The following is a 115,343-nucleotide window of genomic DNA, read 5'->3' as shown; positions in this document are numbered from 1 at the left end:
TTTGGAGCCGGTCAACGTGCGGAGGATCTCTGCCTGCCGCAGCACATCGTTGCGGCCCACCGGCTTCTGGCCAGGTGGCACGGCTTTGATCACATACTGGTGCGAGCCGGCCTTCGTGGTGTAGGTCAGGCCGGAATGCCCGCCCGGCAACGGTTCCAGTTCGCTGATCGGCATGCCCAGCTGTTCGGCGACCCTGGCGGCGAGGCTCATCGCGACGGCTCCCTCGGCAGGCCGAGCACGCGCTCGGCCAGGATGGTGCGCTGGATCTCGTCGGACCCACCGGCGATGCTGTAGCCCGGTGCACCCAGCAAATGCTCGGTCCAGGCAAACGTGCCCCACTCGCCGGTGTCCGCGACCAGGCGCGGCCCGAGCAGTTGCAGCACCAGGTCGCTTGTCCTGCGCATGGTTTCGGTCGCGTACAGCTTTCCCACCGACGCTTCCGCACCGGGTTCCCGGCCGGCGACGAGCGCAGCCGTCACCCGCAATCCGATCAACCGCTGGACCAGCGTGCGCGCGTACAACTCCGCTGTCTGCTGACGTTCGCTGTCCGTAAGCTGCCTACCGATATTTCTAGCGAGAGCGATTGCGCGATCGGCGTTGCCCAGCCCCAGCGAGCCGGAGTCCAAACGTTCGGCGGCCAGCACGCTCAGCGTCACGCGCCAGCCCTGGCCGACCGGGCCCAGCCGGTCGCTGTCGGGCACGACAACACCGTCGAGGTAGACCTCGTTGAAGCTCGAACCGCCGGTCATCTGCCGGATCGGCCGCACGGTGACGCCCGGCGCGTCCATCCGGACCAGGAAGACCGTGATCCCGGCATGTTTGGCGACATCGGGGTCTGTCCGGCACACGGCCACGCCCCACGTCGCCACGCGGGCACCGGAGGTCCAGACCTTGTGGCCGTCCAGAATCCAGTTGTCGCCCTGCCGGACGGCTTTCGTGCGTACCGCGGCGAGGTCCGACCCTGCCTCGGTTTCCGAGAACAGCTGGCAGGCAAGCTCGTCGGTCCGCAACATCGGCCGCAGCCAGCGCTGTTTCTGCTCGTCGGTGCCCCAGATCCCGATGGCCGGTGCGACCAGGTGCTGGGTGACCGGGAAGATCTCGCTGCGGCGGGGAACGTCGAACGCGGCTTCCTCGGTGCGGTAAAGCTGTTCGTAGAACGCGGGCAATCCGCGTCCACCGAACTCGCTCGACCAGTTGAGCGCACCCCAGCCCTGGTCGAACCGGGTCCGTTCCCATGCCTGGCCGCGCTCGGTGTGCTCGATTTCTTCTTTCTCAGTCCAGTTCTCGAACACGGCGACCGAGTCGTCACCCGTGCCCCAGACATCGGCCGAGGGCAACGGCTGGGCGACACCGGACAGCCATTGCCTGGCCTGAGCGCGGAACTCGTCGGGCGTCATCGCGACAACACCGTGCACGCGCTGACGCCTGGAGCGCCATAGACATGGGTGAAGCCGATTCGCGGGTCGCCCGGCACCTGCCGGTCGCCTGCTCGGCCACGCAACTGCTCAACGATCTCGTAGACCTGACGCAGCCCGGACGCACCGATCGGCTCGCCGTTGGCGATGCATCCGCCGTCTGTGTTGACCGGCAACACACCACCGATCTCGGTCCCACCCGCGGCGATGAGGCCCTCCTGTTCACCGTCTTCGCAGAACCCGCACTCCGCCAGGTGCATGACCTCGGCGCCGCTCTCGGTGTCCTGCAACTGCACCACGTCGACCTCACGCGGACTGATGCCCGCCTGTTCGAAAGCCGCCGCCGCGGCATCCCTGCTGACACTGGTGAGCGCGCCCGCGTCGATCCGAGGGCTGAACACCTCGAACGAACCCGGCCGCCGGGTCCGCACCACAGCCGACCGCAGTTTCACTGCGTTTTCGTTTGAAACCGAAGAAGAGCACAGCACGATCGCGGCCGCGCCCTCCCCCGGAGAACAGAACATGAAGCGGGTCAGCGGGTCGTTGACCATGCCGGACTCCAGGATCTCCGCCGCGCTGATCTCCTTGCGGCGCCAGGCGTCCGGAGTCAGCGCGCCGTTGCGGTACGCCTTCTCGGCCACCAGCGCCAAGGTCTTCGGCGTGATGCCGTGGTCGTGCATGTACCGCTGGATCTTCATGCCGAAGAACTGTGTCGTGACCATCAGCCCGTCACGCCCGTAGGCGTCGTCGAGGCCCCAGTCTGCGGGACGGGGGTCGAACGCACCTCGCGGATGCTTGTCGAACCCGACCGCGAGCACCACGTCCGCCATCCCGGAACGGATGGCGTTGACCGCGCTGATCAGAGCGCTTCCACCAGTGGCGCAACCGTTCTTGACGTTGATGAACGGCAACCCGGTGAGTCCCAGATCCGCCACGAGGGTGTCGGCGAGCCCGGCGGCATCGCTGCCACCGAACGCCGCCCCCACTCGTGACCAGGGAATCCCCGCGTCGGCCAGCGCGGCGTTCGCCGCCGCGATAGCGTGCTCACGACCGGTCTTCTCCGACCGGCCGAACGGAGTCCGAGCGGCACCGCATATCAATACATCGGTCATGATTGCTCCTCGACCGGCTTCGCTCGCGGGACTCCGTCCGACTGCTCGACGCGGAACTTCATTCCGATGTGGACGTTCTCCACATCGGCCACGTCGAGCACAGCTGCCACCCGTTCGCCGCCGATCTCGATGTAGCCGAGCGCGAACGGCCGGTAGCCGTCCGCGGGCGGGATGTAGGGCGGCGAGGGCGGCTGGAACCGTTGGACGGTCCAGGTCCACAACCTGCCCTCGGCGGTCATCAGCGGCCGGTCCACTTCGGCTCGCGCTTCTCCAGGAACGCCGCGACGCCTTCGGCCGCATCCTGCGAGTTGAGCGTCACGCCGACGGCGAGGTGCTCCATCACCATCAGGGAGTGGATGTCGGCGTCCAGGCTGCGGTCGATGGTCATCTTGGTGATCCGCATCTGGAACGGGCTCTTGTCGGTGAGGTGGCTGATGAACTCCTCGACCGTCTCGTCCAGCTTCTCGGCCGGAGCGCAGGCATTGATCAGGTCGAAGTCCGCGGCCTGCACGCCCGACAGCAGCTTGCCGGTGAGCATGAGCTCCTTGGTCTTGCGGATGCCGATCATGCGCGGCACACGATAGATCGGGCCGGCACCGCCGAACAGGCCCCGGCGCATGTGGAAGTCGCCGATCTTGGCGTCGTCGGCCGCGATCGCGAAGTCACACGAGATCATCAGCTCGAAGCCGCCCGCGGTGACGTAGCCCTCGAGCACGGCCACGGAAGGCGTGTTCATCGAGTACAGCCGGTCGCAGACCTTGGCGGAGATGACGGCCACGTCCATCGCGGTCGAGCTCCCGATGTACTCCGCCTGCAGGCTGTCGAGGTCGAAGCCGGAGCAGAACGTCCCGCCCCGGCCGCGCAGGACCAGCACTCGCAGCTCCGGGTCCTTGTCGACCTCGGTGATGATCTCGTCGAGCCGCTGGAGGATCGGCACGGTGACGCAGTTCTTCTTCCAGGGACGGTTCAGCCAGACCCTCGCCACGTTTCCGTCGCGTTCGAACTGGATCTCGTCTTCGACAGCCATCTTGGTCTCCTAACTGAACTGAATTCAGTCCAATTGTTCGGGCCGGACGGTTCCGCTGTCAACCGGCCGGAGGTGTGGTGCGAGTCGCTAACCGACGCCCAGCGCCGTGGCCAGGCGCAGGGCCTGGTCCTGCGAGGTGCCGAACAGCACCTCGGTCGAGCGGGCCCGGCGGACGTACAAGTGCGCCGGATGTTCCCAGGTGAAGCCGGTTCCGCCGTGCAGCTGGACATACTCGGCGACGGCCAGCCGGTAGGCGTTTGAGCACACCAGCGAGGACACCGCTGCCGCAGCCCCCAGTTCAGGGGAATCGGTTGCGACGCAAGCGGTTGCGTAGGCCGAGGCTGACCGGGCGGCCTCATATTCGACCAGCAGGCCGGCCAGCCGGTGCTTGACGGCCTGGAACGACCCGATCGGCCGGCCGAACTGTTTTCGCTGCCCCACATAGGACACAGTGGCGTCCAACGCATGCGCGATGCCGCCGACCTGCTCGGCCGCGACAGCGGCACGGCCGATGTCGAGGATCTCTTCGATCGCCAGATGTCCGACCGCAGTGGCCGCTGTCCCCCGGAATTCGAGGTGGGCCTGGCCACGCGTCTCGTCGAGCACTCTGTGCGGAGTTCGCTCCACTTCGGACTCGCAGGCGAACAACCTGTCCCCCACGCCCACGAGGATCAGACCGGCGCCCGCGCCGTCCAGGACGAAGTCCGCACGGCCATGGAGAATCCAGCCTTCGGCGCCTTGTTCGGCAGTGATGTCGCTGTCGTAGACCAGGGTCGCGGTCAGAGTCCCGTCGGCGATCCGAGGCAGATAGCGAGCACAGGCCTCGGCGTCGCCGCTGCGCATGAGGGCGTAACCGACCAGCACGACCGTCGAGAGCAAGGGTGCACGGCACAGCGCCCGGCCACTTTCCTCCAGCACCACCGCGAGTTCGGCGAAGGAGTACCCGGACCCGCCGTACTGCTCGGGAATCGCCAGGCCCTGGAGCTCAAGCTCGCCGGCCATGCGTTTCCACAGGTCAGGCCCGGAGTGCGCGGCGAAGAACTCCCGCAGCACAGCCCGCAGTTCCTGCTGCTCCGCGGTTTCGGTGAGGGTGGCGGGATCGATCCGTGGGTTCGTCATCCCACCTCCAGCGCGGTCACTCGCTCGCCGCCGAAGTACGCCGCTTCGGCCAGCGCCGCGAAACCGGTGTCCGCGGGCTTCCCACGTGCGGCGATCGAACCTTCATGCAGGACGATCACCTCGTGGCAGGCGGTCATGGCCCGGCTGAGGAGCTGCTCCAGCAGAACGACCGTCATGCCGTCGTCGGCGAGGCGGCCGATTCGCTCGTAGACCTCGTCGATGAGTGCGGGCGCAAGGCCGAGCGCGGGTTCGTCGACGATGAGAACGTCCGGACCGGCCATCATGGCGCGGGCGATGGCCAGGATCTGTTGCTCGCCGCCACTCAGCGCGGCGGCCTGGACCGACAGCCTGTCGCGCAACCGTTTCGGCAGCCACTCGGCTGTCTCGTCGAGTTTCTCCCGCAAGGTCGCGCCCTTGAGACCCGCCGAGTACGCGGCGACTTCAAGGTTTTCCCGCAGGGTCAGGGTTTTGAACAAGGCACGGCCTTCGGGAACGACGCTGGCGCGTACCCCGTCCACCTCGCGAATGCCGCTGGAGGGACGCAGCGAGCCATGCAGGATACGTCCCAGCGTGCTCTTGCCCGCGCCGTTCGCGCCGACGACACCCAGCACGACTCCCGCACGGACTTCAAGATCAACTCCATGCAACGCCGCGACGCCACCGTAATGGTGATCGATGCCTGTCAGCCGGATGGCGACCGGTTCGTCACCGCTACGCTCCGGCGGCGCGGTACGCGCGCTCGTCGTGCCCAGATAGGACGCCAGCACCTCGCTGTTCTGCAGAACCGTGCTGGGCGGCCCTTCACCGATCGGCCTGCCGAAGTCGAAGGCGACCACCCGGTCGGCGACCGCGAACAGGTCGTCCAGCACATGGTCGATGATCACCACAGTCGCGCCGTTGTCGCGCAGGCGCTTGATCTGCTGTGCCGCAGTCGCCCGTTCTTCGGCGTCCAGGCCGCCGAAAGGTTCGTCCAGGACCAGCAGGGTCGGCTCCTCAGCCATCGCCCTGGCCAGGTCCAGCCGCTTCTGCAGGCCGAACGACAGGTCAGCCGGGTAGCGATCCGCGACGTCCGCCAGGCCGACCCGGCCCAGCAGCTCATCCACGACGGCACGATGCCGCGGTGTGATCCAGCGGTGCGTGCACAGGACATTCTCGGCGACGGTGAGTTCGCTGAACGCCTCCGCGTGCTGGAAGGTACGCCCGACCCCGAGGCGGCGCCGGGCTGTCGGCCTTGTTCTCAGCAACTGCTTTCCGGCGTAGTCCGCGGTCCCGTCGACCTGACCACCGCCGGTAAGCCCGGACAGGACGTTCATCAGGGTGGTCTTGCCCGCACCGTTCGGCCCGATGATGGCCAGCACTTCGCCGCGTCGCACCGACAGTGACGCGTCTTCGAGCGCTTTCAACCCGCCGAACCGCACCGACACCCCGTTCAGGGTCAACACCGGCGGCCCGTCCGGACTCGCGACCTTGGCTTCCGGCTCCGGTTGCGGTTGTAGCTCGACCACCGGGTGCGTCTCGCGGGACGGCAGTATCCGTCGCACGAGCTTGCCGAGGAACGGCACCACACCGCTGGGCAGGAAGATCAGCACCGCGATCAGCACAATGCCCTGCACAACGGGCTGCGGCAGCCCGGCGGCGCCGGCCAGCGTCGGCGACCACGCGAGGTACGCGCCGCCCACGACAGCGCCCAGCACAGTCCCGACTCCGCCCAGGACACAGGACGCGATCAGCGAAATGCCCATGTTGAGGGAGAACGGATCCGGGCTGACGAACCCGGTCATCAGGCCGAGCAGCACACCGGCGAATCCCGTGAACGCGGCGCTCACCGCGAACGAGAGCGCCGACTGCGCCTCGGGCGCGATCCCGATCGACTGGGCGACCATCGGGTGTGACTTGGCCGCGACCAGCCGCATCCGCAAGGCAGAACCCTTGACCAGGACGGCGATCGCCAGGCACACCCCGGCAGCGGCGACCGCGAGGACCTGCGCCTGCGTGCCGCCACTGGGCAGCTCCCCGGCCAGACTGTCCACCTGGGACACTGGTACACCCTGGTCGCCGCCGGTGACGTCGGTCCACCGGTTGATGACTTCGAGTGACACCAGGCTGAACGCCAGAGTGAGCAGTGCGATGTAGAGCGTGGAGAACCGGGCTCCGGCGAAGCCGAGGAACCCGCCCAGTATCGCGCTGGCGGCGATCGCACCGACGACGATGAGTTCCAGAGACCAGGCGTGCGCGCTGCCGTACGCGGCGAAATACGCGCCGAGGGCGAAGAACGCGGGGTGTCCGACCGACCAGATGCCGGACCATCCCGCCAGCAGGCCGACCGACAGCACGACGATCGTGTACACGGCGGCGAGCGCCACCGAATACGCCTGGTAGGGCGGAATCGCACCCGAATCCATCACCGCGATGACCACGGCGGCCGCGATCGGCGCGAGGGCGGCCTTGGCCAGCCTCGAACGGATAGCCGTTTTTGCTCCAACAGCCGTCATGACCTGCCTCAAACCCGTTGGAAGGTACGCGTACCGAACAGACCCTGCGGACGGATCAGCAGTACGAGGATGGTGAACGAGAAGACGAACGTGTCACGGAAGCTCGCCGAGACGTAGGTGGCACCGATGTTCTCGAGCACCCCGACGATCAGGCCGCCGATCACGGCGCCGTACATGCTGTTGAGACCGCCGAGGAAGATCCCGGCGAAGGCCCGGAACAGCGGCGCGGCCAGAACGGTCGGCGCCAGACCGGCTTTGGGGGCGTACAGGCATGCCGCGAGGGCGGCCAGCCCGAGACCCAGTGCCCACGCCATTCTCGCGATGCGTTGCACGTTGATGCCCACGACCGTCGCGGTGTCCGCAGACTCCGCCACCGCCCGCATCGCCGAGCCGTGTGAGGTCCGGCCGAACAGGAAGGCCACCAGGGCCATCGCGATCCCGGCGACGACGATGGTCAACAGGCTCTGCGCCGGGATGGCCGCGTCACCGATGCCGACCGTTCCCTCGACGAGGCTGGGGAACGACTTCGGCTGCGTGCCCCAGACGGAACTGACCACGCTTTCCGCGATCAGGGCGACGCCCATGGTCACCACCAGGGCGGCGAACAGCTGCCCCTGGCCCAGCGGTCTGATCACCACCTCGCGGACCACAAGGCCCGCGACAACCGTCACCGCGACGGCACCCAACACGCCGACCACCACCGCGACACCACTGTCGTGGAACGTGATCGCGACGTACAAGCCGATGGTGGCCAGGCTGGCGAGCGCGAAGTTCACCACGTCCGTGGCCCGGTAGATGATCACCAGGCCGAGGCCCATCAGGCCGTAGATGGCGCCGCTGGCGACACCGTTGACCAGCACGAGCAGGAGTTGATCCACGGCGTTCCTCTCCCTTGAGGACAAAGTGAACTCAGTTCAGTTGACGGTAACCGCCAGGCTCGCCGCTGGCAAGCCCTGCCTCACGACGTGAAACGGCCGCCGTTGGCCAGCAGCACCGCACCCACCAGGTTCGAGGACTGCTCACCGGCCAGGAACACCGCGATGTCCGCGATCTGCTCCGGCGTGGCGTACGACCCGCTGAACGCCTCCCGCATCACCGCCGGAGTCCTCGCGGCCATCCCGGTCTCCGTCGGACCAGGCGCGACGACGTTGACCCGGACTCCGAAGGCGATCGCCTCCTTGGCAACGGCCTGGGCCAGCGCGTGCACCCCGGCCTTGGACGCGGAGTAGTGCGGATAGCCAGTGGGGGCGTCGAACGCTGACGACGACCCGATCACGACGATGGAACCGCTCGTCATCGCACGAAGGGACGCCCGCAGGACGTGGAATGTCCCGTCCAGGTTGACCGCCATGACCCGCCGCCACGTGTCGATCTCCAGCCGCGCGGTCACTTCCGGCGGCTTGCAGGCCAGCATCGCGTCCGCGATCCACTCCTTGGCCACGGGATCGTCCACTCCGGCCGCGTGCACGACCACGTCCAGCCGGCCGATCCCGCCGATCACCCGATCGACCTGGTCGACGTCTGAAACATCCATACTCAGCGCCCGCGCGTTCGCCACCGCGCCGGCCACCCGCTCGACGGCGTCCGCGTTCACGTCGGCCAGGACCAGTTGCGCGCCGAGGTCGCTCAGCTTGCGGGCGACCGCCTGGCCGATGCCCGACCCGGCACCGGTCACCAGCGCCACCTTGCCCGCGAGCCCTATTCGAACTGAGTTCATTTTTGTATCGTCGGCGATGTGACGACGGCACGCAAGAGCACCGCACTGCGGCTCACCGCCTGGGGCACACCGCCCCGGCTGGTCGATCTCGAGGTTCCGGTCCCCCAGGGCACCGAGGTGCTCATCGCAGTGGAGGCGGCCGGAATCTGCCACTCCGACCTGCACGTAATCGACGCGGACGCAGGCAAAATGCCGTATTCGGTCCCGTTCACCCTCGGCCACGAAGTCGCCGGGCACGTCGTGGCGGTCGGCCCCGCGGCGACCGGGATCGAAATCGGCACGAGAGTCGCGGTCTACGGACCGTGGGGATGCGGCCGGTGCAGGCGATGCGCCGTCGGCCACGACAACTACTGCGACCGCCGGAGCGAGCTGGCCTGGTCAGGAGCCGGGCTCGGCCGGGATGGTGGCATGGCCGACCACTTGCTGGTGCCCGCCCCGCGTCATCTCGTCCCGATCGGAGATCTGGACGCGACCCAGGCCGCACCGCTGACCGACGCCGGTTTGACGCCGTACCACGCGATCGCCGGTCTGTCAGGGAAACTCCGTGAGGGCACCACTGTCGCCGTGATCGGCGTCGGCGGCCTCGGACATCTCGCCGTTCAGATCCTGCGCGCCGTCACGCCCAGTCGCGTCCTCGCGGTCGACATTCGCGAGGACGCCCTGGAACTCGCTCACCTGTCCGGCGCGGACATGACGACGCTGACCAAACCTGACACCAGCGAGGTGTTACGCGCCGCCACCGGCGGGACCGGAGTGGACGCCGTATTCGACTTCGTCGGCAGCGACGCGACTCTCGCCCTCGGCGCCCGAACTTTGCGAGCCGGTGGCGATCTTGTGGTGCTGGGCAGTGCAGCCGGGCGACTCACCATCAGCAAACCCGGCCCACTCCCCCCAGGCGCTGCACTGTCCCTGCCGTTCTGGGGCACACGACCGGAGCTGCACAACGTGATCGCCCTGGCCCAGGCCGGGAGCCTGCGCGTGGAAACCGAACTGTTCAGCCTGTCCGCCGCCGGTGAGGCACTGAGGCGGTTGCGGGCAGGCCGGATCCGCGGGCGTGCCGTGCTGGTCCCCTAGAGGATCAGGGAGAGCGGCAAACCGTAGGCAAGTCCACAAGGGTCACTGCTTGGCCCGTCACCGCTTGCCCGTCACTGCTTGTGCTCGGCGCCACACGGCCCCGGTGACTCAACCATGGGAAGATGACGACAGGGTAATCCGTGCGAAACGGACAGCACTCGTCGAAATGAGGTTCCCGTGGAGCTCGTGTACCCGCCAGTCATCCTCGCCTGCAAGACCTTGTTCCGGGTGCTCGACCTCAAGCTGGACGTGCGGGGCGCCGAGCACATCCCGGCCACCGGCGGGGCGGTTCTGGCCTGTACGCACGTCAGCTACCTGGACTTCATCTTCTGCGGCCTGGCCGGTCTGCCCGCCAGGCGCAAGACCCGCTTCATGGCCAAGAAGCAGATCTTCGCCAACCGCGTCGCCGGGCCGCTGATGCGCGGCATGCACCACATCTCCGTCGACCGATCCGCAGGCCAGGCGTCGTACCAGCAAGCCGTGACCGCCCTGAAGGCCGGCGAGGTGGTCGGCGTGTTCCCCGAAGCGACCATCAGCCAGTCCTTCACCGTGAAGGCGATCAAGAGCGGTGCGGTGCGGATGGCCGCCGAGGCGAACGTCCCGCTCATCCCGATGACCGTCTGGGGCAGCCAGCGCCTGTGGACCAAAGGCCGGCCGAAGAATCTCACCCAGCGTCACGTCCCGATCCTGATCCGCGCCGGCGAGCCGCTGCACCCCACCCCGCAGGACAACCAGGACCAGCTCACCCGGGAGTTGCGCACCCGGATGACGACCCTGCTCGAGAAGGCCCAGGCCGACTACCCCGACAAGCCCGCCGACGCCCCCTGGTGGCTGCCCGCCCACCTCGGCGGCACCGCCCCCACCCCAGAGGAAGCCGCCGCCCGCGACACCCGGTGACACTGTTACCGGCAGCCGCGTTTGTGCTGGGTGATGTGCTGGGCACATGATTCCATGATCGTTTCCTGTGGTGTGTTAATCCTGTGGCAGGAACCGGGAAGGAGTTGGGGTGAGGCGTAGCCTCAAGTGGGCCCTGTCCGGCGCTGCCTCCTGCGCGGCGGCGGGCATGGTGGTGACGCTGTTGGTGAGCCAGCCGGACGCACCGGCCGGCGCGCAGATCGTTGTGCCGCAAGGACAGGACTCCGAGCTGCCGGTGACGACGCAGCCTCCTCAGTCGACAGTGTCCGTGCTGCTTCCGACGCCCTCAGTCGGTCCGGCGCCCAGCAGTCCGGACGCCCAGCCACCGCCGTCGTCATCCACGAGTGCCCGGACACCAAAGCCCGCGCCTCCCCCGCAGCAGGCTCCCGAGAGGACACCGCCTCAACCACAAGGTGTGGACTTCCAAGCGGAGAACGCGACTATCCGTAACGGACGGATCGAGTCCAATCACGCAGGGTTCACCGGCTCCGGCTTCGTCGACTACGACAACGAGGTCGGCAGTTCCGTCGAGTGGACCGTGACCGCCCTCGCGACCACAAGTGTCAACGTTGTCTTCCGGTACACCAACGCCAGTTCCGAGAACCGCCCCATGGACATCACAGTCAACGGGATCAAAACGGCGTCCGTGAACTTCCCACCGACCAACGGCTGGGAAGACTGGCGAACACTGACCATCCGCGTGAACCTGCTCGCCGGCACCAGCAAAATCAGAGCCACCGCGACAACAAGCAACGGCGGCCCGAACGTCGACAAGATCACTGTCGTGTGACCGCTACCCGATCACGAACTTTGTGATGCGGGACCACTTTCGGGGGCGTTGGAGTACATCGGGAAGTGCGCGCAGTGGGGTATCTCGGCGAGCTCGGTGCCGTTGGCACTCATCTGGGGCAGGTAGGACAAGTGGTTGTTCTGCTCGCCGTACATGTACATCTTCGGGATGGGTAGCGGCGTGACAGCCGGCTCAGCTGTGCCGCTCGAAGGTGGCGCGACCGCTGACTTTTCCCACAGCCATGGGGTTTCCGTCCGGTGAGCGGCCGGCTTCGTTGTGGTAGGTGAGGGTGATCTCGTAGTTGCCGGCGGTTTCGGTGGTGGCATACCTGGCCAGGTCCCAGGATTTCTCCGTTGATTCGCCGGGGGCCAGGGTCACGAAGAACTCGGCCGGTGCGGACCCGGCGTTGATCCGGACGCCCGCGCTGTTGCGATAGCCCGCCGGGCCTCGCAGGTCAAGCCATACCTCGCCGGGCCTGCCTGGGCGGTTGAGCAGCATCCGGCGGTTGACGGCTATGGGCTTGTCCGTGGGGTTGTGCAGGATCGCGGTGATCTGGGTGGGTTCGCCCAGCCGGCCCTTCTCCGGGATCACACGGACTTCGAGCCGCAGGGGCAGCTCCTGCGGCGGTGATGCCGGCATCTGGGTCAACAGGGCCTCCTCCAGGTCGCGGTTCGTGGTGATCCTGCCGAGGTAGCGGGCGTCTTCCGCGTCCAGCGGCACGCCGTTCCACCGCTCCAGCGCGTAGACCGCCAAGCCTCCCATCTCGCGGTCGTCGGCTGCCTGCGCGACGCGACGCCAGTCGGCAGCCGCGCCCAGCAGGTCCCGGTCGAGCCGGTCGGGCGGAAGATCAGGGTAATGCCTGGCCGGCGGGTATTCGGTCAGCGTCAGCCGCTGGTCCAGGGCCAGCCGGCCGATGTCACTCAACCGGGCGCGGTTGGCGTCCGCCCGGGCCAGCGCCGCACGGGCCTCGCCGAACCGGTCGAACGCCCAGAGCACGCGAGCGACCTGGAACGCCACAACGGGGTTGTTCGGCTGGGCCTGCGTCGCCTCGGTGTAGCGTGCCAGTGCTTTGGCTGTCCGTCCTTCCCGGAACCACAGCCGGTTGGCGATCAGGAACTGGTTCATGGCGTTGTCTCCACCCGGCATTCCAGGCGCAGCCGGTCGATGATCGGTTCGACCCGGCTCTGCACGCCCACGTTGATCAGTTCACGGATCGCGGTCGCCTCACGGCCGAACAAGGCCGCCAGGCCCGGGTCCGGTTTGAGGTTCCCATGGCTGTCACGTGCCTCGAACCTGGTCGCCAGTTCACGCAGATCTCGCGCGATCGCCTCCGGACTGGTCCGTCCTGGCACTGCGGGAAGCCGCTGCTCGACCATGGCCGCCGCGCGTTCGACCTGGTTGAGGGCCTCGTCGCGGCTGATGATCCGGGTTCGTGGCTGCCGGACGCCCATGTCGGTGAGTTCAAGGGCGTTCTGGATGGCGTCGATGACCGTCGCGTACTGCTCGATGTTCGTCTGGGGCTGGGAGAACACCGGCTCCAGCGCACTCATGCCGGCCAGATCACCAATGGTCGAGAAGTAGTTGTAGGCGCGTTTGGCGGCCTTCAGCCAGTTGCCCCGGTCGGCCTGCTCCACCGCGGCGGACCGCATCGCGGTGGCGAACTCCGCCAATGAGGTCCTCGGTATCTCGTCGGGCACCTCGAGGTAGGCGAGGTTGAAGTCCGCGCTGCCACTGGTCGCCATGAGCTCGGTGCCGTCGGGCTTCGTGGCCGACACGAAAACGACCTTGGTGACGGTGGTGAAACGCCGTTCTTCCGGGTGAGCCGGGTCGTCGACCACGTATCCACGCCAGAACGTGTTCATGTTGCCGCCGGCCAGGTTGGCGATGGCCCGGCCGAGAGTCGCGACAGCGTCACCGGAGTTGATGTCGTCGAGACTCATCCGGATGCCCCGGCCGCCTTCGGGGAACGTGAGCAGATGCCGGAACTCGACTTGCGAGCTGCCGGGCACGGGTCCGCCGCTGATCCGGCGGATGTTGGCCACGAGGCGTTCCGCGGCCATCCGGCCCGCTTCCTGCCGGGTGTTCGCCACCACGTGGATATGCTCGTCGAAGTCCACATCGGGCGGGAACGGGTGGACCCGCCCCTGGATCGCCGTACCGGCGACCGTCATCTCCCCGCCTGCGCTGAGGGTCTCGCCCAGGGAGTACGCGGAGGTCGAGGCCTGGGCGAGGTGCCAGGCGACCTGAAGCCCGCCGTGCAGGTAGCGGACCCTGCCTTCGGCGTCGACCGTGGGAACCCGGTACACGCCGGGGTCACCCGGTTCGACGACCTCGATCAGCGGGTTGTCGGTCAGCGCGACGATGGCCATGGCCCCGGCCCGTCGTCTGCGGATGGCATCGATCTGCGCGTCGACTTCGCGTTCGTTCTCCGGGGTTCTGGTGTCGAGCAGCTGCTGGATCTGACGGCTGGACTCCTGGACCGTCTGCCGGGCGTCGTCGACCGACTGCTGGGGAACGCCCAGGTCGAAGTCTCGGACCTTCTGCTGGGCGGCGTCGTAGCGGGTCCGCAGGCTCGCCTGCAGGCCCGGGGTCATGGAATTGAACTCGGTGGTCAGCCTGCGGGCGACCTCCTGCATGTGCATGACGTTGGTCCGCCAGACCGACGTCGAGCTCGCGTTGCCCGCCGCGTTGGCCGTGCCCGACAGGCCCGTGCCCTCGGAGTGTTCGATCTCCCAGAGGTAGGCCAGAACCTCGTCCCGGGCGACGAACTCGGGCCGCTGCTCGCCCGCGGCGTCGAACTCACTGCCCGGCGCACCGGCCCGAACCTGTTGCACGTGAACGTTTTCGTGCATGACTGTGGAATAGAGCCAGGCGACGTCCTGGAAGGCAGGGTCGTAGATCTCGACCGTCGGCGAGGTGGCCCGGCGCTCGTGTGTGGCCGGGTCCTCCACCCACTGGAAGTTGGTCACCCCTTCGCCTTCGTCGGATCTGGCCACATAGGACCAGCCGGAGGCATTGTTGATCAAGCCACGCCCACTCAGGTAGGCGATCAGGACCTGGAACGCCTTCGCGCGGTCGTTCGCGTGAATGGCCCGGTCGCAGCGGAACCAGGTCGCCTCGTCCAGGGAAGGCACAGTCGCGGACGCCGCCCCGGACAGGATCCGTTGCGCGATGGGCCGAAGGCTCGACCCGATCGCGGCTTCCAAGCGTGCGCTGCCATCGGGTTGCGCGGTGAGGTACTGCCGTTCCGCCAGCGGGGCCTCCGCCAGCTTGGTGACGATCACCTCGGGATCTCCCAGCGCCACGAAATCGTCGACGCTGCCCGACGCGGTCAGGACCTGGCGCTGGATCGGGACACCCAGGTGGCCTGCGACAGCGCGGTTGCCGGCCAGTCGTTGGAGGTACGTGATCGAGGCGGGCGCGATGAAGGGTGCCGGCGTGCCATCCTGGGTGAGCGGGACCTGCTGGGGGTTGTTCAGCGGCGCTCGTGGATCGTCGTGCGGCGTGCGGTTCGGCTCCTCCATGCGTCTTTCCACGCTGCCTCCCCACTTTCCCCCATCTCACTCCTGGTGGACCCAGGACATCCATGCCTTGGCGGGTGACCAAGCGTGGGGTGGTCGTTGCCCGATAAGGCAGCCATTGGAACCGAAACGGCTGTTATGAACCGATTGCGTGGGCGCCGCCGTCGGCCCAGATCATGGAGCCTGTGGTGGCGGGGAGCCAGTCGGAGAGCAGGGCGCAGACGGATTTGGCGACCGCGGTAGGGTCGGTGTCGTCCCAGCCCAGCGGGGCACGGTGGTCCCAGTCCTTGGCCATTTCGACGAAGCCGGGGATCGAGCGGGCCGCGACAGTCCTTAGTGGACCTGCCGCGACCAGGTTGACGCGGATTCCGCGGGGCCCAGTTCGCGGGCGAGGTAACGGTTCACCGATTCCAGGGCGGCTTTGGCCACGCCCATCCAGTCGTAGTCGGGCCAGGCCACTCGGGCGTCGAAGTCAAGGCCGACAATGGACGCCGATGGGGTCAGCAGCGGGAGCACCGCCCGAGCCAGCGAATTGAGCGAGTATGCGCAGACGTGCAGGCTTGTTGACACGTCCGGCCATGGCGCGGCCAGGAAATCGCCCCAGCAACTCTCGGGGGCGAACGCGATCGAGTGCACGACACCGTCCAACTCGTCGGCGTGTTCGCGGATGCGGGTCGCCAAGGTGGCCAGTTGGTCCTGGTCGGTCACATCGAGTTCCATTACCGGCGCGGGTTCGGGCAGCCGTTGAGCGATGCGGTTGACCAGCGACATCCGGCCGAAGCCGGTGAGAATGACCTGGGCGCCGTGCTCCTGGGCGACGCGTGCGGTGTGGAAGGCGATCGACGAGTCGGTGATCACGCCGGTGACCAGCAGTCGTTTCCCGGTCAGCAGCCCGCTCACTGCGCCCACCTCCGCAGTACGAGAACAGCGTTGTGGCCGCCGAAACCGAACGAGTTGCTCATCGCCACCGCGATGTCGTGGTCCTGGGCCACACCGGCGACGAAGTTCATCTCCGGGTCCAGCGGGCGCTCGCAGTTGATGGTCGGCGGGGCCACGCCGTCCTGGATGGCCAGGCAGGACGCGATCGCCTCCACCGCTCCCCCGGCGCCGATCATGTGCCCGGTCATCGACTTGGTCGAGCTCACCGGGATGCGTGTCGCGTGGTCGCCGAGCACCGCACGGATCGAGTGCACTTCGCGCTCGTCACCGATCGGGGTGCTCGTGCCGTGCGTGTTCACGTAGTCCACATCAGACGGTAGAGCGCCCGCGTCCTGCAGAGCCAGCCGCATCGCGGCTTTCGCGCCCGCGCCTTCAGGGTGCGGCGCCGTCCAGTGGTACGCGTCCGAAGTGGACCCGTAACCGATGACCTCGCCGAGAATGGGGACGCCGCGTTCCAGCGCGTGCTCGGCCTCCTCCAGCACCAGCACACCGGCTCCGGAGCTCATCACGAACCCATCGCGGTCCTCGTCGAACGGCCGCGAAGCCTTCTCAGGCTCGTCGTTGCGCGTGGACAACGCCCTCGCATTGCCGCTGCCGGCCAGATCTCCGCGCGTGATGCAGTTGTCCGCGCCTCCGGCGAGCACGACATCGGCGAAGCCGAACTGGATCCACCGGGCCGCCTCGCCGATCGAGTCTGTCCCAGTCGCGCAGGCCGTGCTCAGCGCGCGGCTCGGGCCATGAGCGCCGAACTGCATACTGATCTCCCCCGCTGCGTTGTCGATCGCCCCGGCGATCTGCGCGAACGGGCTCACCGCACGCGGACCTTTGTCCCGCAACGTGTTAGCCACGCCGTGGTTGTAGTTCACGGGACCGTAGCCGCTGCCGATCAGCACGCCTGTACGTGGCGCGAGCTCATCGTCGATGGTGAGTTTCGCCGACTCCACAGCCTGCGTCGCGGCGGCCATGGCGTACTGCGCGTACGTGTCCATCCGGCGGCTGACCTTGTGCGGGATGTAGAGGGCCGGGTCGAACCCGCGGATCTGCCCGGCGATACGCGTCCCGAGGTCCCCGGTCTCGAAGCCTTCCACCAGGTGGATCCCGCTGCGGCCGGCCAGCATCGCCGCCCAGGTGTCGGTCACGGTCAGGCCCAGCGGTGTGATCGCACCCCACCCGGTGATCACCACGCGGCGGCGCAGCTCGCGCATTCGTTCGAGAACCATAACCCACTCCTGTCACTACGGAACGGATGTCGCTACGGATGTCACTGCGGAACGGAGTAGTCTATTTCGGACAGTCCGGGCGGGCGGTCGGCCAGCTCCACGGGGACGTACACCACCGAGACCCGGCCCTGCGCACACACCTCGACGGCATGCCGCAGCACTGGCCCACAGTCGCCGGGGTCTTCCAGAACCGTGTAGTGCACCTGGGACAGGCCGTCGAATCGGTTGGGCGGGAACCCGCCGCCGGCGAACTCGAATCGCTCGCCGTTCAGCCTTCGCTGTTCCAACTGCGCCTGCAGCCAACCATAACCGCCGTTGCAAAGTACCACGTACAACACGCCAAGGCCATGCCGTGCAACGGTTTCCAGGTCCGCGTCGACCATGGCAAAGGCACCGTCACCAACGAACGCGACGACTTGGCGGCCGGGAGCGGCCAACGCCACGCCCCCGGCCGCCGCGGCTCCGAACCCGAGACTTGTCTGTTCGGAAGGGACGATCGATCCCGCCTCAGCAGGGCACGTGAAGAACGGGAAGAAGTAACTCCACATGTCCTGCAACCCGTTCTCCTGGACCAGAATCCGGTCCTCAGGCAGAACATCGCCCAGCGTCGTCAACAGCCCGGCGATGACGGAAGTCTCGGTCTTCGCCTCGGCGACTATCGCAGCCCGCGTCTCGGCGATCCGCATCAGCCAGCCCGGGTCCGGCTCGTGGGTGTCCATCATGGACGACCAGTGCGCCACGACCGCGGCGACATCGCCGACGACGGTGTGCCCGGGGAACTCGGCTGAGAACTCCTCGGCCGCGATGTTGACCTGGACCACCGGCAGCTGCGGCCAGCCGTAGGTCGCGGTCTCCTCAAGCCGGCTGCCCAGTGCGATCACGAGATCGCTGTCCCGCAACAATTCCGCGGCCTGTGGGCGGAGGTAGAGCCCGGACAGGCCGAGGAACCGCTCGTGGTTCTCGTCCACGCTGCCACGACCTGACGCGGTGACGAGCAGCGCCGCACCAAGCCGGTCAGCGAACCGCTCGATGCTGTGAGCGTCGTTGCGGTGGCGGGCACCCCCACCGACCAGCAGTACAGGTCGGCGTGCGGCGCGAACCGCGTCCAGTGCCGGGCTGCTGACGGAAGACTTGTACGCCATGGAGGTTTCGGCGTTCACCCGCCAGGGGAAGGCGCGCTCGATCTCGGCGGTGAGCAAATGATCAGGAAGTTCCACGTACACCGGCCCCGGAACGCCGTGCTGAGCCACCAGCCACGCCCGCTGCAGCGCGGCGGGCACCCGGTTGGGGTGATCCACCCGGTGTGCCCACGTCACCAGTGGCGCGATGAACGACATCTGGTCAAGCTCCTGGAAGGCCGCCGAGCCCCGACGTTCGACACCTGTTCCCGCCGCGAGAACAACCAACGGCGCGGCCGAGCATTTCGCCTCAAGGACTCCAGTGAGGACGTTTGTCGAGTCCACCATGGTGTGACCCGGGTAGGGACAGGACAACAGCCGGACAACAGACTGTAAAAGTTCTTCCAAGATTGCCGGGGTACCAGAGTTTGGAACGTGTGCTATCCGGCCGAGCCGCGATTCCCGGATTCACGGCGGAAACCCGGCACACCGGTCTGGTAATTGTTCTGACAACTATGCGAGCGTCACGGCATCGCGAAGAACTCCTCGACCAGAGTGCTCGCCAACGGCCTGCACTCGTCGAAGTAGGCATGGCGTGCGCCAGGGAAGATGTGCGTCCGCGCCTGCTGAATACGGTGTGCGAGCAGGGGAACATTGGCCGCGGGCGTAAGCACGTCGTCGGCCCCGTGCAGGATCAGGGTCGGCGCGGTGATGCGAGGCAGGACGTCCCATGCGTCGTGGGAGTTGCTGGCCACCAGGTGACCGCGAGCCGCGTGCGGCGGCATGCCGGGATCGCCCAGAACCTGGTACGGGCCGGGGTTCTCGGCGCGCCAGGCCGGCGTGTACATCATGTCCGCCAGGACATCCCGCGAATCGGTCCGGGCCAGTGCCCGCCGGACTTCGTTGGTCCGCTCGATGCCGTGCTTGCCTCCGGGCGACGTGCATCCGAGCACAAGCCGCCGCACCCGGTGCGGGTGCGATACGGCAAGCCATTGCGCGACTCGGCCGCCCATCGAGGTGCCGTAGACGTCGGCCTGATCGATCCGCAGCTCGTCCAGAACAGCAATCACGTCGTCGGCGAATCCCTTTGTGGAGTAAGGGAGATCCGGTTTGTCACTGGCTCCGGTGCCGCGATAGTCCATGGTGATCGTGCTACCGCTGAAGTCTGCGCGCGCACGGTCCCACCAGGTGTGGTTGTTGGCCTGCCCGGCCAGCAGCACAAGGGGCCGCCCGGTGCCGTTCCGCTGATACGCCAGGCTTGTCCCGTCCTCCGCCTTGGCGTAACCGTGTTGTCTCAAGTCCACCGATGTGATCCCATCATCACAAAACTGTATTTCACGCAGACTTCCATGATGTTGCATGATAACTCCATGCACGGGCTCACAGACGAGGAAGCCGCGATCGTCGCGCTGGTCGGCGAGTTCGTCGACCGGGAGGTACGGCCTGTCGCGCGGGAGCTCGACCACACCGACACCTATCCCGAAGACCTCATCCGCCAGATGAAACAGATGGGGATCTTCGGGCTGGCGGTCCCCGAGCCGTGGGGCGAGGCGCACGTGTCCGCCCAGTGCTACGCGGCGGTGACCGAGGAACTCGCTCGCGGCTGGATGAGCCTCGCCGGCGCGATGGGCGGCCACACTGTCGTGTCGAAACTCCTGGCGACCTACGGAACCCAGCAACAGAAGGACATCTACCTGCCCAGGATGGCCACCGGCGAGATCCGCGCGACGATGGCCCTGACCGAACCGGGCGGCGGCTGCGACCTGCAGGCCATCCGAACCACGGCCCGGCGCGACGGCGACGGCTACGTGATCAACGGCTCGAAGACGTGGATCACCAACGCCCGCCACTCCCAGCTGATCGCCCTGCTGTGCAAGACCGACCCGGCGGCTTCCCCGCCACACAAGGGAATCAGCATTCTGCTGGTGGAAAAGGGGCCGGGCTTTCACGTGTCGCGGGACCTGCCGAAGCTGGGCTACAAAGGCGTGGAAAGCTGCGAACTCGCCTTCGACGACTTCGCCGTGCCCGCATCCGCGCTCCTGGGCGAAACGGAAGGCCACGGATTCGCGCAGATGATGCGCGGCCTGGAAATCGGCCGCATCCAGGTCGCCGGCCGCGCACTGGGCGTCGGCCGGGCCGCACTGGAAGATTCGCTGCGCTACGCCCAGCAACGCGAAACCTTCGGCAAACCGATCTGGCAACACCAGTCCATCGGCAACCACCTCGCCGACATGGCGACAAAACTGGAGGCAGCGCGCCAGCTCGTGCACCACGCCGCCCGCTGCTACGACTCAGGCGAACGCGCCGACCTGGAAGCCGGAATGGCCAAACTCTTCGCCTCCGAAACAGCCATGGAAGTCGCTCTCAACGCCGTCCGCATCCACGGCGGCTACGGCTACTCCACAGAGTTCGACGTAGAACGCTACTTCCGCGACGCCCCCTTGATGATCGTCGGCGAAGGCACCAACGAAATCCAGCGCACCGTGATCGCCCGCCAGCTGATCAAACGCCACCCCATCGCTTAGCCGGGCCTCTCAGCGGGGAATTCCGGCCTGGTCGGCCATCAGGGACATGTGGTGGTCGAAGTAGTCGGCGCGGGATTCGATCACGTCGTCGAGGCGGCCGAAGACCTCGAAGCTGATCAGGCCGAAGAGGTGGGTCCAGGCGGCGAAGACGCGGTCGAGGCGCTCCTCCGGCATGTCGCCCGAGTGCTGGTCGATCGTCCGGCGCAGGTCTGCGCGAACCGGCGCGGGGATGGGCACGGGCGGCAACGGCTCCAGGTTCTCCGCGCCGTCGGCGACGACACCCGCGAGCAGGAACACCACTTTTGCCGCCAGGGGAACGGTTTCCTGCGGGGCGGAGTAGCCGGGGACCGGATTTCCGTAGAGCAGGCCGTATTCGGCTGGATGGGCCAGCGCCCATGTTCGTGCCGCGTGGCATGTCGCGAGCCAGCGGCCGCGTAGGTTGTCGCGGGGCACAGCCGCCTCGGCTTCGGTCGCCGCTGTGCCCAGTGCGTCGTACGCGTCGATGATCAAGGCTGTCAGCAGGGCGTCCCGGCTTGGGAAGTACCGGTACAGGGCCGAAGCGACGATGCCCATGTCCCTGGCCACGCCGCGCAGGGACAGGTTCGCGCCTTCGGCTGCCAGGTGCCGGCGTGCGACCTGCTTGATCTCCTGGTTCATCTCCGAACGGACCCGGGCACGCAACGAGGGTGCTGACATGCCCTCAGTGTGACACAGATCCGAGAACACCCGACCTAGGCGAGAACACTGTTCTTGACGACAGCGCCGCGAGTACGGTGTACTTGCCCGAGAACGGTGTTCTCGCGAGGTGGAGTGGGTGTCCCGAATGTCGCATCACGTCATCGTCGGAGCCGGTCCGGTCGGCTCGGCCACTGCCCGGCTGCTCGTCGGCCAAGGCGAACAGGTCCGCCTGCTCACCCGCAGTGGCGGCGGCCCGCAGCAGGATGGGATCACCCGAATCGCCGCGGACGCGACCGACGCCGACGCTCTCGCCCGGCATGCCGAAGGCGCCCGAGCGCTGTATTGCTGCGCGGGTCCGGCGTATCACCGCTGGTCCACCGAATGGCCGCCCATTGGCGCCGCGCTTGTACGCGCCGCGGAGGTCACCGGCGCAGTGCTCGTCACCACCGGCAACCTCTACGCCTACGGCCAGGTCGACGGCCCGATGACCGAACAACTGCCGCTGCGTCCCAACTCCACGAAGGGCGAGGTCCGGGCAAAGCTATGGACTGACGCACTGGCCGCACACGAGGCAGGGCGGATCCGTACGGCTGAGGTCCGCGGGTCGGACTACCTGGGCGCGGGCACGCTTTCCCCGTTCAGCGCCTTGGTGCTTCCCAAAGTGTTGAAAGGCAGCAAAAGTTCCATCCCCGCCGACTTGGACGCGCCGCACAGTTGGACTTACGTCGGTGACGTGGCCCGCATGCTGGTGGCAGTCGCAGCGAAGGAAAGTGCGTGGGGCCGTCCATGGCACGTGCCTACTGCGGCCCCGATGTCTGTCCGCGCGCTTGCCATCCGCGCTGCCGAACTCGCGGAAGCGCCGCCCGCTCAGGTGACCAGGATGCCCGGTTTCGCGCTCCGCCTCGCCGGGTTCTTCAATCCGGCCGCGCGAGAGATGCTTGAAGTCCAGTACCAGTTGCAGAGGCCGTTCGTGCTCGACTCGTCGGCCGCCACAGCCACCTTCGGGCTCGAGCCGACCCCGGCCGACGAAGCGTTGCGCGAGACCATCAGGGGTCTGCGCACACCATCGATGCGCTGACGCCTGTCAGTGCCGCGCCGCGGCCGAACGCCCGAAGGCCGAGCCGAGCAGGCCGCCGTGGATCCGCCAGCAGGTCGCGCAGAGATTGCCGGTCTGGTCGCCGATGGCGGGACCGGCTTCGCCGCACAACGCGCGGTCGGACGTCTTGACAGGATCCGGAGCCCACAGGTGGACCACCCCACGGGCCACAGAGCCTTGCGCGCGGATCATGGCAGACCTCGATCCAAGACTCGTCAGAGCACCAGCCGGATCTGGTGCATCTGCACGTGCATTTGCACGGGCGTTGAGCGTAGCACGCAGATCGGCCTGGTCAGTGGTTCTGTTGCGCCACCGAGATGTCAGACGATTACCGGCCACCTACGGTTTACGTGCGACGGCACCTACGAGTAACCGCTGCATCGGGGCCAGTGGCGCGGACGGCGGGCCGTCGGGCCACCACTCCGCGATCGGCACCATGCCGGGCTCGGTCAGTTCCAGGCCTTCCAGCATGGCCATGATCTGGTCCATCGTGCGGAACCAGCCGCTGCCGATCGGGCTGGTCAGGTAGACCTCCTGCGCCCGGGCGGCCAGTTCGGCCAGCTCGTGCTCCGGCCCCGGATCGAGCAGATGGGCGAACACCACATAGGAACCCGGCGCGGCCACGTCCACGAGTTCGCGCATGATCGCCCAGGGGTCGCACTCGTCGGGAACGTGACACAGAGTGCTGACATGGCTGATCGCCATCGGCTGCTCGAAATCGATGTACTTGCGGACTTCCGCGTTGCCGGTCACGTTCCGGGCGTCACGCCAGTCGATGTCCACGATGTGCGTATGGTCGTTGTCCTCCAGCAAGGCCCGGCCGTGCGCGAGCACAAGCGGGTCCATCCCGACGTAGACCACGGTGGCGTCCCGGTTGGCTCGTTGCACCACGTCGTGCACGCTGTCGCCGACCGGGAAACACGCACCGAACTCCAGGAACTGGCCGATCCCCGCCGCGCCGGCCAGGAATCTGGCGGCCCGCAGCAGGAAGTGCCGGTTGTCCCACGCGACCTTGGAGTACTCCGGCGCGACCGCGGTGAGCTGGTCGCGCACCTCGCGGTCGGTCTCGTAGTTCTCCTTGCCGCCCAGCAGAGCGTCATAGACGCGCGCCAGAGTCGTGCCCGACTCGTCCATGCCCGCCCCGCCCTCGGCAAACGGACCATCGCCCCGGCCAGCCATCCTCTCAGCCTAAAGGTCGCACGCGACCGCGTCTGGCAGTTACGCCCATCTGCTCGCTTACGATTGGACTACACGACGGTCACCGGTCCTGGAAGTAGTGGCCTTCGTCGAGGTCAGGGATCAGCTCGATCTCACCGGGGTGCCAGCCCAGCTGCTTCTGGGTCAGCACGCTGGAAGCCACGACGCTGGCCGCCAGGAAACCTGCCAGCCAGCCGAAGTGCCCGGCCGCGTCCTCGGGGGCGATCGCTCGCACCCGCAGCCGTAGATGCCGGCCGATGACCTCGGCGATGTCCCTCAACAGCACACCCTCCTCGGCGACACCGTGAAACCGTGCACCCGCGGGCGCTTGTTGCAACGCCGCGGTGAACAGGCGCGCGGCGTCGTACCGGTGCACGGCCGGCCAATGGTTGGACCCGTCGCCCAGATATCCGGAAACGCCGGTGGCGCGGGCAATACTGATCAGCTCCGGGACAAAGCCGTGATCACCCTTGCCATGCACTGTCGCCGGCAGCCGCACCACCGAGGCTCGGACACCTCGCGCGGCGTTGCGATCACGTGACGCGTTGATTACTGTTCCTTGCAGCGCGCTGATTGAAACGTTTAAACACAGACGTTCGGCCAGCTGAGTGGGAGCCCTGCCATGCCCCGTAACAGCCGCCGCACGGTATTCGCCGTGCTTGTCGTGTCCATGATCCTGTCCGTCCTCGCCGTGCCGAGCCGGCCCGCGAACGCCGCGGTGCCCGTCAGTTTGACTGGGGCACAATGGGTCTGGTTCCCCGAGGGCGATCCACGGGTGAGTGCGCCCGCCGCGCACCGCTACTTCCGCAAAACCTTCACCGTGACCGCAGGCGCGGTCACCGAGGCTCAATTGGTCGTGACCGGCGACGACACGGTCGACGTCTGGCTCAACGGCAAGCCGCTCGCCGCGTCCGCACGGGATGGCGATTCCTGGCGCCGCGCCATCTTCGTCGACCTGCGACCCGCGTTGACCGTCGGCACCAACACGATCGCCATCGCGGCGCGCAATACCTCCGCAGGCCCGGCCGGGATCGTCGGCCGTGGGCGCGTGGTCACCGCGGGCGCGACGACCGACCTGATCACCGACAACAGCTGGAAGTCGGGCCAGACAGTCGCCGAGGGATGGGAACGGCCCGGCTTCGACGACAGGACATGGCCTTCGGTCGCCGATCTCGGTACGTACGGCGTCGCACCGTGGAACACCGACGTTGTCGCACCGAATCCGGAGCTGGCGTCACCGCTGCGGGTGGCGAACGGCACTGTCGAACACCGCTCCGACCCGCTCGGGGTCGACGCACAGCGCCCCCGATTCGGCTGGACGCTGACATCGGCGACAGCACAGCAGCGCCAAGCCGCCTATCAGGTCGCGGTCTCGACCAATGCCGGTGACATCTGGGACAGCGGCCAGGTCGCTTCCGGCCAGCAGGTGGACATCGGCTACGGCGGTCCCGCACTCCAGTCGCTCACCCGGTACTCGTGGCGGGTGCGAGTATGGGACGGCCAGGGCCGGACCAGCGACTGGAGCGCGACCTGGACCTTCGAAACCGGTCTGCTCGCAGCGGCGTCCGAGTGGACCGCCGCCTTCATCGGCCAGGCCCCGGTCGCGCCCGGACTGTCCGGGGCGACGTGGATCTGGTATCCCGAAGGCGATCCCGTCGCCGGGGTGCCGCCTGCCACTCGTTACTTCCGCCGCACGGTCAACCTGGCCACAGCGCCGGCCCAGGCCACGCTGGTGATCACCGGAGACGACACGGCCGACGTGTGGGTCAACGGGACACAGGTCAGCGCTTCGCCCCGGGTGCCGGACTCATGGCAGAGCGCCGCCGTGGTCGACTTGAGCGGCAAACTCGCCGCGGGCACCAACACAATCGCGGTGCGCAGCGAGAACACAAGCCAGTCGCCTGCCGGGGTGATCGGCAAGCTCGTTGTCCAAGGTGGACAGACTGTACTCACCGACGCGGGCTGGAAGGCCAGCCAGGACGGCCCATCGGGCTGGCAGCAGAGCGGCTTCAACGACAGTGTCTGGCCCGCCGCACGCGCACTCACCGGCTACGGCACCGGCCCCTGGGCGTCCAACGTCCGAGTGACCCAGCCCTCTCCCCTGCTGCGTAAGGACTTCTCGGTCAGCAAGCCGGTGGCCACTGCACGGCTGATCACCACGGCACTCGGCCTGCAGGAGACGCGTCTCAACGGCCAGCGAGTCGGCGCGGATGTGCTGGCCCCAGGCTGGACCGACTACAACAAACGGCTTCAGTACAAGGTCTACGACGTGACAGGGCAGATCCGGCAAGGCTCCAACGCGCTCGGCGCCTGGCTGGGCAACGGCTGGTATTCGGGCAGCCTCGGCATCGGCGGCAGCCAGCGGTACGGCACCCAACCGTGGTATTCGGCCCAGTTGCGGCTCACGTTCACCGACGGCACCAGCGCGACTGTCCAGACCGACAACAGCTGGAAGGTCACCAGCGGCCCGGTCCGCAGCGATGACCTCTACCAGGGCGAGACCTACGATGCCCGGCTCGCCGTGTCCGGATGGGACAGCCCTGGCTTCAACGACAGCACATGGTCCGCACCTGTCCAGCGGACCGCCGCCAAGCCCAACCTGGTGTCCCAAGTAGACAACGGCGTCACAGTGCAGCAGGAACTTCAGCCGGTGTCCATCAGCCAGCCGCGGCCTGGTGTCTGGGTGTTCGACCTCGGACAGAACTTCAGCGGCTGGAACCGGCTCGCCGTGCGAGGACCTGCCGACACAACAGTCAGCATGCGGCACGCGGAAGTGCTGAACGCCGACGGCACGATCTACACGACCAACCTGCGTGCGGCGCAGGCGACTGACCGGTTCACGTTGGCAGGCACCGGCGGTGTGGAGACCTACGAGCCCCGGTTCACCGTGCACGGCTACCGGTATGTCGAGGTCACGGGCTTGCCCGACGGCACAACACCCACCACGGGCATGATCACCGGCCGGGCCGCGTGGACCACCGGCGCCCAGCCGGGCACGCTGACCACCTCCAACGCGCTGGTCAACCAGTTGCAGCACAACATCGTCTGGGGCGAGCGGTCCAACATGCTGTCCATCCCGACCGACTGCCCCCAGCGCGACGAGCGTCTGGGCTGGACCGGCGACATCGGGATCTTCGCGGCCACCGCCACCTTCAACGCGCCGATGCAGAACTTCTTCGGCAAGTACGCCGACGATCTCGTCGACGCCCAACGGTCCGACGGCGCTTTCACCGACGTCGTGCCCGCGGTGCTCGACAGCGCGGGACGTGCCGGTTGGGGTGACGCGGGCGTGATCGTGCCGTACACGATCTGGCAGCGTTACGGCGATGTCGGGGTCATCGACGAGCACTTCGCCGCCATGGCCAAGTGGGTCGACTACCTGCGCGGCACATCAGGCAGCGATCTGATCCGCGACCAGTGGACCTACGGCGACTGGCTCAACGTCAACGACAACACCGCGCAGGACCTGATCTCCACGGCCTTCTTCGGCTGGTCGGCCAGGCTGGTGTCACGGATGGCCGCGGCCACCGGCCGTACCGCCGAGGCCGGCTCGTACGGACAGCTCGCCGACCAGGTCGCGGCCGCCTTCACCAACAAGTTCGTGGCGGCCGACGGCACGATCGGGTCCAACAGCCAGACCGGCTACGTCCTGGCGCTGGCGTTCGGCCTGCTCCCCGGAAACCGGCAACAGGCCGCGGCGGACAAGCTCGCCACGAAGGTCGCCGCGACCGGCGGGCACCTGTCAGTGGGATTCCTGGGCGTGGAGAACCTGTTGCCCGTGCTGGCCGATCACGGCCACCTCGCCACCGCGTACCAGATCCTGCTCCAGCCGGGCTTCCCCGGCTGGGGATACATGCAGAGCAAAGGCGCGACAACGATCTGGGAGCGCTGGGACGGCATCCGGCCGGACGGCAGTTTCAACGACCCCGGCATGAACTCCTTCAACCACTACGGCATGGGCTCGGTCGGCGACTTCCTCTACCGCCAGGTCGGCGGCCTCGGCCCGGCCAGTCCCGGCTACGCCACCCAGCTCATCGCCCCCAAACCCGGCGGCGGCCTGACATCGGCTCGCTCCGCCTACGAAACACCCTACGGAAGCGCAGTCAGCGACTGGTCAGTCTCCGCGGGCACGATCACCTTGCGAGTGACAGTCCCCACCGGAACCTCGGCCACAGTCAAGGTTCCCACCGGTCAACCGTCCACAATCACCTACCCGGCGGAGGCAGTGCCCACCGGCACCGCGACATTCCACGTACCCGCCGGCTCGTATGTGTTCACAGCGCGAGTCTGAAAACAAGGGGCCTCAGGCGATTTGCCTGAGGCCCCTTGTGGTTCAGCTGAGTGGTGCGAGTTCGATGCGGTCGATGTCGGGTGCGTAGGTTGTGGCGTTGGCGAAGCTGAGGCTGTTGCTGCCTGCCTTGAGGGTTACGGGGATTGCGAGCGACCAGAACTGGTTCCAGCTGTAGGTGTTCCGGAAGGTCGCCCGCTGGGCTGGGCCGCCGTTGACGGAGATGTCCGCTGTGCGGGAGACGACGTTGGTGTTGTAGTTGCCTGAACCGGCTCGTTCGTCGTTCGCGTAGTGGACAATCAGGACGTAGTTGCCCGCGCGGGGTGCCTGAACCCCGTTGAACGTGAGCGTGTTGGCTGCTCCTGTGCCGATGTAGCCGACTGCCTTTCCGCCTGACGCGTAGATGTTGTCAGCCACGCGGGCGACACCAGCAAGTGTCGCGTTCTCGGCTTCCAGTGCGGTGACACCGGTCTGATCCGCGGCAGGCGTGACACGCAGGCCACGCATGACGGTCAGGGCATTGGACACGACGGAGACGCGGTTGATCCCGGCGATGAGGAACACCCGGGTGGACGACTTGAGCGTGCCGATCCGGGTCTTCCCGATCTCGAGGGTGGCCAGTCCACTGTGGTCGGACTTGATCTCGTAGTATCCGGCCGTGGGGGCGTAGACGTCGAAGATGCTCTTGCTGCCACTGGGCAGCAGGACCTCGCCCAGTCCGGAGAAGTAGCAGTAGAGGGCGTTGCCTGACGTTTCCGCGAGCGTTGCCGGGTAGTCGGTGCCCGGCGCCGGAACAGCACTCAGCTCGATCTTGTCGAGCGTCACCTCGCCACGATCCTTGGCAAGGCTGAGGGTGTGCGTCCCCGCGGTGAGCTTGACGGGCATATCGACAGCGGCTCGGTAGGTCCAGTTCAACGTGCGCGGATACTCGGCCAACCCGACCTGCACACCGTCGACCTTGACCACCTGCCTGGCCGGTGCGTCGGTCTGGTTCCCGTACAGGATGCGGAGACTATAGGTTCCGGCCGACGGCACGGACACGGTGAAGTCGACCTTGCTGTCGGGCCGGTTGAGCGATCCGACATCCTTCGTCCCGGAGGCAGCATATCCGTTCGGGTTGCTGACTGTCCCTTGCGTGTAAACGGTTCCGGAAGTGATGGCCGCGTTTTCGGCCTCATAGTCCGCACTCCACGGAACACTGGCCGCTTGCGGTGCGCCGATGCCCGCCGGCGTGAGCACGATCCGGTACGCGGACATCTGCTTCATGCCCGTCAGCGGCACGGTCAGAGATCCGTTCGCGCCAATCGGCTGAACGGCACGGCGAAGCACCTTCGGCGGCGCGGAAGTGCCCTCATATCCGGTCCAGGCTGCCTCTTCGACGGTCACGACCACCTTGCTGCCGAACACCGAACGGTCGGCGCCACGCAGGACGACGTCCGCGCTGCCGTTGGTGCCACCGACAAGGACGTGCGCCTGCCTGCGGTTGCGGTCGACACTGGCCAGGCCCTGGAGCGTGTCGATGGTCTCCGGCTTGGGCGGGGTGACCGAAACCGTCTGACCGGACATGCCCGCGTACCAACGGAAGAACCACCAGGAGCCATTCGGGCTGTTGGTGCCCACGGTGTTGCCATCAAGGTTGCCGGCGATGTCCCAATACGGCTGATCGGCGTAGACCTTGGTGTCCTCGAACATCGACACCCACTGCACCATCTGGCCGGGCACGGACAGATCGCGGCGGTTGGCGTACTCGTTGATGCTGATGACCCGCGGCGAGATGCCGTTGGCCCGCTCCAGGTCACGGTAGGCCCGGTAGGAGGCCCGATACGTCCGCAACGAACTGGACGACAGTTCGTGCCAGGTGATCACGTCCGGCAGGACGTTGTTCGCCTTGGTCCACGCCAGGAAGTCGGCCATCAGCCGGCCGTGGTAGGCGGTCTCGTTGGGCCCGGCGATCCGGGCGCCCGGGTCGAGCGCGCGAATGCGCTGGTAGACGGTCTTCCAGTCGGCGAAGAAACGGTCCCGGTTGCGTTCGTACGTGGCCTGGTCGCCGACGCCCAGGCCGTACCAGATCGCGTCCGGCTCGTTGAACGGCACGTAGATCATGGCTTTGCGGTGCGGGCTCGCCGCGATCTTGCGGACCATGACATCCACTTTGGACAGATAGTCCGCGATGCCGAGGTCCTCGTACGGCCACTCTTTGTAGATGTCCTGCATGTAGACCTGGATATCGCCGCCACCGTTGCGGCGGAAGCTGTCGGCGACCGCGAGGGCGTCCCCGTTGGGATGCTGCAGACCGTCCGGCGCCTTCTGCGCGATCGAGGTGATCTTCAGCGGCGCCAGCAGGTTGTCGCTGGGCACACCGTCGTCGGACAGGCCGTACAGCGAGCCGTTGCCGCCGTGCAGCACCGGGCCGGCGGTCTTGCCCAGGTCGACGATCAGCTGCTCGGCTTGTGCCGCCGCGGGCAGCGGGGAGAAGAGCGTTAGCGCTAACACAAGGCCGAGTGCACCACAATGTGCGCGGACCATGTCGATCCTTTCTGACAGATGCAGGGACTATTTCACGGCACCGCTGGTGATCCCGGCCACGATCCGGCGCTGGGCCACCAGGAACACCACGACCATCGGCAGGCTCATCAGCACCACGTAGGCGAAGATCAGGTGCCAGTTGTTGAGGTACAGCGAGGCGTTGGCGACCTGGTAGAGGTTCAGCGGCGCCGTCGCCAGGCTGCCGCCTCCCAGCACGAAGAACGAGTAGAACACGTCGCTCCACGCATAGAGCATCACCATGATCGTCGCGGTGGCGATCACCGGCCGGAGCATCGGCAGGATGATCGTGCCGAAGATGCGTACCGGACCCGCGCCGTCGATGCGGGCCGCCTCCTCCAGCTCGACCGGCACCGTGCTGCGGATGAACCCGGTCATGAAGAAGATCGAGGTGGACAGGTACATCCCGGTGTACACCGCGATCATGCCGGGCCGGGTGTTGGCCAGGCCCAACTGCCGCAACTCCATCACGATCGTGATCACCGCGGGCGGCAGCAGCAGCCCCGAGATCGTCACCGCGTAGGCCGCCGACACGAGCTTTCCCTTACGACGAGCGAACACCCACGCGGCACCCGCACCGAGCACAAGCACCAGCGCGACTGACGGAAGCACCACCAGGACACTGTTGAGCAGGCCCTCGATCAGCTTGCCCTGGCTCATCGCGGTGCTGTAGTTCTCCCCCGGCTGCCAGTTCTGCGGCAGCGCGAGGTTCGGTTTGATCGCTTCGGCCTGTGGCTTCGCCGAGGTGACGATGACCAGCCACAGCGGCACGCCGATCGTCAGCACGGCAAGCACGATCACCACAAACGGCCTGATCAGCGAGGCCGGTTCACGCCTGCGCCGCGGCCTTGGTGGCGCAGACCGGTGTGCGGGGATGACGGGCGTGGGCTTGGTCGCCGTGGTGATTGCTCGCGTGGTCACAGCACGTGCTCCCGTCGCCGCAGGCCGATCACGACCGGGATCGCCAGCAGCACGACGATCCCGAACAGCACCAGGCTCATCGCCGACGCCTGGGCGTACAGGCCCTGGCCGAAGATGCGGAACATGTAGATGTTGAACACCTCGGTCTGCGCGGCCGGGCCGCCCTTGGTCGTGGCCTGCACGATGTCGAACGTGTTCATCGAGCCGATCAGCGCCGTGGTGACGTTGAACGTGACCGCAGGGGCCAGCATCGGCAACCGGATCGACCAGAACGTCCGCCACCGCGACGCACCGTCCACTTTGGCCGCCTCGAGCATCTCGCCGGGGACGGACTTCAGGCCCGCCAGGTACACGAGCATGGCCAGGCCCATCCATTTCCAGCCGTGCACCAGGGTCACGACCAGCAGTGTCCATGTCGGGCTGCCCAGCCAGGGCACGTCGACGTGACTGCCGGTGAGATCCGACAGGATCTTGTTCACCGCGCCGTCCTGGGCCAGCAGGGCCTGGAACAGGTATCCCACGGCCAGTGCCGAGATCAGCACCGGCAGGAAGAACAGCGCCCGGAAGAACCGGTTGAACCTGGTGTCACGCTCCAGCAGCAACGCCAGGCCCAGCCCGAAGGCGTTCTGGAAGATCGCCACGCCGACGGCGTAGAGCACGGTCACCCGGATCGCCCGCATCAGCGACCCGTCCTGCCAGATCGTCTCGAAGTTCGCCAGTCCGACGAAGCCGATCCCGCTCTTGAACGCCGACCAGTCGGTGAACGGGTAGACGAAGTTGAGCAGGTTGGGCAGCAGGAAGAACACGGCGAAGACCGCGATGGCAGGCAGCGCGAACCACCACGGCTGCGCCGCGGCCCTCCTTCTGGCGGACGGGATCGCAGTCATCAGAAGCCCGCTGCCCCTTGCGCCTTGGCGACCTGCGCGAACTGGTCCTGGGCGGCCTGGGCGACCTCCTGGGGCGTCTTCTTGTCGTAGATCATGTCCGCGAGGGCCAGATGCATGTCCGGTGCGTTGATCGCCTTGACCTGGAAGACACCGATCGCGTCCGGCAACGCCTTCCACTGGTCGACGGCGGTCTGCGGCAGGCCGTCGGGGTTGGGCACGTCGGTGCGCACGGACACGAACTTCATCGCCTTGATGTAGTCGGCGTAGCCAGGGCCGAGCAGATAGGCCAGGAACTGCCGGGAGGCGTTCTGCCGCTTCTCGTCACCGGTGCGGAACGCGACCACGCCGTTGGTCTGGTCCGGGGAGTACAACGCCTTGGCGGCGTCCTTGGCGATCGGGAACCAGCCGAGTGTGTCGTCGATCTCCTTGGAGCTGTGGCCGGCCTGGATCTGGGTCTGCAACGAGGTCACGTTCAACGCCATCGCGGCCTTGCCGGCGAACAGGTCCAGCCCCTGGTCGGTGAAGGTCCCGGTGCGGTAGTTCGGCTGCGCGAGACCCGCGTCGAGCACCTTCTGCTTGTAGTCGGCGATCGCCTGGACCACCGTGGGATTGGTCCACTTCTCCTGGTTGGAGTTGAGCTTGTCCCAGAAGGACTGATCAAGCCCCGTCAGCTGGACCTGGACCTGCCACTGCAGCGGCCACTTGTCGCCGCCGACCTCGAAGAACGGCGGCACACCGGTCTTGTCCTTGATCTGCTGGGCCTTGGCCAGCAGATCCGGGTAGGACTTGGGCATCTCGGTGATCCCGGCCTTGGCGAACACGGCCTTGTTGTAGTACACACCCAGCACTGCCGGACTGGAAACGATTGCGGCGTAACGCTTTCCGTCGATCACCCCGAGGCCCTGCTCGATCTTGCCGAGCTTGCCCACCCACGGCTCGTCGTCCAGCGTGAGCAGATTGGCCGCGGGCCGGATGGCCGGCAGGGTGCTGCCGGTGGGCTGCCAGAACAGCAGATCCGGTTTCTCCCCGGAGGCCAGCCGCGTCGGCACGTTCGACTCGTACGGGTCCGGGATGACAACAGTGTCGATCACAGCCCCGGTGGCCTTCGCGAACGCCTCGATCGCGGGTTTCGGCTGGTTGACACTGTTCTGCGCGGTCCAGAAGGTCAGGTGCACGCCGTCCAGGCGAGCGGCCGGGTCGGCGACAGGAGTAGGCGCCGGGCCGGCGCCCGCCGCAGTCGTGGGGTCGCTGCACGCGGACAGGAGTGCACACAGCAGCGCTAAACAAGGCAGGAGAACGCGCTTCATCGGGGTCCTCGGTTGTCAGGGTGGGTACTAGGCCGGAGAGCCGGTGCTCTCGCGGATGATCAGGTGCGGCGCGATGACCGGTTCGGCGATCTGGTCGTGCAGCAGCGAGAAACACGCCCGGCCCAGGCCGGCGAAGTCCAGCCGGACCGTGGTCAGCGAGGGCGTGAAGTAGGCGGACTGCGGGGCGTCGTCGAAGCCGATCACGCTGACCTCGCCGGGGATCGCCCGGCCGGCCTCGTGCATCGCCCTGATGACGCCCAGGGCCAGATCGTCGTTGCCGCACAACACAGCCGTCACGGACGGATCAGCGGCAAGCATCCGTCCCGCTTCATATCCTGCTTTGGTGTCCCAGCCGTCACCCAGTGGCTCGGGCACGGGGGCACCCGCTTCCAGCAGGGCGGTCCGCCAGCCCGCGGCTCGCGGACTGGACTCGGTCAGCAGGGGAATCGCCACGTAGTGCACGGTCCGGTGGCCCAGACCGAGCAGGTACCGGGTGGCTTCGGCCGCGGCCGCCCGGTCGTCGGTCCAGATCCACGGCCGTTGCCGGCCTTCGTCGTCGGCCGGTGTCTCGACCGCGACCACGTGCGGCACATCCTCCGGGATCATCCGTTGTGCCTGGACCCCGGCCTTGTCGTAGGCGATCACGATCAAGGCGCCGCTGTCGTCGACGGCGTGCTCGACGGCGGCGCGCACTGCCGTCTCCTCATCGGATTCGAGCACCGAGATGGCCAGTGACATGCCTGCCGCCCGGGACGCCTCCTCGATGCCTTGCAGCACGGCGGCGTACCCGTACAGCGTGGTGTTCCCGGTGAGCACGGTCAGTGCCCGGGTCCGTCCGTGGGCCAGTGCGACCGCGGTCGCGCTGCGCCGGAAGCCGAGCTCCTCGACCGCGGCCAGGACCCGGTCGCGAGTGGCCTCCTTGACCTTCGAACTGCCGTTGATCACGCGCGACACCGTCTGGTGCGAGACGCCGGCAGCCTTGGCCACATCCCTGATGCTCGCCGCTTTGGGGCGAGAGCTCGTTGTGTGACCGGTCACATCCATGCCAGAATTGTTATCGCTAACATTCGCCCCTGTCAACCAGCCGCCGCCGATCACGGGAGTCACGCGTGCAGATCCTTCGCCTGGGTTCCTTCGAGTTCGACCTGGCCCGGCCGCTGGTCGAAGTGCTGGTCTCCGGCCACGGCAGCCTGTGGTCGGGCCAACGGGCCATCGAGACCGCAGTCGGTGCCCGGCTGACCTACCAGGGCCACGACCAGCGGACCCGGGACGGGTGGCGTGAAGCCCGGATCACGTTGCGGGACCAGGAGACCGGGCTCGTCGCACGGTTTCATGTGGAGGCTCCGACCGGCATCCCGGCGATCCGCTCGTGGGTGGAGCTGACCAACACCGGCCCGGACCCGCTGACCGTCCAGGCCGTCACGTCATTCGTCCACTATGGATTCGAGTGGCCGGATTCGCTGACCCTGCACTGGGCGGACAACGAGTGGCTGGCCGAATGCCGCTGGCAGCACCGGCCGCTGCGGGACCTGCTGCCCGACGTCAACAGGTTCGCCCATCAGCACGATCCCCGCAGCTGCTTCGCGATCGGCGGCCGGGGCAGCTGGTCGACCAGCCGTCACCTGCCCACAGGCGTGCTCACCAGCGGAACCGCTTCCCTGGCTTGGCAGATCGAGCACAGCGGCGGATGGCGTTGGGAGGTCGGCACCCGCGACACCGGGTACTACCTCGCGTTACTCGGGCCGACCGACGAGTACAACCAGTGGCGGCGACGTCTGTTGCCCGGCGAGTCGTTCACCAGCGTGCCCGCAGCGGTCGTCCAGTCGACCGCGGGGTTCGACGGCGCCATCGCCGAACTGACCCGCTACCGGCGCCGGATCCGCAGGCCGCACCCGGATCACGACCGGCTGCCGGTGATCTTCAACGACTACATGAACACACTGATGGGCGACCCGACGACCGACCGGCTTCTCCCCCTGGTCGACGCCGCGGCCGACGTGGGCGCGGAGTACTTCTGCATCGACGCAGGGTGGTACGACGACGACGCCGAAGGCTGGTGGGACGCCGTCGGCGCATGGGAACCGGCGACCGCACGGTTCCCGGGCGGCATCACCGAAGTACTGGACCGGATCCGCGACCGGGGCATGGTGCCGGGACTCTGGCTGGAACCCGAGGTGGTCGGTGTCCGCAGCCCGATTGCCGCCACCCTGCCGGACGACGCGTTCTTCCACCGTGACGGCGTCCGGCTGGTCGAGCACAACCGCCACCAGCTCGACTTCCGGCACCCGGCAGCCCGCGCGCACATGGACAAGGTCGTCGACAGGCTGGTGAACGATCTGGGCGCCGGATACCTGAAACTCGACCACAACATCAACGCGGGCGCGGGCACCGACGTACGGGCCGACAGCCCCGGCGCCGGACTGCAGGAGCACGTTCTCGCGTACTACCAATGGCTTGACGACATTCTCGACCGCCATCCCGATGTGGTGATCGAAAGCTGCGCCTCAGGCGGGCTGCGAATGGACTACGGCATGCTGGCCCGTACCCAGCTGGTGTCCACAAGCGACCAACAGGACTTCCGACACTATCCGCCCATCGCCGCGTCGGCCCCCACTGCCGCGCTGCCGGAGCAGACAGCGATCTGGGCGTACCCGCAGCCCGACTTCACCCTCGACGAGATCGCCTTCACGTTGTGCGGCGCGATGCTGGGCCGCGTGCACCTGTCCGGTTTCCTCAACCGGATGGACGAGGACCAGCTGAACCTGGTCACCCAGGCGATCGAGATATACCGGACGATCCGCCCGGACCTCACGCAGGCTGTCCCGTTCTGGCCGTTGGGCCTGCCGGAATGGACAAGTCCCTGGCTCGCGCTCGGTATGCGCACCAACGACGTCACCTACCTCACGGTGTGGCGCCGCGGCGGACCGGGCGAATACGTGATCGACCTGCCCAGGCAGGCAGGCGACGCCGAGATCCTGTACCCACGCGACTCAGCGGCAAAACTCAGCTGGGCCGGCGAACAGCTCACCGTCGAACTCCCCCACGAACGCTCCGCCATCCTCCTCAAACTCCGATAACGGGTTTTGTTTTGCCCCCAAAGTGGCTTTCGGAGCATCCAACGCTCCCAACGCCACTTTGGGGGCACACTCGAGCGGGCTTTCGCTGCTGGGCTGAGCCGGTCGGTAACGTTGTTAACATTGCTACATTCGATCGGAGGTAGGTAGCAGTGGCTGAACAGCGCAAGGTGGCTCCGGCGCGCCGCCGGGGTCTGGCCGACGAGGTCGCGGACCGGATCAGGGAGGCCGTCTTCAGCGGGGCGTACGCGCCTGGGTCGCAGTTGCGCGAGGTGGAGCTTGCCGAAGCGCTGGGCGTCAGCCGTGGCCCGGTGCGCGAGGCCCTGCTCCGGCTGGAACGTGAGGGCCTTGTCCGCAGCGAGTGGCATCGCGGCGCCACCGTGACGACCTTGTCCCCACAGGATGTGTCCGAACTGGACAGTCTGCGCGGCGCACTCGAACAGCTCGCTGTCCAGCAGGTGGTCGCCCACGCTTCCGACGATGACCTCGCGGCCATCGAGAAGGCGGCACGCCGGATGGAGCGTGCCGACGACGAGCACGAAATGGTGCGCTGCGACATCGAGTTCCACGATGCCGTCTACGCCGCTGCCGGGCACCAGCGCCTTGAGGAGGCCTGGCAGGCCATCCGCTCCCAGGTACACCTGTTCCTGCTGACGCGGATCGGCGTCAGCTCCGACGGCTACCTGTCGACCATCCCCGGTGAGCACCGCGACCTGGTCACCGCTCTGCGGACCCGCGACGCCAAGACCACGCTCGACCTCTTCGCCGAACACCGCCGTCACGCCTTCGAGGTACTCAACCAACGCACTTGACAGGTCGTAGTCACCCGCCGGCGCGAAGACTTTACCGAAAAGCTGGCGTTCTCCTGGCGTTCTGTTAGCCGGGCCTTTCCCTTGCCACCTCCACAGTGGAGGTATCAGATCACCCGATCAGGCAAGGGGTACAGGACAATGCGTAACAAGGTTCGGATCGGCGCAGTCGCTGCGGCAGCGGGGCTGACGCTCGTCGTCGCGGGATGCTCGACCGGCGAGGCGCAGCCGGCCGCCCAGCCTTCATCCACGCCCCAGGTGGTTCCCACCGCGCAGGACATCGCCCGGCAGTTCGACATCTGGAACACCGCGCTGGCCACCGGCGACCCCAACAAGGTCGCCGACCTGTACGCGCCGGACGCCGTGCTGCTGCCGACCGTGTCGAACAAGGTGCGGACCGACCGCGCCGGGATCGTCGACTACTTCGAGCACTTCCTGGCCAGCAAGCCGTCCGGCGTCATCGAGCAGGAAGTGATCAACGTCCTCGACCCGGACACCGCGATCAACACCGGCGTCTACCGCTTCACCCTGACGCAGAACGGCGTCCAGCAACAGGTCGAGGCCCGCTACACCTACGTCTACGAGCTGCGCGACGGCAAGTGGCTGATCATCAACCACCACTCGTCGGCCATGCCCGAGAAGAGCTAACCGGCAGCCCGCAGGCAGATCCGGACGCACAACCCGCCGCCGGCGGCATCGGCCAGACTCACGGTGCCGCCGTCGTCGGTGACCAACTGTTTCACAATCGCCAGGCCCAGACCGGATCCCGACGGCCCGGTCGTGCCGCGGCCGCGCCAGAACCGGTCGAACGCACGCTGCCGTTCGGCCTGCGACAGGCCGGGCCCCTCGTCGGAGACCTCCAGCACAAGGTCGTCTTCCTCGCGGTGCGTCCGGACGGTGATCGTCCCGCCTTCCGGCGACACCTCCAACGCGTTGGACAGCACGTTGTCCAGCACCTGTTCCAGGTTGCCCGCGCTGACGAGGACTTCCTGCTGGCTCGCTGTGTGGTCGGCGCGCAGGTCGACGCCGCGCTCGGTGGCGAAAGCTCGCCATACTTCGAAACGGTCGTCGACCACGTCCGCGACACGCACCGGTTCCGGCGTGCCCACCGCGGCCTCGGCCCGCGCCAGCGTGAGCAAGCCGTTGACCAGCCTGCTCATCCGCACGACCTCGGCAGTGGCCAGTTCGATGTCCTCCCGCACCAACGGATCCGGCGACCCGTCGGCGATGTTGTCCAGCGACAGCCGCAAAGCCGTGAGCGGAGTTCGCAGCTGGTGGGAGGCGTCGGCGATGAAGGACCGCTGCGATCGGACCAGCGTGTCGATCGTCTCCGCGGCGTTGTTGAGGGTACGGGCCAGAGTCTGGGTCTCGGTCGGCCCGGTCTCCTCGGCACGGGCGCCGAGATCGCCGTCCCGCAGGCGGCGCGCCATCCGGTTGAGCTCGCGGAAAGGCCTGGTCAACCGGCGCGCCAGCAGCGCGCCCAGCATCGCTGCCACGATCAGTACGGCCAGCGCGAGCACCGCACGGAAACCCCAGATCTGCAGCTGGCGTTCGTTCAACGGCCCCGACGGATAGCTGACCCGCACAGCCCCGACCACGGCACCTGTCGAGTCCCGTGCTGGTCGGGCGAGCACCAGCCCTTCTTCACCCAACGCGGGCGCGTCACCCCACTGTACGCTTTCCCGCCCGCTCAGCGCGGTCGTGAACGCCGCGTCATCCGGCTCGGCAGGCATCGGCAACGGCCGGGCCGGGCCCCTGTCGGCGAGCAGAACGTCCAGCTTGCCGTGCGTTTCCTGCTGGTAGGCGGCGGCCAGCCGGGCCAACGCCTGCCGCGAGGGCGTGTCCGAAGCGGCGAGCAGCAACGCCGCGGTGGCGGCCTCCCGGCGCACAGAGGTTTCCAGGTCACCGCGCAACTGATTGGTCAGGACAAACGCGACCGGTACCGTGAACCCGGCGATCGCGACGGCGACCAGCAGCACGTAGCTGACGACAAGCCGGCGGTTCATCAGGACGTGACCAGCCGGAAACCGACTCCCCGCACCGTTTCCACGGTCACGGCGTCACCCAGCTTCCGGCGCAACGCACCGATGTGGACGTCCAGGGTCTTGGTCGGGCCGAACCAGTTGCTGTCCCAGACCGCTTCCATGATCTGCTCCCGGGTCAGCGCGGCACCGGGTTCCTCGGCCAGGAACGCCAGCAGGTCGAACTCCTTGGGAGCCAAGGAGATCTCCGCACCGTCCAGATGCACCCGGCGGGCCCGCCGGTCGATCACGAGCCGCCCACCGGCATAGCTGTCCGCCGTGGGCGCGGCGGCTTGAACAGTCTTGGATCGCCGCAGCACGGCACGCATCCGGGCGATGACTTCCCTGACACCAAAGGGTTTGGAGACGTAGTCGTCCGCGCCGATCTCCAGCCCGACGACCTTGTCCACCTCGTCGGCCCGGGCACTGATCACGATGATCGGGACGTCACCGCGGGCCCGCAGCTCCCGGCAGACGTCCAGGCCGTCGGTGTCCGGCAGGCCGAGATCGAGCAGGACCAGCTCCGCGGGCGCCGCGGCCAGCGCGTCCGCGCCCGTCCGGACCCAGTCGACCTCGAAGCCGTACCGGCCCAGGCCGCGCCGCAACGACTCGGCGATCGGCTCGTCATCCTCTACCAGCAAAACCCGCACGCGGCAGATCATGCCACGCCCATCGCGCAGGGCGACTCATTCGTCGTCCACTATGGATCGGCCGGTCGGGTAGGTTGGGTCGGGACCAGGCGACTACCGAGAGGCGTGCCCGTGGAGTGGATCACCGACCCCGCGATCTGGGTGGCGTTCCTGACGCTGCTGCTGCTGGAGATCGTCCTCGGTATCGACAACCTGGTGTTCATCTCGATCCTGTCCGACCGGCTGCCGCCCGAGCAGCGCAAGAAGGCCCGGACCATCGGCCTGAGCCTGGCGCTGATCACCCGGCTGTTGCTGCTGGCGGCGCTGTCGTGGGTGGTGGGCCTGACCGCGCCGCTGTTCACGGTGTTCGGCCACGAGATATCCGGCCGGGACCTGATCCTGCTCGCCGGCGGGATATTCCTGCTGGTGAAGGCCGTTCACGAGATCCACCAGACGCTGGAGGGCGCGCAGGAGAGCAAGGCCCGTACGGCGGTGTCCTTCCGCGCGGTGATCTTCCAGATCGTGCTGCTGGACATCGTGTTCTCGCTGGACTCGGTGATCACGGCCGTCGGCATGGTCGACGAACTGGCGGTGATGATCGCCGCCGTGGTCGTGTCCATGGTCATCATGCTGGTGTCGGCCGGCGCGATCGCCGGTTTCGTGCAACGCCACCCGACGGTGAAGATGCTCGCCCTGGCCTTCCTGGTGCTGATCGGCGCCAGCCTGGTCGCCGAAGGCCTCGACGCGCACATCTCCAAGGGATACATCTACGGCCCGATCGCCTTCTCCATCGCCGTGGAGATGCTCAACCTGCGGATGAGCTCGCTGAAGGCGAAGGCCAAGGCGAACCAGAAGCAGGCGAGCGAGACCGAATAGGTCACGCGCCCCGCTGTTGCTCTCCCCACTCACTCGGCCGGCCGGAACATTTCGGGCGCCGTCTTGGTTGTCCTGGGTAACGAGTGGACAAGGAGATCACTGTGGCGACCGTCGAACTGACGACCGAGAACTTCAACGAAGTCGTGAACGGCCCGGGTGTGGTGCTGGTCGACTTCTGGGCGTCCTGGTGCGGTCCGTGCCGGATGTTCGCTCCTGTCTACGAGAAGGCGTCCGAGCAGCACCAGGACATGACCTTCGGGACGGTCGACACCGAGGCGCAGACCGAGCTGGCCCAGGCGTTCGGGATCTCGTCGATCCCGACGCTGATGGTCGCCCGCGACGGTGTGGTGGTCTACGCGCAGCCTGGGGCGTTGCCCGAGCCGGCGCTGGCGGATCTCATCAGCAAGGTCCAGCAACTCGACATGGACGAGGTGCGCGCCTCGATCGCCGCCCAGCAGCAGCAGCAGTGAGCGAGTTCCTGCTTCGGTAGCCGTGCCGATAGTGGGATGTACAGACAGTAAGGGGCGCAACAGAAGCGCAACAGGGGCTGTCCAACCGCGTCACGCGCGTACGTCTTGCGAGGCGTGTGAGTCGTGCGTTTTCCTCATCACCGACATCCGGGCGCCTGACGGGCCCACCGGATCAACGGAAATGGGGTCTAGGAATGACGACGCTCGAGAACAAGTCGGGAAGCCCTGAAGTCGACGCCATCAGACATCACTACGAGATCAGCAACGATGTCTACCGCATCCTGCTGGGCGAACCGATGATGTACTCCGGCGGGTACTGGTACGAGGGCGAGGACCTGCGGGAGGCTCACGACGAGGCGCAGTACCGCAAGCTGGACAAGTTCATCGACGACGCCAAGGCGGCCGGCGCCGACAAGGTTCTCGACATCGGCAGCGGCTGGGGCACCATGCTCGACCGCGTCACCCGTGTGCACGGCGCGAAGAAGGCCGTCGGCGTCACGCTGAGCCGCACCCAGAAGGAATGGGTGGACGCCAAGGGCAACTCCGACGTCGAGATCATCGTCGAGAGCTGGGCTGACCACACCGCGGACGAGCCCTACGACGCGGCGTTCTGCGTCAACGCGCTCGAGCACTTCGTGCTGTCCAGCCTGCCGTCCAAGGAGCGGATCAACGAGTACCGCAAGTTCTTCCAGAAGGTGCAGGGCCTGCTCAAAGTGGACGGCCGGTTCGTGCTGCACATGATGACGATCGAGCCGCTTGTCCCGCAGCGCAAGCTGATCGACGACATCAAGTTCCTGCAGCGCGAGGAGTTCAAGGGCTGCTACATCCCGCCCACGCACGAGCTCATCCAGGCGATCGGCAACAAGTTCGAGATCGTCGAGATCAAGAACGAGCGCGAGTCGTTCTCCCAGGCGTGCCGCGCGTGGCTGCTCAACCTCGCTGACGAGCGGGAGCGGGCCGTCTCGCTGTCGAGCGAAGAGGTCTGCCAGCGCTTCGAGCGCTACTTGGACATCTTCGCGTACACCCTGGAGGACAAGATCTTCAACAACTTCCGCATCGTGCTGTCGCGCAACCCCTGAACATGGGGAGAAACACGAACGCGGATGTGCTGAGCGCACATCCGCGTTCGGTGTTGTAACCCCTATAAAGGCCCCTAGTAGCGGTAGTGCTCGGACTTGTAGGGGCCGTTGACGTCCACTCCGATGTACTCGGCCTGCTCCTTGGTCAACGCGGTGAGCTCGCCGCCCAGTGCCTCCAGGTGGATCAGGGCGACCTTCTCGTCGAGTTCCTTGCGCAGGCGGTACACCTGGCGGTCGTACTGGCTGTGCTTGGTGAACAGCTCGATCTGGGCGATCACCTGGTTGGAGAAGGAGTTCGACATCACGAACGACGGGTGGCCGGTGGCGTTGCCGAGGTTGAGCAGCCGGCCCTCCGACAGCACGATGACCGAGTGGCCGTCGGGGAACACCCATTCGTCCACCTGCGGCTTGATGTTGACCCGCCGGATGCCCTCGACCTTGGCCAGGCCGGCCATGTCGATCTCGTTGTCGAAGTGCCCGACATTGCCCACGATGGCCTGGTGCTTCATCTTGGCCATGTGCTCGGCCAGGACGATGTCCTTGTTGCCGGTGGTGGTGATGACGATGTCGGCGATGTCCAGCACCGACTCCAGCCGCGCGACCTGGTAGCCGTCCATCGCGGCCTGCAAGGCGCAGATCGGGTCGATCTCGGTGACGATGACGCGGGCGCCCTGGCCGCGCAACGAGTCCGCCGAGCCCTTGCCGACGTCACCGTAGCCGCAGACCACCGCGACCTTGCCGCCGATCAGCACGTCGGTGCCGCGGTTGATGCCGTCCACAAGGGAATGCCGCATCCCGTACTTGTTGTCGAACTTCGACTTGGTCACCGAGTCGTTGACGTTGATGGCCGGGAACAGCAGCTCGCCCGCGTCGGCCATCTGGCTCAGCCGCAGCACGCCGGTCGTGGTCTCCTCGGTGACGCCCAGCACGCCCGCACCGATCGCGGTCCACTTGCCGAGTGTCTTGCGCAGCAGGCCCAGGACGACCTTCCACTCCTCGGAATCGCTTTCCTGGTCGGGCGGGACGACACCGGTCCGCTCGTACTCGGTTCCCTTGTGCACCAGCAGGGTCGCGTCGCTGCCGTCGTCGAGGATCATGTTCGGGGTACGGCCGCCGGGCCAGGTCAGCATCTGCTCGGTGCACCACCAGTACTCCTCCAGCGTCTCGCCCTTCCAGGCGAACACCGGTGTCCCGGCGGGGGCGTCGACTGTCCCGTTGGGACCGACGGCGATCGCGGCGGCCGCGTGGTCCTGGGTGGAGAAGACGTTGCAGGACGCCCAGCGCACCTCGGCACCGAGCTCGACCAGGGTCTCGATCAGCACGGCCGTCTGGATGGTCATGTGCAGCGACCCGGAGATCCGGGCCCCGGCCAGCGGCTTGGCCTCGCCGTACTCACGTCGTAACGCCATCAGGCCGGGCATCTCGTGCTCGGCCAGCCGGATCTCCTTGCGGCCGAACTCGGCGAGGGACAGATCGGCGACCGCGAAGTCCAACTCAGGCGAGGCCGATATCGAGCGTGCGGACATTCCAGGTCTCCTATGTGTTGAAGTACTTGGCTTCGGGGTGGTGCAGGACGATCGCGTCGGTGGACTGCTCGGGATGCAGCTGGAACTCGTCCGACAGCTTCACGCCGATCCGGTCGGGCTCCAGCAGGTCCACGATCTTGGCCCGGTCCTCCAGGTCCGGGCAGGCGCCGTAGCCCAGCGAGAACCGGGCGCCGCGGTAGCCGAGCTTGAAGAACTCCTCGATGTCCGGCGGGTCCTCGGCGGCCACCGACTTCCCGGTGGACCACAGCAGCTCCTGGCGCATCCGCCGGTGCCAGTACTCGGCGAGCGCCTCGGTCAGCTGCACGCTCAGGCCGTGGACCTCGAGGTAGTCACGGTAGGCGTTCTCGACGAACAACTGGCCGGCGAAGTCGTCGATCGCCTGGCCCATGGTCACCACCTGGAACCCGACGACGTCGACTTCTCCGGATTCCCTGGGGCGGAAGAAGTCCGCCAGGCACATCCGGCGATCCTTGGGCTGCCGGGGGAAGGTGAACCGGGTCCGCTCGGAAGCGTCGGGCGACGGCTCGCTCAGGATCACCAGGTCGTCGCCTTCGGCAACGCACGGGAAGTAGCCGTACACCAGCGCGGCGTGCGCCAGGATGCCGGCGGTGGCAAGGCGATCCATCCAGGCCCGCATCCGGGGCCGGCCATCGGTCTCCACCAGCTCCTCATAGGACGGGCCTTGTCCTTTGCGGACACCCTTGAGACCCCACTGGCCCATGAACAGCGCGCGTTCGTCGAGCATCGCGGCGTAGTCGGCGACCTTGACGCCCTTGACGATCCGGCTGCCCCAGAACGGCGGCGCGGGGATCGGCACATCGGTGGCGACATCCGAGCGGGAAGGCACCGGTTCGTCAACCTCCTTGGCCCGCCGGGCCTCGGCGATCCGGAGGGCGCGTTCCCGGCGCGCTTTCCGTTCGGCTGCCTTCGCCACCGCTTCGGCGTCCACCGCGGGCGCGTCACCGCGCTTGGCCGCCATGACTGTGTCCATCAACCGCAGGCCCTCGAACGCGTCCCGGGCGTAGTGGACGTCGCCGTGGTACACCTCGGTCAGGTCGTTCTCCACGAAAGCCCGGGTCAGGGCCGCGCCACCGAGCAGGACCGGCCAGCGTTCGGCCACGCCCCGGGAGTTCATCTCCTGGAGGTTCTCCTTCATGATCACGGTGGACTTGACCAGCAGCCCGGACATGCCGATCACGTCGGCATCGTGTTCCTGCGCGGCGTCCAGGATGGTGGTGATCGGCTGTTTGATGCCGATGTTGACCACGTCGTAGCCGTTGTTGGACAGGATGATGTCCACCAGGTTCTTGCCGATGTCGTGCACATCGCCCTTGACCGTGGCCAGCACGATCTTGCCCTTGCCCGCGGAGTCCGTCTTGTCCATGTGCGGTTCCAGGTGCGCCACCGCGGTCTTCATCACCTCTGCGGACTGCAGCACGAAGGGCAGCTGCATCTGGCCGGAGCCGAACAGTTCACCGACGGTCTTCATGCCCGACAGCAGCGTGTCGTTGATGATCTCCAGCGCCGGCTTCTCGATCAGTGCCTCGTCCAGATCGGCTTCCAGGCCGTTGCGTTCGCCGTCGACGATCCGCCGCTGCAGCCGGTCGAACAAGGGCAGCGCGGCCAGTTCCTCGGCGCGGGAGGCCTTGCTGGACGCCGCGGTCACGCCTTCGAACAGCTCCATGAACCGGGTCAGCGGGTCGTAGTCCTCGGCCCGGCGGTCGTAGACCAGGTCCAGCGCGACCTCACGCTGCTCGTCGGGAATCCGTGCCATCGGCAGGATCTTGGACGCGTGCACGATCGCGGTGTCCAATCCGGCCTGCACGCATTCGTTCAGGAAAACGGAATTGAGCACCTGACGGGCGGCCGGGTTCAACCCGAAGGACACATTGGACAGTCCAAGAGTGGTCTGCACGTCCGGGTAGCGCTGCTTGAGACCGCGGATCGCCGCGATGGTCTCGATGGCGTCCCGGCGGGACTCCTCCTGGCCGGTGGCGATCGTGAACACCAGCGTGTCGACGATGACGTCACTGGTGGCAAGGCCCCACTTGCCGACGATGTCGTCGATCAGCCGGGCGGCGATCTCGATCTTCTTGTCGGCGGTGCGAGCCTGGCCCTCTTCGTCGATGGTCAGCGCGACCACGGTGGCACCGAACTCACGGACCATGTCCATCACCTTGACGAACCGCGAGTCCGACCCGTCGCCGTCCTCGTAGTTCACCGAGTTGACCGCGCACCGGCCACCGAAGTGCTCAAGCCCGGCCTGCAGCACGTCCACCTCGGTCGAGTCGAGCATGATCGGCAGCGTGGAAGCGGTGGCCAGCTTGGCCGCCAGCTGCCGCATGTCGTCGGCACCGTCGCGGCCGACGTAGTCCACGCACAGGTCCAGCATGTGGGCGCCGTCGCGGGTCTGGTCGCGGGCGATCTCCACACAGTCCTCGAACCGGCCCTCCAGCATCGCCTCCCGGAACGCCTTCGAGCCGTTGGCGTTGGTCCGCTCGCCGATCATCAGCACCGAGGAGTCCTGCTTGAACGGAACAGCTTGATACAGCGAGGAAACACTGGGGTCGATGTGCGGGCGGCGGGCAGCGGGCGTCAGCCCGGACACGGCGTCGACCACGGCGCGCAGGTGCACATCCGTTGTCCCGCAACAACCACCGACCATCTGGACGCCGAACTCGGTGACGAACCCGGCCAGCGCCTTCGCCAGGCCCTCGGGCCCCAACGGGTACACCGCACCGTTGGGGCCCAATTCAGGGAGTCCGGCATTCGGCATCACCGACACGCCGATCCGGGCGTGCTTGGACAGATGCCGCAGGTGCTCGCTCATCTCGTCCGGGCCGGTCGCGCAGTTGAGCCCGATCAGATCGATGCCCAGCGGTTCCAGCGCGGTCAGGGCGGCACCGATCTCGGTGCCCAGCAGCATGGTCCCGGTGGTCTCCACGGTGACATGCGTGATGATCGGCACCACGCGCCCCTCGATCGCCATCGCCCGCTGGGCGCCGATGATCGCGGCCTTGCACTGCAGGACGTCCTGGCAGGTCTCGACCAGGACCACGTCCACACCACCGGCGAGCAGACCACGCACCTGTTCGGCGTACGCGTCGCGCAACACCGCGAAAGGCGCGTGTCCCAACGTCGGCAGCTTGGTGCCGGGGCCGACGGACCCGAGCACGAACCGGGGCTTCTGCGCGGAGTACTCGTCCGCGGCTTGCCTCGCCAGCGCCGCACCGGCGTAGGAAAGCTCGTAAATGCGTTCCGGCACATCGTATTCGGCCAGGTTGGCCAGGTTCGATCCGAACGTGTTGGTCTCGATGGCGTCCACGCCGGCCTCGAGATAGCTGCGGTGCACCGACAGCACGACGTCCGGCCGGGTGACGTTGAGGACCTCGTTGCAGCCCTCGAGACCGGTGAAGTCGTCCAGGGTCAAGTCGTGTTCCTGCAACGCCGTGCCCATCGCGCCGTCCGCGACCAGCACTCGTTGTCCAAGCGCGGCAAGGAAATCACTCATCGCCAGCCTCCACGTGGCAAGTGCGGAGCTACGTCCGCGGCGGCGTCCGGCCCGTAGGTGTCCCGGATCCGCTCGAGCAGCACCGCCGGATCGAGGCGGTATTCCTGCGGTCCGGCCACTTCCAGCACGAAGGACGCCAGTGCGCAGCCGGTCTGGGCGGCGCGTTCGTACCCGAGACCCCACTGCAGGCCCGCGATGAAACCTGACCGGAAGCCGTCGCCGACGCCGGTGGGGTCGACGGGGTCAAGCACCGTCGCCGCCGCCACCTGCACGGATACGCCGTCGGCGGAGTCGATGCGAACGCCCTTCTCCCCCAACGTGGTGACCCACCGGCCAACCTGGGACAGCACGTCGTCGCGCGTCCAGCCTGTCTTGGACAGCAACAGATCCGCCTCGTACTCATTGGTGAACAGCAAGGCCGCGCCCCGCACTAACGCCTGGATCTTGTCCCCGGGAAGCCAGGCCAGCTGCTGCGACGGATCAGCGGCGAACGGATACCCGTTGTCCCGGCATTCCTCGGTGTGCCGCAGCATCGCGCCCGGGTCGTTCGGGCTGATCAGCACCAGGCCGGCGCCTTCGACCCGGTCGGCGATCGGGCGCAACGCGATCTCGCCCGCCTCGCTCATCGCACCCGGGTAGAACGACGCGATCTGGGCCTGTACCTGGTCTGTGGTGCACACGAATCGCGCGGTGTGCCGGTCGGCCGAGACGTGTACGAACCGGGTGTCCACGCCCTCGGAGTCCAGGAACGCCCGGTATTCGGCGAAGTCGTGGCCCACCGAGCCCACCAGCGCGCTGTCGACGCCCAGCCGGGCGAGGCCGACGCAGATATTGGCCGCGACCCCGCCACGGCGGATGTCGAGTGTGTCGACCAGGAACGACAACGAGACCGCGTCCAGCCGATCGGCCAGGAACTGGTCGGCGAACCTGCCGGGGAACACCATCAGGTGGTCGGTCGCGATCGAACCGGTGATCAGCACGCGCATCGGGGCACCTACTTCCTTTATCGGCGAACAGCCGTCGTCAGCCGAAGACCGCGCGCAGCGCGTCGGCACGGTCGGTGCGCTCCCAGGGCAGGTCCACGTCTGTCCGGCCGAAGTGCCCGTAGGCGGCCGTCGGCGCGTAGATGGGACGCAACAGGTCCAGGTCGCGGATGATCGCGGCCGGGCGCAGGTCGAACACCTCGGAAATGGCCTGCTGGATCTTGACCGGGTCGACGGTCTCGGTGCCGAACGTCTCCACGAACAGGCCGACCGGAGCCGCCTTGCCGATGGCGTAAGCGACCTGGACCTCGACCCGGGACGCCAGACCCGCCGCGACGGCGTTCTTGGCGACCCAGCGCATCGCGTACGCGGCCGAACGGTCTACTTTGGACGGATCCTTGCCGGAGAAGGCGCCACCACCGTGCCGTGCCATGCCGCCGTAGGTGTCGACGATGATCTTGCGGCCGGTCAGGCCCGCGTCACCCATCGGGCCACCGACCACGAAGCGGCCGGTCGGGTTGACCAGCAGCCGGACGTCAGAGGTGTCCAGCTCGAGCTGCTGGAGCTCCGGCAGCACCACGTGCTCACGGATGTCGACCGCGAGCAGCTTCTCCAGGTCGATCCCGTCGGCGTGCTGGCTGGAGAGCACCACGGTGTCCAGCCGGACCGGCTGGTCGCCGGCGTACTCGATGGTCACCTGGGTCTTGCCGTCCGGCCGCAGGTAGGGCACCACACCGTCCTTGCGGACGTGGGTGAGGCGCTGGGAAAGCCGGTGGGCCAGGGCGATCGGCAACGGCATCAGCTCGGGGGTGTCCGAGCACGCGTAGCCGAACATCAGGCCCTGGTCACCGGCGCCCTGCTTGTCGATGTCGTCCTCGGCCTGCTCGACCCGGGACTCGTACGCGCTGTCGACGCCCTGCGCGATGTCCGGGGACTGCGAACCGATCGCGACGTTGACACCGCACGAGTCACCACAGAAGCCTTTGACCGAGGAGTCATACCCGATCTCGAGGATCTTCTCCCGCACGATCCTCGGGATGTCGACGTAAGCGTCGGTGGTCACCTCGCCCGCGACGTGCACCTGCCCGGTGGTGATCAGGGTCTCCACCGCGACCCGGCTCGCCGGGTCCTGGCCCAGCAGTGCGTCCAGCACGGAGTCGCTGATCGCGTCGCAGATCTTGTCGGGATGTCCCTCGGTCACCGACTCGGAAGTGAACAGTCGACGTGACATGGCTTCCTCCTTCGGATACCGCTTGGTTCTCCGAAAGGTAGGGCGGCCACGCAACACAGTCGCAATCCCAGGACTCTCCTCCTGGGAGGCCGATCAGTCCCGCGGGTCCCAGGCACCCGTGAGAGCTGTGGCTTTGGCGTAGTCGGCGAAGTCCCGGGGCTCCCGGCCCAGCGCCTCTTGCACCCCGTCGGCAAGGTAGGCGTTGTGGCCGTCGAGCGTCTCGGCGAACAGACCGGTCAGCAGGTCGGCGAAGTCGACGGGGATGCCGTGCGCGACGGCGCTGGCGCGGTACTCGTCGAGGGTGACCGGCACGTGCCGGATCTCCCTGCCGGTGGCGGCGCTGATCTCCTTGGCGGTGTCGGCGAAGCTGAGCATGCGCGGCCCGGTCACCTCGTAGAGCCTGCCGATGTGCTTGTCGTCGGTGAGTGCGGCGACCACGACGTCGGCGACATCGTCGACGTCGACGAACGGGTCGGGAGTGTCGCCGCCCGGCATGGCGATGACGCCCTCGCGGACGGAGTCGAGCAGGAAACCCTCGCTGAAGTTCTGGCTGAACCAGGCCGCCCGGACAATGGTCCAGTCGGCGCCGCTGTCCTGCAGGACCTGCTCGCAGTGCTGGGCCTCTTTCTCGCCCCGGCCCGACAACATCACCAGCCGGCGGACCCCGCTGCCGATCGCGATCTCGGTGAAGGCGGCGATGTCCTTGGCGGCGCCGGGAAAAGCGATGTCCGGGAAGTAGACGACATAGACCGCGCGAACACCGGCCAAAGCCTCTTCCCAGGTAGTAGGGGCACCCCAGTCGAAACGTGGCGTACTTGTCCGGGAACTGGCCCGTACGTTGATGTTGCGGGCCTGAAGTTGCGATATCACCCTCCGCCCCGTTTTCCCTTTGGGCGTGAGCACCAAGAGTTCTTGAGTCATAACCCCAGTGTGGCACCCCAGGCGGCCACCAACTGTCTCCTGGCATGCCCCATTGCCGGACTGATGGCCCCATGACGGTTTCTGGGGTGTCCAGGGGGTCTGTGTGGGGCGGCCGGACCGGTTATCTGGGTTGCCGCAGCAGATTACACCATCTGTCCTCAATAGACAATCACACCCTGGAAGGGATCCTCCATGATCAGCAGAGCCAGGATGGGACCGGCGATCGGCGCCGCGCTGCTCGTCACCTTGCTCACGCCCGCGGTCGCCTCGGCCCACCAGCGGGTCACCACGATCGCGACCGGCCTGGACAATCCGCGTGGCATGACTTTCGGGCCGGACGGGGCGTTGTACGTCGCCGAAGCAGGCAAAGGCGGCGCCGGGCCGTGTTTCTCAGGCCCCGAGGGCAATGTGTGCTTCGGCCCGTCCGGCGCGATCACCAAGATCAGCCACGGGCGCCAGACCCGTGTGGCGACAGGCCTTCCGTCGCTGGCAGGTCCCGACGGCACGCAGGCCTTCGGCCCCGCGGACGTGGCGACCGTCGGCGGTGCCCTGATCTTCCCCTCCGGCAACGTCATCCCGCCCGCGGCCCGCGGTGGTCTCCCCGGCAGCGGCAAGAACGCCGGATGGCTGCTGTGGGCCGCGGGCCGTAACGTCTTCCCGCTCGCCGACATTTCCGGCTACACCGCCCAGACGCTCCCCGATGGCGGCAACCCGAACTCCGTCACGCTCACACCGAGAGGCGCCGTCGTCACCGACTCAGCCGGCAACTCACTGCTGCGCGTGGCACCCAACGGCACCATTTCCACGCTGGCCACGTTCCCGAGCCAGATGGTCGACGCGCCGCCGTCACTCGGCCTGCCGCCCGGCACCCAGATCCCTTCGGAAGCCGTGCCCACCTCGGCCATCGTCGGCCCGGACGGCGCGTTCTACGTCAGCCAGCTCACCGGCTTCCCCTTCCCGGCGAGCAAGGCCAGCGTGTTCCGGGTCGTTCCGGGCAAGCAGCCGACCGTCGTGGCGACCGGCTTCACCAACGTCATCGACCTCGCCTTCGACCGCCGCGGCTCGCTCTACGTCCTGGAGGTGTCCCACAAAGGCCTGCTCAGCGGTGACCTGACCGGCGCGTTGATCAAGGTCAAGCGGGACGGCACACACCAGGTCGTGAACTCCGGCCTCACCGGACCGGCCGGCCTGCTGATCAAGGACAACGCGGCCTACGTCTCCGACTGCGGCGTCTGCCCCGCAACCGGGACCGTGAAACGAATCCCGCTGCCCTGACCTCTGCGCTGACGACGGCCGGGCAGCGTGGCCCGGCCGTCCCTTGTGGACGTCAGTCAGGATTGGGCCAGCACTTGCCGTTCTTCGGCGCGCGCTGGATCGGCTCCAAGTGCGGCAGAGCGCTGGCCCCGTTGGGAGACAAGGCATCCAGGATGAGTACGACGTAGCGCCGCCACCCATCACTGTGGCGGTCCATGCCCCACAGCACACCGGTCAGCATTCCCATGATCCTGTGCATGTCTTCGGGCGTAAGATCCGCCCGGACAAGGCCCGCCTGTTGCGCGCGTTTCGTGACCAGGGTCAGCGAATCCAGCAGCGGGGCCGTGACCTCCGTGGTGAGCGCGCCGGAGTTGCTCGCGGCGGCGAGGGTGTTCCGCTCGCGGGCGATCATGGCCAGCGTCGCTTCCATCAGGGCGGTGAGGGCGCGCAAGGGGTCGTCGTCTTCGAGCGCCCGGTCGATGGCCGATGACAGATCCTCGGCGATCCCCTGTTCGAGAGCCGCGCGGACAAGCTCCTCCTTGTGAGGGAAACGACGGTAGAGCGTCCGGATGCCCACGCCCGCGTGGCGCGCGATCTCCTCAAGCTGCGCGTCAGGCCCCTGCTCGGCAAAGACCTCACGCGCCGCGCGCAGGATGCGCTCGGCATTGCGTGCGGCGTCAGCCCGCAGATACCGCTCCGTGCTCACCTCCCCAGCATAGCAACCGGCAGTCAGCTGTCAGTTATGCTACCTTGCAACTGACAGCCAACTGTCAGTTCCTGGCTCTCCGCGAAAGGCACCCATGACAAAGACACTCGGTCTCATCGGCACCGGCATGATCGGCAGCGCACTGGCCCGTCTGGCCGTCGCCGCCGGCCTGGACGTCGTCCTGAGCAACTCCCGCAGCCCCCTCACGGACTTCGTCGCCGAACTCGGCGATCACGCACGAGCCGCCACCCCCGCCGAAGCCGCACAGGCAGGTGACCTCGTCGTGGCAACGATCCCCCTGAAGGCCTACAACCAGCTCCCCGCCGCGGCCCTGGCCGGCAAGATCGTGATCGACACGATGAACTACTACCCGCAGCGCGACGGCAACATCGCCGAGCTCGACTCCGCTGAGCTGACCTCCAGCGAACTCGTGCAGCGCCACCTGGCCGACTCCCGCGTGGTCAAGGCGTTCAACAACATCGACTTCCACCGCCTGTCCACCAGCGCCCGGCCCGCAGGCTCCCCCGACCGCAGCGCCCTACCCATCGCGGGCAACGAGACAGACGCCAAAGCAGCAGTGACCATCCTGCTCGACACCCTCGGCTACGACGCAGTCGACGTCGGCACGCTCGCCGACAGCTGGCGAAGCGAACCCGGCACCCCGGTCTACGTCCAGCCCTACTTCACCGCCCCACCCCTCGACGGACTCACCCGCGAAGAGTCCTTCCGCACCTTCCTCGAAACCCCTGGCAATACCGTCCCCACCACCCAGGTCAAAGAACTCGTCGAGAGCACCGTCCGCGGCCCAGCCGGCGGCCACATGCCGTCCTAGAGTGGCTGTATGACGCGCTTTGAGGTGACGACGGCCATCGCAGCGCCCCCGCACCGTGTCTTCGACATCTCCCTGGAGGTCGAGGTACACACCGCGTCGATGGCCGGCTCCAGCGAGCAGGCCATCGACGGCGTCCTCACCGGCGGGATGAAACTCGGCGACACAGTCACCTGGCGGGCAAAGCACTTCGGCCTGTACTGGCGGATGACCTCCCTCATCAGTGCCTACGACCCACCCGGCTACTTCGTCGACGAGCAGCTCAAGGGTCCGTTCAAGCACTGGCACCATGTCCACCACTTCGACCCGGACGCCGACGGCGCAACCATCATGCGCGACATCATCGACTTCACCGCCCCCTTCGGCCCAGCCGGAACAATCGCCGAACGCACAGTGCTCAACTGGCACATGCCCCGCCTCATCCACGCCCGCAACGCTCACGTCAAAGCTGTCGCCGAGTCAGCCCGCTGACTTGCTCAGGCTGTTCGCCGGTGCGGCTGGTCGGTAGATTTCCCTGCGGCATCGCTGTTGCTCGGCCGAGTGGTGCTTCTCGTGAAGGTCCGCCCCGGCACCGCGCGGAGGGACTCGATGAGCAGACGTCTGGACGGTTCCGCGATTCTGGAGATCGTGCTCGCGGTGCCGGTGGTCGTGGGCAGCGTCGGGGTGATGACCCTGATCGGCCGGCTCGTCTGGCCTGAGCAGGCGTGGGTGGTGCCTGTGGGGTGGGGGTTGTGCGGGCTGTTGTTGCTCATCCGGCTGGTCGAGAACGGGCTGGGCTGGGTCATGTTCGGGATGCGCAGGCCGTCGCCGCAGGAGTCGGGCCAACTCGAGCCCTTGTGGCAGAAGGTGTGCCGGAAGGCTTCGGTCGACAGCGACGACTTCCTGTTATGGATTGAGCAATCGCGGGGGCTGAACGCTATGGCGGCAGGCGGGCACATGGTCGCTGTCACCAAAGAGGCGTTACGCCGGCCACCGCACGTCCTGGAGGCCATCCTTGCCCACGAACTGGGGCATCACCTGTCCGGCCATGGCCGGGTCAGTCTGCTCCGTTGGTGGTACGAACTACCCGCCCGGCTCACGTTTCTGGTGGTCAGGTTGCTCGCCTGGTTGTTGCTCACGATTGTGCGCGTGTTCGTCCAGACGCGGGACGGGGTCGACGTGCTGATATCGGCGGTGCTGACACTGGGTTTGCTGATCGGGCTGGCGTTCCTCAATCCTTGGCTGGTCGCGGGTCCGGTACTCAGCCCGGTCATGGCGTGGTCACGCCGGCGGGCCGAGTACCGCGCGGACTGGGCGGCCGCCAGGTTCGGCTACCGCGAGACGCTGATCCGGGAACTGCGGATGTGGCAGGCCGCCCGTGGTGGTGACGTGCGGCCGTGGCTCGTCCGCGTGTTCGCCAGCCATCCGGCCGAGATCGATCGCGTCAACCGGCTGCTGCGGCACGCCTGACTGGATCCACAGTAGACACTCTCGGTGTCACACCCGGGAGATGCCGACTCCACTGCGGGCGTCACGGCCGTACTTGGCGACTTCCCGGTCCAGCTCCAGCCTGCCGATGTTCGCCTTCTTGGCCCGGTCCTCGTCGGTGAGCAGATCGCTGGGGATGATCCAGACCACCTCGAACTCAAGACCGCTGGGATCCTTGGCGTACAACGACTTCGTGGTGCCATGATTGGACGACCCGACCAGCGCGCCCGCCGCGGTCAGCCGCTCAGCGAGATCCACAAGGTCACCAAGAGTGTCAACCTCCCACGCCAGGTGGTACAGCCCGACCGTGCTCTTCCCGGCGCCGGACGGCCCCGCCTCCCCGACCTCGAACAACCCCAGATCATGATCATTGGTCGAGCCCGGCGCACGCAGGAACGCCGCCCCCTGGAACGAGTCCCCGCCGTCGATGTACCCGAACCCCAGCACATCGCGATAGAACGCAACACTCTGCGCCAGATCCCGCACGAACAACACCGCGTGGTTCAACCGAAAAATGGCCATGACATCCCTCTGCCGCCAGCTTGTTGAAATTTCAACCAACGATAGAACGCCGAGCCCCGCCCGTCAAGCCGTCACAGCCCTTGTCGGCAGGTTCACACCCGGTCATACCGGCCGAGGACGAGGACACTCAGAGCCGATTTCTGTTGCGCTGACGCGCTTTGACTTCAAGCGGGCTCGATCTCGCGTGCCGTTCGCCGCTCGGCAACCGGGTCAAGGCCGGCCCGGTCAAGACTTACCCGGCGACGGATCCGATTGATCCGGGTCTCAGACGATCGGCTCTTTTCTTCGGCCGCATCGATAAAGTCACGATTCGGGCTCTTGACCAGCAGGTGCGTCGGCTTCTATCGTCAGCGTACCCTCCGGGATGTTAACGCTAACATAACGTCCGCTCAGCCGACGGAACGTGCGGTCCGAAGAAAGACGACAACAATGAGGTTGTTCTCACCACGCCGTTTGGGCGTCGTCCTGGCCGTTGTGGCCGCGCTTGTCCCTTTGTCCGGTGCGGGTGCCGGCGCGATGCCACATGCCGCTGTCGAGACTGAGGCGGACTCCCCCGTGCGGAGCGCGGCGGACACGTTATCTGTGCCCAACATCGAGGATGTCCGTGGGAACCTCACGCTGCCGACCACCGGCGCGAACGGCACGACCATCGCGTGGACGTCGTCTCATCCCAAGGTGATCACCCCGACGGGTGAGGTCACCCGCCCGGCCGCGGGTGGCAAGCCCGCCAAGGTTCTCCTGACTGCGAAGGTCAGTCTTGGGCGGCAGAGCAGCACACGCCGGTTCACCGCCACTGTCGTTCCCGCTCCGGTCAAGCAACCGTTGGCGGGCTATGGTTTCTACTACTTCACCGGTGAGGGCAGCGCGAACGGCGAGCAGATCTACGCCGCCGCCAGCCGGGGCAACAACCCGCTGGACTTCGCCGAGCTCAACAACGGCCAGCCGGTCCTCAAGTCGAGCCTGGGCCAGATGGGCGTGCGCGATCCGTTCATCATGCGCTCCCCCGACGGCGACAGGTTCTATCTGCTGGCCACCGATCTGAAGATCAACGGCGGCCGCGGCTGGGATGTCGAGCAGCGCCAGGGCAGCCGGTCGATCATGATCTGGGAGTCCACGGACCTCGCGCACTGGTCGCAGCAGCGCAGTGTCGAGGTCTCCCCGCCCACCGCAGGCAACACCTGGGCGCCGGAAGCCTTCTGGGACGCCAAACGCGGCACCTACGTCGTCTACTGGGCGTCCAAACTGTACGCCGAGAGCGACCCCGGCCACACCGGTGACAGCTACAACCGGATGATGTACGCCACCACCCGGGACTTCGTCACCTTCAGCGCGCCCAAGGTGTGGATCGACCCGGGTTACTCGGTGATCGACTCCACGGTCATCGAGGACAAGGGCACCTACTACCGGTTCACCAAGGACGAGCGCAACAACAGCTCCTCCTCGCCCTGCAGCAAGTACATCCTGGAGCAGAAGGCCACGGACCTGCTGGACCCGAACTACGCATTCGTCGCCGAGTGCATCGGCAAGGCCACCCCGACCAGCCCCGGCCTGTCCGCGGGTGAGGGCCCGACCGGGTTCAAGTCCAACACCGAGAACAAGTGGTACCTGTTCATCGACGAGTACGGCGGCCGCGGCTACGTCCCGTTCGAGACCACTGACCTCGCCTCCGGCAAGTGGACCATGTCCACCGGTGCGCACCTGCCCGCGTCCCCGCGCCACGGCACGGTTCTCCCGCTCACCCAGGCCGAGCTGAACCGGCTGACCGCGCCGCCCGCGCCGGTCAAGGCCGACCAGAAGGGTCTTGTCGCGCACTGGCCGCTCAACGCCAAGTCCGGCCTGGTGGCGGCCGACGCGACCGGTCACGGCTACGACGGCGTGCTGGCCGGTGACGTGAGCTGGGCCGACGGTTCGCTGTCCTTCGGCGGCAAGAACGGCCACGTGCAGCTGCCGAACAACATGCTGACCGGCGCGAACGCGGCGACGATGTCCATCGACGTCCTGGTCGACCCGAACCAGCCAACGCCTTACTTCCTCTACGGTTTGGGCAACACCGCACCGAATGGCTGGGGAAACGGTTACCTGTTCGCCACAGGCACCTCGTCGGGCGGCTTCCGCGGGGCGATCGCAAGCGGTAACTGGAGCACCGAGCAGCAGGCCGCGGCCACTGGCGGGCTGCCACAGGGGCTCTGGAAGAACGTGACCCTGACGGTGGGCAACGGTGTGGCCGTGCTGTACCTGGACGGCATCGAGGTCGGGCGCAACAACAACGCAACGATCAAGCCGTCGGACATCGGCGGTGGCGTGACCGCGGCGAACTACCTGGGCCGCTCGGTCTATGCCGGGGACAGGTACCTCACCGGCAAGATGAAGGACGTCCGGCTCTACAACAGGGCGCTCACCGGGTCCGAGGTCGCGGCGCTGCCGTCGAACGGCACGGTGATCCGGTCGGTGGAACTGGACTCCCTCAAGACCCCGGCCGTGATCGACTCCGGGGCGGGCACCGTGGTGCTGCCTGTCAAGCCGGGCACCGATCTGCGCCGGCTCGCGCCGAAGTTCGGCCTGGCCCCGGGTGCGACCATCAAGCCGGACAGCGGCCGGACGGTGAACCTGACCAAGCCGCAGAAGTACACTGTGACCGGTCCGGACAGCACTCGTCGCGAGTGGACAGTCGAGGCACACGAGGTGCGCAGCCCGGTCCTTTCAGGACTGAACGCCGACCCGAACATCATCGCGTTCGGTGACACGTACTACATGTACCCGACCACCGACGGTTTCCCGGGCTGGAGCGGCACCAAGTTCTCGGCGTGGTCGTCGAAGAACCTCGTCGACTGGACCGACCAGGGTGTCATCCTCGACCTCGGTCCCGGCGTGAGCTGGGCCGACAAGAACGCCTGGGCGCCGACGATCGCCGAGCGCAACGGCAAGTACTACTTCTACTTCTGTGCCGAGGGCAAGATCGGCGTCGCGGTGGGCAACTCGCCGACCGGCCCGTTCGTCGACTCCGGCAAGCCGCTGATCGCCAAGAACCCCGGCAACGACGGCGGCCAGGCGATCGACCCGGCTGTGTTCATCGACCGCTCCGGACAGCCGTACCTGTACTGGGGCAACGGAAACGCCTATGTCGTGCCGCTGAACAACGACATGGTCTCCTACGACCCGGCCAAGATCACCAAGATCAACGGCCTGGCCGACTTCCGTGAGGGCCTGTTCATGGTGGAACGGCGTGGCACCTACTACCTGAGCTACTCGATCGACGACACCCGCAGCGAGAACTATCGCGTCGGGTACGCCACGGGGACCAGCCCGACCGGTCCGTTCACCAACCGCGGCCTGATCCTGAGCAAGGACACCAAACTCGGCGTCAAAGCCACCGGCCACAGTTCGATGCTGCGGGTGCCTGGCACCGACGACTGGTACATCGCGTATCACCGTTTCGCCATCCCCAACGGGGACGGCATGAACCGCGAGACCACGATCGACAAGCTGACCTTCAACCGTGACGGGTCACTGGCTCCGGTCGTGCCGACCTTGGAAAGTGTTCGTCCCCAACGGATCCGGACCGGGTCCTGCGGCAGCACGCGTTACCTCTGAGACAAGGAGTACGTTCGATGTCCCGATCCGCGCCCGGACTCACGCGGGAGCTCTTCGGCCGGGTCGGTGACACCGACGTGCACAGATACACCCTCGCCTGGCCCGGTGGCCTTACCGTGCGCTTGCTCGACTACGGCGGCGTGATCCAGTCCCTGGATGCGCCCGACCGCCAGGGCAAGCCTGGCAACGTAGTGCTCGGGTTCCCTGCACTCGAGCACTACGTTGCCAACAACCAGCCCGGCGCGGACCGGGTCTTCCTCGGCGCGCTGATCGGCCGTTACGCCAACAGGATCGCCCGCGGCACGTTCACCCTCGACGGAACCGTCCACCAGGTTCCCATCAACAACGGCAAGAACAGCCTGCACGGCGGGCCTGCCGGGTTCGACACAAAGGTGTGGTCGGCAACCGAAGTGGACGACGGCGTGCGGCTCACGCTGGTGAGCCCGGACGGCGACCAGGGTTACCCCGGAACCCTGACCACCGAGGTGACCTACCGCTTGGCCGGGCCCAACCAGCTGAGCATCACCTACCGCGCCACCACCGACGCGCCCACAGTCGTCAACCTGACCAACCACACCTACTGGAACCTGGCCGGCGAGGGCTCCGGCGACATCCACGGCCACACCCTGATGCTCAACGCCGGCAGGTTCTGTCCCACCGACGAGACCCTGATCCCGGTCGGAGACCCCATTCCGGTCGACGGCACCCCGTTCGATTTCCGTCAGGCCACCGAAATCGGTGCCCGCATCGACGATTCCCATCCCCAGCTGGAAATCGGGCACGGTTACGACCACAACTGGGTACTGGACCGAGCGAGCTCCTCGCTTTCCCTTGCAGCACAGGCGTATGAGCCGATCTCCGGCCGCCTGCTGACAATGTGGACAACCGAACCCGGCCTGCAGTTCTACTCGGGCAACTTCCTCGGCCACCCCTACCACCGCGGCGCGGGTTTTGCCCTGGAAGCGCAGCATTTCCCGGACTCCCCCAACCGTCCGGACTTCCCCACCACAACACTGCGTCCAGGCGAAACATACCACCAGGAAACCGTTTTCGAACTGTCCACTTCCGACAAACTCGGCTAGGCGGCGTAGTTGCGGAGTACCCGCAACGCCGCGAAGCCATACGGACCGGTCGCGGTCAAACCGGAGTCCTCAGGCGCGAGCCGCTGCGCGCCCACGCGGCAGAACGCGCCAACGGACCCGGTGATCACCGACTCGGCATCCTCAGGTCCGAACTGCCAGCTCTCACCGGCAGGGCCCGTCAGCTCGGCACGGACCGGCCCTGCCTGCAGACCGGCGATCTCGAAGGCGTACGGCAAGGTCCGATAGCCGAGCCGGGCGATGTGCCGCAGGCGCGCGGTATCCGGGTAAGGGATGCCGAGTGGTTCGGTGATGTCGAGGGCGTGGGCCCAGTGTTCGGCGAGGCGCGTGGTGGCCATGGTGGCGGGGCGCAGTGGGGCGGAGGCCCAAGCGGATGCTTTGTCCGGGTCGGCTGAGCGCAGGGCCTCCATGGACTTGTGCCGCGCGGCCTGCCACCGGGGGTAGACAACATCGGGCCCAGCGCGCTCGGCAGCCACCCAGCGGTCCATGGCTTCGTCGACGCTCAGGCCTTCGCGGTCCGCGGCGAGCCGACCAGGCATGACGGGGGTTCGGGCAATGGTCGCGGACACGGTTTCCTCGGATTGAGCGAGGTGCAGGACCACATCGACCACGCTCCAGCCCGCAGCCGCAGAGGGGCTGGCCCACTGCTCGTCGGTCAGCGTGGCGAAGATGCCGTCCAGGCGATCGTATTCCGCCTGCAGGTCGTCGAATATCTCCACGCGCTCACGCTATCCCGGAAGCGAGCCGGTCGAAGACATGATCGACCGCTTCGATGTGATCCGGGGTGACCTCGGCCGCGCTGCTCCCGGCGAACATCCGGCTGATGGTGGCGGTGTAGACGCTCCGGAAAGCCGCCATGACCAGCGCGGCGGTCAGCTTCGGGTCGGGGTCGATACCCGTGAGCAGGCCGGCGAGATGCTCCTGCAGTTCGTCGGTCGCTTCGCGGGCACGGGCGCGTAGCGCGGGCGAGTTGAGCACCGTCTGCCAGAACACCAGGTACCGATCTTCGAACCCACCGAGCGGGTGATGCTGTTCGGCGAGGCTGACGAACAGGCGGCGCAACGCCTCCACCGGCGTCTGCCCTTCGGCGCGGTCGCGGATCGCGGTGGTCAGCAGCTCGGCGGCCTGCGGGTAGCGGTCGAAGAAGATGTCCTCCTTGCGGGAGAAGTAGTTGAAGACGGTCACCTTCGAGACGCCCGCGGCCTCGGCGACCTCGGCGATCGTCACGTTGTCGAACCCACGCGTCACGAACAGCAGCGTGCCCATGTCGGCAATGCGCTGCCTGGTCTCGGCCTTCTTCCGCTCCCGCAAGGACGTCACGAAGAAAATATACCCGACATAATTTTGAGTCGGGTACAGTTTTAGTCATGGACTACGACGTGATCATCGCCGGAGCCGGGCCGACCGGTCTGATGCTGGCCTGTGAGCTGCGGTTACAAGGGGTGAACGTGGCCGTGCTGGAGCGGCTCGCCGAGCCGGATCCGACGATCAAGGCCGGAGCGATCAACGTTCCCACCGCCGAGGCGTTCCACCGCCGGGGCCTGCTGCCGAGGCTCGCCGCCGCCCAGGAACAGAACATGGGCGTGTTCCGGGCCTTCCTGAAGGGCGGAGCGGCCAAGCCCCCGCCGAAGTTCGCCGGGCACTTCGCGGCGATCTGGCTGTCGGGCGACCTGTTCGACCAGAGCGGCCCGGACTTCCAGGGCCGTGGCCCAGCCGGCGAGATCGGGTTCGTCAACCAGCAGCAGATCGAGGCGATCCTGATCGACTGTGCCGCCGAACTGGGCGTGCAAGTGCGGCGCGGCACCGAGTTGACAGGTTTCGACACCTCAGAAGACGGCGTCACCGTGCACACAGACAGCGAGAAGCTCACCGCGGGCTGGCTGGTCGGCTGCGACGGCGGCCGAAGCCTGGTCCGCAAACTGGCCGGCTTCGAATTCCCCGGAACACCGCCTGAGATCACCGGCCACCAGGCAATCGTGGAAATGGAAGGCGCGGAAGCCCTAAGCCGCGGCTGGACGACAACGCCGACTGGAATCTACGCCCACGGCCCCACCCCCGGCCGAATCCTGACCGTCGAGTTCGACGGCCCGCCCGCCGACCGAGACACCCCGATAACGGCGGAAGAACTGGAAAAGAGCCTCCGCGCAGTGTCCGGTGTGGACGTCCGGGTGACGGCGGTGAAGTCGGCGACCCGCTTCACCGACAACGCCCGCCAAGCGAGCACGTACCGCCTCGGCCGCGTGCTGCTGGCCGGGGACGCCGCCCACGTCCACTCCCCCTTCGGCGGCCAGGGCCTGAACCTGGGCATCGGCGACGCGGTCAACCTCGGCTGGAAACTGGCGGCGAAAATCAACGGCTGGGGCACAGAAACCCTGCTGGACACATACACAACGGAGCGCCACCCAATCGGCGCATGGGTACTGGACTGGACCCGCGCCCAAATAGCCCTGATGCGCCCCGACTCCCACGCCAGAGCACTACGCGCCATAGTCACCGAACTAACCGAAACAACAACAGGCACAACCTACTTCGCCAGAATGATCTCCGGTGTCTGGCAGCGCTACAAGCTCCCAGGCAACCACCCCCTCATCGGCCGCAGCGCCCCAGACCTGGCCTTGGACAAGCACATGACCGACGGCAAGGGCCTGCTGATCGATCAGGGCGGACTGCCATCCGATGTGGACTTCCCCACAGACCGGGTACATGTCATCCAAGGCAAAACAGATCAAGACCTCCCATCCCTCCTCATCCGACCAGACGGAGTCGTAGCATGGGCAGGCGGCGAAGGTCTCCAAGAAGCCCTCACAACATGGTTCGCCCCAACCCAGTAGACAAACTGACGGCGCCCCTCGGCCCCCCGATATCCAGCCTACCGATGAGGTCCGGCAGTTTTCGCGCGCCCAGGATCGAACAGCGCAAGTTGTCCACATTGGGCGCCAGAAGAAGCCCTGGCCAGGGTCTCCCCGACAGATGAGACGGTTACCGAGTCAGGAGTCTAGCGAGGCCGGTCAGCGCTCCGGCTGGGAAAGAGCGCCGGTCGGCGGGAAGAAGCTCCTGGCGGGCCCGGTTAGCGCCCCCGGTCGCGAACCCGGCCCCGGTTACCGAGCCATAGAAGAGAAAAACGCGCCAGCGCAACAGAAATCCGCTCTGAGTGTCCTCATCTGAGGGAGGTTTGCCCGCCCGGCAGGGCATATCTCTCAGAAGAAAAGGAGCCGCACTCACAGGGGGAGAGAAGCACCCTACTGAGGAGGTTCAACAGCCAGCGCAGCGCGACACCGATTGAGAAAGTCGGCGAAAGCCTCCCGCTCACCAAGATCCAGATCCCCCAGCATCTGCTCCTCCAAGGCCCGGATCGCCGGCTCATGAGAAGCCAGCAAGTCGTAACCGGCAGTGGTCAGGCCAAGAAGCAGCCGCCGACGGTTGGCAGGATCGCGTTCGCGAGTGATCAGCCCACGCCGTTCCAGGGACATAACGAGATCGGCCATCGCCTGAGGCGTGACGAAGGAGTTACGGGCGAGCTCGGCCGAGGAGAGTCCTTCGCGACGCTGCAGCACGGTCAAGGCGGTGTATTGCAGCGCGGTGACGCCGGAAGGTTTGAGTAGGTCGTCGAGGTGGGCGCGGACCACCAGTTCGACCTGCTTGATCGCGTAGAGCAGTGACGGCCGGGCTTGCTGGCGTTGCTTGAGCAGGCGCCCGGCGTCGGTGTTGGTCATGGTCAGCACTATAGGGCAGGAAGCCTGTTGATCCACTTGATCTGGCCCCGGAAACGGGTCTCGTCAATTGACAGGAATCCTGATAATCTCCGCCGCACGCACCAACGGAGGTAGCTGCCATGACCACTGTGGATGACCGTGTCAGACCGGAGCTTGGCCCGGGCGGGCTGTTCATAGCCGGTCGGTGGCGGGAACGCGCGGAACGCCGGGACGTGATCGACCCGTCCACCGGCGATGTGGTGACGACTGTCGCCGAGGCGACGGCTGACGATGTGAATGACGCCGTCGCAGCCGCCCGTGCCGCGTTCGATGATGGGCCGTGGGCTCGGACTCCGGGCCGGGAACGCGCTCGTGTTCTGCACCGGGTCGCCGATCTCATCCGCAGCCGGGCCGATGAGCTCGTCGCGACCGAGAGTGTGGACGTCGGCAAGCCCGTGACTCTGTGCCGGGCAGTGGATGTGGAGACCATCGCCGAGCAGTACGAGTACTACTCGGCCTTGGCTCAGTCGCTGGATGGGGCCACGCGTCAGATTCCGATTCCCTCGCACGCCTATACCGCGCGGGAGCCGCTTGGTGTGGTCGGCGCGATCACGCCATTCAACTTCCCGCTCATCCTGAGCTCGTCGAAGATCGCGCCGGCGTTGGCGACGGGCAACGCGATTGTGCACAAACCGGCCGAGGACACTCCGCTGAGCGCCCTGCTGATGGCCGAGATCCTCACTGAGGCCGGCGTCCCGGCAGGCGTGATCAACGTGGTGACCGGCAGCGGCGCGGTGGCCGGGGACGCCCTGCTGCGCCACCCCGGCGTGGACAAGATCGCCTTCACCGGGTCCACCAAGGTCGGCAGGTACGCCGCTCAGGTCGCGGGCGAGTCGCTCAAGCCGATCACGCTCGAACTCGGCGGCAACGCCGCCCACATCATCTTCGAGGACGCCGACCTCGACAAAGCGATCGGCGCGACGATCAAGGCGTTCGTCTTCAACTCCGGCCAGTTCTGCATGGCCGGCCCACGCCTGCTGGTCGCGGAACCGTTGTACGACACCGTTCTCGGCATCCTCGCCCAGGCAGTCCCCGGCGTCCCCGTCGGCGACCCGTTCGACGAGTCCACAGTGGTCGGTCCAATGGCCGGCGAACGGCACCTCGCCAAAGCGCAGGAGTACATCGCGCTCGCCCGTGCCGAAGGCGCCAGGGTGGTCGCCGGTGGCGAGCGGCTCGATTCGCCCGGTTTCTACCTGCAGCCCACCGTACTCGCCGGCCTGCCCGCGGATTCTCGCGTGATACAAGAGGAAATCTTCGGACCTGTCCTGACCGTCCAGTCGTTCCGGGACGAGGAAGAAGCCATCGCATTGGCCAACAGCACGCCATACGGCCTCGCAGCAGGGTTGCAGACCGAGAATGTCGCCCGCGCGCACGGAGTGGCCGCTCGTCTGCACGCAGGCATCGTCTGGGTGAACGACTGGGCGATGCTCGACCCGGCGATCCCGTTCGGCGGCGTGAAGCAGTCCGGTCACGGCCGCGAGTACGGCCCCGAGGCGCTCGACGCCTACACCAGAACCAAATCCGTCGTCATCTCCCTTGCCTGAGGACTGAGGCGCCATGACCACAACCACTGCCGCGGCCGTCGTCGAGACAGCCGGATCCGGATTCGCCCTGACCGAGGTCGAACTGGCCGAACCACGCGCCGACGAGGTCCTCGTCCGCATGGTCGCGGCCGGGATATGCCACACCGACCTGACCATTGCCAGCGGCGGCTTACCTTTCCCGCTGCCGGGCGTCCTCGGCCATGAGGGCGCGGGCGTCATCGAGGCGGTCGGCGCCGCGGTCACCCGCGTCCAGCCGGGCGATCACGTCCTGCTCAGCTACACCTCTTGCGGCCGTTGCGAAAACTGCCACGAAGGACACCCCGCGTACTGCGAGACCTGGGTTCCTGCCAACCTGATCGGCGGCGCACGCCTGGACGGCACGTCCCCCATCTCACGCGACGGGCAGAACATCGGCGGCCATTTCTTCGGCCAGTCCAGCTTCGCACGGCACGCCATCGCCGACGAACGAAGTGTTGTCCGGGTGGACGCCGACGCTCCGCTGGAGGATCTGGCGCCCCTCGGCTGCGGCGTGGTGACGGGCGTCGGTGCGGTGTGGAACGTGCTCGAACCACGACCGGGCTCCACACTGCTCATCACCGGCGCGGGCGCAGTCGGCCTGTCCGCTGTCATGGCCGCGGCGATGACTCCTGTGGGACGAATCATCGTCGTCGACCGTGTCGCCTCACGGTTGGCGCTCGCTCGTGAACTCGGCGCGACGCACACGATCGACACCAGCGACACCGACTTCCAGAGCGAGATCAGCCGGTTGACGCACGACCGCGGAGCCGACGGCGTCATCGAGACCACCGGAAACGTCGATGTGCTGGGCGCGGCCATATCCAGCCTCGCCGCGCGTGGCACCGCTGTGATCGTCGGCGCTCCCGCGTTCGGCACACAGGTGCCGATCGACGTCAACTTCATGCTGTCCGGCCGTCGCGTCACCGGGCTCACGCTCGGCGACGCGGAGACCCAGACTCTTGTGCCGGAACTGGTCAGCCTCGTCGCCCGCGGCCGGCTGCCGGTCCGGAAACTGATCAGGCACTACAAGTTCGAGGAGATCGCCCAAGCGGTAAGCGATGTGACGTCCGGCGACACGATCAAGCCGGTCCTCAGATTCGCCTCCTGATCAATGCTCCTGACGCATCAATGCATCGGACATTGATGGTGGACCGGGGACAGCGCGCGCCGACACACTCATGATGAACCACGCTCGACGACGAGACGAGGGCTCATGAGCCGGATCAGCAGACGCGCAGCGCTCTCCCTGGCCGCAGGAGCGGTCGCCACGCCGGTTGCCGGCACGGTAACCGTTGCCGCGACGCAAGAAGAGCGATCCGGCCGCAACCGGGTCGTCCGAGCCGATCTCATCACCGCGGTGATGCCGAGCGACAACTGGCGCGTGATCGCGGTCGCCATCCGGTACGCCCACCGCATCGACTTGCGCGGTGGGCAAATCCCGTCGTCGGCTTTCCAGGTCGCCGCGACCATCAACCGGGAGACCGCGTCCCGGACCGTGACCCGGGCCTATACGAACACCGCGGCCGAGGTTTCCGATCGCGGCCGTCCGGGCGAGTATCTGATCATCGAGTTGGATCCGCGTGACGCCAACGCCCGTGCCGCGGGCGCCGACCCGCTTCCGCTCGATCGGGCGTATGCGATCCGGCAGGTGACAGACCTGCCGGAGCTGCCCGCGAGCCCGTTCGCGATCCGCAACGACGGCATGATCAACCCCGTGGTCGACGACTTCTGCGCGGGCTCGTTCACCGATTCCACCGGCTTCGAGATCGACTTCCGGTTGTATGAGCCCACCGGCCCCGGCCGGTATCCGCTTGTCATCACGCTGCACGGCGGTGGCGAGGTCGCCGACAACAACATGACCCAGCTGACGGGCAACCGGATCGCGGTCACGTTCGCCAAACCGGACCGTCAGCGCAGGCACCCGGCGTTCGTGCTGGCGCCACAGGTTCCGTTGCCGCGCCCGATGGAAGGGCCTGATGGCACCGACTGGACCGACGCACGCGTCCAGGCAGCCACCGTCGGACTCATCGACACGTTCATCGCGAAGTACCCCGTCGACACCGACCGGATCTACCTTGTCGGCCTGTCGTCCGGCGGCCGCGGCATCCTCAACCTGCTGCCCAAGCACCCCGGCAAGTTCGCCGCGGCCATCCCGACCGCGGGCTGGGGCGATCCATCCACAATAGACAAGATCACCCACATCCCCTTGTGGGCGGACCATTCGATCGACGACCAGGTCGTGCCCTACAAGGAGGGCCGGTTCGGCAAGCCGGGCACGTGGACGCTGATGAACGCCCTGGAGGCCGCCGGCGCGAAGGTGACCCGCGGCGAATGGGCCAACAACCTGCCGGAAGCGGAGTTCGAGGCGCGGTCGCGGGCACTGCTGCGCGAAGCCCGGGCGAAGGGCAGCCACGTGCTGTTCACCAGCTACTCGCCTGGGACGACGCCGGTGAACCCGCACCTCGCGTGGGCCCAGACCTACGAGAACGACGTGGTCATCGACTGGCTTTTCGCCCAGTCCCGTCGATAGGCAACGAAAGCAGCCGGGAGCTCAGCGATTTGCCGTGTGTGTCCAGCGCGAGCGATGTCGTCACGCCACCGTCGACCACCTGGTGGCACACGAAGTGCAGCGCCGACAGGTTCGGCAGTTCGTGACGTATCACGTCTCCGGCAACGAACTCCGCCAAGTGCTCACGGACTCGTTGTGCGGTGACCTCGCGCAGCAGCAACGGATACATCCGGTCGTCGTAGGGAAACACTGACAGCGTGGCCACATTCCCTTTGTCCCCGGCCCGGCAGTGGGCGATCTCATGGAGCAACGGCATGTCCGGCCTCCAACAGCGTGACGGCGGGACGCACCCGCTCCCGGGGGATCAGCGCCGAAACGATCCCGATCACCTCACCGATGTGCACCCTGACCCCGCCGCCACCGGCAGGACCGTTGGTGTACAACGATTCGACCTCATCGCCGACCCGCGTGAGCAACTCGCTGTCCCGGCTGATCGCGGCCACCCGGAGCCGGGAGTCGGTCTCGCCGCCGCGAACCTCTGCACGCATCGGCACACCGGCGAGCCGGGCGCTGACGATCTCACCGGCAAGCGCGGCACGCCGAGCCGCGTTCGGGCCCACGTAGGAGATCTCGGCCTCGACCTTCTCCCCCGCCCGGTAGCCGACGCTCACCTTGAGCTCGTCCGGCCTCGGTTTGCCGAGCGCACCAGCGACCCGCACTCCCCCGGGATGCTCGTCGACAGTGACCCCACGCACGTCGAGCAGCACGTCAGGCGTCCGGTAAGCGGCCGGATCGGTGATCTCGTACAGCAACTGCTCCCGCACGGTCGCACGCGACAGCAAACCGCCGGTATCGGGCAGCTTCCCGAGTTCCGCCGACCCGTCCGCGGCCACGTCGGCGAACGGAAAGCCAAGATCCGCCAGGCCGGGTACGTCCTGGTAGCCGGGATCTGCGAAGTAGCCGCCGGTGAGCTGCCCGGCGCACTCCAGCAGGTGCCCGACGAGGGTGCCCGCGGCGGCGGCCTGAGCATCGTCGAGATCCCAGCCCAGCCGGTGCGCGAGCGGTGCGAGGAACAGCGAGGGGTCGGCGACCCGCCCGGTGATGACGACGTCCGCGTCCGCCTCCAGCACCGGCCAGATCGCGTCCGCGCCCAGGTACGCGTTGGCCGAGACGATCTCGCCGTGCGCACGCAACGGGAGGCCGGTTTCCCAAGCCAGTGCGTCCAGATCGAGTTCGGCGAGCACGTCGTCCCCGGTGACCACCCCGACCTTGGCCGACGAGCCGATCCGATCCAGCAACGCCCTGGTGACGCGACCGGCAGCCAGTGGATTTGCCGCGCCCATATTGGTCAGAACCCGCACGCCGTGGTCAACGGCCAGCGGCAGCAGACGCTCGAACCGGGACGGCAGCCTGCGGTCGTAGCCGGTGCCCGGATCGGCGAGCCGACGCTGGTGGGCGAGCGCGATCGTGCGTTCCCCCAGGCACTCCAGCACCAGATCGGCGAGCCCGCCGCGGCGCAGTAAGTCCTCGGCCGGCTCGATCCGGTCGCCCGAGAACCCCGCTCCACAGCCGATCCTGCTGGTCCGCACTCTTTCCTCCCTGCACTAGAACGAGATCGCGCCTGTGGCCAGCGCGACGACCGTCATCACGATGGTCGTGCCGAACGCCCATTTGAAGATGAACCGCTGGTGCGCGCCGAGCTCGACCCCGCTCATCCCGACCAGGATGAACGTCGACGCGGTCAGCGGGCTCAACGGGAATCCGGTGGTCATCTGGCCGAGGATCGCGGCGGTGCCGACCTCGGCCGCGCTTCCGCCGAACGACGCCGACGTCTCGGCGAGCACTGGCAGCACACCGAAGTAGTAGGCGTCCGGGGTGAACACGAGACTCAGCGGCATGCTCGTGATCGCCACCACGACCGGCAGGATCCCGCCCGCGCCGTCCGGGATGACGCCGGCCAGACTGCGGGCCATCGCCCCGATCATGCCGGTGCCACCGAGGATCCCGGTGAACACCCCGGCCGCGAAGATCATCGTGGTGACCAGGACGACGTTGTTGCCGTGCCGTTCGAACAACTCCTGCTGCTGGCTCCACTTCGGACGGTTGACGATCACCGCGACGACGAACGCGACAACGAAGACGACCTCGAGCTTGGCCAGCTGCGCGAGCAGCACCACAACGAGCGCGAGCGTGAACACCACGTTGAACCAGAAACGGATGCTCTCGATCCGGGTACGTGACTCCGGCTCGGCGACTTCCAGCTCCACCACTCCGAGCCGCTTGCGCTCGGACCGTCCAATCAGGTACGCCGCGACGAGCACCCACACGATTCCAGCCGCCATCGCGGGAATGGCGGGCACGAACACGTCGGAACTGCCTAGTTTCAGCGCCGCCATCGCCCGCGCGGTCGGCCCGCCCCACGGCACCATGTTCATCACACCCGCGCCAAGACAGACCACCCCGGCGAGCACCAGCGGGCGCATGCCCAGCTTGCGGTAGATCGGCAGCAACGCCGAAACCGTGATCAGGAACGTCGAGGCGCCGTCGCCGTCCAACGCGACCAGCAGCGTGAGCACCGCCGTGCCGACCGTGATCTTGAGCGGATCGCCTTTGGCCCAGCGCAACACCCGCGTCACCGCGGGATCGAACAGGCGCGCGTCGACCATCAGGCTGAAGTACAGGACGGCGAACGTGATCATGATGGCCACCGGGGCGACTTTGACCAGGCCGTCGCCGATCAGCGGGCCCAGCCGGCCGCCGAAGCCGGTCACCAGCGCCACCACGACCGGCAGCGCGGTCAGCGCGATCAGCACGGAGACCCGTTTGGACAGCACGGCCGCCAGGAACAGCGCGATGGTGATGAAGCCACTCACGGCGAGCATCGTCGACCTCCTTTGAGTGCACCCCACCTTCCGGCGAATGGCTATCGCGATCAAGCATCAGTATTCGATAGATTGATGAGTCATGCGCATGGATCTGACCGTCCAGCAGTTACGGGTGATCGTCGCGGTGCACGACGCCGGCAGCTTCACCGCGGCGGCCGAGGCACTGCTGCACGCCCAGTCGTCGCTCAGCCGGTCAGTCCTGGAGGTGGAGCGCAGGCTGGGTGTCGCGCTGTTCAAACGCACCACCCGGCGGCTCGAACCCACCGCCGAGGGGCGTGAATTCGTGGCGATCGCCCGCTCGACGCTCGCGACCTTCGACGCGAACCTCCGGCATTTCGCGGGTTTCCTGGACGGTCAGCGCGGCCGGGTCCGGGTGGCCACCCTGCCGTCGCTGGCGGCGATCCTGTTGCCTGCGGTCGTATCCGTCTACCAGAAAGCACATCCCGAGGTCGAGCTGTCCATAGAGGACGCGCTCGCGACCGAGGTACTCGACCGGGTCCGGGCGGGTGTCGTGGACTTCGCGGTCACGGTCGTCTCGGCGGCCACCGACCCGATCGACGATCTGGACGTCACCGCGGTGGCCACCGACCGGTTCTGCTGTGTTTTCCCGCTGGGGCACGCCTTCGAGCAGGCCGACGAGGTGGCTTGGGCGGATCTCGCCGGTGAGGCGTTCATCGCCTTCGACCGTACGACAAGCATCCGCCAGCACCTCGATCTGGCGTTCGCGGAGTCCGGGAGCCAGCCCAGGAACACCATCGAGGCCCGCAACATCAGCGCTGTCGCGGGACTGGTCGCCGCCGGGCTGGGTGTGTCGGCCGTGCCGGGCCTGGTGCTTCCCCTGACCAAGTTCGCCGGATTGGCACACCGTCCGCTGGGAACTCCCCGCGCCGAGCGCCGGATCGCCGTTGTCCGAATCCCGCAGCGGCCGTTGTCCCCAGCGGCCACGGCGTTCAGCACCGCCATCACCGAGGCCAGCCGTCAAGGCCTGGCCCTGCCGCCGGAAACCGCCTGGCTGGCGCGGTGACGAAGCGCGTTCTTGTCGGGTTTGCCCAGCGGAGTCATCGGAAGCTCGGTGACCACGCTGATGGTCATGGAAACGGCCCCGGCACTGGCATGTAACTCGTCGATGGAGCACGACGAGCGGAGAACGACAAAAGCGTGGACGGCCTCGCCTGTGCGCTCGTCCGGAATGCCGACGACTGCTGCCTCGCGAACCGCCGGATGCCTGGTCAGCACGTCCTCGATCGGACCGGCGTAGTGGTTGTGACCATCGACGATGATCATGTCTTTCAACCGGCCCACCAGGTAGAGGTAACCGTCGGCATCGACCCGGCCGAGGTCACCGGTGTGCACCTCGCCCAGGGCAGTGCCGTTCCAGTAACCGGCCATCGCCGAGGGGCTTTGCACGCACACCTCGCCGACCTCACCTGTCGGCGCCACTGTGCCGTCCTCGCGCTTGATCGTGACGGTGACACCAGGAAGCGGACGACCGACCGAGCTCAGCAGTTCAGGGCGATCGGTGAGCCCGGCCGCGTGGTCGGCCATGGTCAACATCGCGATGGCGGGCGCTTCGGTAGTCGCGTAGGTCTGTACGAGGTTCGGCCCGAACCGGGCCAGTGCCTGTCGTAGCCGGGTGGGAGTAATCGGGGCACTGCCGTAGCTGACGAACTTCAACGGACTGAGGTCCGCTCCGACGGCGTCCGCGTGATCAAGCAAGCGATACAGCCACGACGGATACAGGTACGTGATGGCCGCCGTGGCCCGTTCGACGGCGGCCACGAGTTCCGCGGGGTCGAAGCCGTCCAGGATTTCCACAGTCGCACCGAATCGCAGCATGTTCAACGCGGCATCGCCCGAACCGTGCGCGAACGGCGTGGCAAGCAGGAACCGCATTCCTTCTGGCATTTCGGCCGAAGCACCGGCCCAGGCACGCGTCGACGCGCCCAGTTGCGCGTAGGTGCTCGGGACTCCTTTGGGCCGGCCTGTTGTGCCCCCGGTGTACTGAATCCGGGCGATGTCGCCCTCCTGAGCCCGCACTTGCAAGGGATGCTCATCTGCGTCCATCAGGCCGTCGAGCGATGACTCCGTGATCGTCGCCTTGGCCTGCGCGTCGGCCACGATGTACTGCAGGCTGTCCGCGTCTGGGATCACTGACGTGAAGCGCAGCCCGAGCAGGTACGCCGCGAGCCGGACGGCAAACGCTTCAGGGCGGTTTCCGGCAACAAGCACTATGCCGTCACCTCGGCCCAGGCCTTGGCGCTCCAAGGCTCGTGCCGTCCGGTAGACGTCCGACAACAGCTCGCGGTATGTCCGAGTCTCGCCACGGTATGCCAGGGCGATCTTGTCCTCGTGAGCCGCCAGCTGACCGATCGCGCTGGTGACGTACCAGGCTGGTGCACCCATCACTGCTCCCCACAGTAAATCTAATGTCGTTAGATTAATCTACACGCGTTAGATTACGACCGCACCAGCCACGATGACAAGGGGTCGCATGCCTCCGCGCCGAGGTCGCCCGCCGGCGGCCGAACCGAAGCTGCAGGCCGACGTGATCGTTGCCGCCGGGCTCGCCACCCTGCAGGCCGAAGGGCTGGACGGGCTCACCATGAGCCGGGTCGCCGATCGGATCGGCGTGCGGGCCGCGTCGCTGTACTGGCACGTGCGTGACAAGGAGGAGCTTCTCGACCTCATCGCCGACGCGATCGCCGCGGCGTACGACCTCTCGACGCACGTGGATCCCCAGGACTGGCGCGGCAGCCTCGCCGCGATGATGCGCGCGATGCGGCGGCACATGCTTGCCTACCGCGACTCGGCGCGGCTGCTGCTGGGGCGTTTTTCCACAGGGCCAGGTCAGCTCCGCAGCGTCGAAACGATGCTTGGAGTGTTGCGTGGCGCCGGATTTTCCGGCCGTGATGCCTCGTATGCCTTGTTCTTGCTGACAACGTTCATTTCGGGATTCGTCGGCGGTGAGCAGGCGCCGCTGTCCGCCTCGGTGGCCGCCGGACAGTCCGCACGATCCTATTTGGACGATCTGGGAAGCAGGATGGCCGCGCTTGATGCCGAGGAGTTCCCGCACACCGTCGCGCTCGCCGGTGACCTCACCGCGCCCGATCTGGACAGCCGGTTCGAGTTCGCGCTCGACCGCCTTCTCGACGGCATCTCCGTGCTGGCCCAGTAGCGAAGTCGTCTTTCAACTGTTGAAAACAGCCTTTCTCCGGGTGTACGCGCTGACCGATCGTTTTCCCCAGCGCAGCCTTTCCCCACCACCTCGGAGGCATCCGCATCATGACGTTCGTACGCAACCAGTGGTATGTCGCCGCATACAGCCATGAGATCGGGCAGGACCTGTTCGCCCGGACGATCCTGAGTGAGCCCCTGGTGTTCTTCCGCAGCGAGGCGGGTGCTGTCGTGGCGCTGGCCGATCGCTGTGTGCACCGGCGTTATCCGTTGTCGGAGAGCAGGCGTGAAGGCGACACGATCGTCTGCGGTTACCACGGCTTCACCTACGACACCACCGGCACGTGTGTGTCCGTCCCCGGCCAGACACGGATTCCTCGCACCGCGCGAGTCGCGTCCTACCCGGTTGTCGAACGCGATTCCTTTGTGTGGGTATGGATCGGTGACCGCGACCGCGCAGACGAGTCGCTCATTCCGCGGGCGCCGTGGCTGACCGATCCGGCGTACACCACGGTGTGCGGGATGGAACCGCTGGCCGCGCGCTACGAACTGCTGGTGGACAACCTGCTGGACCTCTCGCATGAGACGTACCTGCATGGCGGTTACATCGGGTCGCCCGAGGTGGCCGGGACTCCGATCACGACCGAGGTCGACGAGGACAAGAAGATCATCTATGTCAGCCGGCACATGGCCGACGCCGCGTGCCCGCCGTTCTACGCCAACTCGACCGGCATCCAGGGCCGGATCGTGCGCTGGCAGGACATCGAGTACCACCCGCCGTGCCTGTACCTGCTGCACAGCCGGGTCGCCCCGGTCGGCGTGCTGCCCAATGAGGACGGTTCGGACCCGGACGGCTTCCACGTCGAGGTGGTCTACGCCATCACCCCGGAGACCGAGCACAGCACGCACGACTTCTGGGCTGTGGCAAGGGATTTCGCCCTTGAGGACCAGGAGGTGTCGGACTTCCTGCGGGAGAGCAACCGGACTGTGGTCCTGCAGGACGTCACCGCGCTGGACATCCTGGAACAGGTGATCCAGGCCGAGCCCGAGGGCTACCAGGAGCTGTCGATCAACATCGACACCGGCGGCCTGGCGGCGCGTCGCATTCTCGCCAAGATGGCCGCCGGCACCCCGGCCGAGGCACAGGTATGAGCGAGCGGGTCGCGATGCTCCGCGGCGCCTCTGTGCACCGTATCCACTGGAAGCTGGGTACGGACGTACTGGTCGGGGTCTGCCATTGCGGCGCGGAGCACGAGTCCGAGGACCCGGTGCAGCTGTGGGACTGGCTGCTGGCCCACCCGGTCGGCCACCAGGCCGTCCCGGCACCACCTGTGCGTGTCCCTGTCAGCGCGAACGCGTGAGTAGGCGGAAATGACGGAGTTCGATGTCCTGCTGGAACGCAAGGAGATCATCGCTGCCGGGGTGGCCCGCCTGACGCTGCGCCACCCCGGCGGTGAACCACTGCCCACATGGGAACCGGGTGCGCACATCGACGTGATCCTGCCCGACGGCATGGTCCGGCAGTACTCACTGTGCGGCGACCCGGCCGACCGCTCGGCGATGCATGTCGCCGTCCTCAACGAACCCAACAGCCGCGGGGGCTCCCGGTACGTACACGAGCAGTTCGCCGACGGTGACTCGGTCCGGATTCGCGGTCCGCGCAACAACTTCCCGTTGGTCGACGTTCCGCGCTACCGGTTCATCGCCGGTGGCATCGGCATCACTCCCCTTGTCCCCATGCTCGCCGCCGCGCACGAACGTGGCGTGGAATGGCAGCTGTTGTACGGCGGCCGCACGAGGACCGCCATGGCCTTCGCCGAGCAACTGCGTGACAGTTACGGCGACCGGGTGATCATCTGTCCGCAGGACGAGACCGGCCTGCTGGATCTGCCCTCCTTCCTCAAGGACGCCGAGCCCGGCACCCCGGTCTACTGCTGCGGGCCGGAACCGCTGCTCACCGCCGTCGAGCAGCTCTGGCCGCGGGAGCACCTGCACGTCGAACGGTTCACGCCGGTCGCCGACACCGGCGAACGCACCGCCTTCGAGGTCGAGCTCACCCAGTCGGGCCGCACCTTGCGGATCCCCGCCGGAAAATCGATCTTGGAGACCATCGAGGAGGCCGGGATAGCCGTACTCTCGTCCTGCCGGGAGGGAACGTGCGGCACCTGCGAGGCCGTGGTTCTCGACGGGACTCCTGACCACCGGGATTCCCTGCTCACCGAGGAGGAGAGGGCGGCATGCGACACGATGATGATCTGCGTGTCCCGGTCTCAGGGGCCCAGGCTGGTCCTGGAGCTGTAGGCGGCCGCTCGGTCACCAGCAAGGTGCTCGCGCTGCTGGCCGCCTTCTCCTCGGAATCGCCGGAACTCACCCTCAGCGAACTCGCCCGGATCGCCGGGCTGACGCTGCCCACGGCGCACCGGCGGGCCATGGAACTCGTCCAGTGGGGTGCGTTGGAACGAAACCCGGACGGCCGGTTCCACATCGGACTGCGCCTGTGGGAAGTCGCCTCCCTCGCACCTCGCGGACTGGGCCTGCGCGAGGCCGCCATGCCGTTCCTGGAGGACCTCTACGAGGTCACCCACGAGAACGTGCAGCTGGCCGTCCGTGAAGGACTCGAAGTCGTCTATGTCGAACGCATCGCCGGCCGCAACGCCGTCCCGGTCCTGACCCGCGTCGGCGGACGTTTCGCACTGCACGCCACCGGCGTCGGCCTTGTCCTGCTGGCACACGCGCCGGCTGAGATACAGGAAGAAATCCTCACCACACCGTTGCACGGCTACAGCCCGAAAACCGTCACCAGCCCTGTCCGGCTACGCCAGATGCTGGCCGCCACCCGACGCGACGGATACGCCGTCAGCGACGGCCAGGTCACCGTCGACGCGCTCTCGGTGGCAGCGCCCATCCTCGGCCCTCGTGGCGATGTCGTCGCGGCAGTGTCGCTCGTCGTGCGGGCCGACAGCGCCCAGCCCTCCGCGTTGGCTCCCCTCGTCAAGACGTCAGCCCGGGGCATCAGCCGCACGCTCAACAATCGTCCTTTGTAGACGATCTACCGGGTCTTGACTTCCGGGCCGGTCGATGGTTGGCTCAGATTCTGGGAGCGCTCCCAGAATCTGGCGTCCCGCTCGCTCGTCCCCCCGACGGATGAGGACGTGGTCTTTCATGAGAGCTCGATCTGTCCGCCGTGCCGTCTTGACGGCCGCTGCGTTTCTGCTGGTCAGCACGCTGCCCGCGGCGACGAACACCGCCATGGCGGCGGCAGATGTGACCGTCACGGTGAACGCCCGGGCGGGGCTGGCCACCATGCCGGAGACCGGGCTCGGCGTGAACCACGCGATCTGGGACAGCCAGCTCGGGACCGACGCGGTGTCGGACCTGATGAGCGGCGCCGGGGTGAAGATGATGCGCTACCCAGGCGGTTCCTACGGCGACATCTACCACTGGAAAGACCACACGGCACCGGGCGGGTACGTCGCGCCCAACACCGACTTCGACACCTTCATGGGCGGCGTACGGCGTGCCGGAGCGCAGCCGATGATCATCGCCAACTATGGCACCGGCTCGCCGCAAGAGGCCGCCGACTGGGTGCGTTACGCCAACATCACCAAGGGATACGGCGCGAAATACTGGGAAATCGGCAACGAGCTGTACGGCAACGGGCACTACGGCTCCGCTTGGGAAGCCGACAACCACCCCGACAAGAGCCCGACCGGGTACGCCACCGAGGCCGTGGCCTTCATCAAGGCGATGAAGGCCGTCGATCCGGCCATCAAGGTCGGCGCCGTGCTGACCACGCCCGCGAACTGGCCGGACGCCGTCGTCGCCGCGGGCGATCCGGCGGCCTGGAACCAGACTGTGCTGTCGATCGCCGGGCCGTACATGGACTTCGCCATCGTGCACTGGTATCCCGGCGGGTCGTCGGCACCGGAGACCTTCGCCAAACCCGACCAGGTCGCCGACATGATGTACCTGGTACGCAAGCAGATCACCCAGTACGCCGGACCGAACGCCGACCGGATCGGCGTCGCGATGACCGAACTGAACACCTCGGTCGGCCGCAACACCCAGCCGGGCGCCCTGTTCGCGGCTGAGGCGTACACCGCGCTGCTGGAGAACGGTGTCTTCACCGTCGACTGGTGGAACGTCCACAACGGACCGACCAAAGCCTCCACCGTCGCCGGTTATCCGGACTTCGACGACTTCGGCCTGCTGTCGTCCGCGGGCTGTTTGCCGGACGGCACTTGCGAACCGGCGTTGAACACACCCTTCGCGCCCTACCATGCCGTGAAGATGCTGAGTATGTTCGCGCGTCCCGGCGATCAGTTCATCCGGGCCGGTACCAACGAACCTCTGGTCGGCGCCCATGCCGCGCGTAGGCCGAACGGAGATCTGGCCGTCCTGCTGGTCAACAAGGACCCGGACAATGCCCGCACGGTCACCATCGACTACGCCGGATACTCACCCGCCGCGTCCGCGCCCCAGGTGCACACATTCACCAATGGCGCAACGACGATCGCAAGCACAACAGGCGGCACTCCGACAAGCCAGACGCTGCCGCCTTACTCGTTGACCACGCTTGTGCTGCACCCGGCCGCTGTTCCCGTTGGCCTGCCAGGAATGCCCGGCCAGCCGGCCACGAGCGCAGTCACCGACCGGACGGCGACCATCACCTGGCCCGCGGCCACACCGGGCAACCGGGCCATCGCCAAATACGAGGTGTACCGCCAGCTCGGCACCATCAGCGAGCAGTGGGGCGAGACGCCGGGCACGTCGCTCACCGTCGGAAACCTCACGCCTGGCAGCAGATACACCGTCAACGTGGTGGCACGCGATGTGAGCGGCGCCGTGTCCTGGGCCTCTCCCCCGCTGACAATCACCACCGGGAGCCCGGCGAACAGCACGTGCACGGTCCGTCTGTCCACTGTGACCGACTGGGGCAGCGGTTTTGTCGGCGGCATCGACATCACCAACACCGGCACCGCGCCGATCACCGGCTGGACACTGGACTTCACCTGGCCCACCGGCCTTCAGCAGGTGTCCAGTGGCTGGAACGGCACGTGGACCCAGTCCGCCACCGGGGTCAAGGTCGTCAACGCCGACGGCAACCGCACGATCGAGCCGAACGCGACCGTCAACGCCGGTTTTGTCGGCGGCTACTCCGGCCCGAACATCCTGCCTGCCGCGTTCACCCTGAATGGGACGGTCTGCCGTACGGGGTGACTCAAGGGCAGGTTTCCTCGTTCTTCACCGCGCCGAAGTCGATATTCGACTGCGTGCTGATCTGGCTGCCGGGCGCGATGTTCTGCGAGCAGACTTTCCAGTGGGAATCGACCACCTGGTTGCGTTTCTTGCCGGTGGCGTCGTGCGAACGGGTGATAAAAACCGGATTGCCGGTCAGTTTCTGAATCTGGTCCTGCGCTTTCTGCAGGTTGCTGCCCACCAGGTTCGGCATCGCCCACAGCCGGGACGACTCGGCTGTGGGCGCCACCGGCTCGGGATCCGGCGTCACCTGCCGGACGGATGTGCTCTCGACAGTCTCGGCGGCAGACCCCGACGCCGGAACTGTCGTACTGGCCGGAACCGCACTTCGACCACAGCCCGCCGCGGCCATGGCGGCAAATACGACAACAATCGATCCCTTGATGGGGTTTCGCAAAAGAATACCTGCCAATCGCACCGGAGGATCGCCTTCACGTCATCGTTCGACATTTCCGCGACTGTCGTTACGACCGCCAACTCCGGTGCACCCAAAGGGGTGACACATGTTTTCGGTTCGCCCGAAGTGCCGCCTTCCGGGTGCCTCGCGCCGGGCACCGGGGCCCAGCAGGCATAATCGTGCCTGATGGGCGCCACACTTGTTGCCAAGGATCTTGCCGCCGGCCACGGCGATCGTGTTCTGTTCTCCGGGCTCGACCTGGTGGTCGCACCGGGCGACGTGGTCGGGCTGGTGGGGGTCAACGGCGCCGGCAAGTCGACGCTGCTGCGCACGCTGGCCGGGTTGGTCCCGGCTGAGCAGGGCTCGATCCGGCTCAGTCCGGCGTCGGCGAACGTCGGGCACCTGCCGCAGGAGCCGGAACGCCGCCCAGGGGAGACTGTGCGGGCGTTCCTGGCCCGGCGGACGGGAGTCGCGCAGGCCCAGAGCCTGATGGACGCGGCCGCGGAGGCACTGGGCAGTGACAAGCCGGGCGCGGACGACGTGTACGCCGACAGTTTGGAGCGCTGGCTGGCGCTCGGCGGCGCGGACCTGGAGGAACGCACCGAGGACGTGGTCGTGGAGCTCGGTCTGGCGGTGAGCCTGGACCAGCCGATGACCGCGTTGTCCGGCGGGCAGGCGGCGCGAGTCGGGATGGCTTCGTTGCTGCTGAGCCGTTACGACATCTTCCTGCTCGACGAGCCGACCAACGATCTTGACCTGGACGGCCTGGAACGGCTGGAGAAGTTCGTCACCGAACTGCGCGCGGGCACAGTCCTGGTCAGCCACGACAGGGAATTCCTCACCCGGACCGTCACCAGGGTCGTCGAGCTGGACCTCGCCCAACAGCAGATCCGCAGTTACGGTGGTGGATACACGGCCTACCTGGCTGAACGGGAGGTCGCCCGGCGGCACGCGCGCCAGCAGTACGACGAATATGCCAACACAGTGGCTTCGTTGGAGGCGCGTGCGAATTCACAGCGGTCCTGGATGGACAAAGGCGTGAAAAACGCCCGGCGCAAAGCGACTGACAACGACAAGATCGGCCGCAAGTTCCGCAGCGAGGCCACCGAAAAGCAGGCTTCCAAGGTCCGCCAGACCGAGCGGCTGATCGAACGGCTCGACGTGGTCGAAGAGCCGCGCAAGGAATGGGAACTGCGGATGACGATCGCCGCCGCACCCCGGGCGGGCGCGGTCGTCGCCACCTTGCACCACGCCGTCGTGCGCCGTGGCTCGTTCACCCTGGGCCCGGTGAACCTGCAGATCGACTGGGCCGACCGGGTCGCGATCACCGGCGCCAACGGCTCAGGCAAGTCGACACTGCTGGCCACCCTGCTCGGCCGCGCCCAGCTCGACGCCGGGACCAGCACCCTCGGCCCGGGAGTCGTCGTCGGCGAGGTCGACCAGGCACGCGGCCTGTTCGACGGCGACGACCTGCTCCTGGACGCCTTCAACGCGGCCATCCCCGACTGGGCCCCGGCCGACGTCCGGACGCTGCTGGCGAAGTTCGGCCTGAAGGCAGCGCACGTGACCCGCCCCACACGAACCCTCTCCCCTGGCGAACGGACCCGGGCGGCGTTGGCCTTGTTGCAGGCCAAGGGCGTGAACCTGCTCGTGCTGGACGAGCCCACCAACCACCTGGACCTGCCCGCGATCGAACAGCTGGAATCCGCGTTGGCGACCTACAACGGGACTCTGCTCCTGGTAACCCACGACCGCCGCATGCTCGACGCCGTGTCGACCAACCGCCACATCGAAGTGGCGAACGGCAAAGTCACCGACCACTGAACGTCAGTCCTCGCCCCAGGTCGCCTGGATCCACCAGCGGTCTCCGTTGCGCACTGTGGAGATGCTGACTCCGTCACCGTCCGGAATGGACGCGACTGGTGCGCACGCGGCCAGGACGCTGACCGTGACGTTCTGCTCGGTGCCGGTGACGGTCACCCGGGCTTTGCCCCGTGCTCCGGCCAGGACCGCGATGGTGGGCTCGGTCAGCCGCCTGCGGACGTGGGCCGGGAGCTTGGGCCGGGTGCCGCGCTCGGCGAACGCGACGGGTACGCCAAGTCGTTCGGCTGTCTCGATACACGCCCGCAGTTCGTGCAGCAACGGGTCGGCCACTGCCGTGCTTTCCGCGAAGAGGCGTCGCATCCTGGCCGCTTCCACCGCACACGAACGTTGTACCGATTCCTCCGCCGGGTCCAGTTCGCCCGAGGCCAAGCCCTGCAACAGCGGTACCGCTGTCTCCGCCAATGCGGCGTACCGCTGCTTACGGTCCTGGTGAAGTTGCTGGGCAACCGCTTCCGCGGTGCGTAATTGTTCCTCGGCACGCGCCACCTTCGCGGAACTGACCGCGAGCCCGCGCAGGACGGCCGCGATCATGGCGATCGCCAGCTGATAGGTGAGCACGGCCCAAGTCGCGTTCACCACGCCCGCGACCGACAAGGCTGCCTGCCCCGCGAACGCGGCCATCCCGAACGTCATCAGGTACTGAGCCGCGAGGACGACGGCGAACAGGCCCACCCTGGTGTCCATCATGAGCAGCACTACCTGCCAGCCGGCGTCGCCTTCCGACCAGTGCGCGGGCCCGATCAGGTATTCCGGCCGCATGGACACGGTTCCCAGCACGGACAACGCGAACACCAGCACCAGCAGTACCCACCGCCACCTGCCAAGGGGCCTGTTCCGCCATGTTGCGACGGCGACAACGAGGGTCACGGCGAGCAGACCGCCCCAGGTGACGTACTGGGGCCACACAGCCCGATAGGCGGTGGCCTGGTTCGACAGCAGCCGCTGCAGATCGAGGAACAGCAGGATCGCCAGGCTCATCACGACGACGCCCCAACGCAGGCCCCGCTGGAACGAGGTGCCGATCATCTTCGCGTCGCCGTCATCCGCTTCTGGGCGCCGCAGCGGGCAGGTCATCCGGACAGTGGTGCCCATGCCGGGGCTGCTGACGATCTCCGCACTGCCTCCGGCGCGGGTCATCCGTTCCACCAACGACCGAGTCACGCCGTAGCGGTGATCAGGGATCTGCCCGGGGTCGAATCCCTTGCCACCATCGGAAATCTCGACTGTGACCTGGTCACTGCCGCAGTGCAGGCGGATCTCGGCCTGGTCGGTGTCAGCGTGCCGGACGATGTTGGTCAGCGCCTCGCGCACGCCCCGGCTGAGCAATACCGCGTCCACCGCGGGTAATCGCACGGACTTCGCCACGTTCCAGGAGATCCGCAGTGAGGTGTGCCCGGCGACCTCGTGTAACAGCTCAAGCAGATCCACCTCGGCGGTGTGTTCGGCGTCGGCACCACCGATCTCACGAAGATCCCGCGCGGCCTGACCGGCGAGCCATCCCTCACGTCCGGGGACCACCCCAGTTCCGACCATCAGCAACGTGGCCGACGCCGTGTCATGCAACGCGGCCAGGTATTCCCGCTCGTCAGCACGCCGCGCAGTAGCCACAGCGGCCTCACGACGGAGCTTCTCCTCGCGCTCGACCGCGCGATCCGCCGCTCGGGCACTGCGTCGCACGAACCGATAGAGGCCCCACGACAACAAGGCCTCGGCCAGCGTCCACACCACGACCGCTTCGCTGACCAGCCAGCCGCCCGGGTCTGCCAGCCACGTCCCGAGGTAATGCACAGCCACGACGAGAACGGTGATCCCGGCCAGCGCCCACCCACCGACCAGCCACGGATACGTGATCAAGGTGATCGCCATCGCGATGAGCACCCAAGTGCCACCGCTTCGCGGATCAGACGTAACCGTCCAGACCTGGCTCAGACAGACGCCACACAACACGGCGACATCAAGAAGCACGGGCCAGAACCGGCCTGTGCGATGCAACCGAAGGTAGACGTAGCAGGCGTTCCACAGATTGAGCCCGAGCACGACGCCGACCGTGACCACCTGGTTCGGCGCCGACAGCAGGACAAGGGAAGCCAGGCTGGACAGGGCCACCAGAACGACACGCAACGCCAGGGCGTAACGCATCCCCTGCCGAAGCAGTCCACGCTCAGCCGAGCCGATCACCGCGCAATCGTAGCGATGGCGATCCGCGTGCCGCAGAAGGCCGCGCGCACGCGGATCGCCCCCGTTAGCGTGTCACCAGGTCACGGGGAGCTCGTATACCCCGTAGACCGAGCCGTCGTGCTTGAACGGAATGTCGTTGACGTCCGCGGCCAGTCGCAGAGTCGGGATGCGGCGGTAGAGCGTGCCGTAGACGATCTGCAGTTCCAGCCGGGCCAGGGGCTGGCCGAGGCATTGGTGGACGCCGAAGCCGAATGCCACGTGGTGGCGGGCATTGCGGTGGATGTCGAGCCGGTCGGGATCCGGGAACGCGGCCGGATCCCGGTTGGCGATGTCGTTGGCGAGGATGATCCCCTCACCGGCCCGGATGGTGTGACCGGCGATCTCGATGTCCTCGGTGGCGACGCGACGGCGGCCGTTGTGCGTGATGTGCAGGTAGCGCAACAGTTCCTCGACCGCGCTGGCGATCAACCCATCGTCGGTCGTCTCCCGCAGGGCGGCCAGCTGATCGGGATGTTCCAGCAGTGCCAGGGTGCCGAGCGCGATCATGTTCGCGGTGGTCTCGTGCCCGGCGATCAGCATCAGGACGCCCATCTGGGCGGCCTCCGGCCGGGTGAGTTCGCCCTTCTTGACCCGCTCGGTCAGACCGGAGAGCAGGTCGTCACCGGGATTCTCGAGCTTCTCGCCGAGCAGCTTGTCCAGGTATCCGAACAGGCGGCCGGCCGCCGCCGCCCGGTCGTCCGGGTCGGCGTCGCGGTTGATGAGGATGCTGCTGTTGTCCTGGAAGAAATCGTGATCGGAGTAGGGCACGCCGAGCAGTTCGCAGATCACCAGTGAGGGCACTGGCAGGGCGAACGCCTCAACCAGGTCCACCGGTTTCGGGCCGGCCAGCATCTCGTCGATCAGGTCGTCCACGATCTTCTGGATCGCCGGCCGCATGGCCGCCACCCGCTTGATCATGAACGGTGCCGTCACCATCCGGCGCAGGCGGGCGTGCTCGGGATCGTCCATCAGGATGAAGCTGATGGACGCGCTCTTGATCGGCGCCGGGCTCGGATAACCGTCGCGGGTCACGTCGGCGCTCACCCGGGAGTCGCTCAGCAGCGCCTTCTGGTCGGCATAGCGGGTCACCAGCCAGGGCGTGCTGTCATCCCACAGCTTGACGCGGGCGAGCGGGGTTTTCTCCTGCAGTGCCTGGATGTCCGGCGGTGGGTCGAACGGGCAGCCCGCCGCCCTCGCGGCCGGGAACACCGGCGTCTGGGTCATGACTTTCCTCCCACGAGTACCGAGGCATCGACAACCGCTTGCCGGTGCTGTCGCGCTTGTTTGGGCATGTTCCAGCCCAGCACGCCGGTAACCTTGCCGTCCTTGCGGTACTGGGCGACAAAACGACGATCCGCCGCGTCGCCGTCCACAATGGTCACATCGGCGTCCGGGGACAGCATGCCGTGGACGTGGATCTTGGCGTTGAACTGGTCGGTCCAGAAGTACGGGACCGGGGTGTACGGCCGGTCCTCGCCCAGGATGTTGCCCGCGACGGCAACCGCCTGGTCGACGGCGTTGGTCCGGTTTTCCAGGCGTAGCACCGTGTTCAGTGTTTCGTGGTGCCAGCGGGCGACGTCACCGGCGGCGTAGATACCGTCCGCGGCGCGGCATCGCGAGTCGCACACTACGCCGTTGGCCAGCTCCAGCCCGCTGTTCTCAAGCCAGCCGGTCACCGGCGCGGCGCCGAACGCCACCACCACGACGTCAGCCGGAAGTACTTCGCCGTTGTCCAGCTGCACCCCGGCGACCCTACCGTGCCGCTCAACGAGTCCGGTGACCGCGGCACCCAGCTTGAGATCGACCCCACGTTCAGTGTGCAACTCCGCGAGCATGCCCGCGGCCAGGTCACCGAACTGCATCGCCAACGGCGCCGGCTGCGGGCCGGCCATGGTGACCGATACGCCCATTTCGCAAGCGGTCGCGGCGATCTCGGCGCCAAGCACGCCATCACCGACGACCACAACCCGTGAGCAGGACAACAGATTGACCCGCAGCGCCAAGGCGTCGTCAAGCGTGCGCAGCACGTGGACGCCTGCCATACCAGCTTGACCCGGAAGCGTGCGAGGCCGCAATCCGGTGGCCACCACGATGGCTTCCGCGGTCAGCACGCGTCCGGAAACCGTGTGGACGGCACGTTCCGCGGCGTCCAGTCCCACGGCCGCTTCGCCGAGAACGAACTCCGCATCCAGTGTGGACAGATGCGCCGGCTGGCGGAGCTGGGCCCGCTCAGGCTCCCATGTTCCGGACAGGACCTGTTTGGACAGTGGAGGCCGGTCGTACGGCATGCGCAACTCGGCACCGAGCACAGTCACGCTCCCCTGGAAGCCCTTGCGACGAAGGGCTTCCACGGTTGCCAGGCCCGCTGCCGAGGCTCCGACGACGAGCACTTCGCCCGGTGTGGTCACGCGTTCTCGCTCAGCGAGATCGCCACCCCCGGGCACACGCTGGCGGCCTCGCGGACGATGTCGTGCAGCTCCGCGGGCGGCTTCTCGTCGAGCAGGACGACGATGCCGTCCTCGTCACGCTGGTCGAACACGTCCGGTGCCAGCAAAACGCAGGTCCCCGCGCCGCAGCACTTGTCTTGGTCAACAGTGATGTTCATGATTTTTCCCCTGTGTGGACGGATGGAGTGACAGGTGCCAGCCAGAGTCCGACGAGCGCGTCGATCAGCCCTGTCGCTGTGTCGTGCCAGCTGGCTCTTGGGGTGGGACTGCCGTCGGCGAGCGCGCGTTCCCGATCGGCGACCACCTGGACGAGCAGGTGGCGTGCCATCTCGTTGCGCTCGGCGAGGACTTCGGCGGGCAGGTCGGGCAGGCACCGGTTGAGCCCGGCCACGATTCGCCGCAGTGACGGCGAGGACTGCGACTGCTCGATGATGATCGTGCGGAACGAAGGCTCGGTGGTGACCTGTGCTCCGAACCGAGCGAACCAGGTCGGACTGCCCACCTGGGCCAGGTGTTCGGCCACGGGGTGCACCAGGCAGGCGATCCAGTCCCGGACGTCCGCGCTGTCGCCGAGCTCGGCGAGCATCCGCACGCGGATCTCCTCGATCGGCGTGTTGTGCCTGCGCACGATCGCCCGCACCAGATCGGCCTTGGTGCCGAAGTGGTAGCCGACGGCCGTGTTGTTGCCTTGTCCGGCGGCCTCGCTGACCTGACGGTTGGACACCGCCAGCATGCCGTGCTCGGCGAACAGCTGCTCGGCCGCGTTCAATATCAGTTCACGGGTGGCGTGCGCCCGCTCGGCTCGCAGCGTCCGGCCGGCCTCATTGCCGGCGGTCTGGCTCATCTCATCACCACCGCACAGGCAGTTCCTGCAGACCACCCACCACGAGTCCCTCGACCCGGTGCAGATCGTCCACAGTCACCGCGAGCTCAAGCGTGGGCAGCTTGCGCAGCAGCACATCGAGCACTGCCTGAAGTTCGGTGCGGGCCAGCGGCTGACCGATGCACGCGTGCGCGCCGGCGCCGAAAGCCAGGTGCGGGTTCGGGCTGCGGCTCAGATCCATCTCCGCGGCGTTCTCGAACGCGTTCTCGTCACGGTTGGCCGCGGCCATGCTGCACACCGCGGTGGTGCCGCCGGGCAGAACGGTCCCCGCGATCTCGACGTCCTCGGTGAAGTAGCGCATCATGCCGAAGCCCGAGTTGGCGTCCAGCCGGAGCGTCTCCTCGACAGCGGTACGCACCAGCGCGGGGTTGGCCAGCAACTCCTCCCAGCGCTGCCGGTCCGACAGCAGCATCGCCACCATCTTCGCGATCATGTTGGCGGTGGTCTCGTGCCCGGCGATCAGCAGGCCCATCCCGGTGGCGATCAGCGTGATGTCGGACATCGGCTCGCCGTTGACGTCGGTCTCCGCGATCAACGCGCTGAGCAGGTCGTCGCCCGGCTCGGCCCGCCTGGCCGCGATGTGCCCGGCCATGTACTGGCCGAACTCCATCTGCGCGGCGGTCATCTCCTCCTGGGTGTAGCGGGTCATGCTGAGCAACATGTCCGACCAGCGGGAGAAGCGGTCACGGTCGGCGTCGGGGACACCGAGCATGTCGCAGATGACCCAGACCGGCAGCGGGAAACCCAGGTTCGCCTTGAGATCCGCGGGCGCGCCCTGCTTGACCATGTCGTCGATGAGCTGCTCGGCCATGGCCTCGATCCCCGGCCGCAGCGCGTTCATCCGCTTGGCGGTGAACCACTTGCCGATGCTCCGCCGCCACTTCAGGTGCGCTTCACCGTGCTGCGGCAGCACAGAGGCCATCTCACTGTTGAACACCCCACCGGACTCGACGTCCGCGACACGGGCCGCGTTGTCCGACGCCGTGGGCCTGGTGAACCGCGGGTCGGAGAGGATCTGCTTGACATCGTCGTAGCGGGTGACAAGCGTCGCCTCGTCCCCGCTCGCCAGCGTCACCCGGGCGACCGGGCACTGCTGACGCAGTTCAGCCCATTGCGCAGGCGGTTCCAGCGCGGCATCAGCAGGGATCGGGTAACGCAACAGGCCACCTTGGGTCACTGGAAGCTCCTTGGTTGTGACGTTCCTCTAGTGGGAAGTTTGCCCACGGTTCTAGAGTAAGTCAATCAACTGACTTAATCTTGTCGGTGTGACGAACACCGACACGCCGCGCCCGAACGTCATCGTGATGGTGCTGGCCTTCGGCGGAATCGTGGTCTCGCTGATGCAGACCCTGGTCATCCCGCTGATCCCGAAACTGCCCGCACTGCTTGGCTCCTCGCCGGGCGACACCACCTGGGTGATCACCGCCACGCTGCTCGCCAGCGCCGTCGCGACGCCCGTCGTGGGCCGATTAGGAGATATGTACGGAAAACGCCGGATGCTCCTGATCAGCCTGGGCCTGCTGGTCACCGGCTCGGTCATCGCCGCGTTCAGCGACACACTCCCGCCCATGGTGATCGGACGCGCGCTGCAGGGCCTCGCGGCCGGCGTGATTCCCCTGGGTATCAGCATCATGCGTGACGAACTGCCGGCCGAACGGCTCGGCTCGGCAACCGCGGTGATGAGCGCCTCGCTGGGAGTCGGTGGCGCGCTTGGCCTTCCGGCGGCGGCGTTGCTGGCCGAGCGGGCCGACTGGCACCTGCTGTTCTGGATCGCGGCGATTCTCGGCGTGGTAGTCACCGGTCTCGTGGTGGCCTGCGTGCCGGAATCCGCTGTACGCAGTGGCGGGCGTTTCGACATGGTGGGCGCCTTGGGACTGTCGGTGGCGCTGGTCTGCTTGCTGCTGGCCATCTCCAAGGGCGCCGACTGGGAGTGGACCAGCGGGCGCACTCTGGGCTTGTTCGGTGCCGCTGTGGTCGTGCTCCTGCTGTGGGGCTGGTGGGAACTGCGCACGGCACAGCCGCTGGTCGACCTGCGAACCACCGCACGCCGTCAGGTCCTGCTGACCAACCTCACGTCCATTGTGTTCGCGTTCGCCATGTTCGCGATGTCCCTTGTGCTGCCTCAGATCCTCCAGTTGCCCACGGCCACCGGTTACGGCTTGGGCCAGAGCCTGCTGGCAACGGGCCTCGTACTCGTGCCGTCCGGCCTGGTGATGATGGCGACGGCGCCGCTGTCCGCACGCGTCTCGCGAGCCCGCGGTCCCAAGGTGACGCTCATGCTCGGCGCCCTCATCGTCGCCATCGGCTACGGCCTCGGCGTCGTGCTGATGTCGGCCGTCTGGCAGCTTGTGATCGTGTCCGCACTGATCGGTGCAGGCATCGGATTCGCTTACGGCGCAATGCCCGCGCTCATCATGTCGGCCGTTCCTGTCTCCGAGACCGCTGCGGCCAACAGCCTCAACACCCTGATGCGGGCGATCGGCACATCCGTGTCCAGTGCAGTCGCGGGCGTGATCCTCGCCCACCTGACCATCTCGTTCGGACCCGCCAAAGTCCCGTCACATGACGGTTTCCGCCTGATCATGGGACTCGGCAGTGGAACCGCTCTGCTCGCAGTCTTGATCGCGGCATTCATCCCCGGCATGCGCAGCCGTTCGAAACCGGCCACGGCCGACGCTCACCGCGGTGAAGTGGCCACCGCGGTGAGCTGAGGACCTTACTTGAGAGAGAAGGTGCTGATCCTCGAATCGGACTTGAACACCAGGTACACGTCGTGCCGTCCGCTGGCGCCGGACAGCGCCGTGGTGCTGGTCGTGTAGGTGTACTTGTCACCAGTGCTCAAGATCCGGGCCGTGCCGATCAACCGGCCACGGACCGGATCGTCGAGCCGGATCTCCACTCCTGCCTCGCCTGCCTCGGCGCGGGCCGTCTTCGCGGTGAATGTCCTCGCACCGGAACCGAGATTCACGTCGCTGAAACGCAACCAGTCCCCCGCGCTCGCGCCGATCGCGTCGCCACGGACCTTGCTCTCGTCGACCAGCTCGACGCCCGAGTAGTCGTCGAAGTCGATCGCCCGGGTGTCACGGGCCAAGTTGCGCGGCGGGATCGCCTCGCCGCGTACCTGGACCGACGAGCGCTGGCGAATGTCCGAAGCGGACGATCCGACCATCACGTCGTGCGTCGCGGACTCCAGCACCCACTTGCCGCGGGTGACGTCCCAGTGCCTGAGCTCCGGCACAGTCAGCCGGACCGTCTTGGTCTCCCCTGGTTCGAGGTGCACCCGCTGGAAGGCGCGCAGTCGCTGGTCGGGCTGCTTGTCGCGGGAGGTGCGCTGGTGTGTGTAGAGCTGGACCACTTCGTCACCGGCACGCCGCCCGGTGTTGGTCACCTTCACCGTCGCGTCGAACGTCCCCTGTGGACCGTTCACGGGGCCCGCCCTGAGGTCGCTGTAACGGAACGTCGTGTACGAAAGGCCGTGGCCGAAGGCGTACAGCGGATCGCCCTTGAAGTACTGATAGGTGCGGTCGCGTTTGATGATGTCGTAGTCGAGGATGTCCGGCAGACCGGCGTCCGAGCGGTACCAGGTCTGCGTGAGCCGTCCGGCGGGGTTCACATCGCCGTACAGCACGTCTGCCAGGGCATTGCCGGTCTCCTGGCCCGCGTGTGTGGTCCACACGATCGCCGGGATGTTCTGCTGCTCCCAGGTCAGCGTCGTGGGATAACTGTTCTCCACCACCACGACCGTGTTCTGGTTCGCCTTGTGCACGGCCTTGATCAGTTCGCTCTGGCTTTCCGACAACGCCATTGTGGTGCGGTCGTGGTCCTCCCGGCCGTTGATGAACGGCATGCTGCCGACGACCACCACTGCGGTGTCCACCGACTGGGCCGCGCGAACGGCTTCGGCGATGCCCGAGTTGAGCAGCTCCTTGCGGAACTTGGCGGCACCGGCGGCATTCGGGGAACCCAGGACCAGCGTGCCGTCCGCGGCGACGGTCAGGTAGCTGTTGGGGCCGTCCCAGTCGTTCGGAGTCTCGTAACCGACGTACTTGATCACGACCGTTCCACCACCGGCGTCCTCCAGCTTGAACTGCTGCTGAACGAACCAGTCCCGTGGCTGCGGTGCCTGGTTGGCGAACGGGCTGGTGGGGTTGCCGATGTTCTGGCGTTCGACGTACCTGTTGTTGGCGGCGCTGCGCAAAGTCAGCACGCCGTCGCCCCAGTCGAAGGCGTCGAACTGTTCAGTCGCACCAACGGTCGCACCACTGACCTTGAGCAGTTCGCCGTCCACATCGGAGCCCGCGGTCACGTACTTTCCAGTGCCGGCTTCACGAAGCGCAATGCGGTCCACGGCCTCGGTGTCGATGGCGTTGCCCTGACGCGCCTTGATGCCGTCGAGTGGCGTGACGCGGTACGGCAGTCCGCCCGAGTACCAGTCGGTGTACAGGGTCTTCGCCAGCGGCCCGATGACCGCCACACCGCGCTTGGGGTCGAGTGGCAGAGCGTTGCGGTCGTTCTTCAACAACACCATGGCTTCGCCGGCGGTTTTACGGGCCAGCGCCCGGTGTGCCGGGCTGTTCACCACGTCCTTGCCGATCTTGGCGTAGGGACCGCCGTCCGGGTCGAAGTCGCCGAGTCGGAATCGGACACTGAGCACGTGCCGGACCGCGTTGTCGATGTCGGCCTCGGTGAGCAGCCCCTGGGACAGCGCGGCGGTGATGGTCTCGATGGTCGGCCCGGAGCGCTGGTTGTCGACAGTGAAGCTGTCCAGCCCGGCCTTGATCGTGGCCGCGAAGCCCTCGACGTTGGTGGCGTAGTACTTCTCCGACCCAGTCAGGTTGTACGGCGCCGACGCGTCGCTGACGTTGTAGAGCGTCTTGTCCGTCCAGCTCCGGACAACGTCGTTCAGATCCGGGTTGACCGTCGCAGGCCGTCCGTTGACGAGGTTGTACGAGCCCATCACGCCGGTCGCGGCGTCGGCGGAGATCGCGGGCTTGAAGGCCTGCTCGTCGTACTCCCGCAGCACTCGGGGCCGCAGGTTGGAGGAAGTCGTGTCGCGACGGACCTCGTTGTTGTTGGCCAGGTAGTGCTTGAGCACGGGAGCGGTCTTCAGATAGGTGGGATGATCACCGGAAAGGCCTTTCCCGTAGGCCGTGGAGATCGCGCCGGTCAGCAGCGGATCCTCGGAGTAGCCTTCCTCGTTGCGTCCCCATCGCGGGTCACGCAACAGGTTGACCACCGGCGCCCACAGCTGCAGGCCCCAGAACCCTGGGTCCTGCGAGTGGTATCCCCTGGCCTCGTCGCCGACGACCGAGCCGACCTGCTTGATCAGTGCCGGGTCCCAGGTCGAGGCCAGCCCGATCGCCTGCGGGAAGACGGTGGCGTTGGCCGTGACCACGTTGCCGTTCGTCCGTTCGGTCGTCCACCCGAGACCGTGCAAAGCCTCGGTGCCGGTCTTGAACTCGGGGATGCCCAGCCGCGGGATCGCCGGCTGGAACTGGTGCAGCAGCGAGACCTTCTCGGCCACGGTCAGCCGCTTGAGCAGGTCCTCGACACGGGTGGACAGCGGCAGCCTGGGATCACGGAACGGCAGCTCGCCCGGCTCGTCGGCGACAGCGGGGCCGGCGAGCCCCGTCATCAACGTCACCGCGGTCACGAGGACCCATAACCGGCGCAAACGGACGAGGACACCTGCTCTTCTCATGGGCACTCCAGCGAGCCGTCCGAGGGATAGGGTCGAAGCGCTTCGACACCGGGCGGCAATTCCCATTGGCGCAAGCCGGTCGATTAGCGCGCACCTGACGTATCCGGCCGTCGAAACGATTCGATCAGCGTCACGGCGATGTTAACCGAGCCGACCCAGCGTGACAATGCCGTCGCCACATGCCCCCAATGTGGCATTGGGGGCACTGGATGTCCCCAATGTGGCATTGGGGACACAACACCGTAGTCTTCGGTAGACCAATCGACCGGCCCGGCACACGCGAGGCCCTCGGCGCGCTACCGAAAAGTTTTCGGCAGGCTATTTCGGGATGCCTCCTCTTTCTTCTGTATCGCCATCTTGACACGCTGGTAACGACGCGGCTACGTTTCCGAAAAGGTTTTCGGCATGGTCCCACTCATCCTGGTTTCCGCCTGACCCGGGAAGTGACGCGTATGCGCAGATCAGCAGCCTTGACCGCCATCGTCGCATTAGGACTGTCGGTGATTGGGCCGCTGCCCGCCACCGCGGCCCAGACCATTGGCTACCCCACCTTCGGCAACTCGACCATTCCGGCCCCACCGGTCGCCTACACCCCGAACGACATGATGCGGGCCATCTACGACCAGGAGAGCCAGGGCACGGACTTCTGGATGGACCGGCTCCTGGCCCGCCAGGGCTCCGACCCGGCGGGCACCTGGCTGATGACCCGCGGCCGGGCAGTGTTCATGAAGACCCACGACCCGGCCGTGATCGGCTTCGGCGGCCAGGTCGCCTACTGGGAGAGCGTGGACAACCGCAACGCCTACTCCATCAGCCTGAGCCCCGGCACGTTCACCGAGAACACCGGCCAGCGGCTGCAGACACCGAGCTACTGGAAAGGCTTGTACACCAGTGGTTCCCTGCAGGTCGAGCAGCGCAAGTTCATCACGGCCAACAACGTGGCGGTCACCAACCTGACCATCACCAACACCGGCAGCGGTTCCCAGACGTTGCAGCTACGGGCGACCTCGCCGTACACCAAGACGGCCGAGGGCAACGAGCTCACCGGGATCGTGGACGCGAAGAACAAGCTGACCACGGTGTTCCCCCGGCTCTCGGGCGACGGGTTCACCGTCAGCGGCACCGACCTGACCCGCTCGGTCACCGTGCCCGCGGGTCAGAGTGTGCAGACCAAAGTGGTCATGGGCTTCGTGACCGAGGAGATCCCCGCGTCGCTGACCGACTACCAGTCCTACCGGGCAGCCACGCCGGCCGACGCCTACGCGACCCATGTCCGCGCGTACAACCGTTGGTGGGCCGACAATGTCCCGTACTTCGACGTACCGGATGCGGCGATCAAGAAGCACATCTACTACCGCTGGTGGCTGATGCGCTTCAACTACCTCGACGCCGACATCCCCGGCAACGACTTCCAGTTCCCGACTTCGGTCGAGGGCGCGCTGGGCTACAACAACGCCATCGTGCTCACCGTGCCGATGTTCATCGACGATCTGAAGTACCTGCGTAACCCGATGTACTCGTACGGCCCGTGGGTCTCGGCCGGCGAGGTGTCGCGTAACCGCCGCTACACCGACAACCCTGGCGATCCGGAGAACTGGAGCAACAGCTACACCCAGTACATCTCCGAAGCGGCGTGGCGCAGCTACCAGGTCCACGGCGGACAACCCGCGATCGCGGGCAACCTGGCCCGGTACGCCGAGCAGGACGTCAAGGGACAGTTGGACTTCTACGACCAGGACCGCAACAACCTGATCGAGTACGACTGGGGCGCGCTGACCGGCAACGACGCGGACGCCGTGTCCTTCCATTGGCGGGCCGGGCGACTGGACCGCACTGAGTCCGCGTACGTCTACAGCAACGCCCTCGCGGCCGCGCAAGCGTATGACGCCGTCGGCAACAAGGCCAAAGCCACCGAGATGCGGGACATCGCCACCAGGATCCAGCAGGCGGTGATCAACGTCCTGTGGAACTCCCAGGCGCAGGTGCTGCAGCACAGGCACGTGCCGACCAACGCCCTGGTGCCGTGGAAGGAGATCAACAACTTCTACCCGTACTCGGTCGGCCTGATGCCCAACACCGCGCAGTACCGCGAGGCCCTGCGGCTGTTCGCCGACGAGAACGAGTACCCGCTGTTCCCGTTCTACACCGCAAACCAGCGGGACAAGGCCGCCGCGGCGGCCGCGGGCAATCCCGGTACCAACAACTTCTCCCAGATCAACTCGACCGTGCAGTTCCGGCTGTACTCCTCGGCCCTGCGCAACTACCCGACCTCGTACATCACCCCGGAGATGTACAAGAAGCTGCTGTACTGGAACGCCTGGGCGCAGTACATCAACGGCGACACCCGGTGGCCGGACTCCAACGAGTACTGGGCCGACTGGAACAAGAACACCAAGACCATCGACTACCGGTCCTGGATCCACCACACCACGCTCGGCAGCAGCAACTGGACCATCGTCGAGGACGCGATGGGCTTGCGCCCGCGCAACGACGACAAGGTCGAACTGTCCCCCATCAACATCGGCTGGTCGCACTTCACGGTCAACAACCTCAAGTACCGCAACAACAACCTGACGATCGTGTGGGACGACCCGGCCGACGGCGTGACCCGGTACCCAGGCGTGCCGCAGGGGTATTCCATCTATGTCAACGGAACCCGGGCGATGACGATCGACCGGCTGACCCAGGCGGTCTGGGATCCGAAGACCGGCACGGTCACCTTCCCCGGGCAGGCCGGGACAGTGCTCTTCAGCACGCCGGTATCCGGTATGCAGGCACCCAGCCAGGTTGTGCAGAACGATGACCGCATGGTCGACATGTTCGCCAAGGCAGGCGTCAACCTCTCCTCCAGCGGCGCGAACCTGGCCGCCGGTGCGACCGCTTCGGCTTCGTACACCGCTTCCGGGACAGCGACGACCGCTGCTGTGGACGGCTTCACCATCAACGAACCGTTCTGGGGTAGCAAGGGATCGCCCAACGCCCAGGACTCCTACGAGCTGAACCTGGGCTCTGCCAAGACGTTCGACGACATCCGGGTGCACTTCCGCAACGACCGGGCAGCCGGTGGTTACGCAGAGCCCGCGATGTACCAGATCCAGTACCTCAACGGCAGCAACTGGGTCACCGTGCCCGGACAGGCCAAAACACCTGCCGCACCCAGATCCAACTACAACCGGGTCCAGTTCCCTGCGATCACGGCACAACGTGTCCGGGTGCTGATGACTCACCAGCCAGGGCTGAAGACCGGGCTGACCGAGGTGAAGATCTTCAGCAGCGGCAGCCCGCCGACGGCGGCCAACTCCGCACCCTATGCCCTGGCGCGCCAGGATCCGTCGTTCAACCAGCCCGGACAGGCCCGGCTGCTCGGCAAGGTGAAGGACGACGCCCTGCCGTCCGGCACGCTGACCAGTACCTGGTCGAAGGTCAGCGGCCCGGGAACGGTCATCTTCGGCTCCCCCAGCGCGGCCACGACCTTGGCATCCTTCAGCGCGGCGGGGACGTACACCCTCCGGTTGACGGCCGGCGACGGCAGCGCTTCAGCCAACTCGCAGGTCACTCTGACTGTGACACAAGGCTCAAGCGGTGCGTTCAACGTGGCGACATCCGCGACACCGTCGGCGTCGTACACCTCGTCGTGGGAAAGCCTGCCTGCCATCAATGACGGCATCAATCCAGGCAGCTCCAACGACAGTCCGAGATGGGGTACGTGGCCGCAGACCGGGCAGCAGTGGGCCGAGCTCACGTGGTCCCAGCCGCAACGCCTGAACGCCGCGGCTCTGTACTTCTTCGACGACGGTGGTGGCGTCCGCGTGCCGGCCTCGTGGAAGTTGCAGTACTGGAACGGCAGCGCGTACGTCGACATCCCCAGCTCGTATCCGGTGGCCATCAACCAGTTCAACAACGCTTCGTTCCCGGGCGTCACGACGACCAGGTTGCGGGCCGTGCTCACATCGGGCGCCGGATCAGTCGGCCTGGTCGAGTTCAGGGCATTGGCCGAGACACCGGCCGGCGTCAGGTCCGTGCACCAGCCGACCCTCGCGGGCCAGATACCCACATTGCCCGCCACCGTCACCAAGATCTACTCCAACGGGGCCCGGCTGAACTCGCCGGTCACCTGGCAGCCCATCGACCAGTCCCAGGTGGCCAACGGCGGCACGAGCTTCACCGTCCAGGGCATTGTGGACGGCACCGGGCTGCCCGCGACCGCGACTGTCTGGGTCCGCCCGACCAACCAGGTCAGCATTACGTTCATCGAGCCGGAAAGCGTGGTCACCAGGCCCGGTGTCGCCCCGGTCCTGCCACCCACGGTCACCGCGACGTTCAACGACGGCTCCAAGGACAACGTCAGCACGACCGTCACCTGGGCCGCGATCGATCCCTCGCGTTACGCCCAGCCGGGCACGTTCACCGTGACCGGCCAGGTGCCGGGAACATCCCTGACCGCACAGGCGAATGTGGAGGTCAAAGCCAATGGCTGAGATCAGCCGGAGAACCGTCCTGCGCGCCGGCGGGGCCGCAGCGGTCATCACCACGGTTACAACAACGGCGGGTACCGGAACCGCGGAAGCAGCCGACATAGGCGTCTCGGTCGATGCCTTCCCGTTGACGGCCGTGAGCCTGCTGTCCGGACCGTTCCAGGCCAACGCCGCACGCACCCACAGCTACCTGCTCTTCCTCGACTCCGAGCGGCTGCTGCACACGTTCCGGCTCAACTACGGCCTGCCGTCGTCGGCAGCGCCGTGCGGCGGCTGGGAGTCACCGACCACGGAACTGCGTGGCCATTCGATGGGACACGTGCTGACCGCGCTGGCCCAGGCGTACGCGAACACCGGACGGGCCGAGTTCAAGTCCAAAGGGGACTATCTGGTCGCGGAACTGGCCAAGTGCCAGGCGAGAGCGTCCTCCGCAGGCTATCTCTCGGCCTTCCCGGAGAGCTTCATCGACCGGGTGGAGGCCCGCCAGCAGGTGTGGGCGCCGTACTACACGCTGCACAAGATCCTGGCCGGGCTGCTGGACATGCACACGCTCGCGGGCAACGCGCAGGCCCTGACCGTGCTGACGGCCTTCGCGGGGTGGGTCAAACGGCGTAACGAGCGGCTCACGCAGACCCAGCGGCAGAACATGCTGGACACCGAGTTCGGCGGGATGAACGAGGTGCTGGCCAACCTCTACCAGCTCACCGGCAACCCCGATCACCTGACCGCGGCCCGGTACTTCGACCACGCCGAGATCTTCGACCCGTTGGCGGCCAACCAGGACCGGCTCAACGGCTACCACGCCAACACCCAGATCCCCAAGGCGATCGGCGCCATCCGGGAGTACCACGCCACCGGCGAGACCCGGTACCGCGACATCGCGACCAATTTCTGGAACATCGTCACCCGGGACCACACCTACGCCATCGGAGGCAACTCCAACGGCGAGTACTTCAAGGCGCCCGGCCGGATCGCGAGCGAGCTGAGCGACAACACCGCGGAGTGCTGCAACTCCTACAACATGCTCAAGCTCACCCGCCAGCTGTTCCGCACGAACCCACAAGCGTCCTATGCGGACTTCTACGAGAAGGCGCTCTACAACCACATCCTCGGCGCCCAGAACCCGAGTTCGTCCCACGGCTTCCACAGCTACTACATCCCGTTGCGGGCCGGTGGGATCAAGACGTACAGCAACGACTACGACAACTTCACCTGCTGCCACGGCACCGGGATGGAGAGCAACACCAAGTACGTCGACAGCATCTACTTCTTCACCGGCAACACGCTGTACGTCAACCTGTTCATCGCCTCCGAGCTGCGCTGGCCCGGCCGTGGCATCACGATCCGCCAGGAGACGAGCTATCCCGAGTCCGCCACGACCAGGCTGACGTTCACCGGCTCCGGGCAGATCGACCTCAGGCTCCGGATCCCGTCGTGGACCAGCGGGGCCCAGATCCGGCTCAACGGCACGGCCCAGAACGTGCCGGTCACGCCGGGGACCTTCGCCACGATCAGCCGCACATGGGCCAGCGGTGACGTCCTCGATCTCGACCTGCCGATGGCGTTGAACCGTGAGGTCACGCCCGACGACGCGACCGTTCAGGCCGTGCGGTACGGGCCGATCGTGTTGTCCGGGGCCTACGGCACGACGAACCTTTCCTCGTTGCCCACCTTGGATCCCGCTTCGATCCGGACCACCGGCACACCACTGCGGTTCACCGCGTCGGCCAGTACCGGATCGGTCAACCTGTTGCCGTTCTACGCCATGCACGGCCAGCGGTACACCGTGTACTGGCGGATCGGGACCACTCCTCCATTGCCCGCATTCGTTGCGCACTACCAGTTCAATGAGACATCAGGCACCACAGTGGCCGATGCGACCGGCAATGGGAAGACCGCGACGATCTCCGGTGCGGTGAGCCGGGTCGCGGGCCGCCAGGGCAACGCCCTGAGCCTGGACGGCGGTCACGTCCAGTTGCCGTCCGGCATCCTCGCCGGAGCCACCGCCTACACCGTGGCCGCGTGGGTGCGGCTGGACACGGTCGCCAGCTGGGCCCGTGTCTTCGATTTCGGTGCTGGAACCGGCTCGTACATGTTCTTCACGCCCCAATCGGGTTCCGGGACCGCACGGTTCGCCATCACGAGCTCAGGTTCCGGTGGTGAGCAACAGATCTCGGGCCCGGCCGCACTGCCTGCCGGAACGTGGACGCACATCGCGGTCACCCACTCCGGCAACGTCGCAATCCTGTACATCGGCAAAACGGAGGCCGCCCGTAACACGAACATGACCATCCGGCCGGCTGACCTGGGCAGTACCACCCAGAACTGGGTCGGCCGCTCACAGTACTCCGGCGACCCGCTGCTCGACGGTGCCGTGGACGAGTTCCGCGTGTACAGCCGGGCACTGACCGCGTCGGAGATCACAGCCCTGCCATGAGGCGAGAGGAGGTTGTCCTTCCCGTAACAGCTCACCATTCAGGGCGCGACCCCTGCGCGCGGTAACACCTGAGGACACGACATGTTTCTACGCAAAGCATTGCTTGCCATGGCTGTAGTACTGGCGCTTCCCCCTGCCCCTGCCGTCGCCGCCGAGCAATCGCCGGCATCGATCATCGCCGCGGACCAATGGACCCCGCCGTCGAACCTCGTCCGGCCGCTGGACGAGGTGTGGCGGCATGTGGAAAGCACGTATCCGAACCTGTACGGCTTCCGCAACTACGGTTGGGACCAGGTCATGGCCAACCGCGGTTACATCAACTACTGCGTCCGCTGGGACTCCAACCAGCCGGTCTCCGCGGCCCTGCGCGACCGCATCCACAGTGCACTGGCCCGCCAGTTCAAGAAGTGGATGGACGTGCAGCTGGAGAACGGCCAGGGCTACAACAACTGGCCGTACCGCGACGTCCCGGTGAAGGTCGTCGGCTGGGCCGTACGCAACCGCAGCACTCTGCAGTGGACTGACAACTCGGTCGACGTCTATGTCGGCGACATCCGTGAGAACGCACCCCAGTGCTCCGAGGGCTGCGGCCGGTTCTTCAACCAGAACGGCCAATACCCCCGCTGCCCAGGCGGAGTGGCCCGGCACTACGACATGTCACTGTGGCTGACCGCCGGACTGGGCGGCGGCTTCGGCGGCGACTGGGGCCAGCGCATCGGCAGCGAGTACTACGTCAACTCGCTCAACAACGACAACATCCATATCCTGCTGCATGAGATGGGCCATTCGTTCGGCCTGGACGACTTCTACGACTGGACACCGACCGGCCAGTGCTGCTTCCTGATGAAGGCAGGCAGCGCCGCCCAGATCACGGAGTTCGACAAGTGGATGTTCCGGGACTTCTGGCGGCACCTGAAGAACCGGTACGGCCTTTGATCCGATCCGCTGAGCACAGGGCCTGCGGCAGCCTGCCGCAGGCCCTGTGCCGTTCAGCCCTTCAAGGCACCTGAGCTGAAGCCGCGGACGTAGTGCCGCTGCAGCAGGATGAACAGGATCATGCAGGGGATCGCCGACACGACGATGCCTGCCTGCAGTGCGCCGTAGTCGATCGCGCCGAAGTTGCCGGACCGCATCGCCGCGAGCGCGGTGGGCAGGGTGTACTTGTCGCCGTCGGACAGGAAGATCAGCGGGGCGATGAACTCGTTCCATGAGGCCAGGAACGCGAACAGTCCCACAGTGACCATGCCTGGCACCACGGCAGGCAGCAGCACCGACCACAGCACACGGATGGTGCCGGCTCCGTCGACCAGTGCCGCCTCGTCCAGTTCGCGGGGCACCGACTCGAACGAGTTGCGCATCATGAACATGGCGAAGGGCAGCTGGAACATGATCAGCACGATCGCCAGTCCGGGCAACGAGTTCTGCAGCCCGAGCCAGCCCAGCATCACGTACAACGGGATCAGGATGGTCGGATACGGCACCATCATGATCGCCAGCGTCGCGAGGAACAGTACGTTGCGACCGGGAAACCGGAACCGGGCGAGTGCGTAGCCCGCCAGCACGGACACGAACAACGTCCCGGCCACAGTCAACACTGCGACGACAGCGCTGTTGGCCAGGTACGTCCACAATCCTGCGCCATAGCCCAGCAATCGCTGATAGTTGTCGTCGCCGAAGCCGCTTGTGCCACCGGTTGCCCGTGGACCGGACACTGACGACCACGCGGTCCACACCAATGGCGCGACGAACAGGATCGCGAGCGCGAGACCTGTGGTGAGGTGGGCGGTGTTCCTGATCCGGATCACCACGCGGGAACCGGCCACCTCACTCCCCTCCCTTGCGCACAATGGACAGCTGCAGCACGTTCCCGGCGATGAGGGCGATCAGCACGACCACCGACATCGCAGCCGCCACGCCCAGGTCGAGCAGCCGGAACGCCTGCCGGTAGAGCACCATCACCACCGTCACCGTCGAGTTGTCCGGGCCACCACCGGTGAGCAGGTAGAACTGCTCGAACGCGAGCAGCGATCCGGTGATCGACAGCACCAGCAACAGCGCGATGGTCGGACGCATCAACGGCAACGTGATCGACCGCATCGTGCGCCACCAGCCCGCGCCGTCCATCCGGGCCGCTTCGTAGACGTCGACCGGGATGGACTGCAGGCCGGTCATCAGGATCAGCATCTGGAACCCGGCGAACCGCCAGGTGACCATCAGGACTGTCGACCACAGCGCGCTGTCCGGCGTCCCCAGCCACTGCACGGGCTTGTCCACGATCCCCAGCCACATCAGCACGTCGCTCAACGGCCCGACGTCGTTGCTGTACAACGCGAACCACAACAGGCTGGCCGCGGCCAGCCCGACCGCCGCGGGCAGGAAGTAGGCCGTGCGCATCAGCCCGACGCCCGGCCGGGAGTGCTGGACCAGCAAGGCCAGCCCGAACGCGACCGCGAACAGCACGACCGTGGTGATGATCGTGTACTTGACCGTGAACCAGATCGCGTCGGCGAACAGCTCGTCCTCGGCGATCGCGGCGTAGTTGTCGGCACCGGCGAAGGTCGGGTCGCCCAGCAGCGGCCATTCGTTGAGCGACATCCACACGGCCAGGCCGAGCGGCACAAGGAAAAAGACGCCGACGACGACGGCTGCCGGTAACGACAGTACCCAGCCGACGCCGGCGTCCCGGCGGATTCGACGCACGATCAGGATTTACCGCTCAGCAGCGCGGTGACCTTCGGGTTGTTGTCCCGCAACGCGCCGGGCAGGTCCGGGCCGAAGACCGCGCCACGGATCATCGCCAGCCACGGCCCCTGCGGGTCGTTGAAGGTCGCGCCGAAGTTGACCGCCTTGGGAGTCCGTCCCTTCTTGACGACTTCGTTGAACACCGCCACGCGCTTGTCCGCGGGCGCCTTGGCAGCGAGGTCGGTGCGGGCGAGCACGTCACCCCGGGCCGCCAGGACGTCCAGCTGTGCCTGATCCGACAGCGTCCACGAGATGAAGTCCCATGCCGCCGCGGTCTTCTTGGACGTCGAGGACACACCGACCACGTCGCCGCCGACGAAGGTCGACTCGGAGCCCTTGGTCCCCCGGATCGGCGCGACACCGATCTCCAGCTCCGGCCCTTCGTTCATCAGCCGCAGCATGGTCGAGCCCATCGGGCCGACACCGATCCTGCCGGTGGCGAAAGTGGACACCCACGTGTTGCCGTTCTCCTGGCGGGCACCTTCCGGCACCACGGCTTCGGCCGCCATCTTGCGGTAAACCTCGAAGACGTCCTTCGCCTGCGAGCCGTCCAGCAGCGCCTTGGTCCCGTCCTCCGACAGCACCTCACCGCCGTCGGCCCAGATCGACGGCCACATCGTGAACAGCATGCAGCCTGGGCAGTTCCCGCCGAAATACGAACCGCTCACCCCGCCGCCCAGCTGCTGGATCTTGGCGGCGTGCTCGGCCATCTCGGCCAGGGTGGCCGGCGGTTTCTCCGGATCCAGCCCGGCCTTGCGGTAGAGCACCTTGTTGTAGAAGATCGCGGAGACGTCCAGCGTGTGCGGGACCGCGTAGACCTTTTCGGACTGGGTCGCGGCGTCCACATGGGACTTGGCCAAAGAGCTGGCGAACGGCAGTGCCCGAACGTTGGATGTGACGTCCTGGAAGAATCCCTGTTTGATGAAGTTCGGAGCGTAGACGACGTCCGCGCCGAGCACGTCGGGCAGGTTGCGCCCGCCCGCGGCGGTGGAGACCTGCTGCAGGTAGCTGTCGTTGGGCACGACTGTCAGTTCGACCTTGTTACGCCCCAGCTTGTTGTACGCCTCGACGAAGGCGCGTGTCTGTGCCTCGGTCGCTGCTCGCGTCCAGATCGACAGCGTCTGTCCGGTCGCTCCGCCCCCTTCCGCAGCGCCGTCCTGCCCACAGGCCACTGTGGACAAAGCGAGACCAAGAACCGCCAGTGTGGCGGCCACCCGCCGGGCCGAGCCTCGTTGCCATCTGGTCCGCACGGGTCCTCCTTTCATCGGGGCGGGTGCTCGGGTACGAAGACCCGCATTGTGCTGGGGCCTCTGTTGCCCCACATGTGGTACGGCACAAACAGAGCCGTGGTGGACAGTTCTTCCATCGCGCTTGTCTCGCCGTACGGCCACGGCCGGTCCGGCAAACGCGAGTACTGGGCGGGCACCGACAATGCTGTCCCGGTCGGTTCGGGTAAGTCCGTTGTCACCACAGAGAAGGTTTCCAGGTCCGCGTCCGGCTGGTCGACGGACTCCAGGCAGTAGACCACCGGGCCGCGTTCGACCGCGACACATCCGCGCACAGCGTCGATCCTGGGGTCCGGCCGGGTCCACCGTGCGGTCATGGGCAGGTCCAGCACTACGCGATCCCCTACCTCCCAACGCCGTTGGACTTGCGCGTACCCGGGCGCCACCGGACGGCGCGAACCGCCGACGCGCAGGTGTGCACCCGTCGCCCAGGCAGGCACCCGGATTCGCAGCGCCCATTCGTGCTCCACGGTCCGCCTGATCCGGACGACCACCTTGCCCGCCTCGGGGTAGGCGGTGTCGACCTGCAGGTCGGCGACTTCGGTCCGGATGTCGGCGGCCGTGAACTGGTGCAGCTGAATGCCGGACGAATCGGCAGTGGCGACGTAACCGCCGATGCTGGCCATCATCCGGGAGATGTTGGTCGGGCAACAGGACACCTCGTACCAAGGCGCACGCATCCCCGCGGCCGCACGCGGGCTTTCCTCGTCCACAGCGGGAATCCCGGGCAACCGCCGCTGGTGCAACGTGTTGCGGTAGAAGAACGCCGTGCCGTTCTCGTCAGGTGACACCGCGATCGCGTTGAACAGGGTGCGTTCGGCCAGATCGGCGAACCGTGCCTCACCGGTGGCCAGCAACAGCCGCCAGGACAGCATCACCGAAGCCACCGCGGCACAGGTTTCCGCGTACGAACGGTCCGGCGCCAGCTCGAAAGCCTCGCCGAAGGACTCGTCCTGGTGGCGGGATCCCATGCCACCGGTGAGGTACGTACGGGTGGCGACGGTCTGTTCCCACTGCCGGATCACCGCCGCGAGCAGGTCGGTGTCGCCGGTCTCCACCGCGACATCGACGGCCCCGCACGCCAGGTACAGCGCCCGGACCGCGTGCCCGTGCAGCACTTCGGACTGCCTGACCGGGACGTCGTCCTGGAAGTAGCGCCTGCCGAACTCGATGTCCGCGAGGGTGCGTTGCCCGCGCCGGTCGACGAACAGCCGGGCCTGGTCGAGGTATCGCTGCCGGCCCGTGACCCGGTAGAGCTCCACGAGCGCCGTCTCGATCACCGGGTGGCCACAGACACCCACACGCCCGGCCGGGCCGAACTCCGCACAGACGTGGTCGGCCGCACGCAGGGCCACGGCCGTGAACTCGTCCTCCCCGGTCGTGCGCAGCCTGGCCACCGCGGCCTGGATCAGGTGGCCGTAGCAGTACAGCTCGTGCCCCCACTCCAGGTCGCTGTAGCGGGCATGGCCGAACTTGGTGTTGAGGTACCCGTCGGGGTGCTGGGCCTTGGCCATCAGCTCACCCAGACCGAGCAGCTCCTTGTCCAGCCGCTCGGTCCCCGATCGGCCGACCTCCCAGGCCATCCCCTCGATCAGCTTGTAGAGATCCGCGTCGGAGAACTCCCGGCCGCGGCGGGCCTCGGGCAGCGTGCCCGCGACGGCGGCGGCGAAGTTGTCGATCCAACCGGCCCGGCGGACCCAGTTCAGGCAATGGTCGATCGTGCTGCTCGCGTTGCGTGCCTGACGCTCGCCCCAGAACCCCTCGCGCAGGCTCACATCGGTGATGGGGATGGGCCGCAGTACGCCTTGCGAGGGAACAACCGGACTGGCTTCAGACACGAGACACCCTCTCTGCCGAAACGTTCCGAAAACGCTTTCGGAAGTTAGGACGCCGCGCCTGGGCTGTCAAGAGCCAGCCATGTCGTATCCTGATCGAAAGATGGATCGACCGCCGTGGAAAGGTTTCGATGGGCAAACGGAGCAGTGGAGCGCCCACCCTCTCGGACGTGGCCGCGCTCGCCGGGGTGTCGCCCGCGACCGCGTCGAAAGCGCTCAACGGGCGGGGCGAGGTCGCGGCCGCGACACGGACCAGGGTGCTCGACGCGGCCGAGAAACTCGCCTTCCAGCCCAACGCGCTGGCCCGCAGCCTGGTGTCGGGCAACAGCAGCACCATCGGCCTGCTCACCAGCGACAGCGGGGGCCGGTTCAGCATCCCGGTGCTACTCGGTGCCGAGAACGCGCTGGGCGACAACCAGATCTCCGTCCTGCTGGCCGACGCCCGCGGCGACGTCATCCGGGAACGCCACTACGTGCGGACGCTGCTCGCCCAGCAGGTCGCCGGGCTGATCGTGGTCGGCGAAAGCAGCAACCGGCGCGCGTCCATCGGGCGGGACCTGGCCGTGCCGGTGGTGTACGCCTACGCCGAGTCGACCGATCCGCAAGACCTGTCCCTCCTGCCTGACGACCGCGTGGGAGCGCGGATGGCGGTCGAGCACCTGCATTCGGTCGGCCGGCGAAAGATCGCGCACATCACCGGGCCCGTGGACTACCGCGCCACCCGCGACCGGGTCACCGGGCTGACCGAGTTCCTCCAAGAAGCCGGCTTGCCATTGGCCGGCCGGGAAGTGCGGTACGGCGAGTGGTCCCAGCGATGGGGCCGGCACGCCGCAGAGTTCGTGCTCAACGACGATCCGGATGTGGACGCGATCTTCTGCGGCAGCGACCAGGTCGCCGCCGGCGTCACCGAGACACTGGCCGCCCGCGGCGTCCGTGTGCCTGACGACATCGCCCTGGTCGGTTTCGACAACTGGGAGATCTTCTCCAGCGAGACCAGCCCGCCGCTGACCACAGTGGACATGAACCTGCAACGGCTGGGCGCGACCGCGGCCCAGCACCTGTTCGCCGCCATCGGCGGGGAGAAGATCACAGGCGTGCAGCACCTGCCCTGCCGGCTGGTCATCCGGGACTCCTCCGGCGGCCGCTGAAGCGGAGTTTGTGTGTCCCCAATGCCACATTGGGGACATCCCATGCCCCCAATGTGGCATTGGGGACACACTCGGCGGCGATCACGACGGCCTCCGTCCACGACCCTCCGTCCATGGCGCTGTGACGAAAGGTCATGTTAGCGATAACACCAGCCCGGTCAAGACGTCCACCGGACCCCTTGTGCGCCCCCAAAGTGGCGTTGGGGGCATCCAGCGCTCCCAACGCCACTTTGGGGGCACATTCCCAGCAGTCGCGTGCACTGTCGAACCGTTTCGACTGGGCCGACTATCATCATCTGGTGGTCACCATTGCTGATGTCGCCCGTGCTGCCGGGGTTTCGCCGAGCACAGTGTCCTATGTGCTGTCCGGTAAGCGGTCGATCTCCGAGGAGACCCGGCGCAGGGTGCAGCGCAGTATCCGCAAGCTCGGCTACCACCCGAACGCCGGGGCCCGGGCGTTGGCGAGCAGCCGGACGAATGTGCTGGCGTTGGTGATTCCCCTGCGAACCGACCTGAATGTTCCTGTGGTCATGCAGTTCGTGGCCGCGACGCTCACCAAAGCCCGGGCGTACGACCACGATGTGCTGTTGATGACCAAGGACGAAGGCCCGGAAGGGCTGCGGCGGATCGCGGCCTCCTCGATCGCGGACGCGTTGATCGTGATGGATGTGGAGGCCGCCGAGCCGCGATTGTCCGTTCTGGGCGCCCTGCGTCTGCCGGTCGTGCTGATCGGGGTGCCGGACGAGCCGGGCGAGATGACGTGTGTCGACTTGGACTTCACCGCGGCCGGATCGGCCAGTGTCACGCATCTGGCCGATCTCGGTCACCGGGACATCGCGTTGATCGGGCCCTCCCCCGCTGTCTACAAGCGAGGCACCAGCTACGCGGGGCGGTTCCTGCGTGGCTTCCGTAAGACGGCCGCAGCACGCAAAATCCACGCGACATCCTGCCCGTGCTCGCCGTCGTACGACGCCCTCCGGGAATGCCTCGACGAGCTGTTCACCAGCAACCCGGACGTCACCGGGCTGGTGGTGCACAACGAAGCCATCCTCGGCCCGTTGCTGTCCGAGCTTGGCCGGCGCGGCAAGCAGGTGCCGCAGGACATCTCGGTTCTCGCGGTGTGCCCGCAGGACATGGCTGAGGCGCACGCGGTCCCGTTGACGTCCATCGCGATCCCGGCCGCGGAACTGGGCAGTCTCGCTGTCGAGATGGCGATGCGCCAGCTGGACAGCGAGACCGGCCAGTCCGAGGTCCGGCTGCTGTCACCGAAGCTGACCGACCGCGGCAGCACTGGTCCAGTGGTTTCCCAGCGTCACAAGGCTGACCGGCCCCAGTGACGTGGGTTCGGTCGCGATCACGGCCAGTGCGACGGTGTTCGACCTGCCGAGCACCCCTGCCGGGAGCACGAAGTCACGCTGTGGCGACGGGTTGACGTACTGGCCCATGTTCCATCCGTTGACGAACACGAACACCCGATAGTCGCCGGCGCTCAACCGCAGTGCGACCGGAACGTCCTGATCCTGCGGCAGGTCAAGGCGGAACGTCGTCCGGTACCAGGAAACCCCGGGCGGCACGGTCGCGGGCGGACTGCTGCCCCACCGGCCGGGTCCGCCCGGCAGGTGCCAGCCGTCCCGTTCGCCGTAGAGACCTCCGGCGTTCAACGGGCCACGCTCTGGGTCGCTGCCCCGGGCCCCGCGGATGTGCCATGTGATCTGAGCACCGTCCACAGAGGCCCCGAAGAGCCCGCGCGGCTGTTTGAATCGGGTGTCGTCGGCGGTCCAGTCGTCGTTGTGGCCCATGTTGGTCACCAGGACCGCGAGCGTGGCCGGTTCTCCCTTGGAGAGCAGCCCTGGCGGCACGGCGAAGTCACCGCGACCCGGGTCCTGGTTCACCGGCGGTTCGGAGTCCGCCTGCGTCCCGCCCAAGGCCGAGCCGAGGTACGTCCCGTTGAGCCACACCAGGTAGTTGCCGCGTTTGCCGGTGATCGCGTTGAGGGACACGGTCTTCTCGTCACCACTGGCGGTGAAACTACCGCGGTACCAGACATTGCCGTAGTGGTAGCCGTACTCGTCGGCGTACAGGACAGGCAGTGTCTTCGGCTTGATCGGACTCGCGGTCGTGGTCTTGTCCGCAAGTTGCCAGCCCGAATTGCCGAAGGCAGGCGGTTCACCGCGGTACTGCCAGTTGGTCAACGCGGGCAGGGTCACCGGCCGTGGCCCAGGCAGCCTGCCCAGCAACGACCCGCTGGGGGTACGCCGGGTCACGACGAGCTTGCCGCCGATGACCAGCCGCCGGACCGGAGCGAACAGCTCCACCTCGCCTGCCCGGTCCGTGTCGGCCTTGAGCACCATCCAGTCGCCGGCCACTTCGGCCTCACGAGCGATCGAGGTGCCCCGCACAAGCACCGGCCCGACCGCCGTGTCCAGCCGCCAGAACTGGGCGACGGTCTCGTCGGTGCCGAGCATCAGCAGCATCGGCGGCCGTCCGCCGCCTGAGATCAGCACCCTGGCCAGTCCGGAATGGGTGTAGTCCAGCCGCAAATCCTTGCCGTCGAACGAACTCTTCACGTCACCGTCGAGTACCTTGACGACCGGTTCAGACGAGTACCGCAGCACAGTGGATCCCTGCTCGCCGTCCCGTCCGTACAGCACGGCGACGTCACGGCCGTCGACCCCGACATGGGTCAGGATCTCGGAGCTCGACCAGACCAGCCGTTGCCCGCCGAGGTCGTACCCGGCGACGAGGATCTTCGCGTCCCTGCCGTTGACACGGACCGGAACGGAGTATTCACCGTCCGGTGTGGCCCAGTCCAACGTCGCCGTGGCGTCGGCGGAGGATCGCCTGTCGGCATGCCGGAGAAGAACGAACTGGGTACCGGTGTCCGGATTGGACCGTGCCTGGGTGAACACAGCCGGGTCGCTCGACCGGGGCGCGGGCGCGGCGTCGGTCTTGGCCAGCGGTTTGACTGTGTTCAGGAAATAGCCTTGCCGCTTGAATTCGTCGTACTTCGTTGTGAGGCCGCGTGACTCGGTGATCGCGGCTCCGTAGTCGTACGAGGTATAGACGTCGTTGGGCTGCGGCAGCCATCCCCAGGATGTGCCGCCGTGAATCATGTAGTAGCCGTACATCGTGGCACCGCTGCCGATGATGTTCGACTTGTAGTACACCTTCATGTAGTCCGGCCCGGTCAGTTCCCGGCACTTGTCGTACCCGGCGTTGTTCAGGTCGATCGCACCGGCCTGGTACTCCGCGGCGTAGACCGGGGCATCGTCGCGCAGCCGCCGCGTGACGCCCTCTCCCCATGTCCCCCACGTGGCAGGATCATCACAGTTGAACGCCTGCGGATAGTCGTCGACACCAGGGATCTGCACCGCGCCCTCACCTGAGGACCAGTTCGCCAGGTTCCCACCGCAACAGTTGTTGTGCACGATCGGGACATCAATCCCGTCTGCCCTGGCCTTTTCCTGTAACTCGCGCATGTAGACCGTGTCGACGTTGACCGCGTACTCGTTCTCCACGTTGTAGGCGATCACCGAACCACCGCGGGTGACCTGGTGACGTGCCAGGATCGGATTGATCCGGCCGAGCCAGTCCCGGTACGCGGCAGTGTATCCGGGATCGCTGGACCGGGCGCGCCCCTCGACTGTCTTGAGCCACGCGGGAAATCCGCCGCCCGTGGTCTCGGCGTTGATGTACGGGCCCGGTCTGGCGACGACGTAAAGACCGAGTTCCTCGGTCATCCGCAGCAATCGTTCCACGTCACGCACACCGGTGAAGTCGTACACACCCGGCGCCGGAGAGTGGTATCCCCAATGGAAGTACAACGAGACGCCGTTGAAGCCGGCAGCCCGGATCTTCTCCAGGACGTCCCGCCAGAGTTCCGGACTGGGCAGCCGGAAATAGTGGAACTCGCCGGACCACAACAGCACTCGCTGCCCGTCGACCGTGAGCGAGTACTTGTCATAGCCGACCTGGTGCCCGCGCGCCTGTGCGACAGGCGCAGGCGCGGCGACCAAACCCAACGACACCACAAGGGCCACCACAATCCTTGTCAGATACCTCATTGGATTCCCTCGATCGACAGGGCGCTCCCCGTCGCCTGGATCGGCTCCTCGCCATCGGGGAAGGCCACCTGCCACACCGGCGGCGCCGATTCCGCGTCGACATGGATGCTATTACCATGCCGGTGGGTGTGGAACGTCGAACCACCGACCGTGGTTGTCACCCGAGCGCCATCCGGCAGCTGGTAGATCTGCAGTGTGACGCCGTCGGCATAGTCATAGTCCGGGCGGCTGTCGACCGCACCCAGCGGAAGTACCGTCATCGGCCGTACCAGCAACGGAACGGACAGGAAGCCGCAGTTGGCCGTCGCCCACCGGGGTCCGGTGATCTCCTCGCCGGTGAAGTAGTCCGTCCAGACGCCTTCCGGCACGTAGTACGACACGTCACCGTCGTCGGAGAACACCGGTGCGACGAGCAGGCTGTCGCCGAGCATGTACTGCCGTTCGAGATGGGTGCACGCCGGATCGTCCGGGAATTCCAGCGCCATCGCCCGCATTATCGGGATTCCCTCGGTGCTGGCCTGCAGTGCCGCGTGATTCAGGTACGGCATCAGCCTGGCCTTGAGTTTGGCGAACACCCGCAGCACTTCGACGGCTTCCTCGTCGAACAGCCACGGCACGCGGTACGACGAACTGCCGTGCAACCTGCTGTGCGAGGACAGCAGGCCGAACGCGATCCAGCGCTTGAACAACGCCGGATCCGGGGTGCCCTCGAAGCCGCCGATGTCGTGGCTCCAGTACCCGAATCCGGACATGCCCAGGGAAAGCCCGCCGCGCAGGCTCTCGGCCATCGACTCGTAGGTCGACTCGCAGTCGCCGCCCCAGTGCACCGGGAACTGTTGCGAACCCGCGGTCGCCGAACGCGCGAACACGACGGCATCACCGTCACCACGCCGTTTCCGCAGGACCTCGAAGACCGTCTGGTTGTAGAGATACGTGTAGTAGTTGTGCATCCGCTCGGGATCCGAGCCGTCGAAGTAGACGACGTCGGTCGGCACACGTTCGCCGAAGTCGGTCTTGAAACAGTCGACACCCTGATCGAGCAGAGCATCCAGTTTGGACGCATACCACTCTCGCGCCGCCGGGTTGGTGAAGTCGACCAGTGCCATCCCCGGTTGCCAGAGGTCCCACTGCCACACGTCGCCGTTCGGCTTGCGCAACAGGTATCCGCCCCGCACGCCCTCGGCGAACAGCGGGGACCGTTGCGCGACATAGGGATTGATCCACACCGAGATCCGCAGGTCCCGGGATTTCAGCCGGTCCAGCATGCCCACCGGGTCCGGGAACGTGCGCGGGTCCCATTCGAAGTCGCACCAGTTGAACTCGCGCATCCAGAAGCAGTCGAAGTGGAACACGCTCAGCGGCAGGTCGCGCTCGGCCATCCCGTCGATGAACCCGGACACGGTCTTCTCGTCGTAGGACGTGGTGAAGGACGTGGACAGCCACAGGCCGAACGACCACATCGGCGGCAGCGCGGGCCGTCCGGTCAGCGAGGTGTACTTGCGCAGGATCTCCTTGGGGCTCGGGCCGTAGATGACGAAGTACTCCAGCGACTGCCCTTCGACGCTGAACTGCACGCGCGAGACCGACTCCGAGGCGACCTCGAACGACACGTGCCCAGGATGGTTGACGAACACCCCGTAACCCGCGTTCGTCAGGTAGAACGGCACATTCTTGTACGCCTGCTCGCTGCTCGTGCCCGCGTCGGCGTTCCAGATGTCGACGACCTGGCCGTTGCGCACCAACGGCCCGAACCGCTCACCCAGCCCGTACACCGTGTCCCCGACACCCAGATCCAGCTGGTCACGGACGTAGTGCTTGCCTTCGAAGTTCATGAAACCCATGCCCTTGGCGGCACTGGTGGTCAGGATCTCGTCCTCGGCGACAAAATCGACCTGCCATTTGCCACTCTGACGGATCCGCACCGACAAGGCGCCGGATGTCAGCAGGTGCCCGTCCTCGCCGATCTCCGGCTCGTGCTCGACGGTGGCCAGCCCGAACCGCGGCTCGTGGGGAACCTCGCCTTCGAAATGCGTCACGCTCACGCCGATCACGTCCGGCATGGGTGAGGAGAACGCGACCGTCACGACCGGCCCTTTCAGCAGGTCGCCGCGATGACGGATGTGGTGCGTCGGCGCGTGCACCACGATCTCGCCGTCGCCGGTGGTGATGTCGTAGACCTCGACCGGATGTGCTGCCTGCACTCCGTCGCGCAGCAGCCAGTATCCGTTGCTGAACTTCATTTGACCGCTCCCGCCGTGATGCCACGTGTCAACGTTCGCTGGAAGATCAGGAAGAACGCGATCGCCGGGATGACCCCGAGCAACGCCGAGGCACTGGTCATGGTCGCGTCCATCATCCGTTGCCCCTGCAGCACGCCCAGCGCGACCGGCACGGTCTGGGTGTCGTTGGAGATCAGCAGGACCAGCGGCAGGAAGAACTCGTTCCACGTCCAGATGAAGAAGAAGACGAACAGCACGCCCAGGGTCGGCCGGCTGATCGGGACCACGATCCGCACCAGCGTCTGCCACTTGTTCGCGCCGTCGATCCTGGCCGCCTCGAGCAGTTCGTTCGGAAAGCCGGTGAACGTCGAGGAAAGCAGGTAGGTGCCGAACGCGGCCTGGATGATGGTGAAGATGATGATCACGCTGAGCTGGGTGTCGTACAGCCCGGTCTCGTTTGCCAGGTAGTACAGCGGATACACCAGGGCTTCCTGGGGCAGCGTGTTCGCGATCAGGAACGCAACCATGATCCACAGCCGGCCGCGGACCCGGCCGATGCCGAGCGCGTACGCGTTGAGCACCGAGATGACCACGGCGAGCACCGCCACCGAACCGCTGATCACGAAGCTGTTGAGCAGTTTCTGCCCGAAGTCCACCCGCTCCCAGAAGTCGATCATTCCCTGCAGGTTGACCCCGGCCGGCGGCGTCAGCGGACTGCCCGACGAGTACTCCGCCGGTGACTTCAGGGCGTTCATCGCCACGATCACGAACGGCGCCAGCATGACGACCGCCAGAACGATCAACGACCAGAGCACCGCGTGCCGCTTCACGCCTTCTCACCCCGGTTCTGTACGCGCAGGAACACCGTGGTGAGAATGAGGATCAGGACGGTGAGCACAGTCGCGATGGCCGCGCCGTACCCGACCTGGGTCTTCTCGAAGAAGTTCTGGAAGGAGAAGTACGAGGGCACGTTCGTCGCGCCGCCCGGCCCGCCCTGGGTCAGCACGTAGATCGGCCCGAAGACCTTCAGGGAAGCGATCGTGCAGGTCAGCAGGACGACAAAGACCTCAGGCCGGATCTGCGGGACCGTCACGTGCCAGAACCGGCCCCACCACGACGCGCCGTCCAGTTCGGCTGCCTCGTACAGCGACGGGTCCACTCGCTGCATGCCGGCCATGAAGATCACCACGGGATACCCGACCTGGATCCACAGCAGCACGCCCATCACGCTGTACAGCGCGACATCCGGGTCACCCAGCCAGTTCTGGGCCAGCGAACCGAGCCCGATCCCCGACAGCAGCTCGTTGAGCGCGCCTTCCGGTGCCAGGATCCAGCTCCACACGATCCCCGCGACCGCGATCGGCAGCACCTGCGGCAGGTAGATGCACGCCCGCAGGATGCTCGCCGCCCGCGGCCCGAACCGCTTGCCCACGAAGTCGAACAGCGCGGCCGCGATGACCAGCCCGGCCATGGCCGGCAGGATGGCCATCGCGACCACCAGTGCGATGTTGTGCTGGAAGGAAGCCCAGAACGTGCCGTCGGCGAACAGCCGCGTGTAGTTGTCCAGTCCTGTCCACTTAGGAGCCCCGGTGCCGGTCCACTGGGTGAGGCTGATGCCGATGTTCATCACGAACGGCACCACGATCACCGCGAGCAGCAGCACCGCACCGGGGATCAGGAACAGCAGATAGGACCCGCGAGATCTGATCATTTCCCGACGTTCGCCAGATTCTCCTGATACGGCTTGGCTATCTCGTCGAGCACCTGCCCGGCCGACGCGGTGGCGGTGATCAGCTTCTGCACGGCCGAGACCTGCACGGCGTAGTAGCCGGGCGCGGGCCAGTCCGGGTAGAACGCGAGCCTGTCCTGACTGGACAGTGTGCTGAAGGTGTCGGTGAGTTCCTTGATCTGCGGACTGGCCGCCGGTGAACTGCCCGCCACCAAC

92 protein-coding genes and 1 pseudogene (2 of these 93 cut by a window edge) are annotated in these 115,343 nt (G+C 66.9%); 36 read left to right on the top strand and 57 right to left on the bottom strand.

Features of this window, described 5'->3' with window-relative positions:
• The 9 genes from JOF56_RS31930 to JOF56_RS31890 all read right to left on the bottom strand — a co-directional run.
• Window positions 1-210: the 5' end (the start) of a phosphotransferase family protein gene (locus tag JOF56_RS31930; protein ID WP_209643167.1), read on the bottom strand. It extends 714 nt beyond the left edge of the window; the window shows 210 of its 924 coding nt (coding positions 1-210); the start codon lies at window positions 208-210; the stop codon falls past the left edge of the window.
• Complete coding sequence (locus JOF56_RS31925; protein WP_209643166.1) at window positions 207-1,397, bottom strand: acyl-CoA dehydrogenase family protein; 1,191 nt, start codon at window positions 1,395-1,397, stop codon at window positions 207-209. Before JOF56_RS31925 ends, JOF56_RS31930 begins: the two co-directional genes overlap by 4 nt.
• Window positions 1,394-2,527 carry a thiolase family protein gene (locus JOF56_RS31920; RefSeq protein WP_209643165.1) on the bottom strand — a complete coding sequence of 378 codons (1,134 nt, stop codon included), beginning with the start codon at window positions 2,525-2,527 and terminating at the stop codon, window positions 1,394-1,396. Before JOF56_RS31920 ends, JOF56_RS31925 begins: the two co-directional genes overlap by 4 nt.
• A complete protein-coding gene (locus JOF56_RS31915; RefSeq protein ID WP_307855351.1) occupies window positions 2,524-2,781 on the bottom strand; it encodes an OB-fold domain-containing protein in 258 nt (85 codons plus the stop codon). The genes JOF56_RS31920 and JOF56_RS31915 overlap by 4 nt, the downstream gene beginning before the upstream one ends.
• On the bottom strand, window positions 2,766-3,554 hold the full coding sequence (locus JOF56_RS31910; RefSeq protein ID WP_209643164.1) for an enoyl-CoA hydratase/isomerase family protein: 789 nt from the start codon (window positions 3,552-3,554) through the stop codon (window positions 2,766-2,768). Before JOF56_RS31910 ends, JOF56_RS31915 begins: the two co-directional genes overlap by 16 nt.
• A gap of 87 nt (window positions 3,555-3,641) precedes the next feature.
• Window positions 3,642-4,673, bottom strand: coding sequence for an acyl-CoA dehydrogenase family protein (locus JOF56_RS31905; protein WP_209643163.1), 1,032 nt, complete (start codon window positions 4,671-4,673; stop codon window positions 3,642-3,644).
• Window positions 4,670-7,165 carry an ATP-binding cassette domain-containing protein gene (locus JOF56_RS31900; RefSeq protein ID WP_209643162.1) on the bottom strand — a complete coding sequence of 832 codons (2,496 nt, stop codon included), beginning with the start codon at window positions 7,163-7,165 and terminating at the stop codon, window positions 4,670-4,672. Before JOF56_RS31900 ends, JOF56_RS31905 begins: the two co-directional genes overlap by 4 nt.
• 8 nt (window positions 7,166-7,173) lie before the next feature.
• Window positions 7,174-8,043 carry a branched-chain amino acid ABC transporter permease gene (locus JOF56_RS31895; RefSeq protein WP_209643161.1) on the bottom strand — a complete coding sequence of 290 codons (870 nt, stop codon included), beginning with the start codon at window positions 8,041-8,043 and terminating at the stop codon, window positions 7,174-7,176.
• A gap of 80 nt (window positions 8,044-8,123) precedes the next feature.
• Window positions 8,124-8,882, bottom strand: coding sequence for an SDR family NAD(P)-dependent oxidoreductase (locus JOF56_RS31890; protein ID WP_209643160.1), 759 nt, complete (start codon window positions 8,880-8,882; stop codon window positions 8,124-8,126).
• A gap of 18 nt (window positions 8,883-8,900) precedes the next feature.
• Between JOF56_RS31890 and JOF56_RS31885 the strand changes: the two genes are divergently transcribed.
• The 3 genes from JOF56_RS31885 to JOF56_RS31875 all read left to right on the top strand — a co-directional run bounded on the left by JOF56_RS31885 (window position 8,901) and on the right by JOF56_RS31875 (window position 11,661).
• Window positions 8,901-9,956, top strand: coding sequence for an NAD(P)-dependent alcohol dehydrogenase (locus tag JOF56_RS31885; RefSeq protein ID WP_307855350.1), 1,056 nt, complete (start codon window positions 8,901-8,903; stop codon window positions 9,954-9,956).
• A 177-nt stretch (window positions 9,957-10,133) separates the two neighbouring features.
• Window positions 10,134-10,853 carry a lysophospholipid acyltransferase family protein gene (locus JOF56_RS31880; protein ID WP_307855349.1) on the top strand — a complete coding sequence of 240 codons (720 nt, stop codon included), beginning with the start codon at window positions 10,134-10,136 and terminating at the stop codon, window positions 10,851-10,853.
• Between the two features lie 109 nt (window positions 10,854-10,962).
• A complete protein-coding gene (locus JOF56_RS31875; protein WP_307855348.1) occupies window positions 10,963-11,661 on the top strand; it encodes a carbohydrate-binding protein in 699 nt (232 codons plus the stop codon).
• A gap of 192 nt (window positions 11,662-11,853) precedes the next feature.
• Here the strand turns inward: JOF56_RS31875 and JOF56_RS31870 are convergent, their stop codons facing one another.
• The 6 genes and pseudogenes from JOF56_RS31870 to JOF56_RS31845 form a co-directional block, all read right to left on the bottom strand.
• Window positions 11,854-12,786, bottom strand: a complete 933-nt coding sequence (locus JOF56_RS31870; RefSeq protein WP_209643159.1) for a tetratricopeptide repeat protein — start codon at window positions 12,784-12,786, stop codon at window positions 11,854-11,856.
• Window positions 12,783-15,197 carry a hypothetical protein gene (locus JOF56_RS31865; protein WP_209643158.1) on the bottom strand — a complete coding sequence of 805 codons (2,415 nt, stop codon included), beginning with the start codon at window positions 15,195-15,197 and terminating at the stop codon, window positions 12,783-12,785. Before JOF56_RS31865 ends, JOF56_RS31870 begins: the two co-directional genes overlap by 4 nt.
• Before the next feature lie 121 nt (window positions 15,198-15,318).
• A pseudogene (gene fabI, locus JOF56_RS31860) lies at window positions 15,319-16,082 on the bottom strand (enoyl-ACP reductase FabI).
• The gene (fabF, locus tag JOF56_RS31855) at window positions 16,079-17,341 is read right to left on the bottom strand and encodes a beta-ketoacyl-ACP synthase II (RefSeq protein WP_245378477.1); all 1,263 of its coding nucleotides are present in this window, start codon (window positions 17,339-17,341) and stop codon (window positions 16,079-16,081) included. The pseudogene fabI and the gene fabF overlap by 4 nt, the downstream one beginning before the upstream one ends.
• A gap of 41 nt (window positions 17,342-17,382) precedes the next feature.
• Complete coding sequence (locus JOF56_RS31850; RefSeq protein ID WP_209643157.1) at window positions 17,383-18,807, bottom strand: thiamine pyrophosphate-binding protein; 1,425 nt, start codon at window positions 18,805-18,807, stop codon at window positions 17,383-17,385.
• A gap of 176 nt (window positions 18,808-18,983) precedes the next feature.
• Entirely contained in the window at window positions 18,984-19,763 is a 780-nt protein-coding gene (locus tag JOF56_RS31845) for an alpha/beta fold hydrolase (RefSeq protein ID WP_307855347.1), read from the bottom strand.
• A 66-nt stretch (window positions 19,764-19,829) separates the two neighbouring features.
• Here JOF56_RS31845 and JOF56_RS31840 point away from each other — a divergent pair, with 66 nt between their 5' ends.
• Entirely contained in the window at window positions 19,830-20,984 is a 1,155-nt protein-coding gene (locus JOF56_RS31840; RefSeq protein WP_209643155.1) for an acyl-CoA dehydrogenase family protein, read from the top strand.
• 9 nt (window positions 20,985-20,993) lie between these two features.
• Here the strand turns inward: JOF56_RS31840 and JOF56_RS31835 are convergent, their stop codons facing one another.
• On the bottom strand, window positions 20,994-21,680 hold the full coding sequence (locus JOF56_RS31835; RefSeq protein WP_209643154.1) for a TetR/AcrR family transcriptional regulator: 687 nt from the start codon (window positions 21,678-21,680) through the stop codon (window positions 20,994-20,996).
• A gap of 127 nt (window positions 21,681-21,807) precedes the next feature.
• Here JOF56_RS31835 and JOF56_RS31830 point away from each other — a divergent pair, with 127 nt between their 5' ends.
• Entirely contained in the window at window positions 21,808-22,740 is a 933-nt protein-coding gene (locus JOF56_RS31830) for an NAD-dependent epimerase/dehydratase family protein (protein WP_209648603.1), read from the top strand.
• A 6-nt stretch (window positions 22,741-22,746) separates the two neighbouring features.
• Here JOF56_RS31830 and JOF56_RS31825 read toward each other — a convergent pair whose 3' ends face one another.
• The 3 genes from JOF56_RS31825 to JOF56_RS31815 form a co-directional block, all read right to left on the bottom strand.
• Window positions 22,747-22,950: a hypothetical protein gene (locus tag JOF56_RS31825; RefSeq protein ID WP_209643153.1), complete on the bottom strand. Its 204-nt coding sequence runs from the start codon at window positions 22,948-22,950 to the stop codon at window positions 22,747-22,749.
• 147 nt (window positions 22,951-23,097) lie between these two features.
• Window positions 23,098-23,937: an SAM-dependent methyltransferase gene (locus tag JOF56_RS31820; protein WP_209643152.1), complete on the bottom strand. Its 840-nt coding sequence runs from the start codon at window positions 23,935-23,937 to the stop codon at window positions 23,098-23,100.
• A gap of 79 nt (window positions 23,938-24,016) precedes the next feature.
• Window positions 24,017-24,457, bottom strand: a complete 441-nt coding sequence (locus JOF56_RS31815; protein ID WP_209643151.1) for a Rossmann-fold NAD(P)-binding domain-containing protein — start codon at window positions 24,455-24,457, stop codon at window positions 24,017-24,019.
• 120 nt (window positions 24,458-24,577) lie between these two features.
• Between JOF56_RS31815 and JOF56_RS31810 the strand changes: the two genes are divergently transcribed.
• The gene (locus JOF56_RS31810; RefSeq protein ID WP_209643150.1) at window positions 24,578-28,246 is read left to right on the top strand and encodes a family 78 glycoside hydrolase catalytic domain; all 3,669 of its coding nucleotides are present in this window, start codon (window positions 24,578-24,580) and stop codon (window positions 28,244-28,246) included.
• A gap of 42 nt (window positions 28,247-28,288) precedes the next feature.
• Here JOF56_RS31810 and JOF56_RS60260 read toward each other — a convergent pair whose 3' ends face one another.
• From JOF56_RS60260 to JOF56_RS31785, 5 genes are read right to left on the bottom strand one after another with little or no spacing between them, the layout of a single operon-like run.
• Window positions 28,289-30,736 carry a CBM35 domain-containing protein gene (locus tag JOF56_RS60260; protein ID WP_209643149.1) on the bottom strand — a complete coding sequence of 816 codons (2,448 nt, stop codon included), beginning with the start codon at window positions 30,734-30,736 and terminating at the stop codon, window positions 28,289-28,291.
• Between the two features lie 60 nt (window positions 30,737-30,796).
• Window positions 30,797-31,708 carry a carbohydrate ABC transporter permease gene (locus tag JOF56_RS31800; protein ID WP_209643148.1) on the bottom strand — a complete coding sequence of 304 codons (912 nt, stop codon included), beginning with the start codon at window positions 31,706-31,708 and terminating at the stop codon, window positions 30,797-30,799.
• Entirely contained in the window at window positions 31,705-32,595 is an 891-nt protein-coding gene (locus JOF56_RS31795; RefSeq protein WP_209643147.1) for a carbohydrate ABC transporter permease, read from the bottom strand. Before JOF56_RS31795 ends, JOF56_RS31800 begins: the two co-directional genes overlap by 4 nt.
• Entirely contained in the window at window positions 32,595-33,902 is a 1,308-nt protein-coding gene (locus tag JOF56_RS31790) for an ABC transporter substrate-binding protein (RefSeq protein ID WP_209643146.1), read from the bottom strand. Before JOF56_RS31790 ends, JOF56_RS31795 begins: the two co-directional genes overlap by 1 nt.
• 27 nt (window positions 33,903-33,929) lie before the next feature.
• Window positions 33,930-34,946, bottom strand: coding sequence for a LacI family DNA-binding transcriptional regulator (locus JOF56_RS31785; protein ID WP_209643145.1), 1,017 nt, complete (start codon window positions 34,944-34,946; stop codon window positions 33,930-33,932).
• Window positions 34,947-35,011: 65 nt separating this feature from the next.
• Here JOF56_RS31785 and JOF56_RS31780 point away from each other — a divergent pair, with 65 nt between their 5' ends.
• From JOF56_RS31780 to JOF56_RS31770, 3 genes are all read left to right on the top strand, one after another.
• Window positions 35,012-36,979: an alpha-galactosidase gene (locus JOF56_RS31780; protein ID WP_209643144.1), complete on the top strand. Its 1,968-nt coding sequence runs from the start codon at window positions 35,012-35,014 to the stop codon at window positions 36,977-36,979.
• 149 nt (window positions 36,980-37,128) lie between these two features.
• A complete protein-coding gene (locus JOF56_RS31775; RefSeq protein WP_209643143.1) occupies window positions 37,129-37,788 on the top strand; it encodes a GntR family transcriptional regulator in 660 nt (219 codons plus the stop codon).
• A gap of 138 nt (window positions 37,789-37,926) precedes the next feature.
• Window positions 37,927-38,433, top strand: a complete 507-nt coding sequence (locus JOF56_RS31770; protein WP_209643142.1) for an SgcJ/EcaC family oxidoreductase — start codon at window positions 37,927-37,929, stop codon at window positions 38,431-38,433.
• Here JOF56_RS31770 and JOF56_RS31765 read toward each other — a convergent pair.
• A complete protein-coding gene (locus tag JOF56_RS31765; RefSeq protein ID WP_209643141.1) occupies window positions 38,430-39,791 on the bottom strand; it encodes a sensor histidine kinase in 1,362 nt (453 codons plus the stop codon). The two genes, JOF56_RS31770 and JOF56_RS31765, sit on opposite strands and share 4 nt — an antisense overlap.
• Window positions 39,791-40,468: a response regulator transcription factor gene (locus tag JOF56_RS31760; RefSeq protein WP_209643140.1), complete on the bottom strand. Its 678-nt coding sequence runs from the start codon at window positions 40,466-40,468 to the stop codon at window positions 39,791-39,793. The genes JOF56_RS31765 and JOF56_RS31760 overlap by 1 nt, the downstream gene beginning before the upstream one ends.
• Before the next feature lie 99 nt (window positions 40,469-40,567).
• Here JOF56_RS31760 and JOF56_RS31755 point away from each other — a divergent pair, with 99 nt between their 5' ends.
• The 3 genes from JOF56_RS31755 to JOF56_RS31745 all read left to right on the top strand — a co-directional run bounded on the left by JOF56_RS31755 (window position 40,568) and on the right by JOF56_RS31745 (window position 42,860).
• A complete protein-coding gene (locus JOF56_RS31755) occupies window positions 40,568-41,311 on the top strand; it encodes a TerC family protein (protein ID WP_209643139.1) in 744 nt (247 codons plus the stop codon).
• 101 nt (window positions 41,312-41,412) lie between these two features.
• The gene (trxA, locus tag JOF56_RS31750; RefSeq protein WP_209643138.1) at window positions 41,413-41,781 is read left to right on the top strand and encodes a thioredoxin; all 369 of its coding nucleotides are present in this window, start codon (window positions 41,413-41,415) and stop codon (window positions 41,779-41,781) included.
• Between the two features lie 194 nt (window positions 41,782-41,975).
• A complete protein-coding gene (locus JOF56_RS31745) occupies window positions 41,976-42,860 on the top strand; it encodes a class I SAM-dependent methyltransferase (protein WP_209643137.1) in 885 nt (294 codons plus the stop codon).
• Window positions 42,861-42,934: 74 nt separating this feature from the next.
• Here JOF56_RS31745 and ahcY read toward each other — a convergent pair whose 3' ends face one another.
• From ahcY to JOF56_RS31720, 5 genes are all read right to left on the bottom strand, one after another.
• Window positions 42,935-44,386: an adenosylhomocysteinase gene (gene ahcY, locus JOF56_RS31740; protein ID WP_209643136.1), complete on the bottom strand. Its 1,452-nt coding sequence runs from the start codon at window positions 44,384-44,386 to the stop codon at window positions 42,935-42,937.
• A gap of 10 nt (window positions 44,387-44,396) precedes the next feature.
• Complete coding sequence (gene metH / locus JOF56_RS31735; protein WP_209643135.1) at window positions 44,397-47,918, bottom strand: methionine synthase; 3,522 nt, start codon at window positions 47,916-47,918, stop codon at window positions 44,397-44,399.
• Window positions 47,915-48,904 carry a carbohydrate kinase family protein gene (locus JOF56_RS31730; protein WP_209643134.1) on the bottom strand — a complete coding sequence of 330 codons (990 nt, stop codon included), beginning with the start codon at window positions 48,902-48,904 and terminating at the stop codon, window positions 47,915-47,917. The genes metH and JOF56_RS31730 overlap by 4 nt, the downstream gene beginning before the upstream one ends.
• Before the next feature lie 37 nt (window positions 48,905-48,941).
• Window positions 48,942-50,132, bottom strand: coding sequence for a methionine adenosyltransferase (metK, locus tag JOF56_RS31725; protein ID WP_209643133.1), 1,191 nt, complete (start codon window positions 50,130-50,132; stop codon window positions 48,942-48,944).
• 93 nt (window positions 50,133-50,225) lie between these two features.
• Complete coding sequence (locus JOF56_RS31720; RefSeq protein WP_209643132.1) at window positions 50,226-51,053, bottom strand: NAD(P)H-binding protein; 828 nt, start codon at window positions 51,051-51,053, stop codon at window positions 50,226-50,228.
• 192 nt (window positions 51,054-51,245) lie between these two features.
• Between JOF56_RS31720 and JOF56_RS31715 the strand changes: the two genes are divergently transcribed.
• Entirely contained in the window at window positions 51,246-52,328 is a 1,083-nt protein-coding gene (locus tag JOF56_RS31715) for a ScyD/ScyE family protein (RefSeq protein WP_245378476.1), read from the top strand.
• A gap of 52 nt (window positions 52,329-52,380) precedes the next feature.
• On the opposite strand, the gene JOF56_RS31710 is transcribed toward JOF56_RS31715, so the two are convergent.
• Entirely contained in the window at window positions 52,381-53,013 is a 633-nt protein-coding gene (locus tag JOF56_RS31710) for a TetR/AcrR family transcriptional regulator (protein ID WP_209643131.1), read from the bottom strand.
• A 94-nt stretch (window positions 53,014-53,107) separates the two neighbouring features.
• On the opposite strand from JOF56_RS31710, the gene JOF56_RS31705 reads away from it, so the two are divergent.
• From JOF56_RS31705 to JOF56_RS31695, 3 genes are all read left to right on the top strand, one after another.
• The gene (locus tag JOF56_RS31705; protein ID WP_209643130.1) at window positions 53,108-53,845 is read left to right on the top strand and encodes an NADPH-dependent F420 reductase; all 738 of its coding nucleotides are present in this window, start codon (window positions 53,108-53,110) and stop codon (window positions 53,843-53,845) included.
• 9 nt (window positions 53,846-53,854) lie between these two features.
• Window positions 53,855-54,313 carry an SRPBCC family protein gene (locus JOF56_RS31700; protein WP_209643129.1) on the top strand — a complete coding sequence of 153 codons (459 nt, stop codon included), beginning with the start codon at window positions 53,855-53,857 and terminating at the stop codon, window positions 54,311-54,313.
• Window positions 54,314-54,430: 117 nt separating this feature from the next.
• The gene (locus JOF56_RS31695) at window positions 54,431-55,291 is read left to right on the top strand and encodes a M48 family metalloprotease (RefSeq protein WP_209643128.1); all 861 of its coding nucleotides are present in this window, start codon (window positions 54,431-54,433) and stop codon (window positions 55,289-55,291) included.
• Between the two features lie 27 nt (window positions 55,292-55,318).
• On the opposite strand, the gene JOF56_RS31690 is transcribed toward JOF56_RS31695, so the two are convergent.
• Window positions 55,319-55,831, bottom strand: coding sequence for a VOC family protein (locus JOF56_RS31690; protein ID WP_209643127.1), 513 nt, complete (start codon window positions 55,829-55,831; stop codon window positions 55,319-55,321).
• Between the two features lie 429 nt (window positions 55,832-56,260).
• Here JOF56_RS31690 and JOF56_RS31685 point away from each other — a divergent pair, with 429 nt between their 5' ends.
• Both JOF56_RS31685 and JOF56_RS31680 read left to right on the top strand, forming a co-directional pair.
• The gene (locus JOF56_RS31685; RefSeq protein ID WP_209643126.1) at window positions 56,261-59,422 is read left to right on the top strand and encodes a family 43 glycosylhydrolase; all 3,162 of its coding nucleotides are present in this window, start codon (window positions 56,261-56,263) and stop codon (window positions 59,420-59,422) included.
• 17 nt (window positions 59,423-59,439) lie between these two features.
• Window positions 59,440-60,504 (top strand): aldose epimerase family protein, encoded by a 1,065-nt coding sequence (locus tag JOF56_RS31680; RefSeq protein WP_209643125.1) that lies wholly within the window; start codon window positions 59,440-59,442, stop codon window positions 60,502-60,504.
• On the opposite strand, the gene JOF56_RS31675 is transcribed toward JOF56_RS31680, so the two are convergent.
• Window positions 60,501-61,241 carry a maleylpyruvate isomerase family mycothiol-dependent enzyme gene (locus JOF56_RS31675; protein WP_209643124.1) on the bottom strand — a complete coding sequence of 247 codons (741 nt, stop codon included), beginning with the start codon at window positions 61,239-61,241 and terminating at the stop codon, window positions 60,501-60,503. The genes JOF56_RS31680 and JOF56_RS31675 overlap by 4 nt on opposite strands.
• A gap of 4 nt (window positions 61,242-61,245) precedes the next feature.
• A complete protein-coding gene (locus tag JOF56_RS31670; protein WP_209643123.1) occupies window positions 61,246-61,842 on the bottom strand; it encodes a TetR/AcrR family transcriptional regulator in 597 nt (198 codons plus the stop codon).
• 47 nt (window positions 61,843-61,889) lie between these two features.
• Here JOF56_RS31670 and JOF56_RS31665 point away from each other — a divergent pair, with 47 nt between their 5' ends.
• Window positions 61,890-63,353 (top strand): FAD-dependent monooxygenase, encoded by a 1,464-nt coding sequence (locus JOF56_RS31665; protein WP_209643122.1) that lies wholly within the window; start codon window positions 61,890-61,892, stop codon window positions 63,351-63,353.
• 408 nt (window positions 63,354-63,761) lie between these two features.
• Here the strand turns inward: JOF56_RS31665 and JOF56_RS31660 are convergent, their stop codons facing one another.
• A complete protein-coding gene (locus JOF56_RS31660) occupies window positions 63,762-64,235 on the bottom strand; it encodes a MarR family winged helix-turn-helix transcriptional regulator (RefSeq protein ID WP_209643121.1) in 474 nt (157 codons plus the stop codon).
• A 119-nt stretch (window positions 64,236-64,354) separates the two neighbouring features.
• Between JOF56_RS31660 and JOF56_RS31655 the strand changes: the two genes are divergently transcribed.
• The 3 genes from JOF56_RS31655 (at window position 64,355) to JOF56_RS31645 (ending at window position 68,366) form a co-directional block, all read left to right on the top strand.
• Window positions 64,355-65,818: an aldehyde dehydrogenase family protein gene (locus tag JOF56_RS31655; protein WP_209643120.1), complete on the top strand. Its 1,464-nt coding sequence runs from the start codon at window positions 64,355-64,357 to the stop codon at window positions 65,816-65,818.
• A 13-nt stretch (window positions 65,819-65,831) separates the two neighbouring features.
• Window positions 65,832-66,944, top strand: a complete 1,113-nt coding sequence (locus tag JOF56_RS31650) for an NAD(P)-dependent alcohol dehydrogenase (RefSeq protein WP_209643119.1) — start codon at window positions 65,832-65,834, stop codon at window positions 66,942-66,944.
• 105 nt (window positions 66,945-67,049) lie between these two features.
• A complete protein-coding gene (locus tag JOF56_RS31645) occupies window positions 67,050-68,366 on the top strand; it encodes a prolyl oligopeptidase family serine peptidase (protein WP_209643118.1) in 1,317 nt (438 codons plus the stop codon).
• Here JOF56_RS31645 and JOF56_RS31640 read toward each other — a convergent pair.
• Genes JOF56_RS31640 through JOF56_RS31630 form a run of 3 tightly spaced genes read right to left on the bottom strand, consistent with a single transcriptional unit; the run spans window position 68,332 to window position 71,227 of the window.
• On the bottom strand, window positions 68,332-68,661 hold the full coding sequence (locus JOF56_RS31640) for an AtuA-related protein (RefSeq protein WP_209643117.1): 330 nt from the start codon (window positions 68,659-68,661) through the stop codon (window positions 68,332-68,334). The two genes, JOF56_RS31645 and JOF56_RS31640, sit on opposite strands and share 35 nt — an antisense overlap.
• A complete protein-coding gene (locus tag JOF56_RS31635) occupies window positions 68,645-69,934 on the bottom strand; it encodes an acyclic terpene utilization AtuA family protein (protein ID WP_209643116.1) in 1,290 nt (429 codons plus the stop codon). The genes JOF56_RS31640 and JOF56_RS31635 overlap by 17 nt, the downstream gene beginning before the upstream one ends.
• Window positions 69,935-69,949: 15 nt before the next feature.
• Window positions 69,950-71,227 carry a CitMHS family transporter gene (locus JOF56_RS31630; RefSeq protein ID WP_209643115.1) on the bottom strand — a complete coding sequence of 426 codons (1,278 nt, stop codon included), beginning with the start codon at window positions 71,225-71,227 and terminating at the stop codon, window positions 69,950-69,952.
• Window positions 71,228-71,309: 82 nt separating this feature from the next.
• Here JOF56_RS31630 and JOF56_RS31625 point away from each other — a divergent pair, with 82 nt between their 5' ends.
• Complete coding sequence (locus tag JOF56_RS31625; protein WP_209643114.1) at window positions 71,310-72,254, top strand: LysR family transcriptional regulator; 945 nt, start codon at window positions 71,310-71,312, stop codon at window positions 72,252-72,254.
• Here the strand turns inward: JOF56_RS31625 and JOF56_RS31620 are convergent.
• On the bottom strand, window positions 72,209-73,633 hold the full coding sequence (locus JOF56_RS31620; RefSeq protein WP_209643113.1) for an AMP-binding protein: 1,425 nt from the start codon (window positions 73,631-73,633) through the stop codon (window positions 72,209-72,211). The two genes, JOF56_RS31625 and JOF56_RS31620, sit on opposite strands and share 46 nt — an antisense overlap.
• A gap of 88 nt (window positions 73,634-73,721) precedes the next feature.
• On the opposite strand from JOF56_RS31620, the gene JOF56_RS31615 reads away from it, so the two are divergent.
• From JOF56_RS31615 to JOF56_RS31590, 6 genes are all read left to right on the top strand, one after another.
• The gene (locus JOF56_RS31615) at window positions 73,722-74,405 is read left to right on the top strand and encodes a TetR/AcrR family transcriptional regulator (RefSeq protein WP_209643112.1); all 684 of its coding nucleotides are present in this window, start codon (window positions 73,722-73,724) and stop codon (window positions 74,403-74,405) included.
• Between the two features lie 107 nt (window positions 74,406-74,512).
• Window positions 74,513-75,556, top strand: a complete 1,044-nt coding sequence (locus JOF56_RS31610; RefSeq protein WP_209643111.1) for an aromatic ring-hydroxylating dioxygenase subunit alpha — start codon at window positions 74,513-74,515, stop codon at window positions 75,554-75,556.
• A complete protein-coding gene (locus tag JOF56_RS31605; protein WP_209643110.1) occupies window positions 75,553-75,765 on the top strand; it encodes a hypothetical protein in 213 nt (70 codons plus the stop codon). The genes JOF56_RS31610 and JOF56_RS31605 overlap by 4 nt, the downstream gene beginning before the upstream one ends.
• A 10-nt stretch (window positions 75,766-75,775) precedes the next feature.
• Entirely contained in the window at window positions 75,776-76,705 is a 930-nt protein-coding gene (locus JOF56_RS31600; RefSeq protein ID WP_209643109.1) for a PDR/VanB family oxidoreductase, read from the top strand.
• Window positions 76,642-77,448 carry an IclR family transcriptional regulator gene (locus tag JOF56_RS31595; RefSeq protein WP_209643108.1) on the top strand — a complete coding sequence of 269 codons (807 nt, stop codon included), beginning with the start codon at window positions 76,642-76,644 and terminating at the stop codon, window positions 77,446-77,448. The genes JOF56_RS31600 and JOF56_RS31595 overlap by 64 nt, the downstream gene beginning before the upstream one ends.
• Window positions 77,449-77,566: 118 nt before the next feature.
• Window positions 77,567-79,624 carry a cellulose binding domain-containing protein gene (locus JOF56_RS31590; RefSeq protein WP_245378475.1) on the top strand — a complete coding sequence of 686 codons (2,058 nt, stop codon included), beginning with the start codon at window positions 77,567-77,569 and terminating at the stop codon, window positions 79,622-79,624.
• 1 nt (window position 79,625) lies between these two features.
• On the opposite strand, the gene JOF56_RS31585 is transcribed toward JOF56_RS31590, so the two are convergent.
• Window positions 79,626-80,081, bottom strand: coding sequence for a PASTA domain-containing protein (locus tag JOF56_RS31585; RefSeq protein ID WP_209643107.1), 456 nt, complete (start codon window positions 80,079-80,081; stop codon window positions 79,626-79,628).
• A gap of 165 nt (window positions 80,082-80,246) precedes the next feature.
• Here JOF56_RS31585 and JOF56_RS31580 point away from each other — a divergent pair, with 165 nt between their 5' ends.
• Window positions 80,247-81,884 (top strand): ABC-F family ATP-binding cassette domain-containing protein, encoded by a 1,638-nt coding sequence (locus JOF56_RS31580; protein WP_209643106.1) that lies wholly within the window; start codon window positions 80,247-80,249, stop codon window positions 81,882-81,884.
• 3 nt (window positions 81,885-81,887) lie between these two features.
• Here the strand turns inward: JOF56_RS31580 and JOF56_RS31575 are convergent, their stop codons facing one another.
• From JOF56_RS31575 to JOF56_RS31550, 6 genes are all read right to left on the bottom strand, one after another.
• Complete coding sequence (locus JOF56_RS31575) at window positions 81,888-84,122, bottom strand: sensor histidine kinase (RefSeq protein ID WP_209643105.1); 2,235 nt, start codon at window positions 84,120-84,122, stop codon at window positions 81,888-81,890.
• Window positions 84,123-84,194: 72 nt separating this feature from the next.
• Complete coding sequence (locus JOF56_RS31570; RefSeq protein ID WP_209643104.1) at window positions 84,195-85,385, bottom strand: cytochrome P450; 1,191 nt, start codon at window positions 85,383-85,385, stop codon at window positions 84,195-84,197.
• A complete protein-coding gene (locus JOF56_RS31565) occupies window positions 85,382-86,569 on the bottom strand; it encodes an NAD(P)/FAD-dependent oxidoreductase (RefSeq protein WP_209643103.1) in 1,188 nt (395 codons plus the stop codon). Before JOF56_RS31565 ends, JOF56_RS31570 begins: the two co-directional genes overlap by 4 nt.
• A complete protein-coding gene (locus tag JOF56_RS31560; RefSeq protein WP_209643102.1) occupies window positions 86,566-86,766 on the bottom strand; it encodes a ferredoxin in 201 nt (66 codons plus the stop codon). The genes JOF56_RS31565 and JOF56_RS31560 overlap by 4 nt, the downstream gene beginning before the upstream one ends.
• Entirely contained in the window at window positions 86,763-87,452 is a 690-nt protein-coding gene (locus JOF56_RS31555; RefSeq protein WP_209643101.1) for a TetR/AcrR family transcriptional regulator, read from the bottom strand. The genes JOF56_RS31560 and JOF56_RS31555 overlap by 4 nt, the downstream gene beginning before the upstream one ends.
• A 4-nt stretch (window positions 87,453-87,456) precedes the next feature.
• A complete protein-coding gene (locus tag JOF56_RS31550) occupies window positions 87,457-88,668 on the bottom strand; it encodes a cytochrome P450 (protein WP_209643100.1) in 1,212 nt (403 codons plus the stop codon).
• A gap of 127 nt (window positions 88,669-88,795) precedes the next feature.
• On the opposite strand from JOF56_RS31550, the gene JOF56_RS31545 reads away from it, so the two are divergent.
• On the top strand, window positions 88,796-90,202 hold the full coding sequence (locus tag JOF56_RS31545) for an MFS transporter (RefSeq protein WP_209648600.1): 1,407 nt from the start codon (window positions 88,796-88,798) through the stop codon (window positions 90,200-90,202).
• A 5-nt stretch (window positions 90,203-90,207) separates the two neighbouring features.
• On the opposite strand, the gene JOF56_RS31540 is transcribed toward JOF56_RS31545, so the two are convergent.
• Window positions 90,208-93,192: a glycoside hydrolase family 3 protein gene (locus JOF56_RS31540; RefSeq protein ID WP_209643099.1), complete on the bottom strand. Its 2,985-nt coding sequence runs from the start codon at window positions 93,190-93,192 to the stop codon at window positions 90,208-90,210.
• A 452-nt stretch (window positions 93,193-93,644) separates the two neighbouring features.
• Between JOF56_RS31540 and JOF56_RS31535 the strand changes: the two genes are divergently transcribed.
• The 3 genes from JOF56_RS31535 (at window position 93,645) to JOF56_RS31525 (ending at window position 101,040) form a co-directional block, all read left to right on the top strand.
• Window positions 93,645-97,670, top strand: a complete 4,026-nt coding sequence (locus tag JOF56_RS31535; RefSeq protein WP_209643098.1) for an Ig-like domain-containing protein — start codon at window positions 93,645-93,647, stop codon at window positions 97,668-97,670.
• On the top strand, window positions 97,663-100,104 hold the full coding sequence (locus tag JOF56_RS31530) for a glycoside hydrolase family 127 protein (protein ID WP_209643097.1): 2,442 nt from the start codon (window positions 97,663-97,665) through the stop codon (window positions 100,102-100,104). Before JOF56_RS31535 ends, JOF56_RS31530 begins: the two co-directional genes overlap by 8 nt.
• Before the next feature lie 81 nt (window positions 100,105-100,185).
• Window positions 100,186-101,040 carry a hypothetical protein gene (locus JOF56_RS31525; RefSeq protein WP_209643096.1) on the top strand — a complete coding sequence of 285 codons (855 nt, stop codon included), beginning with the start codon at window positions 100,186-100,188 and terminating at the stop codon, window positions 101,038-101,040.
• 53 nt (window positions 101,041-101,093) lie between these two features.
• On the opposite strand, the gene JOF56_RS31520 is transcribed toward JOF56_RS31525, so the two are convergent.
• Genes JOF56_RS31520 through JOF56_RS31505 form a run of 4 tightly spaced genes read right to left on the bottom strand, consistent with a single transcriptional unit; the run spans window position 101,094 to window position 105,970 of the window.
• Entirely contained in the window at window positions 101,094-101,927 is an 834-nt protein-coding gene (locus tag JOF56_RS31520) for a carbohydrate ABC transporter permease (protein WP_307855345.1), read from the bottom strand.
• A gap of 1 nt (window position 101,928) precedes the next feature.
• Entirely contained in the window at window positions 101,929-102,804 is an 876-nt protein-coding gene (locus JOF56_RS31515) for a carbohydrate ABC transporter permease (RefSeq protein WP_307855344.1), read from the bottom strand.
• Window positions 102,805-102,806: 2 nt separating this feature from the next.
• The gene (locus JOF56_RS31510; RefSeq protein WP_307855343.1) at window positions 102,807-104,096 is read right to left on the bottom strand and encodes an ABC transporter substrate-binding protein; all 1,290 of its coding nucleotides are present in this window, start codon (window positions 104,094-104,096) and stop codon (window positions 102,807-102,809) included.
• 11 nt (window positions 104,097-104,107) lie between these two features.
• The gene (locus JOF56_RS31505) at window positions 104,108-105,970 is read right to left on the bottom strand and encodes a glycoside hydrolase family 127 protein (RefSeq protein WP_209643094.1); all 1,863 of its coding nucleotides are present in this window, start codon (window positions 105,968-105,970) and stop codon (window positions 104,108-104,110) included.
• A 128-nt stretch (window positions 105,971-106,098) separates the two neighbouring features.
• On the opposite strand from JOF56_RS31505, the gene JOF56_RS31500 reads away from it, so the two are divergent.
• Entirely contained in the window at window positions 106,099-107,115 is a 1,017-nt protein-coding gene (locus JOF56_RS31500) for a LacI family DNA-binding transcriptional regulator (RefSeq protein WP_209643093.1), read from the top strand.
• Window positions 107,116-107,414: 299 nt separating this feature from the next.
• The gene (locus JOF56_RS31495; RefSeq protein ID WP_209643092.1) at window positions 107,415-108,452 is read left to right on the top strand and encodes a LacI family DNA-binding transcriptional regulator; all 1,038 of its coding nucleotides are present in this window, start codon (window positions 107,415-107,417) and stop codon (window positions 108,450-108,452) included.
• Here JOF56_RS31495 and JOF56_RS31490 read toward each other — a convergent pair.
• The 5 genes in view from JOF56_RS31490 to JOF56_RS31470 are tightly spaced (each overlapping or abutting the next) and all read right to left on the bottom strand, a layout consistent with a single transcriptional unit that may run on beyond the window.
• Entirely contained in the window at window positions 108,378-111,179 is a 2,802-nt protein-coding gene (locus JOF56_RS31490; protein ID WP_209643091.1) for a beta-galactosidase, read from the bottom strand. The genes JOF56_RS31495 and JOF56_RS31490 overlap by 75 nt on opposite strands.
• Window positions 111,176-113,419, bottom strand: a complete 2,244-nt coding sequence (gene yicI, locus JOF56_RS31485; RefSeq protein WP_209643090.1) for an alpha-xylosidase — start codon at window positions 113,417-113,419, stop codon at window positions 111,176-111,178. The genes JOF56_RS31490 and yicI overlap by 4 nt, the downstream gene beginning before the upstream one ends.
• The gene (locus tag JOF56_RS31480; RefSeq protein WP_209643089.1) at window positions 113,416-114,228 is read right to left on the bottom strand and encodes a carbohydrate ABC transporter permease; all 813 of its coding nucleotides are present in this window, start codon (window positions 114,226-114,228) and stop codon (window positions 113,416-113,418) included. Before JOF56_RS31480 ends, yicI begins: the two co-directional genes overlap by 4 nt.
• Entirely contained in the window at window positions 114,225-115,109 is an 885-nt protein-coding gene (locus JOF56_RS31475; RefSeq protein ID WP_209643088.1) for a carbohydrate ABC transporter permease, read from the bottom strand. The genes JOF56_RS31480 and JOF56_RS31475 overlap by 4 nt, the downstream gene beginning before the upstream one ends.
• On the bottom strand, window positions 115,106-115,343 hold the 3' end of the coding sequence (locus JOF56_RS31470; protein WP_209643087.1) for an ABC transporter substrate-binding protein. The gene runs 1,043 nt beyond the window's last position; 238 of the gene's 1,281 nt are visible here — the last part of the coding sequence; its start codon lies off the right edge, out of view — the gene reads right to left on this strand; the stop codon is at window positions 115,106-115,108. The genes JOF56_RS31475 and JOF56_RS31470 overlap by 4 nt, the downstream gene beginning before the upstream one ends.

The organism is Kibdelosporangium banguiense, from assembly GCF_017876405.1.
GTDB classification, from domain to species: domain Bacteria; phylum Actinomycetota; class Actinomycetes; order Mycobacteriales; family Pseudonocardiaceae; genus Kibdelosporangium; species Kibdelosporangium banguiense.
The sequence above is the reverse complement of the archived record's forward strand: the minus strand, read 5'-3'. Positions and strand labels throughout refer to the sequence as shown.

What these genes read in the sequence shown, in the direction of transcription:
- JOF56_RS31620 (WP_209643113.1), bottom strand. Translation starts at nt 73,633, where the DNA reads ATGGGTGCACCAGCCTGGTACGTCACCAGCGCGATCGGTCAGCTGGCG.
- yicI (WP_209643090.1), bottom strand. Translation starts at nt 113,419, where the DNA reads ATGAAGTTCAGCAACGGATACTGGCTGCTGCGCGACGGAGTGCAGGCA.
- JOF56_RS31535 (WP_209643098.1), top strand. Translation starts at nt 93,645, where the DNA reads ATGCGCAGATCAGCAGCCTTGACCGCCATCGTCGCATTAGGACTGTCG.
- JOF56_RS31490 (WP_209643091.1), bottom strand. Translation starts at nt 111,179, where the DNA reads ATGAGGTATCTGACAAGGATTGTGGTGGCCCTTGTGGTGTCGTTGGGT.
- JOF56_RS31540 (WP_209643099.1), bottom strand. Translation starts at nt 93,192, where the DNA reads ATGAGAAGAGCAGGTGTCCTCGTCCGTTTGCGCCGGTTATGGGTCCTC.
- JOF56_RS31795 (WP_209643147.1), bottom strand. Translation starts at nt 32,595, where the DNA reads ATGACTGCGATCCCGTCCGCCAGAAGGAGGGCCGCGGCGCAGCCGTGG.
- JOF56_RS31840 (WP_209643155.1), top strand. Translation starts at nt 19,830, where the DNA reads ATGCACGGGCTCACAGACGAGGAAGCCGCGATCGTCGCGCTGGTCGGC.
- JOF56_RS31910 (WP_209643164.1), bottom strand. Translation starts at nt 3,554, where the DNA reads ATGGCTGTCGAAGACGAGATCCAGTTCGAACGCGACGGAAACGTGGCG.
- JOF56_RS31745 (WP_209643137.1), top strand. Translation starts at nt 41,976, where the DNA reads ATGACGACGCTCGAGAACAAGTCGGGAAGCCCTGAAGTCGACGCCATC.
- JOF56_RS31700 (WP_209643129.1), top strand. Translation starts at nt 53,855, where the DNA reads ATGACGCGCTTTGAGGTGACGACGGCCATCGCAGCGCCCCCGCACCGT.
- JOF56_RS31785 (WP_209643145.1), bottom strand. Translation starts at nt 34,946, where the DNA reads ATGGATGTGACCGGTCACACAACGAGCTCTCGCCCCAAAGCGGCGAGC.
- JOF56_RS31570 (WP_209643104.1), bottom strand. Translation starts at nt 85,385, where the DNA reads ATGACCCAGACGCCGGTGTTCCCGGCCGCGAGGGCGGCGGGCTGCCCG.
- JOF56_RS31555 (WP_209643101.1), bottom strand. Translation starts at nt 87,452, where the DNA reads ATGAGCCAGACCGCCGGCAATGAGGCCGGCCGGACGCTGCGAGCCGAG.
- metH (WP_209643135.1), bottom strand. Translation starts at nt 47,918, where the DNA reads ATGAGTGATTTCCTTGCCGCGCTTGGACAACGAGTGCTGGTCGCGGAC.
- JOF56_RS31560 (WP_209643102.1), bottom strand. Translation starts at nt 86,766, where the DNA reads ATGAACATCACTGTTGACCAAGACAAGTGCTGCGGCGCGGGGACCTGC.
- JOF56_RS31530 (WP_209643097.1), top strand. Translation starts at nt 97,663, where the DNA reads ATGGCTGAGATCAGCCGGAGAACCGTCCTGCGCGCCGGCGGGGCCGCA.
- JOF56_RS31720 (WP_209643132.1), bottom strand. Translation starts at nt 51,053, where the DNA reads ATGACTCAAGAACTCTTGGTGCTCACGCCCAAAGGGAAAACGGGGCGG.
- JOF56_RS31680 (WP_209643125.1), top strand. Translation starts at nt 59,440, where the DNA reads ATGTCCCGATCCGCGCCCGGACTCACGCGGGAGCTCTTCGGCCGGGTC.
- JOF56_RS31925 (WP_209643166.1), bottom strand. Translation starts at nt 1,397, where the DNA reads ATGACGCCCGACGAGTTCCGCGCTCAGGCCAGGCAATGGCTGTCCGGT.
- JOF56_RS31655 (WP_209643120.1), top strand. Translation starts at nt 64,355, where the DNA reads ATGACCACTGTGGATGACCGTGTCAGACCGGAGCTTGGCCCGGGCGGG.
- JOF56_RS31760 (WP_209643140.1), bottom strand. Translation starts at nt 40,468, where the DNA reads ATGATCTGCCGCGTGCGGGTTTTGCTGGTAGAGGATGACGAGCCGATC.
- fabF (WP_245378477.1), bottom strand. Translation starts at nt 17,341, where the DNA reads ATGGTTCTCGAACGAATGCGCGAGCTGCGCCGCCGCGTGGTGATCACC.
- JOF56_RS31835 (WP_209643154.1), bottom strand. Translation starts at nt 21,680, where the DNA reads ATGTCAGCACCCTCGTTGCGTGCCCGGGTCCGTTCGGAGATGAACCAG.
- JOF56_RS31905 (WP_209643163.1), bottom strand. Translation starts at nt 4,673, where the DNA reads ATGACGAACCCACGGATCGATCCCGCCACCCTCACCGAAACCGCGGAG.
- JOF56_RS31730 (WP_209643134.1), bottom strand. Translation starts at nt 48,904, where the DNA reads ATGCGCGTGCTGATCACCGGTTCGATCGCGACCGACCACCTGATGGTG.
- JOF56_RS31660 (WP_209643121.1), bottom strand. Translation starts at nt 64,235, where the DNA reads ATGACCAACACCGACGCCGGGCGCCTGCTCAAGCAACGCCAGCAAGCC.
- JOF56_RS31580 (WP_209643106.1), top strand. Translation starts at nt 80,247, where the DNA reads ATGGGCGCCACACTTGTTGCCAAGGATCTTGCCGCCGGCCACGGCGAT.
- JOF56_RS31685 (WP_209643126.1), top strand. Translation starts at nt 56,261, where the DNA reads ATGAGGTTGTTCTCACCACGCCGTTTGGGCGTCGTCCTGGCCGTTGTG.
- JOF56_RS31600 (WP_209643109.1), top strand. Translation starts at nt 75,776, where the DNA reads ATGACGGAGTTCGATGTCCTGCTGGAACGCAAGGAGATCATCGCTGCC.
- JOF56_RS31610 (WP_209643111.1), top strand. Translation starts at nt 74,513, where the DNA reads ATGACGTTCGTACGCAACCAGTGGTATGTCGCCGCATACAGCCATGAG.
- JOF56_RS31765 (WP_209643141.1), bottom strand. Translation starts at nt 39,791, where the DNA reads ATGAACCGCCGGCTTGTCGTCAGCTACGTGCTGCTGGTCGCCGTCGCG.
- JOF56_RS31770 (WP_209643142.1), top strand. Translation starts at nt 37,927, where the DNA reads ATGCGTAACAAGGTTCGGATCGGCGCAGTCGCTGCGGCAGCGGGGCTG.
- JOF56_RS31830 (WP_209648603.1), top strand. Translation starts at nt 21,808, where the DNA reads ATGTCGCATCACGTCATCGTCGGAGCCGGTCCGGTCGGCTCGGCCACT.
- JOF56_RS31850 (WP_209643157.1), bottom strand. Translation starts at nt 18,807, where the DNA reads ATGGTGGACTCGACAAACGTCCTCACTGGAGTCCTTGAGGCGAAATGC.
- JOF56_RS31545 (WP_209648600.1), top strand. Translation starts at nt 88,796, where the DNA reads ATGGTGCTGGCCTTCGGCGGAATCGTGGTCTCGCTGATGCAGACCCTG.
- JOF56_RS31500 (WP_209643093.1), top strand. Translation starts at nt 106,099, where the DNA reads ATGGGCAAACGGAGCAGTGGAGCGCCCACCCTCTCGGACGTGGCCGCG.
- metK (WP_209643133.1), bottom strand. Translation starts at nt 50,132, where the DNA reads ATGTCACGTCGACTGTTCACTTCCGAGTCGGTGACCGAGGGACATCCC.
- JOF56_RS31590 (WP_245378475.1), top strand. Translation starts at nt 77,567, where the DNA reads ATGAGAGCTCGATCTGTCCGCCGTGCCGTCTTGACGGCCGCTGCGTTT.
- JOF56_RS31665 (WP_209643122.1), top strand. Translation starts at nt 61,890, where the DNA reads ATGGACTACGACGTGATCATCGCCGGAGCCGGGCCGACCGGTCTGATG.
- JOF56_RS31650 (WP_209643119.1), top strand. Translation starts at nt 65,832, where the DNA reads ATGACCACAACCACTGCCGCGGCCGTCGTCGAGACAGCCGGATCCGGA.
- JOF56_RS31705 (WP_209643130.1), top strand. Translation starts at nt 53,108, where the DNA reads ATGACAAAGACACTCGGTCTCATCGGCACCGGCATGATCGGCAGCGCA.
- JOF56_RS31695 (WP_209643128.1), top strand. Translation starts at nt 54,431, where the DNA reads ATGAGCAGACGTCTGGACGGTTCCGCGATTCTGGAGATCGTGCTCGCG.
- JOF56_RS31640 (WP_209643117.1), bottom strand. Translation starts at nt 68,661, where the DNA reads ATGCCGTTGCTCCATGAGATCGCCCACTGCCGGGCCGGGGACAAAGGG.
- JOF56_RS31810 (WP_209643150.1), top strand. Translation starts at nt 24,578, where the DNA reads ATGCCCCGTAACAGCCGCCGCACGGTATTCGCCGTGCTTGTCGTGTCC.
- JOF56_RS31820 (WP_209643152.1), bottom strand. Translation starts at nt 23,937, where the DNA reads ATGGCTGGCCGGGGCGATGGTCCGTTTGCCGAGGGCGGGGCGGGCATG.
- JOF56_RS31715 (WP_245378476.1), top strand. Translation starts at nt 51,246, where the DNA reads ATGATCAGCAGAGCCAGGATGGGACCGGCGATCGGCGCCGCGCTGCTC.
- JOF56_RS31605 (WP_209643110.1), top strand. Translation starts at nt 75,553, where the DNA reads ATGAGCGAGCGGGTCGCGATGCTCCGCGGCGCCTCTGTGCACCGTATC.
- JOF56_RS31630 (WP_209643115.1), bottom strand. Translation starts at nt 71,227, where the DNA reads ATGCTCGCCGTGAGTGGCTTCATCACCATCGCGCTGTTCCTGGCGGCC.
- JOF56_RS31870 (WP_209643159.1), bottom strand. Translation starts at nt 12,786, where the DNA reads ATGAACCAGTTCCTGATCGCCAACCGGCTGTGGTTCCGGGAAGGACGG.
- JOF56_RS31790 (WP_209643146.1), bottom strand. Translation starts at nt 33,902, where the DNA reads ATGAAGCGCGTTCTCCTGCCTTGTTTAGCGCTGCTGTGTGCACTCCTG.
- JOF56_RS31625 (WP_209643114.1), top strand. Translation starts at nt 71,310, where the DNA reads ATGCGCATGGATCTGACCGTCCAGCAGTTACGGGTGATCGTCGCGGTG.
- JOF56_RS31825 (WP_209643153.1), bottom strand. Translation starts at nt 22,950, where the DNA reads ATGATCCGCGCGCAAGGCTCTGTGGCCCGTGGGGTGGTCCACCTGTGG.
- JOF56_RS31690 (WP_209643127.1), bottom strand. Translation starts at nt 55,831, where the DNA reads ATGGCCATTTTTCGGTTGAACCACGCGGTGTTGTTCGTGCGGGATCTG.
- JOF56_RS31890 (WP_209643160.1), bottom strand. Translation starts at nt 8,882, where the DNA reads ATGAACTCAGTTCGAATAGGGCTCGCGGGCAAGGTGGCGCTGGTGACC.
- JOF56_RS31525 (WP_209643096.1), top strand. Translation starts at nt 100,186, where the DNA reads ATGTTTCTACGCAAAGCATTGCTTGCCATGGCTGTAGTACTGGCGCTT.
- JOF56_RS31615 (WP_209643112.1), top strand. Translation starts at nt 73,722, where the DNA reads ATGCCTCCGCGCCGAGGTCGCCCGCCGGCGGCCGAACCGAAGCTGCAG.
- JOF56_RS31475 (WP_209643088.1), bottom strand. Translation starts at nt 115,109, where the DNA reads ATGATCAGATCTCGCGGGTCCTATCTGCTGTTCCTGATCCCCGGTGCG.
- JOF56_RS31595 (WP_209643108.1), top strand. Translation starts at nt 76,642, where the DNA reads ATGCGACACGATGATGATCTGCGTGTCCCGGTCTCAGGGGCCCAGGCT.
- JOF56_RS31900 (WP_209643162.1), bottom strand. Translation starts at nt 7,165, where the DNA reads ATGACGGCTGTTGGAGCAAAAACGGCTATCCGTTCGAGGCTGGCCAAG.
- ahcY (WP_209643136.1), bottom strand. Translation starts at nt 44,386, where the DNA reads ATGTCCGCACGCTCGATATCGGCCTCGCCTGAGTTGGACTTCGCGGTC.
- JOF56_RS31645 (WP_209643118.1), top strand. Translation starts at nt 67,050, where the DNA reads ATGAGCCGGATCAGCAGACGCGCAGCGCTCTCCCTGGCCGCAGGAGCG.
- JOF56_RS31920 (WP_209643165.1), bottom strand. Translation starts at nt 2,527, where the DNA reads ATGACCGATGTATTGATATGCGGTGCCGCTCGGACTCCGTTCGGCCGG.